We start from the raw sequence: 115,343 nt of genomic DNA on the forward strand, positions 1-115,343 counted from the left end.
TTATTTGTGAATTTTAGCTTTGGTGTCGATGGTATTGTGCAAGAAGGCAACAATGTGATAGCCGATTTCTTTGTCTATGGTGTGTTTGAAGCTATAGGGAAAATGTTTGTTTCCGCGTTGAAAATGTTAGTTGTACCATTGGTCGTTTTCTCCTTGATTTGTGGTGTTATAGGTATTGGGGATGTTCGGGTTCTAGGACGTGTTGGTAGTAAATCCGTGATTTTTTACCTATTAACTACAGCGATTGCTATTGCTACAGCCATATTATTAGCGTCATTATTAAATATAGGTGCAGGTTTTGAACAAGGCTCTGTTGCTATGAAAGAAGTGGCAGCGAAAAGCGCACCATCACTTGTTGATGTATTAATTAATATTGTTCCAACCAATCCTATACAAGCCATGGCAAATGGTTCCATGCTACCGATTATATTTTATACGGTGCTAGTAGGCATTGCGCTTCTGATGTTAGGTGATAAAGGTAAACCCCTGCAAGATGGCGCTATGCTCATGAATGACTTAATGATGAACTTGGTAAAAATCGTTATGTCATTTGCACCTTATGGTGTGTTCTTTTTAATTGCAAAAACCTTTGCTGGAAATGGTCCGGCCATGTTTATCCCGTTATTGGGATATGTGGCTGCTTTACTTGGTTCATTGGCTTTTCATTGTTTTATTACCTTGATGGTTCTTTTGAAACTCTTCACCGGTTTGAGCCCGCTGACTTTCTTGAAGAAGATAAGATCGGCTCAGACCTTTGCATTTTCAACGGCCAGTTCTAATGCCACAATTCCTGTGACATTGGATGCCGTAACAAATCGAGTTGGTGTGCACCCGTCTGTTGGTTCTTTTACTGTGCCATTTGGTGCAACCATTAACATGGATGGCACCGCGATTATGCAAGGTGTTGCGACTGTTTTTATTGCCAATGTATATGGTGTCGATTTGGGGCTAAGTGGTTACTTAACAGTTATCTTAATGTCTGTTTTAGCTTCCATCGGTACGGCGGGTGTCCCTGGTGTTGGTATGATTATGTTGACTATGGTGCTGACACAAGTTGGTTTGCCAGTGGAAGCTGTCGGCATGTTATTAGGTGTAGACCGTTTGATGGATATGTGTCGAACAGCCGTCAATATAACGGGTGATGCGGTAGTATCTGCTATCGTAGCGAAAGGTGAAGATAAGATTGATATGGCAATTTTTGATGATCCTGAAGCGGGTGTGATTCGTAATGATACAAAATAACCTAAAACCGTAATTTAAAGCGGTAGCATTACTCAAAAAAGGAAAGCCTACATTTATATGTGCTATAGGCTTTCCTTTTTTATGACTAATAAAACGTCTTCTATATTTCTAGTGTCTAAAATAAAGCATAAACGTCTTTTTTTTGTCTTTTTGTTCGTTTACTCTGAATTTTTAAAGACTGAAGTTGTGACTATGAAATTTCAAGGGCTAAACGCCATTGCACTGTTAGAAGGTTTTAAAGGAATACTGGCATTATCCGTTGCAATTGGTGTTAATGCTTTGGTTGGTGAAGACCTCCATCAGCTTGCCCTAGATTTTATGTCAGAGTGGGGAATTTCTCCCGTCGGCCATTATCCTAAAGTCATCTTAATGATGGTTGATAAAGTCTCTAATAACAGTTTAATCCTTGTAACATCAGTGGCGCTTATTTATGGCGTTTTTCGGTTTGTGCTGGCTTATGGTCTTTGGAATCAATTGCTTTGGATCGAATGGTTCGCCTTCGTTACCGCCTCGCTTTATATCCCTTTTGAATTGTATGCTATCTATCAAGATATTAATGTTTTCAGTTTATCAGCCTTACTCATCAACCTTGTTATTGCAGGGTATTTATTTCGAGTTTTAAAACGTGGTGGTAATAAATCATCAATTGATAACGAATGTTAAATGACGATTTTTGTGAGGAATAAGCCAGGTATGCATAGTTCAAAGGAGCAGATTAGTAATTGGAAGACAAAATGCTAGAAAGTAAAAGCGAATACTATAATCAAGAATTCGAAGGTCTCGTTATAGTACAAGGCACGCTGATGAATGCTGTTTTTGAAAACTGCATGTTTGAGTCTTGTGATTTTTCTGAATCCATATTTGATGGTTGTACTTTTAAAGACTGCCAGTTTATTAAATGCAAACTCACTGCTATTCGAGTAAAAAATACTAAGTTTTCTGATGTTAAGTTCTACGACTCTAAAGTCTTAGGTGTGGACTGGACGAAAGCTTACTGGCGAGGTTTAGATTTAGGTGCTGCATTGTATTTTGAACGGTGTTTGGTCAATGTGTCGTCTTTTTATGGATTGAAGCAATCTGGTATTGTATTTGATGAATGTCGTGCTCATGATGTGGACTTTAGAGAGGCAATACTTGCTCGGGGACGCTTCTCTGGAACGGATCTAACCAATAGTTTGTTTATGAATTGTGATTTATCTAATGCCGATTTTAATGGTGCTATTAATTTTGATATAGATGTCACTAAAAACAATTTGAAAGGCGCCACTTTTTGCCGTTATGAAGCGGTTAGCTTATTGTCATCATTAGGTATCAAATTAGTTTAATTCATTTATATAAACAATATAAAAAAGACGAGGCTGATTATGTTAAAAAAAGAAAAAACAGGTTTGGTGATCATAGACGTTCAGGGCAGATTAGCTGAGATTGTGTATGACAGTGAACGAGTGATAGCGAATTTGGTAAAACTTATACAGACCGCAAAACTATTAGACTTGCCTATATTATGGTTGGAACAAAATCCAGAAAAACTAGGCAAAACAGTCCCTGCTTTAAAAACAGTTTTAGATTCGGTTCAACCTATTTCAAAGTATGCGTTTAGCGCGTGTGGTGAACCGGAGTTTTCTGCTGCAGTAGAAAAAACGAAGGTCAATACATGGCTTATCGCTGGCATTGAAGCACATATTTGTGTGTATCAGACTGCATTAGATTTAATGAATTCTGGTTACATGGTTGAATTAATTAGTGACTGTATTTCATCACGCTCATTAGATAATAAAGAACTGGCATTAGCGAAACTAACAAGAAAGGGCGCTGAAATAACCTGTCTAGAAATGCTTTTGTTTGAATTAATTGGCGATTGCCAAGCCCCTGAGTTTAAAACTGCATTAGGTTTAATTAAATAGTAAAAAATCCAGATAGATTATCTTGACCAAGGCGCTTTGTGTTTTAATTCAGTTATCGTTTCACAGTGACACCACTTCTTTCAGGTAAGTAGCATGAACATAGATAAATCTAAAAAACGAATCGCAAAGAAAGTTAAAATGGGATTTAAAGGCTATCCACAAGTAATTTTTTCATACTTTGGAGAAACCGAAGATATGGCAACAGAGGTCGTTGTAACGTTTGTACTAGATGAAGGAGTAGAGCCACAAGAGCAACGCTTTGCTGGTAAAGACGATGTGCGTGAAGATGAGGTGATTCAATCTGCATTAGTGAAAATCATGGAGAGAACTGACGCAAAAACAGTTTTAGAAGTAGAAGGAACTGCACTGCTAGGCTGAGCTTAACTAAAGATCGTGTAGATAAAACATGGTTTGAGATTTGGAAGTAAAAAACAATGAATGAAGTCGATTTTTTCATTGTTTTGGAGCAATGTTTTTTCCTAGGTCTTTTTTAAATAACCAATAGGGTTGTTTTTAAACATTTGTTTGAATGCATATGTAAAAGCAGAAGGTGATTGGTAGCCAACCTCTAGGGCTATATCAGTTACTGACATTTCACCTTGTTCTAATAGGTTTACTGCTTCTAATAAACGTACTTTTTGACGCCATTCCTTAAACCCTGTGCCTACTTCCTTATTGAAAATTCGAGTAATCGTTCGACTCGAAACCGCCAACTTTGTTGACCACTCTTCAAGGCTCAGTGAGTTACTCGGTTCTTTCATTAATTCAGTAACCAGTTGGTTCAGTCTTTTATCGGAAGGAATTAATAAGGACAGAGCATTGTCTGATTGCAACGCTAACTGATCAATCAGTACTTGTATGAGTCGTTGTTCAGTCTCGTCAAAGCTTTGTTTTTGACTAATGTTACCAATAGAAAGAATAAGCTCTCGAGCTAATGGCGTAATATTTAATACCTTATTTTGATCTCCCATCTTACTGACAACATCGGGTCTAAAGTACAAACTATGGAATTTCGCGCCTATGGGGGCTTTTACATCATGGTCACAATTTGGCGCTAACCAGATGGCTTTTTGTGGTGGTACCAGCATGATTTGGTTTTGATACTCCACATGTAAAATCCCCTTTGAAGCATACATAAGTTGGTACCAACTATGATGATGCGGTGGGCCTTGGTGGCCCGCTGACATGTCTATTTTTCTAGTAATGACAAATTTATCACCTGCATTGGCTATTTGTTCATTGGTCGAATTGGGTTTTGTGTGTGGTTTCATATTTTATTATTAAATAAATGTCTTTTAGTCGATGATTTAAGTCAGGTTGTAGAAAGTAAGACTAAATGCTAACTGATAAACTGCACAATACCAAATGCCACTAATTAAGTTGTGCTTAAGCTATTTAAATAAGAGATGTTGCTATGTTGGATAATCAAAACCTTGATTTATCACAGTCGTCACTGAGCTCAGAAAAAGTTCGACAATCAGAGAAACCGCTAAAATCATGGCAAACACCTAAGCATTTGCTTATGCTGGTATCGATTGTGGTGCCAATGGCGTTCGCTAGCTGGCAAGCGTTGCTTAATAATTTTGTGATTGAGAAAGCTAATTTTACAGGTGCTGAAATTGGTTTGTTGCAAAGTGTTCGCGAAATTCCTGGTTTCTTAGCTTTTACCGCCATTTTCATTTTGTTGTTCATTCGAGAGCAAAGCTTCATGCTTTTATCTCTTATTCTGCTTGCCGTTGGTGTGGCGATTACGGGCTTTTACCCTTCGGTAACAGGGCTATTATGTACCACTTTATTAATGTCTGTTGGGTTCCATTATTTTGAAACCCTCAAGCAATCTCTGTCATTGCAATGGTTAACCAGAGAAGAGGCGCCAGAAGTATTAGGTAAGCTTATTTCGATTGGCGCACTGGCATCTCTGATAACCTATTCTGGTTTATGGCTATTGCTTGAGATTGTTCAACTTGATTATAAATGGGTGTACCTAATTGCTGGCAGTGCCGCTTTGTCTTTAGTGCTATTTATTTGTGTCGCATTTCCTCGTTTTGAGGCGAAAGTACCTCAGAGTAAAAAGTTATTATTACGTAAACGTTATTGGCTATATTACGCACTGACTTTTATGAGTGGGGCGAGACGTCAAATATTCGTAGTGTTTGCTGGTTTCTTGATGGTTGAGAAGTTCGGTTATTCAGCATCAGATATCACTTTACTGTTTTTGATTAACTATCTGTTCAATTGGTTTTTTGCCAAACGAATTGGTCGTTTAATTGGGCGTTTTGGTGAACGCAAAGCATTGATCTTTGAATACACAGGTTTGGTTTTTGTGTTTGTTGGTTATGCGTTTGTTGATTCTGCTATGTTGGCAGGCAGTTTATATGTCATTGATCATTTGTTCTTCGCATTGGCATTGGCGATTAAAACTTACCTACAGAAAATTGCAGATCCAGCGGACATGGCGTCCACGGCGGGAGTGTCTTTCACCATCAGTCATATTGCTGCGGTTGTCATTCCAGTTACCTTTGGACTTATTTGGCTAGTGTCGCCAGCCAGCGTCTTCTTAGCGGGCGCGTTGATGACGGTTGTATCTTTGATATTGGCGTTTAATATTCCGAATAAACCGGAAGAGGGCAACGAAGTTCGTCGTTTCCGTTGGTCTTAGAAAAATAAAACTTCAAAACACTAACGCTTAATTTTGCGTAGGCTTACTCATAACGACCTTTGATCGTTTAGAGTGGACTTTTGATTTCATATTATTCTGACAGAGTTTTAAGTGAATTCTGCTGATGTGTTATTTATAGAAGTAAGATTAGAAAAGTGAGCAGGTGACTGTGTGTTTGTTGTCTTCATTCTGGCAAACAGCCATATAAGCGCTAGAGTCTTGAATAAAAGCATAGTGAGTATTTGAGTCTCTACAAAGAGCAATAAACTCCGCATGCTTTTCGCTAAAGTTAATCTTATTGATTTCGTAGCGAGAATTTGAATCTATAGAATTAGAGCGTGCTTCTACTGCATCAAGTTTTGCTTGAATAATATGAGTTAGTTCATTGTACTTGCGTCGATTTTGGTGGCAGTACGCGCTATTTGGTGTGGTTTCAGCGCACTCGGTTAGTGTGGCGTCTATCTCTGCAAGCTTGTTTTGATAATATTCTAAGTCATCTTTTGATTGGTTAGCTTTGATTCTTTTAATTTCTTCATTGCTAGATAACTGTTCCAATCTGATTTTCGCTTTGTTTAAACGTGTTTCTTTTACAAGACAGTTTTCCCCGAAAGCAACTAAATTACTGCCGTATGCGAAACTAACCGTCATACAGCCTAATAAAAGAGCACTCGATTTAATTATTGAAATATTCATAAGATCACATTGTCTATTTGTTTGTTCTGATATGTTAGCACCTCTATATAAGAGGCAGTAGTAATAGGGCGTTATATTGTTTTATCTTCCATGATGTGAAATAAAACTATCCATCTCTTTGTTATATCTATACAATGACCCCTCAAGCTAGAAAGAAGTCTCTAATTAAAAACTCTGCTACACGTTGTTTTATTCATAAATCGTCGTTCTGAAGTTTCTAAGTGCCAGTCTATTTTTTTGCAATTTCAGCCTATTAAAGGCTATTTTATATTTAAAATTTAGGTAGATTATTTATGTCTAATACAGTTAAAGGTACAGTTAAGTGGTTCAACGAAACTAAAGGTTTCGGTTTCATCGAGCAAGAGTCTGGTCCAGACGTTTTCGCACATTTCAGCGCGATCGTAAGTGACGGCTTTAAAACTTTGGCTGAAGGTCAACAAGTTGAGTTCGTTGTAACTGCTGGCCAAAAAGGCCCACAAGCAGAGAATATTACAGTAGTTTAATTACTAGCTGACAATATTTTAAAAAAGGTAAGTTCTTTAGAACTTACCTTTTTTTTGTCTTTAAAAAATGAAAATATCACTTTAGACAAATTTAATCCTTCAGAAACTGTCTAAAGTAGTAAAAACTGAATGGTTATAAATACTACTTATTATCTGATTCTACGAATAACTCCTTGCGCATTTTTTCCCTACTAGCATAAATAAGCATTTATTTAGACATAAGGTTCTGTCAAGGAACTAAGTTTTCTCTATCACGTCCAAATAATATAACGCTAATAAGGACTAATATTATGAATCGTAGACATTTTTTCGTCACAACTGTTTGTGTAATAGCTGGAGCAAAGTACTTCTCTACATCATTAACCGCAGAAGAGTTGGCTTCAGATTTAACTTTTGAAGTAATTTATACAAAAAAACAATGGCAAGAAAAGTTAAACGACTTTGAATACAAGGTAATGCGAGAAGAAGGAACAGAGCGAGCAGGTAGCAGTTCGTTACTTCATGAAAAGCGTGCTGGGATTTATAACTGTAAAGGCTGTGATTTACCTCTTTATGATGCAAGTACCAAATACGACAGCAGAACAGGTTGGCCAAGCTTTTATCAAAGCCTTCCAAATTCAGTAGGGACCAAAGACGATAATAAATTTTTTATGCAACGAACAGAAGTGCATTGTCGTCGTTGTGGAAGCCACTTGGGCCATATTTTTGACGATGGTCCACAACCAACGGGTAAGCGTCATTGTTTAAACGGAATTTCTTTGGTTTTCCGTGCGGTTTAATAGATTTATATTCTATAAATGCGTTTTCACTCTGTTTAATAGAAAGACCCGTCTATTAGGGACGTGTCTTTCTTCCTTGCATTGTCGCCATCAGAGTCGCTAGCAAAATGCAGATTCCGCCAATCATTTGAATGACAGTCAAACTCTCTCCCAACCAAACAAACGCGAAGAGTGCACCGAAAGCGGGTTCAGATCCTGTCAGTAAAGCAACTCGTGATGATGTTGTGTGTTTTACACCATAGTTCTGCGCGAACAGAGCGAAGATGGTACAGAAAATTACCAGGTAAAAAGCCAGTAACCAAAAGTGCCATTCCATTGGAACAAGGTCTGACATTTTAATGTCGCTCATTAGGAAAATGACCAAGGCGCCGACTGACACAACATTCGCTTGAATGCTGGTGATATTTAAGGCGGAAAGGCGTTTTCCTTTCAACAAAACCTGAGTCGAGACAACCATACAAGCTCGCAACAACGCCGCCAGTAAAATACAGTAATCGCCAAGGTTAAGTTTGAGAGCAGGAATAAGAGACGACCCGCCAAGTTCTTTTTGAGTCAATAGCAACACCCCAACGACAGACAATAAAGCGAAACCTATTATGCTTTTTGGCGGCCATTGCTTTGTTGTAATGGCTTCGACAAAAGGCGTCATCAAAACACAAAGGCTAATCAAAAAAGCCGCTTTAGACGCAGTCGTATGAAAAATTCCGTAGGTTTCTGCGAGAAAAATACACAATAATATTACGCCAGTAGGCAAGGCGTATTTCCAATCTGTTGTGAGTCCTTTTCTAGCGTCTCTCCAGTAATTTGGTAATAACAACAATGACGTTAGACTGAAGCGAATTACGATAAAAGCTAAGACGCTGGTGTAGATGAGCGCTTCTTTAGTAATGCCGTAACTGGTTCCCCAGAAAATAGCAGTGAGCAATAAAGACAATTCAGCAATAGGTAAACGGCTGAAAAGGGGTGCATTCAATGTTTGAGTTTTCATCTTATTCTCGTCATAAATGAATTATGGATTGCTGTATGGAAGAGCTGAGTTGAGCGAGAAAGTATGTTAACTTGTGTTTGTTGTTATGATAATAACCACTAAAAACAAAAGACTTATGATTCATGGACACAAATAAAATTATAACTTTGTTGCCTGATATGGCGGCGTTCGTTGCCGTTGTTGAAACGGGTAGCTTCACTAAAGCCGCAGAGAAGTTAGGCATCACACCTTCTGGAGTGAGCCGACAAGTATCGCGGATGGAAAGTGTGTTATCAGCGGTATTGGTTGAGCGAACTACGCGTCGACAAACCATCACCTCTGTTGGTATGGCGGTTTATGAACAATGTCGTAATATGCTCGACAGCGCCAAAGAAGCCGTCGTTGCGTCTGAAAGCAACACAACCGAAGCCAAAGGGCGTTTAAGAATCGCAGCGCCAGATGCGTTTGCTAAGCAAGTATTAGAGCCTTTGTTACTTGAATTTATGGGCTTGTATCCAGCGATTTGTTTGCATGTTCAAGTGACAGATTTACGCGTCGATCCTGCTTATCAAAATGTAGATTTAGTATTCAATATCGCAGAGCAACCTTACGAGCATTTAGTGTGTAAAACACTGGGAAGCGTTCGCTCCATATTGTGCGCGAGCCCGCAGTATTTGGCAGAACATGGTATCCCACATTCGCCTGAAAACTTGGTGAAACATGCTTGCTTGCCACTCGGTTTTTTTGATGGAGACAATGTCTGGTCGTTTACTCAAGGTGAACAAAAAACCGTGATTACCGTTGATGGGCGTTATATCAATAATGACGCTGATATGCGTTTAAAAGGCGTGAAACAAGGTTTTGGTATTGCCCCTTTTCCAGATTTCGTTGTTCGAGATGCGCTTGAAAAAGGCGACGTGATTGAAGTGTTAAAAGATTGGCAGTTGAAAAGCGACTTTCAAGGCGGCGTTCACATGCAATTTCCTGCGATGCGATTTATGCCGAATAAACTGCGTGTGTTTATTGATTTTATGGAAGCGCATTGGATGAAGAGCATACTTATTTAAGCGCGCTCTTCATTTCTTAATGTGAGAACCTCATAACCCGTTTTGGTGACCAGAATGGTGTGCTCCCATTGCGCTGAAAGTTTTTTATCGGTGGTAACCACAGTCCATCCGTCTTTCTTCGTTTTTGTTTTGGGTTTACCTTGGTTGATCATAGGTTCAATAGTAAAAGTCATACCTTCTTTTAAAACCAGACCCGTACCAGCTTTACCATAATGAAGCACTTGAGGTTCTTCGTGCATCTCTCGACCAATCCCGTGTCCACAGTATTCCTTTACAACAGAATAGCCTTTGCTTTCAGCCAGAGTTTGAATCGCTGCACCAATATCACCTAACGTCGCACCTGGTTTTACCTTTTTAATTCCGTCCCACATGGCATCGTAGGTTGTTTTAACCAAACGCTTTGCAATGGGATTCGCTTCACTCATGACAAACATTTTACTGGAGTCAGCGATAAAGCCATTCTTTTCAAGTGTGATGTCTAGATTGACGATGTCTTTTGATTTGAGTCTTTGACTTTCTGCCGGAACGCCATGACAAACCACTTCATTGATTGAAGAGTTAAGCACAAACTCATAACCGTATTGACCCAAACTTGCCGGTCTAGCATTCAGTGTATGACGAATAAAGTCGTCGACTTTATCGTTTATTTCTAGAGTCGAAATGCCTTCTTTTACGAAGTCATCAAGCATATAGAAAACGTCGGCCAACAGCTTTCCAGACTCTCTCATTAACTCAATTTCTTCTGAATTCTTGATCTGTACTTGCATGCTACTTTACCAACTTAAGTGGCTCGTCATCGTTGGCGTTTGCCAGTTCATTGCCGATAATCTCTGCGAAAGTAAGTGTTGGATTCAGTTCTGCCAAACGGCCCATCTTCATCCAAAACTCTGCTTGAGCATTGATAGAGCGGGACATAACTTGGCAGCTTTTGCGAATGTCGTCGTGAAGGTCGTCGGAGATTTTGATGATACCCATAATATATGATCCGTATATGATTTATATATGGATCATATATTCTGTGCTACCGCGTTTCAAGCAGTTTTTACTGTGGGGTTTGAAACTGGACTTAGTAAAATAAGTCTTTTATCAGTTTAATGCCTTCTTCTTGCCCGCCTTTGTTGTACGCATCCAATAGCGCAGAACCCAAGATAGCGAGATCTGCTTTGCCTATAAGCTGTTCTATTTGCGCTCTTTCTCGTAAGCCAAAACCGACACCAATAGGCGCGCTTGAATGGACTTTGATCTCTGCCAAATAATCGTCTAACGATGTGGTTTTGCTCTTACCTTCATGCATCTTAGTCTCATGTACGGAGTGACCCGTCACACCAGAACGTGCCACACAATATAAGAAACCACTGGCTTGACTCGCCAACATAGCAAGACGATCTTTTGGTGTCACAGGTGTGACCAACCAAATAGGATCGACTTGATATTTTTCACAAGTCGCTTGATAGGTTGCGGCTTGCTCGATCGGTAAATCAGGTAAAATCAAACCAAGAATATTTTCCTCGGCGGCACGTTTAGCGAGTTTGTCTAAGCCATATCGATACATAGGGTTCAGGTAGCTCATTAGTACAATACGGCTTTCTGGAAAACCTTTTGCTAGTTCCCCCAATTGCGTCAAACAGGTTTCCACATCAAGGGTTTGTTCCAGTGCTTTGTGACAAGCCGCCACAATACTTGGACCATCGGCCACAGGATCAGAGAAGGGGAATTGCACTTCGATGAAGTCCACACCTTCTTTCATCAGGCGTTCCATCCAATCCAAACTTTCTTGAACCGTTGGGTAGCCGTAAACCACATGAGTCATGGACAATATTGGTTTCTTCTGGCGTTGTTGTTTAATAAAAGCGGCTAACTGGCTCATGCGTCGGTTTCCTTTTGTTCTTTAGTGGAAGGTACTTTTACAGGATAAGAAGCAAGATAATCAGTTAAGAACTGAGGGAAAGTTTCGTCTTGAACCGCTTTTGCCACATTGAAAATGTCTTTGTCACCACGACCTGAAAGGTTAATCACAATACGAGATTCTTTCGGTAAATTCGGCGCATCTTTAAAAGCGCCTGCCAACGCATGGGAAGATTCCAGTGCCGGAATAATGCCTTCTTTTTTCAGCAATAAGGTACAAGCATTAATCACCTCATCGTCCATCGCATAAGTCATTTTGATACGACCAATTTCCGCGAGATGCGCGATAATAGGTGACACACCAACGTAATCTAAACCGGCTGCAATGGAATGAGTTTCCTGTAGTTGCCCCGCTTGGTCTTGTAAAAACATGGTCGAAAAACCTTGTGCAATACCGGGTTGACCAAGGTTGTGAGACAAGCGAATAGAGTGCTCGCCTAATTCCAAACCTTTGCCGCCAGCTTCTACGCCCACCATCTCGACGTTTTTCTCATCAAGAAAGGGTAAGAACAAACCACACGCGTTTGAGCCACCGCCAACACAAGCATAAAGACGATCAGGGAATTGACCGAACTGTGCAACACTTTGTTCGCGTACTTCTTCACCAATCACCGATTGGAAAAAAGCGACCATTTCAGGGAAGGGCGCACAACCACAAGAGGTACCGATCAGATAATGGCTGTCTTCATGACTAGAAGACCAATCGCGTAACGCCTCGTCTAACGCATCACGTAACGTCTGTGCTCCCGTGGTTACAGGAACAACAGTGGCACCTAATTGTTTCATCCAAAATACATTTGGATATTGGCGCTCTATGTCTTTCGCGCCCATGTAAATTGTACATTCTAGACCTAAGCGAGCAGCGACAAGAGCGGTTGCAATACCGTGTTGTCCTGCGCCTGTTTCTGCAATAACACGTTTTTTACCCATGCGTTTGACCAACAAACCTTGGCCAATCACGTTATTCATTTTGTGCGCGCCACTGTGATTTAGATCTTCTCTTTTTAGATAAATTTGCGCACCACCAAAGTGATTGGTTAAATTTTCACAAAAGGTAAGTGGTGTTGGTCGGCCGGAAAACTGCTGCCATTGTTTGTTTAGCTCAGTGAGAAACGCTGGGTCGTTTTTGGCTTCTTCAAACGCATGCAAAATTTGTTGCTGACTCGAATAAAGAATCTCAGGAATGTAACTACCGCCGTACTGCCCGTAGAAACCGTTCTCACTTTTCATGGTGTTCTCCAATGATTAAATTAACTATACCGTTTAGTTAATTTAATCGGATTCTAATGAATCGTCAAGAAATTTATAGTTTGGTTTTTAACTTTAGAGGTTTAGCTGTAATTCATCCACGGTAGCTCGTTTATTGGTAAGTCTCATGAGTTACTTTTATTTTTAAGTAGATTCACTAATTTTTTGTATTTAGAAGGAGTGTTGCTACTGAACATGGTTATGAAGGAATTGTGTCTTTGAGGTCTGCAGTTTACTAAAAGCTGACCATTTGGTTGATATTAAACTGTGAAATTTTAGGATTTATCTGTCGAATAAAATTTCTAATTTTATTATGGCTATTTCAATGAGAATTATAAAATATGATCGAGATATTACTAAAGTCGTATTGAATTATAGGTCTAAAAAGTACTAATCTATATTTCAGTATTTGCATATTTTTTTAAAGAAATGAGTAATTAGGTTGGTAATAAAGAAAGCGTTATTGGTTTTATTTAATTTATGAAGGGTAAAGGTGTTATTTAAAATTAAGCCTATGATTTTTAACAATATATTTTTATTAATCCTTATGTGTGAAAAATATAATTTTTTTAAAATATAAAATACACATTGATTAAGCAGGTGAATATAGAAACGTTTATTTAGTCAAAATAAGCCTGCTGTAATGAAAAATTACATTTTATGAATTATTAGTGTTAGAAGTTACAATTTGGTACAAACAAGCAAGCATGTTCCTTTTGAAGGCTATGGTATTATTTAATACATTATTAATGTTGAAGAGGTGGATTATGTATTTTTTAAAATGGGTTGTGTATTTAGCGATAACCACTTTTTTGTCCACACCAATTTTGGCAAAAGATATAATAATTGGGGGGACCGGAAATGCTCTTGGCACCATGACATTATTAGCGCAAGAATACCAAAGGTCTAATCCAGAAACGGAAATAACCGTTTTGCCTAGTATTGGAAGCAGTGGCGCTATAAAAGCCGTCCCTTTAGGTAAAATTCATCTTGGATTAAGTTCTCGCCCGTTTAAAGAGACAGAATTCACAGGTGGAGCCACTGCAGTTGAATATGCACGTTCTCCAACCGTTATCGCAGTATCAAATAAATTAACAGAAAACGCGATTACTGTAGAGCAACTAATTCAAATCTATACTGGAGAACTAACACAATGGTCAACGGGCGAACTAATACGCCCTATTATTCGTCAAGCTAATGATGGTAATACAAAACAGCTGAACCAACTCTCTCCTAAATTAAAAAAAGCACTGGCAATGGGGAATGAAAATCCTGACTTTTTGTTTGCTGCAACGGATCAAGAATCTGTTAGTCATATCGAAAAAGTCCCAGGCAGTTTTGGTGTAACGACTTTGGCTTTAATTCTGTCAGAAAACAGAAATATCCATGCAATGTCTCTTGATGGCGTTGATCCAACCCACGCAAGTAATGCTAAGCGTTATCCAATGAATACATCTTTTTATTTTATTATTCCCAAAGCAATTCCTCCCCACGTAGCTGACTTTCTTGACTTTGTAAGTTCTTCAGAAGGTAAGGCTATTTTAGAGAAGTATGGTAACTATGCCCCTTAATAAAGATGTGTATCTAATGAAATTGTCAAAAGATAAACAACAAGCCAAAGTACTTACCAACTTATCTATCGTTATTTCTTTGGTGGTCGCGTTAAGTCTGCCTATTGTCTATGCTGTAGTTTCTTATCAAGGATTAGCAAGTTCCCTGTACTTTAAAGCAAGAATTAAGGCTCATGCTCAATCCGATATTATAACCACGCTTCCTAATACTTGGATGTATGCAGAAAATCGTATCTACGGAGTTCTTGAAAGAGAGCCTGTAATATTAGATAACGAATTTGTACAGCTTTTTGATGAGAATGGAGGCTTGATCATATCAACAGGTTCTAAAATTGAAAGCTGGCAAATAGAACGCAGCTACCCTCTAAAAGATATTAATAAGGTCGTTGGTAAAATTACGGTCAGCACATCGCTGTCAAATTTGTATCTAGATGTATTCATCGTTTCTATACTGGGTTTGATTCTAGGGTCTGTGGTTTTCTTGATTTTACGACTATTACCTATCAGTGCGCTAAAGCGAATATCGGATGAGCTTTATACAGAAAAAGAACGCGCCGAGGTAACGTTAAACTCAATCAAAGAAACCATTATCGTTTCTGATGCGGAAGGTCGTCTTCTTTACTTCAACACCTCTGCTGAAAAAATGTTTGGTAACTTACTTTTCAAATACAAAGATGAAAATTTCACTGAATTGCTACGGATTACAGACAACGAGTCTAGCGCTAAAATAGAGAGTACTCTCGTACGGACATTAGATTCTAAAAAAATTACAACCTGCAATGAACGCAGTGTTCTTAGTACACCTTCAAATTTACAAATAGAGGTCGAAGAACGCTGTACTCCAGTATTCGACAGTAAAGGCGCTTTAACTGGCGCTGTACTATGTTTACGTGATGTGACCGAAGCAAGAGAAAACCTTAAGCGTAAATCATGGGAAGCATCTCACGATATCTTAACAGGATTGGTTAACAGACAAGAGTTTGAAAGACGAACGACTAATGCTATTAAAAAAGCCAACAATACCGCTGTGAAATATGTTGTTTTCTATATGGATCTTGATCGATTTAAAGTCATTAATGATTCTTGCGGACACAATGCAGGTGATGAGCTACTTAAACAATTAACTCGAATTATAGGTTGCCATATTCGAGGTGGTGATACGTTCGCTCGACTAGGCGGAGATGAGTTCGGGTTGTTATTAGAAAATTGCAGTGAAGAAAAAGGTATTCAAATGGCAAATGCTTTATTGAATGCTGTCGACTCGTTTCAATTTTTCTGGGAACAAAAAATACATACCATTGGAATAAGTATTGGTATTACGGTAATCAATAGAGACAGCTTCTCTCTAATGGACGTATTAGGGCAAGCGGATTCGGCTTGTTATTGGGCAAAAGATCAAGGTCGTCAACGCTTCTGCTTCTTTAAAGAAAGTGATGTGCAACTAGCGGCCAGACGGAGTGAAACTGGTTGGGTAGAAAAAATCACAGGGGCTTTAAAGGACGATCGTTTTGTCCTTTATCACCAAACTTACCGTTCTTTAAAAGGTGAAGATGCTACGTCAGTACATTTAGAAATACTGCTACGTATGCTATCTGAAGATGATGAAATTATTCTTCCATATCACTTCTTTCCTGCGGCGGAGCGATATAATTTAGTCGCAGAAATAGACCGTTGGGTGATTAATAAAGTCCTGTCTGAATATCATACAGTGAAAGAGTTATATCCTAATAAGAAGCTGATGATCAGTATTAACCTTTCTGGTGGCTCGATTAATTCTCCTAATTTACTGGATTACATTAAAAATAAAATATTAGAGTTTAACGTTAACCCAGAAGAGTTGTGTTTTGAAATTACCGAAACAGTGGCAGTGAAAGACATTGTCTCTGCTATTGAGTTTATTAGTGGGTGTAAAAAGCTTGGAGTGAAATTTGCTCTTGATGATTTTGGTGCTGGAAGTAGCTCTTTTGGATATCTTAAACAACTCCCTGTAGATTACCTAAAAATAGACGGGGGCTTTGTTAAAAATATTGAACATGACCTAATAGACAGAGCCATGACGGAAACAATGAATAAAATTGGTCATATAATGCAAAAAACAACAGTAGCTGAATTTGCAGAGAATCAATCTATCATTGATATACTTGATGATATGGGCGTTGATTACGCTCAAGGCTACGGTGTTTGCCTTCCAAAACCTTTACTTCCTGATAATAAACCTTAGTGTTCGCTAGCGTTGGTTCTAGCCGTTAAATATTAAGGCCGCTATTTTTCAAAATAAGGCTCACTTTATAATGTAAAGTGGGCCTTTCTACTTCTTAATATTCAGTCTTATTATTCGTTTGGCTCCCACGCATGTAGATGACTTTTACGCATTTGAGACTTTTCTGTGGCAGATGCTCCCCAATGGTTGTTATATAATTTTCCCTCCCAATCTCCATAGGCTGGGTTTGGCAGCATGATAAATTGAGTGCCGAATAAGTCTTTATTTTTCTCTATCGCGGCGTAGCTTTCAGTGAAAGATTCTGTTTTAAAATCGTTTGAGAAGTCATTTAGGTTATCGCCCATGAAAAGTGCAATGTCATAGTTTTCTAGCACAGTTTGACGACGAGGTTCTTTATCGCTTGTTGAAGTTTTTAGCATTAGGTGAGCATCGTCAACATTTGGAAATCCTAGCTCGATTAAGTTTTGACGTGTGCCTTCTAAGCCTATTACTTTACGGTTAGTAATATAAAAAACTTCACCGCCGTTTTGTGCTACATAATTTAAGAAACCTTTTGCACCTGGCATAGCCGTGGCTTCACCAGCGTCCATCCATTTGTTCCAAGTAGCGTTTGAAAAACCAAAATCCTTATCAATTAGCCAAGCTTGATAGGCACTGTTATCAATAACGGTTTCATCTGCATCAACCACAATCGCAATTTTTTTATTACCTGTGTAGGAATCAGAGTAAGCATCAAATTGCATTTTTGCTAAGTTAAAAGCTTGATATGACAAGGCTCTAAACTCTGCTGAAGCCTGTGTCCATGCTGTGCTCAGTACGAGTTGCTCGTTCAAATCTTTGTAGGTATAAATGGTGTCATCAGCTAATGCTGGTAAGGAAATGCTGCCGGCTAAAAGAGTGAGAGAGATTGTTAAAGTACGAACCGTGGAACAAAGCATTATTAAACTCCTACTAAATTAAGGTTTCTATTTATGTTGTATTTAAGATGTTTACTTATCCATTAAGAAATAAGAACACTGAAATAGGTAACAAAGTGAGTAGATTACTAGCTTTAATGTTGCATGGAAAATACAAAGAAACAATGTATGGCTATAAACGAGTGACACGCGAGGAAATATTCATATTCATTAATTGAACGAGTGTATTTATCTTGTATAGATTGGAGGGGGTGAGCAAAATAAGTTGGTGGTTATATAATCGATGCTGTCTGTACTTTTTTACCAAATAAGAGTGTCTTAAGCTGCACCGAATTTTTTAAGTGAACCGCATAAAATGGAGCTATCAACACCTAAGTTATTTGGTTGTTTGTTTTCCAGGGTATACACAACATCCCAATTAGCTGAAGTGTTGCTTATTTATTCTTTTTGGATGATTTCTCCTTAATTCCCCCATATTTATTTTACCTAGCTTTACCCGCTGTTTCCTTGTCTGTCTCTTCTTCCCTCCTATAAAATTCTGCCCACGTTAACCTTAGGTACTAAAGGGATAGATATGAATTCGTTTGTTTATAAAAGTGCATTTGTTTTGTTTGTCGGCGCCAGTTTTTTTGCGAGTAAAAGCTTTGCCCATCATGGTGTAAATGGTCAGTTTGATGAATCAACCACGATCAAAGTAGAAGGTGTGGTGACGAAGAGTCGTTTGGTGAATCCTCATGCTTATATCTATTTCAATGTCTTGGATGCGCAAGGGCAAACGAGCGAATGGCGTTGTGAGTTGGGAACGGGTAGCACACTGAAACGTGCGGGATGGACGTCGGATACTTTTGCGAAAGGTACGCAAATTACCGTGGTGGGGTCGCCTGCTCGCAGTGAAGACAATGCGTGTTATGTTCATACGATTTCCTTTGATGATGGCGTCACTATCAAGCGTGATTCAATTTTTGATAAAGCGGGTCAGTTGGTTAAGCAACCACGAAAAACAACCTTGGCAGACGGTACGCCAAACATAGACGGTACTTGGGTTGCTGAACGCCCAGAGCATGAAAGAATGCCACCAAGAGAGGGAAATAGTGACGAAGAAGGCCGTAGCGGAAGACCGCCAATGCCACCAGAAGGCGCACCTGAATTAGCCGATGGCGAACAACGTCCGCCTCGTGGTGATCGTCCTCCAATGGGCGAAGGTCGTGTACAGTTTGATTTAACGGAAGCTGGCAAGGCGGCGGTTGCAGATTATGAATTCGCTCAATCTCCACGAATGCATTGTGAAGCAACGAATATTATTGACGATTGGACCTTTGATCAGCTGGTAAACAAGATAGAGCAGACCGAAGACGATATCGTGATCTCTTATGGCTTTATGGACATTGCTCGAACCGTTCATCTTGATTTGGATAAACACCCTGAAGATATTGAGTTGAGCCGAGCTGGTCATTCCATTGGTCACTGGGAAGGGAAGGTATTGGTTGTAGATACGGTTGGTTTTAAGCCGGGTTATATCCATGCGCCACCAATGAAACAAGGTGCGGCGATGAACAGTGATCAATTGCACATGGTTGAACGCTTTTATGTGAGTGACGATGGTTTAACACTTTACCGTGAATACAAAGGGGAAGACGCTTTGTATTTAGAAAATGGCTTCTCTGGTAAAGACGAAGTGAAACTGACAGAGGGTCATTATGAACCTTATGACTGTGCTGATTTAACCACCGAAGTTCGCTAAGTAAATGCATATTGTGGACTTTTTAAATTGGGCAGAAATGTCACCGATTGGCGAATGGGTATCCACCTCTCTTTGGGGATATCCGATTGCCTTAACCTTACACACAATCGGCATGGGAACCTTAGTTGGTTTAGCTTTGATGATTTGTTTGCGAGTGTTAGGGCTTGGTCAAGGAATGCTTCCGAGCCGTTTAACGGTCTATTGGAAGCTGGCGCTTATTGGCTTTGTGATTAACCTTGTTTCTGGGACAGCGCTGTTTTTTGGCAGCGCTACTGTTCTCTGGGAAAGTTGGCCTTTTCGAATCAAGATTGTCTTTATCGCTGCTGGCTTGATTGGCACGCATTGCTTAGTAAAAAGTCTGACGACGAGCCGACGCATTTCAATTGAAAAAGTGTCATCTTTGCTGGTTTCATCAGGATGCATGTCAAAAGAACTTATGTCGTTAGAAAAAATCACTGCCAAACAAAAAGCTTTGGCCTTTGTTGTGATGGTTTTCTGGATAACAGCTTTAGTGGCAGGGCGCTTAATCGCGTACATTTTCTAAGAGGTTAAGTATGCAAATCCAATCGATTGTTCAATGGATGAGCGAGTCTGCGCTGAATCATTATATCGTGACTCACAGTTATGTATGGCCAACTTTAGAAAGTTTGCACTTTATTGGCTTGTGTCTGTTGTTTGGCTCTTTATTGTTGATTGATCTACGAGCGTTAGGCGTTGCGAAAACGGTGCCGTTCGAAGCGGTTGAAAAGTTCCTTCTTGTCTCGATAACTGGCTTTGTGATTAACCTATCGACAGGCATCGCATTTATATTTGGTGACCCAGACCGCTATTTTGTGAATCCGTCTTTTCAATTGAAAATCCTGTGCATTGTGTTGGCGTTATTGAATGCCTTGTATTTTTCTTTGCGAATGAAAAAACACAGCGACTCAATTTCCTCTGAACAAGGAGAGGGTGGAATGGCTCTTTCTATTGATATGGTACTGCCTATCGATATGAAACTAGCCGCGGGTTTATCACTTGTTTTGTGGGTCGCTGTGATTGTCTTTGGCCGTCTCATTCCTTATGTTGAGTAGCTTTTAAAAAAACATAAGTGCTTTGGCTGTGTTTTTAGTTTCTATGTATTTCATTTAGGTTAATATGATCTTTTAAATTTAATGATCAGGCCTTCTTAAAAATACATATGACTAAACTTTTTGTATTCAAACCCTTTCTACTTGTTTGTGTCTTGTGCTTATCGTCTCATTCTTATGGGCAAGACTGGGTAATGCCTACACCATTTGGCGACCGCAATCAGCCGACTCAGATTGCGTATGATTTTGCCGAAGATGTGCAAAATTTAACGAATGGCGATATCAATATATTGGTGAAGTCTAATGGTCGAGCTCTGCCTCACCTTGCTATTCCTGCTGCCGTTATGTCGGGTAAGGTCGTAGCCGGTGAATTTTTATTAGGTTTATTAGATAAAAAAGACTCCGTTTTTCAGCACGATATAATTCCGCTTTTAGCGAATAATTATAAAGACGCACAGCTTTTGTGGCAGGCATCAAAAAATAATACTGAGAAACAGTTGAACAAACTAGGCTTACATTATTTATACGTGGTGCCTTGGACTCCTTATAGCTTCTTTTCAACTCAAGAAGTCACTCGTGTTAGTGACTTCAATGGTCTTTCTATTCGTACATTCAACAATACAGTAACTGCGTTGATTAAGAACCTTGATGCAAAGCCTGTGCAGCTTCCGTTTGCTGAAATACAATCCGCTTTTTCCGAAGGTAAATTAAATGGTCGTTTTACTTCTTTATCCGTCGGAGAAGACACCAAAATTTGGACGTATGCGCCTTACCTAAATGATTTACGCCTATGGATACCTAAACAGGTTGTTGTAATGAACAAAGCGTTTTTTGATAGCCTTGATGTAAAAACACAAAAAGCGATTGAAACCGCTGCCGCTAAAGCAGAGCGTAATGGCTGGACTCAAACACAAGAACGTGTTGAAACAGATTTGGCCGCTCTGAAAGATGGAGGGGTTTTTTATAAAGAGCCATCTGAAAAATTATTGAAAGAGCTTGAGAAAATGAAACAGCGCATGACACAAGAGTGGATTAATCAAAATCCGACACAAAACGGTGGTATTTACCGTGCATATCAAGACGCACAAAAACAAGCGTTGAAAGCGCAATAAGTGTTGAAAGCAAAAGAAGCGTTGAAAACAAAAAAGCTCTATGAACACCCGAAAAAGCAGAGGCGGTAATGGCAAGAGGAAGACCCAGTAAGAAGGCGCATATCATTGATGCGGCTTGTGGTTTGTTTACCAAGCAAGGTTATCAAAGTACCAGTATAGATCAGGTCGTATTGACAGCCGCAGTGTCAAAACCAACGGTTTACAGCAACTTTCCGACGAAACTTGTGCTGTGGGAAAATGTCGTTGAGTCTTTAATTGAGCGTGCAAAAGAGGACATGGACGCTGCGCTAACAAGCTTACAGTCTGGGCTGAAAACGACGGATGACGAAGCATTGGTAGCTGGTTGGATAATGCTTTGGCAAGCTTGGGTTGCGAAGCAAGAACGCCTTGCTGTGTATCGAGTTTTATTAGGCGAACAACATAAAATGGCAGAATCGACTGTGGCGTTGTTTGATCAATTTGAAGCGGTTTTAGAATCTGTATTAACCAAATGGTTAGAAGCGTTTAATGTGACTTTGATGGCATTTTTTGCATTAAAGGCCATCAGTAAAGAAGCGCTATTAATGCCAGCTTTACTTCATCAAGAATCAATGTCTTCAAAAAAATTAATTCAACAGTTAAATGCATTAATTAAAAATAATAAGATAAGGTAAGGCTGTGTAGAGCTTTTTTGTTTTTTTGTTTAGACACGTTATATTCGTATCCAAAATTACTATTTTCTCTTCTTAAAAAAGTTATAGATTGTTCTTTTAAATTTTTCATTTCATATTTTATAGATAGCTGATCTGTATTCATTTGAATCCCTGAATATACTGGAAATGTTAGTCTTGATCGTAGCTCAATACTAGGTAAAACATACATTTTCAATTTAGATATACTTGATGCTGCGCCAACTCCTGCACTTATTAGACCTTTTAATTTATTAAAACCATTCCGTTCAACTCCAAGTTTTAGTCTCCAGGAAGGTTTTTTAGTAACGAAATTTAATGGAGTGACTGCCTGGATGTTTAAAAATTCTAAGGCGTTCAGGCTTGTCGATCCTTTTTTTTGTGTTAATTCAACTGTCCCTGCTGATAGTTTTGAAGATATGAAGTTATATGATCTTTGTTGAAAGTGATCAAAATCAACTACAGATAGCTTTAGATTGATAGACTCCTCTTTTAGTGTCATCTTCACTGAAGAAATTGAGGTGCTATCAAGATCTTCGTCTGAGGTAAATTCTAATATCGGAACATTAGATAATAAAGAGTTATCTTTTCCGTATGCTGTAAGAAGCTCAGAATAAGCTTGATTTGGATTATGATAACTTTCGAAAGTTAATCTAGAGGCAAGTACCGCTACATTACTAACATTTTTATCATGAAAGAATTTTTTTCTGGTATCGATGAACATGTTTTTAACTGATTTTTTTTGATTGGAATTTAGAGCTTGATAACCTTTATTGAAAGTATTGAATAAAGAATTCATTTCAAATTGAGATGCTTTAGTTAAGTGCTTCTGTACTTTCCTTTCTAAAAGGACTGGAGTAATGATCGAGGGTGCGTTATTAAAACAGTCGCAAGCATAGTTTAAAGCATCATATAAGTAAGTAGAGCAATTTTTAGTGAAAAAGTTATAAGATAAATCTTTTTCTAACTGATGATTAAAATAATCAATTAATCTATTTCTCTTGAATATTGATTTTGGAAGCTTTATGAATTTTAAGTTTCTAGACTCCTGATCATTATAGAAATCAATTACTTGATGCAGGGGGATGACATTTAATTCTGCATGAATGAAAGAAAACCCACCTTTGCTAATTTGTTCAAAGGTGCTAAGGCCTTCAGTGGGCGCAAGAACTGAAATAACTGGTGAGAAGTAAAAATCTTTTTTATCTAAGAATAAAATTAGTGAGTGTCCAAAGTAAGACATAGGTGAATTTAAACTTTCACCTGCAATGATTAAATAAGGGTCTTTATTCTTTAGTAGGTGTTGTAGCTCATATTCTTTAACTGAAATACTTGACTTACATTTAGCTAATACTGTGTTTAGAGTTATATAAAATTGGTAATCCTCTATTTTATCAGCTAAATCTAATGAATCTAATTTGTTAGGGTTACAGTCAATAGAGTTAAATTGATTCTTTAAACTTTCATATCCCAGTCCTGTTTTATTTTTAAGTTGAGTGTGAAGAGGGGAAGCATTTTTTAAGATAAACTCTGAAAAACTCGGGTCGAAACTAACTGTCTTTGCAAATACATTGGATGAGAAAACCAAACATGCCGTGCTTAAGAAAATAAGGAAAACTTTTCTGTTGTGGTATGTTTGGCGCATTAAATTTATCTTACTCTGCTGACTTTTCTTCTTTCTTAGGCATTTCTACATATATCGCATTTGGTGCATACTCATATACTGCACCTGTAATGAAGTCTGTTGTTGATAAATCCCAAAAGAAACTGCCAAGAGTGATAGGATCGAAAGATTTTGTAATCTCACGAGTTACAGCTCTGTAACCTTCTTTTTTGAACATTACAGTTTGCACTTTATTCTTTTTGAATGAAGCGCTTACCGGTGTTTTTCCAATTAAAGCGCCATCAACATAGACATCTACATCTTCTACATCAGAGTTAAATGTCAACGTTTGATTAGTTCCTGAAATGATAGTTGCACAACCAGTTAGAATTAACATTGTGAATACGAATGTAGCAATAATGATTTTTTTCATTTTAATTCCATTAAAATAATAGTTAGTTTTTTTGCAAAATTATTATACATTTTATATCCATTTCGTGTATATATTTTGTGTTTTTTACTTCATTTTCCCTTTTTCTGCCCAGAACATAAGGCACAACGCCAATGTTCCCATCACCATAAAACCACTCGACACTGGCACTAAGGTGTTGTTGTACACCTGCCCAATTATCGTGCCGATGCTTAATGACATAATCGAAGATACAGAACCGATCACCGCAGACGCGATACCTGCAACGTGCCCCATTGGTTCCATTGCCAAGGCGTTGAAATTACCAAACAGCAAACCAAAGCTGAAGAAAATAGTCGCTGCATAAATCAAAAACATCCATAACTGAATGTCTACGAAAGCATGTAAGCACAAGAACAAGGTCGAGACGATTACCACGACACAAATGGATCTAAAAGCGATCAGTTTAGCACCGTGTTTTTCAACGATACGTGAGTTCATCAAAGAAGAAGCCCCTAACACCAAAGCCAATAAACCGAAGTACACAGAGAACATGCTGCCCGTTTCAAATTGCACCTGAAAGATCTGCTGTGACGAGTTTAAATAACCAATAAAGCTACCGAAGAATAACCCCATACAAACCGTGTAGCTGGCGGTGATTCGGTTGGTCAGTACTTCTTTAAAGCCGTCGTAAAAGCCTTTTCTTGAAAACGCGATACGGTTTGATTTTGGCAAGGTTTCTTTGAGCCTAAATATAACCCACAAAACCAATATAGCCGCATAGACAAGGTACATTTCAAAAATGCCACGCCAATCTGCGACAAACATAATCGCTTGACCAAGCGTCGGAGCGATAGCGGGAACTAGGACGAAAATCATCATCACCAATGACATGATGCGTGCCATTTGAGCCCCATGAAATAAATCGCGAACCAATGAAATGGCTGAAATATAAGGCCCAGCCACACCAAGGCCTTGAATGAAGCGACCGAACATCAGTACTTCTAAACTGTCGGCTTGATAACAAACCACCGTGCCGACAACGTATAAGGCAAAACCACCAAACAAAATTGGACGGCGTCCCAAAGCATCAGACAGTGGGCCACAAATAAGTTGCCCAAAAGCCAAACCAAGAAACAACATACTAATAAGTAACTGTGGTTGGTTTGCGGTTGTAGCGCCTAACTCTTTACCAATAACGCCTAACGCAGGCAGTAACGCATCTATTGAGATAGCAACAATAGACATTAACATAGCGACTAGAACGGTGAATTCCTTTGGCGAAACGCCGGAAGCCGACGTGTTGTTGTGAGCATTTTCCATATGATATCCAAACTAGAACGAGCATTGTGAAGGATGACGAGCAAAATCGAATCCTGATTATGTTGGGCATTATACTTAGGCTTTCTTTGTATGAGTTTGTTTCTATGTGCATGAAATAAGGAAGTGAAAAAATATAAGATCTTATTGTTTTTGTAGTAACTTTATAGAATAGGATCAATAAAATGATCTGATAATTTCATTTTGATTCAATGCAACTTAATTAAAGAGGACGAAAAGGAAGGGCCGTTATGCATAAGAGCGAACAAGAAAAAATTGAATTGGAACACCAAGCCGCCAAGCTCTTTATGCGCTGCTATGAACATAATACCGGCAAACACATTCGCCATATTTGGCATAACAACCCGATTCGCCCAGATGTTTCCTGCATGTTAGAAGGCGAGCCTTTAGACCTCGAAATCGCCCATTTGTATGGCTCGGAAGAAGAAGCCATGGAGATTCTAGGGCGTAACCTAACCGACAACATACGCAGCGTTTTGCGTACTTTAAAAAATGAACCCGCGAGCGAAAGACTGTTAAAAGCCCTAAACCGAATCCTAGAAAATAAATCTGGCAAACACTACAAAAGCAAACGAGTTTGGTTAGTCATTCGAAACACTCATCCTGCTTGGGTGCAAGCAGACATCAAAGCACTAGAACACCTTATCACTATGCCAGAGCCGCATTCCTTCGAGAAGGTTTGGATACTCGGCGATATGGAAGGCAAAAGCGGCATAGTCAGACTTTATCCTTGAGGCTTTACTCTGATGAAGCAAAGGGTCGAACCCCTTTTCCTCCAACATACTTCCAGAGACAACAAACATTCATGGAAAAGGGCTTTGACCCTGACTCTGTTGGAATATGGAGCAAGGCAAACATCACCGCTCGACGTAACTATTCTATATCGCCGTTTGACCTCGCTTTTGATGTTCACCTTACTCCCACCAACTACATTACTTGACACTATCGATTGAGCTCGCTTTGCCTTTAAAAACTATATAGACATATAGTTTATTTTTTCACTCGTTCTATTTTTGCGCATTTAGCCATTTTTAGTAACTTCATCTTGAACGTTTGCACTGGCAGAAATCCGAAAAGCGTTTTAGTATCAATGAATAAAGATTTTCATAGTAGAAATAACGCGCTGTGGATAGAAAGAATAACGCGCATGCGCACTATTAAACTGTTATGTGACTTAATCGGAGTTCAGAGGCTTGCTTGATATTCCTAAACGTATAGAAGTAATTCAATCTCTATTGCGAGAAAATACAAGAGAAAGTTTAACTTACGCGGCTCTTGAAGGAAGATTAACAATTGAGTATTTATGTTATGAACGCTTTAAGCTTTCGTATTCATACCTTTCTATTGAAGATCTTAAAAATTGGCAACCAAAACATGTTGTACAACAGATATCCGAAGAGATTAATGAAAGTGTTAACAAAGGTTTTACGTTATCTATATCAACTGAACCGCTAAGTGGAAAATCACCTACTAATAAAGAAGAATACGAATCAATTAATTACATTCCAATCGGTAGCCAATCTGCAATAAATTTGAATAAGTTACACAGGTTTTGGCACGGGCTTTCAAATGTAGCCCTTCACATACCTGTTCCGACTATTGACTCTGGTGATATTAATATTTACGGAGACAAGGAAAAAATAATAAAAAAAATAACAGCTTTTCTTTATTATTTGTCAGAATTAAAAGGTGAAAATTTACTAATGGGTGGTTCATTAGGAAAAGAGTTTTCTTTCAACTGTTGCGCTTGCGAAACTTTAATTAAAAAACCAGTTAAGCTGCTAACTTCCCATGTCGTTGCAAACTGTATTAACCCAAAGTGTAATGAAAGTTATCTTATTGAACCTGAAAAAAACAATGATCATGAAATCACACGACGCATTATTAAGTTTTCATGCCTAGATTGTAAAAAGGATCTAGACATACCTTCAAACGTATTTAAAGGTCTTAAATTTGAGCAACAATTAAATATATGTTGCGGGGAATGTCAATCATCTCTAACAGTGATTATGAGACCTTTAGTTAAAGGTGGTTCAGGTTAACAATTACATAACAAGAGTTTTCAAGACGGACAAATTACAGTTGGCTTTTTGTTCGTGCCTAACTTATTTTAGTCAACTGTAATTTGTCGCTTAAAACGGTGTTATGTGACTATAGGGAAAATTATGGAAGTGTTGAAAACCGCAACATGGGCAAGGGCATTTGAGGCAGCCTCTGAAATTGCTGTTAGGTTATTTGGTATATTTGTAGTTTTTCTTGGGTTTGATTTTTTGCTAGAGCTACTGAATGCATCAAGTAGTAGCCAAGATCTTTTAATTAGTATGTTGCTGTTGCCTGCACTTTATATTCTAAAAGACTCTTATATTGTATTTGAACCCTTTACTGTCAGGGCTGAGTTTTACGACGATAAAATTTCAGTTTATCGAGGTATCGCTCCAAGAGTAAAAGATACATTAGAGTTTAAAAACTCTGAGAACATAGAAATAATTACTAGTGTTTTAGGGCATTTTTGTAGCTACTCGACCGTAAGGTTGTATTCGCCAGGTGGGTACGTCGAAATTCCTTATGTCTTCGGGCCTGAAGACGTTGTGTCAAAAGTTGAAAAAGCGAGAATCGGTACATAACAAAGGCATCAACGCACGACTAATAAAGCTTGGCTTGGTTAGTACCTCACAATTTTAGCCAACTATTTCTGTCTGCTTAAGCGGGCGTTTAAAAAATAGTAAAAACAGCAGTATATTGCTGTTACTTACTATATGGATTACAAAGACAGACCGTGCAAATATCTAAAGCCGTTCAAGGTATGTTAAAACCGAAGATAGAAGGCGAGTGTATTAAGTCAGTAGGATACCCAAATCAGTACACCTTTTTGACGTTTGAACCACAAAGGAAAAATCATGATAGGCGAAACGAATCTAAATACATTACTCGAATCCATGTCACCAGCATTAATGCCAGATGAATATGTCTTTTGCACGGTTCAGGGTGAATATATTGATTTTCATAAGCTGTCGCCTTTGGCATCTTATCGAGAGGCAGAAGGGCTTACTTTAGTTGTCACGAAAGAAGCGGCTCTTGCTAATGATTTAGCATTCGAATCTGTGTTCAAAGGCATCACGTTGACGATTCATTCGAGTCTTGATGCGGTTGGTTTAACGGCGGCGGTGTCTACTAAGCTGGCTGAAAAAGGCATAAGCGCCAATGTTATCGCGGCGTATTATCACGATCATATCTTTGTTCAATCAGAGAAAGCAGAATTGGCCATGGAAGCATTAGGCGAGTTTGGTCGCTAATTCATAGAGGGCGTTTTTTGATAACCATTAGAAATTATGTTGAAGCGGACGCTGAAGCATTGTGGAATATTCACTTTCACACCATACGAAACATTAATAGCCGTGACTATACGAAAGCTCAGGTTGAAGCTTGGGCTCCCGAGCTTTTAGACTTATCTGTTTGGTATAAGCGAATGGAAGGGCTATCCCCGTTCGTTGCTGAAATAGAAGGCGTTGTCGTTGGTTATACTGACTTGCAACCAAGTGGTTTAATTGATCACTTCTTTTGTCATCATGAATATCAAGGTCAGGGCGTTGGCAAAGCGCTAATGAATCATGTATTCAGTGTTGGTCAACAGCGAGGAGTGAAGCGCTTCTATTCTGAGGTGAGTATTACGGCTCGGCCATTTTATGAGCACTTTGGCTTTAACGTCGATCAGCAACAAGAAATGGAAGTTCGTGGTCAGAAATTGACGAACTTTGTGATGGAAAAAATGGTTGAAAACTATGTCTCTTAAATCCAATGTCGAATTAATGGCTGATTACAACCAGTGGATGAATCAAAGCCTTTATAGTGCGGCGTCCAGCTTAAACACTGCGGAGCTTAATCAAGATCGTGGGGCGTTTTTTGGTTCGATCATGGCGACGCTTAATCATATTCTTGTTGGTGACACGATTTGGCTTAAACGCTTTGCTTGTCATCCGTCTCGTCTTACTTCACTGGAATATGTACGTGCACTGAATCCACCATCGTCATTAGATGTTATTTTACACACTGAATTTGCTTCGTTATTAACAGCAAGAAAGGCAATGGATGCACTCGTTATTGAGTTTGCTGATGAATTAACCGAAGAAGTTCTAACGTCGTCCTTCACTTATACAAATACCAAAGGCGATTTGTATACTAAGAACTTTGGGCACCTGATTCAGCATTTCTTTAATCACCAGACACATCATCGTGGTCAAGTATCGACTTTGCTTTATCAAGCGGGTGTGAATATCGGAATGACAGATTTATTGGTGCGTATTCCTGATGTATAAAACAAAGTAATAAACTTTGTTGAAATTAAAAACGGGAAGTAGATTGTGTCTACTTCCCGTTTTTGTTTTTCGGTATGGTTCTTTATTGTTCTCTATTCTATGGTTCTCGACGCTAGCGTTTATGTACACATTTCCCAGCAGAATAGGTAGCTTGGATTGCTCTGTCGTCACCTATTGTCATGAAGACAAACAAACTTTCTTCAATGTTTTTAGACAAGGCTAAACGTGAATCGAGCAGTGGCGTTGCTTTTTTGTCTAAAATGATAAAGTCAGCTTCTGTGCCGACAGCGAGGTTACCAATTTTATCGTCAAGACGAAGGGCTTTCGCGCCACCTAATGTAGAAAGATAAAGGGATTTTATTGGGTTCAAGTTCTCGTTTTGCAATTGGATGACTTTGTAGGCTTCGTTCATGGTCTGCAACATGGAGAAGCTAGTCCCGCCGCCCACGTCTGTGCCGAGTCCAACGTTCACATTGTTTTCTTCGGCTTTGCTCAGTTTGAATAAGCCGCTACCGATGAATAAGTTAGAGGTTGGGCAAAATGAGATAGCAGAACCTGTCTCATGAAGTCTGTGGTATTCGCTGTCACAAAGGTGAATGCCGTGAGCAAAAACAGAACGTTCGCTTAGTAATTTGTGTTGATCGTACACGTTTAAATAGTTGCTGCTGTTTGGGAAAAGGTCTTGAACCCAAGCGCATTCGTCTTTATTTTCAGACAAGTGTGTATGAAGATAAACGTCGTCGTATTCGCTCAATAGTTTGCCAGCAAGTTGCAGTTGTTCGTCTGAGCTTGTTGGTGCGAAACGTGGCGTGATTGCATAGTGCAAACGGCCTTTGTTGTGCCAAGTATCGATGAGTTCTTTGCTTTCTTGGTAACTGCTTTCTGGTGTGTCGGTTAGGTAATCTGGCGCGTTGCGATCCATCATGACTTTGCCGCAAATCATACGAAGATTATGAACTTCACTCGCTTCGAAAAAAGCGTCCACAGACACTTTATGAACGGTACCAAATACTAACGCGGTGGTTGTGCCATTGCGCAGCAATTCTTTTAAGAATCGATCTGCTACGTCACGAGCATGTGCTTTGTCGCTGAACTTACTTTCTTCAGGAAAAGTATAGGTATTAAGCCAAGTAAGCAGCTGTTCACCGTAAGAACCTATCATGTCGGTTTGCGGGTAATGAATATGAGTGTCGATAAACCCTGGTGTGATAATAGCGTCTGGATGATGCTCGATTGAAAGGTTGTATGGTAAGTTTGGTAGAAGCTGCTCAGCATGCCCTAGAGCGTGGATTTTATCGCCATCAACGACGAGTATACCATCTTCAAAGTATTCATAAGCGGCATCAATGCCAACGTCTTTTGGGTCTGCTATGCAATGGACAATGGCGGCACGCCAGGCTTTTAATTGGCTCATGATATCTCTCTTAACTGTTTTTAAATCGAAGTTTGACCGAATGGTTATACTTTAGCAGGTCTATCTTTTTCTTTCATCGGACACTTTATTTTTTAGTACTATTTTTTGTTTATGTCTGTTCTTTTATGACTAATAAAAGTATCAATACCAAAACGTGTCATCAACACCAATAGAGCGCCGAATGCATCGGCATAAAAGTCGAGCCATTCACCATAGCGGTTTACGTAAGGCTGAATAAGCTCAATCGTGCCACCCCAGAAGATGACAAATAACGCCATATAAACAAAACGTTTGAATGGGCCAAAAGCACACATAAGTGCCCAGCCTCCAAAACCAATAACATGATGAAGTTTATCGCCACCTGGAGCAGGAGGAAGACTTTCTGCTGGTAGAAGGGTCGCTAGGCTAATGATTAGCCCACCAATAATAAAACCGGCAGCTTGGGCTGCCGGAGAACTTAACAATTTATAGAAACGAAAGAGTAATGTTTGATTCATTATTATTCGTTTCTTAACGCAAGATACGTGCGCGAATGTTTCTGCCCTTGATTTTTTTGTTTTCGAATTCTTTCACAACGTTTTTTGCTACAGCGTTATCAATGGATACATAAGCGTGAAAGTCGAAGATATCGATTTTACCCACTTGAGATTTGTCTAATCCTAAACCTGCTGTTAGTGCACCAAGAATATCACCTGGACGAAGTTTGTTTTTACGGCCAGCATCAAATGAAATAGTGGTTTTAAGTGGTACTAAACGGTAATTTTCGTCCGCTTCTTCTAGCTCTATATAATTTGCTGTTGTAGAGAAACGTTGTTCAATGTCTCGTACTTTATAGTCATCTTTTGATGTCACTAAGTTAACAGCGATACCGGCTGCGCCAGCACGACCAGTTCGGCCAATTCTGTGTGTATGAACGTCTGTGTCACGTGTTGTATCGTAGTTAACAACAAGGTCGACTTCTTTCACGTCAATGCCTCGGGCAGCAACATCGGTAGCAACTAATACACAGCTACTTTGATTGCTAAAACGGACTAATACTTGGTCACGTTGTCTTTGTTCTAAGTCGCCATTAATGACTTGAGCCGCCACTTTATGGTCAACCAACCAATCTGCCACAATTTGAGACTCTGCTTTTGTATTACAGAACACGATAACTTGACGTGGTTCAAAATGTTGCAGTGTTGCTAATAAAGTTTCGCATTTGTCTTTATTTTCACTGCGAACAAAAAACTGTTCGATATTTGGTTTAAGGTCTTCTTGTGCTTCAACCTTGATGCTAATTGGATTGTTTTGAAATTCAGCACTAACCGCTTCAACAGTCGCGTCATAGGTCGCAGAAAATAATAATGTTTGACGATTACTTGGCGTTAGTTCAACCACTTCACGAATGCTATCAACAAATCCCATATCTAACATACGATCTGCTTCATCAAGCACTAAAGTGTTGAGAGCGTTAAGGCGTAATGTTCCTTTACGAAGGTGTTCCATTAAGCGACCAGGTGTTCCGACAACAATGTGAGCCCCGTGTTCTAAAGAGCCAACTTGAGGGCCAAATGACATTCCGCCACACAGACTTAATACTTTGATGTTGTCCTGGTATCGCGCAACTTTACGGATTTCTTTAGAAACCTGATCGGCTAATTCACGAGTAGGGCACATAACCAATGCCTGTACACCGAAAAAGCGAGGGTTAATTTTTAGTAATAGGCCAATAGCAAAAGCTAAGGTTTTTCCGCTGCCTGTTTGTGCTTTAGCTAGAATATCTTTGCCATCAATAATTGGTGGTAAACTTTGCTCTTGAACAGGTGTGAAAGTCGTGAATCCCATGTCTGATAGCAATGCTGTCAGTTTTGTTGGAAGAAGTTTGGTTAAATCGTGGTTAAATTGGGTCACAAAAGGCCTGTCTAGTAGAGTAAATAATAAGAGGAGGATAACAGAATTACACAGTAAATACTTTTCTTAACCATTTATTCCGTGTCGGTCAGGTGATTTTTAGGTAAAGTATATAGCTAGTTTTCAGAACGTCGTATTTTACAGACATTTTTTTTATTTTTAACATAATAACGGGCAAATAATGAACTCTTCACGGAGCCATGTGAAAAATAAAAAAATGCATTACATCATACTGGTTGTTGTCTTCCTTTGTGGAGTGGTAACAAGTAGTACGATTTATTTAGAAGAATACAAACATATTCGAACAGTACAAAAAGAAGCTGGTATTCATTTTACTGAAAAATTGCATGATGGCTTATCTCAATACGCCTTAGAGCTTTCATCTATTGCCTCCCTTATACAGTCTAGTAAGGAAGATATTACTCCAGACCATTTTACACGCTACCTTCAAAACCTATCGACTCAATTGAATGCAGGTTTTTATTTTGCACAGTACGTCCCAGCCGATAAAAAAATTGAATATGAGACCAGTCAAAAGCGATTACTAAAAGATGAAAGCTTTGCTATTAGTCCTGAGGGAGAGAGAGCGAGTTATCTTGCGCTTGCGCTTGGTTACCCTGATAAATTGTCTTATGGCTATGATCTCTTAGCACCTGAATATCGCTATGCCGATCTAATTCGTCGTGTACGGACATCATTAGATTATATTTTATCCGAACCAACCCATATCTCATTGCCTGGTTGGAAGTCGAGAACGAGTACAGATACCTTTATCTTAAGGGCGCCTATTTATTTACCCCTTGATGCTCGTTCTTATAAGTTAACTGACAAGTTTGGTTTTCATGGAATAGTTGGTTCTTATTTCAGAATTGATGATTTATTAATGCAAATCGGTCTTTTAAAAAATAGCGACCTATCTTATCGAATAGCCGATGTAAGTGAGGAAGGAGAATCGATTTGGTTTACTAGTTCGTCTTTCGAAGAGTCTGGGTGGGTAGATGGAAAATATGACACGCAAATAATACATTTTTCCGGGCGTGAATGGCGTATAGATACACGTTCTTCAGAAGGCGTTAATGATTTAGTTCATTGGAATACAGTGATTTGGCCTCTTGTTTTGTTTGCCTTTATGGCCTTATTTTTATTTTTTTATACGCAAAAGATATCAGCTGCCTATTATTTCGCCCTCAATTTGCTGAATAAACGGATTGAAACCGATGATCTGACCGGTTTGGCCAGTCGTTATCAGGTTCAAAAGCTTTTAACTGAGTTGATAGAAAAGACTAATGCAGAAGATGGGACTATTGCGACTTTAGTATTGGATTTGGATCACTTCAAAACCATTAATGACGCCTTTGGCCATGAAGTAGGTGATAAGTTATTGGTTAAGGTAGGTCAGCGCCTCAATTCTGTCTTACCAGAAGAAGCTGTTATTGGCTATTTAGGAGGTGATGCATTTGTTGTGTTACTGGCAAGCGGTCATGAACATGATATTCCACATCTTGATATTTTAGCGAAGGAAGTCATTCAGCAAATTAGTCAGAGCTACTTTGTTGATGGACGAGTACTGAATATTGGCTGTTCTATTGGTGTGGCTATGTATCCTGAATTTGGTAAGGATGCTGTGACGCTTATCAAGAACGCCGATATGGCAGTTTATAAAGCGAAAACATTAGGTCGCGCAACCTATCATTTTTATGATGGTGTGATGGGTAAACAGTTTGCGCGTAATGTACGAATAGAGACGCGGTTACGACAAGCGCTATCAGATGGCGAATTTGAACTGCACTTTCAACCTAAAGTAGACATTGTTACTGAGCGTTGTGTTGGTATGGAGGCTTTGCTGCGTTGGGAAGATGCGGAACTCGGCACTGTTTCCCCGGCAGAATTTATACCTATAGCAGAGCAAACAGGTATCATTTTAGCCTTGGGTGAATGGGTGTTTGAACAAGCTTTTCGACATATTGTGGAATGGCAAGAGCAGGGCATTTCTGTACCACCTATCGCAGTTAATTGTTCCGCTGCACAATTAAAACGAGTTGATTTTTTACCAAACCTTTTAGTTCTACTGGATAAATATAAGATTGATCCAGGTTTGTTAGAAATTGAGGTGACTGAATCTATTCTGATTGAAGATGCTGAAGGGTGTGCGGAGCTTTTACGTCAGATCAGCCGCTTAGGTATAAAATTGGCGATTGATGATTTTGGAACGGGTTATTCAAGCTTAAGTTACCTAAAAGATCTTCCTTTTGACTATATTAAGATTGATCAAGTATTCATTCGAGATATTACCGAAGACAGAAACCACGCAGCTTTAACCCATGCCATTATAGTTTTAAGCCACAACTTGCATTTAAAAGTAATCGCCGAAGGTATCACCAATGTCGACCAACTAATTATGTTGCAAGAATTTGGTTGTGATATTGGCCAAGGCTATCTTTTTAGCAAGGCCCTTGGTGCAAACTCAATGGGGACTGATCCAATGATTGTTGCTCTGAATGAGAAAGACTGCCCTGAATAATCGGGCATAAATTGTGCTTTATATAACGGCTAATGGATAAAAATTTCATAAAAAAGAGGACTCAATATGATTATTGACTCCTCTTTTTTTGGGGCGATTTTTTGTAATTAATTCTTTATTTTTACTTCTATAGATTTTAGGTGAAATAGGTTATGAGTGATTTCTCTAAAGAGGGCCGCTACTACGTACTTTGTCTTTTAGTGCTTCCCAAAACTGCGTTAAATTCGGATTCTGATTAAGTTTGGAACGGTATAAACGTATTTCTAACGGAATATTCCAGTTTTCTTCGCCTGCTAAAGCCACTTTCCCATAGTTAAGCGTGTCTTGCATGAGACGTTTTGGAATCCAGCCAATCCCGTAACCTTCTTTTACCATAGCTTTTATGCTGACTGAGTGATAATTCTCAGAAATGGTTTGTAGTTGAGGGACTTCTCTTTGTCTTTGTAAGTGATGATGTATCACAGGTTGTAAGAAAGAGTTTTCATAATAACCAATATAAGGAATCTGCTTTCGTTTCGCGCCTGGTAAAGTGAATTTAGGTTCACCAGAATCATCTGTTGCACTGCACGGAATTAAGGTCTCTTCTGCAATGACTATGTGCTCGTATTGTTCATCATCAATTGCGCGAATAAAGTTAATGGCAGGATGCCAATAGCACAGCATGATGTCGCATTTTTGATCAACCAATGAATTTACAAAGTCGATACCGAGCCAAGAACTAGACTTCATATTAATGTCTAAGTCCATCTCGATATCCTTACAAAATGGTTCAATCACTTCTTTATAGAAACTAAGGAAGAGCGTTTGAGTGGTAACAAAACGCACTTGAGACTCTTCTTCTTGTTTGATTTCTTGGCAGCGCTCTTTTGTGTCTTTTAGCTGTCGAGTAATCAACTCGGCACTTTGTAGGAATACTTCCCCTGCTGGAGTCAAAGACAAAGGCAAGGTATTACGATCTATCAAGGTGACGCGCATCTCTTCTTCGAGCAATTTAATACGTCGACTAAAAGTTGGTTGCGTAACATTTTGCTCGTCTGCCGCACGAGAAAAGTGACGTGTTTTTGCGAGCGCAATAAAGTCTTCAAGCCATCTTATTTCCATGAAACCTCCTGATGCACAGAAGAAGGGAATAGACGTATCATAATCGTCCCTCCTCAATTGCATGGCAGGCAACACTGCTTTCGTCACTTTGCGTTATCATTTCTGGTGATTGGTCATAGCAGCGTTGGTTAGCGTAAGGGCAACGAGCTTGAAATACACAGCCAATAGGTTTTTCTATTGGTGTGGGAACCTCACCGATCAATCGAATAGCTTGCGTTGTGTTGCTGTCTAGGCGAGGAATAGCTGACAGTAAGGCGCGCGTGTAAGGATGTTTAGGATGGTTGAATAATGCGCTCCTTGGCGCTAATTCACAAATTCGCCCTAAATACATTACTGCCACTCGGGTTGCGAAATGTTCAACGACAGCAAGGTCATGAGTAATGAAAAGATAGCTAAGATTCCGCTCCTCTTGCTTATCCATCATAAGATTAAGTACTTGAGCTTGTACTGAGACGTCTAATGCAGATAGAGGCTCATCAGCGACGATGAAGTCAGGGTCTACAGAAAGAGCACGAGCTAAGCTAATACGTTGACGTTGTCCGCCTGAAAACTCATGTGGGTAATGATCCGAACTAGACGCTGAAATACCTACTGATTCCAAAAGTACTTCAACCTTTTCATCAATCTGTGATTGAGATAGTTTTGGATTATGAAAAGAGATAGGTTCACTAAGCGTCTGATATACCGTCATCCTAGGGTTCAAAGACGCATAAGGGTTTTGAAATACCATTTGCATACGACGGCGAAAAGGCATGCGTTGTTGATTGTTTAGATGGTCAATACGTTGATCAAGATAACGTATTTCACCTGAGTCTGGTGATGTTAGCCCCATTATTGTGCGAGCAAGTGTTGATTTACCACAGCCTGTTTCACCAACAATACATAATGTCTCACCTTTATTAATGGTGAGGTTTATGCCGTTTAGTGCATGCACACTGTCTTTTCGTCTTGTTAATTTACCTTGGTGAAAGTGCCATTGTCCAAGCCAGCCTTCATGGGTGGTAAAGGTTTTTTCAAGACCATTGATTTGAATAAGAGGTATCGTCATTTACTTACCTCCTGGTCTTGGTTGGCAAATTCATTGATCATATCTTCAACAAGAAAACAGGCAACGCTAGAAACACCACTATGAATAAAACTTGGCTGTTCTTTTTTACATTTCTCTTTGGCGTAAGGGCAGCGTGGGTGAAAAGCACAGCCTGAAGGCCGTTCTATTAAAGATGGCATACTGCCTTGAATTTGATTTAGGCGCTGTCCAGGCAATGTCATTTGTGGCAGTGCGTTCAATAAACCTTGAGTGTAGGGGTGTTGAGGATCATTGATTATTTCCAGTGTTGGACCTTCTTCAACAATACGACCTGCGTACATTACTAGGGTACGTTCTGCGACTTTAGATACCACACCAAGGTCATGGCTAATCAATACCAGTGCTACGCCATTGTCTCTGCAAATAGCTAAAAGTAATTGTAATATTTCCGCTTGAATGGTCACATCCAATGCCGTTGTTGGCTCATCGGCAATAATGATATCTGGATTAAGTAATAAAACAGCTGCAATGATAACGCGTTGCCTCATACCACCAGACAGCTCGTGAGGATATTGATCAAATCGCCTTTCCGGCGACGCTATTTGCACATGATTAAGTTTTTCAATGGCAATGTTGCGTGCATCTTTATATGAGATTTTTGTGTGACTTCTAATGGTTTCGACTAATTGAGCGCCAATGGTTATAACAGGGTTAAGCGTCATCATTGGGTCTTGAAATATCATCGCGATACGCTTGCCACGAACTTCTTGTAGTTGGCGCAAGTTCATCTTTGTCAGCTCATCATTTTCCAACCTAATAGAGCCTGAATGGATGTAACCCGGTTTGCCAATTAGGTTGACAATCGAAAAGCCTAATACGGATTTTCCTGCGCCAGACTCTCCAACAATAGCGATGCGCTCTCCACGATTTAATGTAAAGCTCACATCAATAAGTGCTGCTAATTCTTGCGCTTTGGTGTGGAAGTTGACATGTAAGTTAGTGACGCTTAAAAGGTTCATATTAGTCTTTATACACCTTTGGATTAAGGTGATCGCGCAGCCAATCTCCCAATAGGTTCATTGCCAAAATTAATATGATTAAGGTGACACTTGGGATAACGCAAATCCACCATGAACCCGCAAACATATACGCCATTCCTTCCGCTATAAGAGAGCCAAGGGAGGGTTCTGTTGATGGCATACCTAGCCCTAAAAAAGATAAGGCTGCTTCAGCGACAATCGCGTTGGCAATCTGGACGGTAAAAATAACAAGAATAGGAGATAAGGTGTTTGGCAAAATATGACGAAACATAATGCGTTTAGAGCTAATGCCCATGACTCTTGCTGCATCAACATATTCTTGCTGTTTTTCCGCCAATACAGAGGCGCGAACAGTCCTTGCAAAAAGTGGCCACTCAGTTAAGCCAATAACCAAAATAAGAATAACCATGGCGAGTTGCTGATACATGGCGATACCAAATAGAGATTGGAAAATGGCAAGGAATACAATCGCCACCATCATATTTGAAAAAGACAATTGAATATCGGCACAACGCATTAAGAAATTATCAATCCGGCCGCCTAAATATCCAGCTATAAGTCCAATGCAAATGCCTAATGTGGCTTGTATTAAAACGGCACATATTCCAATAGTGAGCGATAGGCGCGTGCCATATAAAATAACAGATAATAAATCTCTGCCTTGTGCGTCTGTCCCTAATAAGAATCGATAATCGTGGCTAATCCAACTGGGTGCGATTTCAGAATTCATAAGATCCATAAACGCAGGATCGTCTATATCAAAAGGAGCAAGCAAAGGAGCTAAAAGCGAGATAGCACAATAAAAAAGGAAAATTAATAATGCTAAGACAGCTAGTTTATCTCCTATAAAACCTGACCAAATGTGGTTCCAGCGATCGCCTGAAATAGGGTGGGTAAGATCTTTCTTGTTGTATTTCATATCCCGTGGCTCGCTAAACGTACAGTAGGATTCACTAAACCGTACACTAGATCAACCAAGGTATTGGTCATCACAAACATACCACCAACCACTATTAGATAAGCAGAAATAAGAGGCGTATCAACTCGGCTAACAGCGTCCATGAATAAAAACCCCATGCCGGGCCATTGGAATATAGTTTCTGTCAATATGGTATAAGCCACTAGCGTACCAGCTTGAATACCCCCAACCGTAATAATAGGGAGCATGGTATTTTTGAGCGCGTGAATAAAGTAAATTCGAGGCGTAGATAGACCTTTTGACCAAGCAAAACGAATATATTCAGATTGTAGTACTTCCATCATCTCTGCTCGAATTAAACGTATAAATATTGGCATTAAAGCAATGGCTAGAGACAAGCTAGGAAGGAGTAAATGGCTTAAGCCATCTTTGGTAAAAAGGCCGCTTTCCCACAAGCCTAATATTTCAGTCGTTTCGCCACGGCCAAAGCTGGGGGCGACGTTCCATTCGATAGAAAAAAAATACACCATGAAAATGGCTACTATGAAAATAGGCACAGATAGACCAATGGAACTAACGATCATTATTAACCGTGAAATAGGATTTTTGGGTTTAATAGCAGCTAGTACACCACAAGGCGTCGCGACAAAAATAATAAGTAAAATAGCACAAAAAGCGAGTTCTAAAGTAGCTGGCACTTTTTGGAAAATGACTTCTAAAACGGGTTTTTTATAATAAAAGGAAGTGCCAAGATCGCCTTGAACTGCTTTTTTGGCAAATCGCCAATATTGGTTAATAAAGTTATCGTTTAGCCCTAAGCTTTCACGTAATTGGTTACGTTCATCTTGCGACGCCGTAACACTAACCATTTGTTGTATTGGGTCGCCTAAATTGCCTTGTATTGCAAAGCTGATCACACTGATGATGATCATAACAAAACAAGCCTGAATCAATCGACGAAGTAAGAAAATCAGCATTGGTTGATTTTATTTCCACTTGATTTTTGAGTAATGCTCTTTGAATAAAAGTTAGCAAAGAGTTCGTTGTATCTATTCGTCTTCAATGACTAAGTCCCCTAAATAGGGATAGTTCTGGTCGTTGACTATGTCTTGTATTCGTACTTTGTTTTTTGCAGCCCAAGTAAGTTGTTGCCAATATAAGGGCACAACTACAGAATCATTATAAACGGCTTGCTCAATTTGTTGGAGAAGGCGAATGCGTCTTTCTGGGTTCATTTCACGATTTGCCTGTTTAATATTCTCGTCAATGCTGTGGTTGCAATACTCACTGGCGTTGTAAGCCCCAAAACCAGTTTCAACATCTTGGCACGCAATAATAAATTCAAATAGATTATTCGAATCCATGGTGTCTGATAACCAACCAAGCATCATTATATCTGCAGTTTTATTATTGAACTCTTTAAAATATTGCGCTTTAGGGAGTGTCTTTAAATCGACTGTTATGTTGATTCTTGCCAACATCGCAGAGATTGCTTGAGCTATTTTTTCATCATTGAGATAACGATTATTTGGCGCCATCATACTAATGCGAAAGCCTTTTTCATAACCGGCTTCTTTCATTAACTCTAGGGCTTTGGCTAGGTCATATTCTGGTTTTAAATTCTTGACGTAACCAAGAAAACGATCGGAGCTTAATTGTCCTGCTGGAGTCGCATACCCTTTTTGTATTTTTTCGACTATTAAAGACTGATTAATGGCTAAGTTTATGGCTTTTCTTACTCTAATATCTTGAAATTCTTCTCGCCTGTTTTGATTCATATGAAGTAATAAAATGCGGGTGCTGGGAAGTGTTACTACCTGAATGCCTGATGCTCTTTTAGTACGCTCAATATCGATAGGTGAAATAGGGAATATGAAATCTACATCACCAGAAAGAAGGGCGGCAAGTCTAGTGGAGTCAGCACGTATTGGTGTCAATATAATCTGATCAACATTGCCAACAGATTTAGTGTCCCAATATGCAGGGCTTCTTTTAAGCTCCATCCGGCTGCCTAATTCTCTACTGACTAATGTGAAAGGTCCAGTTCCCGAGACATTACGAGACGCGAATGTTTCACCATATTTAATAATTTGATCTTGATCTTTATAAAAAGTTTTATCCATCGGAAAAACATACGTCATGATGTTAAGTAACAATGGGTTTGGCGTCGTAGCATGAACGTCAATCGTATAGTCGTCTATAATTGAAGTAGAGTCGATTGTGTCGAACATAGCACGAAAATCGGGCGAGATTTTTAGTCGGTTAATGGTGTAGGCGACATCATTGGCAGAAAATTTATTTCCAGAATGAAAGGTGACGTTTTGACGCAAGTAGAAGCGTATTGTACGCGAATCTAGACGCTGCCATTTTGTAGCAAGACGAGATTCAAATTGACCCTGTTTGTTCCATCTTAATAATGGATCAAACACAAGATGTGAAAATTGTAATGTCCCTTCAGATAGATGTTCATGAGGATCTAATGAAATAGGGTCAGCATTAAACGCCATTCTTAAGGTGCTTGCTGATGCCTTACTTAATAAAAGCAGAGCCAAGCAGCCGGCTATCATGACTTTTATATTCATTTACTAAGGCCTTTTTGATTCTTTGGATGGAATAAGTATCTATCATGAGAGTAATGGTATTGTTGATAATAAATCAATTGCTCGCTTACACATTTAATTCTGACCGTATAGATAGCCAGCTATTTTTACAAATAAATGAGTAAAAAGACAGTAAGATGGTTTTATTTAGGCACATAGTGTCGTGATTTGTGTTTTATTTAAAAGTCAAAATTTAATGATATAGGTATCTATGAATTATTTCGCTCATCTCCATATAGCCTCTATAACCAATACCTCTTGGGTTGGTAATTTACTTGGCGATTTTCCTGTTGATGTGAATAGTTTAGAGCCTGATTTATTCGCTGGGTGGCGTTTACATCAGCAAGTAGATGTTATGGTAGATCAACATGTAGCCAGTGTGGCTTTTCGTTCTATACCACGTAAAGGTCGTCGCCGATTTTCTGGCATCATTCAAGACATAGCTATGGATTATTGGTTGATACAATACTGGGAGAAATTTAGTTCTGTTCCTTTAACTGTTTTTTGTGAGCAGGCAGTGTCAGGTTTGGTAATGGATAAAAATCGCAGTCCTGAACGGTTAGCCAATATGATTAGTTCCCTAGAAGGAAGTAATTGGCTGTCAAGTTTAGGGACGTTAGATGGTGTTGATAGAGCGATTCATTCAATCATGAGGCGTTGGCGTCATGGTAAGCACTTACAGGATTTTGTAGATGATTTACCGAATGTAATTGAGCAGGCCGAGCAGCCATTTTTACTTTTATATCCAGATTTACTAGATTTTGTAGACCAAGAAATGAAAAAAGCCGAGGTCACACACAACCCCGGCTAAATGGACCTATGTTCGATCCGATCTAGAGAACAACCAAATAAGCATCAAGTTAGGTGCAGATTCCTTTCTTGAACTTAGATGGAGGAGTGAGTATAGGTATTTTATGCTTGGTCTCATTGATTTAAGTCAGAGTTGATCCAATCAATGGGATAAAAGCCTTGTTCATATTTGGTGGTATTGAAACCGATAGAGTATTTTCTCTATCTTACTTCTAACTTGTGGTAGAATCCGCCACCGAAAAAACTTGGTCGTATTCGATCATAACTTTGATCGTGTTGATCATAATAATAGGGGGAGTTAGGTGGGCGTTCAGTGGTATCCAGGGCACATGAACAAGGCGCGTCGAGAAATCGAAGAAGTCATGACGCAAGTGGATATAGTCATCGAAGTATTAGATGCCCGTATTCCTGATTCCAGTCAAAACCCAATGCTAAATACACTGCGAGGTGATGTTCCTGTACTTCGCCTTTTAAATAAAAAAGACTTAGCTGACAAGGCTCGCCTAGATTTATGGCTTGAGCATTGGCGTGGTAGTGATGGTATTTTGGCTCATCCATTTTCTACGCTAGATAAGTCCGATGTTTCAAAAATCAGCCAATGGGTTAGTCAAATGGTGCCTCATCGAGGTTCTGCTGAAAAACCGATTCGTGCCATGATTGCGGGTATTCCGAACGTCGGGAAATCCAGTTTGATGAATGCTTTGTTGGGGCGTCGTGTGGCAAAGGTCGGTGATGAACCTGCTGTGACTAAATCTCAACAAAAACTCAAAGTAACGAATGGTTTTCAAATACTCGATACACCAGGGATTTTGTGGCCAAAAATTGAAAATCCAGATGCTAGCTATCGTTTAGCGGTAACCGGTGCTGTACGTGCCACTGCTATCGATTATGAAGATGTTGCGTTGGTGGGTTTGAAGTTTTTCATGTCTGATTATTTAGAAGAATTGACGACACGTTATAAATTAAAAGACGTGACGGCCGATTCTGAACCTTATGATGTGTTAAAAATAATTGGATCTAAGCGCGGTGCGCTACGGTCTGGTGGTAAGGTTGAGATGCATAAAGCGGCAGAAGTATTTTTACATGATGTAAGAACCGGTGCTATTGGTGCTTATATCATGGAAACGCCTGCGATGATTGCCCATGAAGAACAGTTAGTGGAAGACGCGAAGGCGGCAAAAGAAGCGAAAAGGTTGGCAAAAATAGCCGCCGCGGTTCCTCAACGTCAGCAAGCCAGTAATCGTAATTACGTACGAAAAAACGAACACAATACTCAATCTGAAGAAACACCGAAAGATTAAAATACAGATGACAATCAGTGAGGTTCACGGTCATGGATTATGAAATTGCCTTTGATCAGGACGAAAATGCATACCGCATTTATGCCGGATATGAATTTGCAGCGATAGGTGAATGGATCTCTGAATATGTAAGAGATCTAGAGAGTATACAGCGTGTATTAATAGCGGCTCGTTTAGCTGAGACTGAAAAAGAAACAACGGAATTTAAACATGGCCCTTTCACTGTCATTTTAAGTGAAGAGGGTATTTCTGTTACTCGACAAGTGGATATGGATTCGGCAGAAGAAGAAATAAAAGCCATGTTTGATTCTCAGGAAAGTTTTTATCAAACATCGACGGATGGTATTCAATCAGAATGCGGTTTAGAAGATTTGATTAATATGATCGAAAACTGGCATGAAGTACTGCAGTCGTAATGACTACAGTAGTTGTTCCTTACGCTGGGTGGGTTTACACTAGTGTATGTTTTAATTTTTTGTTTTTTTTAGGGAGCCGATATGCTCATCGAATTGGAAAAAGCCCGTACTCGAAATAATGTTGTTCGCATTTTTCGTGAAGAGTTGGATGGACCAGAAAGTTGGACTGACGGCTTTGTTATTGCGGCTAACGAAGAGATGGTTTTGCTTCAATTAGTGGATGACAGTATTCGCCTTAATGGTTACCAGGTTTTATTCTTGGAAGATATTAGTGATTTTGCACATCCTGCTCCCTTTAATGATTTTCAGAAAAAAGTGCTATCTCTGCGTGGTGAAGAAGTTGCTGACCCAGAAGTCGATCTAGAAGATCTAGCTGTTTTGCTGATTGATATTAGTGAGGAGTTTGGATTGGTTACGCTTCACCGTGAAGAAATAGAACCAGATAGCTGTGAAATAGGCCGTGTTGTTCGTGCTGATGCAGTAACGTATGAGCTTGAAGAAATCGGCTCAGATGCCCGTTGGTTTGATAGCACGTTTGAGTATGATTTATATGACATTACTCGTATTGAATTTGGTGGTGCTTACGAAGATGCCTTGATGTTGGCTAACGAAGACATGGGAGATGATGCTTTTGAGTTATCTGATGAATATCCAGATGATCTTGATAGCATTATTGAAGACGATCCTGATTTAAAATAAGTTCTTCAAGCAATTCACCATATAAAAAAACGCCTTAATTGGCGTTTTTTTATATGCTTATTATGAAATACTTAACGAACAGAATAAATATATAAAGAGTCTCCTTTTATGTCTCGATGGATAGCCCTAGTTTTTGTCTTCTTACTGGTTTCTGGCTGTGCGGCCTACGCTACTCATCAATTTGATTCTGTCTTTGGCTCCGAGAACACAGCAAATCGTGTGAGTGGCACTGTTGAAAGTGAGTCCGAATTTTATAATGAAGAAGTGAAGCCTATTTTAGATAATCGCTGTGTGTCTTGTCATGCCTGTTACGATGCGCCCTGCCAGTTAAAATTGACAGCATCGGGAGGGATTGAGCGAGGTGGTTCAAAAGATCTGGTTTATGATGGTACCCGTTTACTGGCTGCTACACCTACGCGACTATTTATCGATGGAAAAACCACAGATGACTGGAGGGCCAAGGGCTTTCATCCGGTTTTAAATGAACGAGGACAATCACCTTCCGCAAATCTACAAGGCAGTATTTTATACAGGGCTATTGCCTTACGTAAACAACAAGGCGCTTTTACTCAGCCTGTTCTATCAGATGATTATGATTTTTCGCTGGCTCGAGATCAGCAATGCTCTAGTGTTGAGGAATATAGTCAGTTTGAAAAAAACTATCCTAATTGGGGTATGCCATATGGTCTGCCTGCATTAAATGAAAAAGAATACGATGTATTGACTCGTTGGTTAGCGAAAGGTGGAAAGATGCCAGCGTCGGCAGTCCTTCCTGCTGAGCTTCAAAAACAAGTGGTGCTATGGGAATCACGATTAAATGGTGATGACCTTAAAAAACAGCTAATTTTGCGTTATATCTATGAACATTTGTTCTTATACAGTTTATATCTTGATGATGGTGAAGCATTTCGTTTTCATTTAGTGCGATCTAAAACACCGCCGGGTGAACCGATAGATCGAATCGCCACGCGCCGTCCTTATGATGATCCTGGTGTAGATCGCATTTATTATCGACTTTGGCCTGACCCAGAAGTAAAGGTGCAGAAAAACCATATTCCTATGCAATTGGATGAGGCGCGTTACGCCCGTTGGCAATCCTATTTTTATGGTGAGGATTATCATGTAACAAAAGATCCGGGTTATGCGCCAGAGGTCGCGACAAATCCATTTAAAGCGTTTCGAGAAATTCCTGCGAATGCCCGTTATCGCTTCTTATTAGATCATTCTCAAAATACTATTATGGCGTTTATAAAAGGGCCTGTGTGTCGTGGGCAAGTGGCTGTCAACGTTATTAATGAGCAATTTTGGGTCTATTTCGTGACTCCTGAAGTGGCTTATAACAAAAGTTCTGCGGAACTTTTAGAGAAGCAAATTAAGAGATTAGATTTGCCTGCCATTGAATCTAGTAATGCTTTGCCATTAGCGTCTTTGGTTACTTTTTCTGAACAACAAAAAACTTATTTGTCTGCAAAGGCGAAGTTAATTGAAAGTGAACGTGGCAGGGCTGTTCCACTTGGACTCAATTTGATTTGGGACGGAGATGGTAATAATCCTAATGCTGCACTGACTATTTTTCGACATTTTGACAATGCTTCTGTTGTGAAAGGCATGGTAGGACAGCATCCTAAAACAGCTTGGGTGATTGACTATCCATTGCTAGAGCGTATTCATTATTTGCTGGTGGCGGGCTTTGATGTGTTTGGTAACGTAGGTCATCAGTTAGTCACTCGCTTATATATGGATTTTTTACGTATGGAAGGTGAGATGAATTTCTTACTGTTATTACCAAAGGAAGACAGAGAAAATATTAGAAAATTTTGGTACCGAGATGCTAGTCAACAGATTAAAGATTATATTTTTAACGACTTGATTAAAGTCAATCGTGAATCTCATGTTGTTTACAAAACAAACGACCATCAAGGTGAGTTGTATGAAAAATTGCGAACCAAATTAGCTAAGGTTTTGGATCATGGTTACGATTTAGAGCAAAGTAAGTTATCCAGTGAAAATGTCGCAGCCTTGTATCAACTCCAAAGAACACGTGGTGGTGGTTTGGTGTATTTACCAAATGTCATTACAGTATTAGTCACTGAGAAAGGCGTGCCATTGGAAGTTATTAGTGTGATACATAATAAAGCGCACTCCAATATATCGAGTTTACTCGATGAAGCAGCAGCACGATTACCAGAAGAAGATGATATTACCTTAGTTAAAGGTGTGTTAGGTGATTATCCAAATGCTTTTATGCGAGTCGAAGAAGACGAATTGTTGGATTGGACTAAGCAAATAGCCTCCCTAAAAACTAAGGAGGATTATACAGAACTGCTCAATCATTTTGGTATTCGTCGAACACATCCTGATTTTTGGTTTGTGAGCGATTCTATTGCGAACCTAAACAAACAAGATCGTCCGAGAGAAAGTGGTATTTTGGATTATAACCGCTTAGAAAATAGATAAAAGTGAAGGCATGTAGGTCGCTGACATTTACGCTTCTGCATTTCCTGCAATCTTCAGTACTTGCATCTTTGATGAATGAGCCCAAATATTAAAACATAGATTTTATTATTTAGTTTATTGTCAGGTAAATATTATGGTTCCTCTTTCTCTTCTTGATTTAGCACCCGTTGCCGAAGGTTATTCTGTTGCAGATTCTTTGGTGATGAGTCGTCGAATGGCGATAGCTGCCGAAGAAAATGATTATTTACGTTTCTGGTTGGCTGAGCATCATGGAATGGCGGGAGTGGCTAGTTCTGCGACTTCTGTTGTTCTATCTCACCTTGGTGCTGCAACCTCGACAATTCGTCTTGGTTCAGGTGGTGTTATGCTACCTAATCATTCTCCCTTGGTAATAGCTGAGCAGTTTGGTACTTTGGCTGAGCTCTACCCTGATCGTATTGATTTGGGGTTAGGGCGAGCACCAGGTACGGACATGCAAACAGCACGAGCACTACGACGAAATATGAATGCCTCCGTTGATAATTACCCAGAAGACGTTTTAGAGTTACAGCGTTTGCTTGATAGTGGTGATAATGGTGTGATTTCGGTTCCAGGGTTGGGTACTAAGGTTCCTCTTTGGATGCTTGGATCTAGTTTGTACAGTGCTCAAGTCGCGGCAGAATTTGGTTTGCCTTATTCGTTTGCCTCCCATTTTGCACCTGATCAACTTATCCAGGCGCTTACTTTATATCGTCGTAATTTCAAACCTTCAGAGCAAAGTGATAAGCCTCATACTATGGCTGGCGTTATGGCTGTTGTCGCAGATACCGATGAAGAGGCTAAATATTTATTTACTTCAGCTCAGCAACAGTTTCTCAATTTACGGCGTAATCGTAACGTTCCATTCCCTAAACCTGTAGATTCAATGGGTAGTATTTGGTCACCGAGTGAAAAAAATATGGTCGAGCATATGTTGCAATATGCCGTGGTTGGGTCTAAATCGTCGGTGGCCTTTCAACTGTCGCGCTTTGTCGATATTACCAAGGTTGATGAGCTGATTGTTTCTATGCCAATTCATAATCCTGAAGAACGATTGAAGTCGTTACGTTTGATGGCAGGGGTTCGGGATAGTATTGCTTAAACGATTTTATCAGAGTGAAAAAAGCCACAGGAAGTATTTTTCTTCATGTGGCTTTTAAATTTAATAAGGAGAAGAATCTCCTTCAATAGGTTGAGTCTTAAAACGTCGGTGAGCCCAGAAATACTGTTCCTTCTTAGGTTCTATAGCTTGTTCCATTAGCTTATTCATAATAGTGGCATTTTCAACATCGTTGCCTGTTGGGAAGTTTTCTACTTCTGTAAAAATTAGCTTATAACCATTTTTTGTACGACCGTAATCATAAAGAACAACAGGTGCATTTGTCATTTTAGCTATTCTACCAATGTGCGCTATAGTCGCGCATTCACGGCCATAAAAAGGCGCAAAAACAGAATCTGGGCGACCATAATCTTGGTCAACCGCATACCAAACTGCCTTATTTTGTTTAAGTGATTTTAGTACTTCACGCATGTTTCTACGCTCAATTGTTTTGCTGAAAAGTATTTTACGCTGACGCTCCATTACCCAGTTCATTACAGGATTACGCTGCAATTTATAGATTGGGTGGACATCTAAAATACGTGGTACTTGGCTTCCACAAATATCGAGAGACGAAAAATGACCACTGATTAAAACGCAACCTCGACCTTTTTCAAGTACTCGCTTAATAACATCCTCACCTTCAAATCTAATACGTGATGCGAATTTGTTCTTGTTTTGAAACCAAGAAGCGAACGTTTCTAAAAGCCCTTTTCCCATGCTCTCGAAATGTTCCTTAGTGAGTTGCTTTCTCTCCATTCCTGTCATTTCTGGAAAGCAAATTTTAAAGTTTACATCGCAAATTTTTCGGCGTCTTGGCGAGACAGAATATAAGGCTCGGCCTACTAAAGCGCCAAAGGTTTGTAGCATCGACCAAGGAAGGAAACTAATTAAGTAAGCTATTCCCATACCAATCCAAGATAACCAATGCTTTGGCCCAATGTAGGATGTAATGCTTGTATCCAATGTGCTTTTTTTAGCCATGATATCCCTCCAAGAAAGCCTGCCATTGTTTACTTGATACATGGAAGTTTGCGTGGTTCTTGGACTCTTTGTCTAGTGATCGTTTTAATCGATCAATATTGGATTGCACCCATTTTGAGTTGGGCTCTCTTTGTTCACACTTATCAAAGTCTATAACCCAGATCTTATTTTGGCTGTCTATCATGATGTTATGACAGTTAAGGTCTGAATGGTAAATGCCATTGTCATGGAAACGTTTGACAACTTTACCTATTTCTTGCCATGGGATTTGATCTCTTTTAATACTTTTGATTATATCAAATAGATCTTCTGCATCTTCGATAGTTTCTGTTAATAGTGTGGCTTGGTAGAAACCTTTATTGACTGAGTAGCTTCCTGCAATAGGTTTTGGGACAGGAAGACCCAGCGCATTCATATGTTCTAATAGGCTGAGCTCAAGCCATGGACGTGTTTTTTCTTGACCCGTGAATAAGAAAGAACTTTTATTAAATTTACCGACTAAACCGCCTCGACGGTAGCGACGAATAACAAACTGTCCAAATAAGCTATTGATAAACCAAACTTCACCACGGCCTGCCCCTGTTCCTAATAACGTTTTTCCAGTGCCTATTGGTGCTTTTTGTAATCGCCAAAACTCAGGATCAAACCATGAGCTTGTTAACGGTTTTGTTTGATCGCTTATTAATAGCGCTGCATTGGGCGATATGTTGATGATTTGTGGCATGTTACTCGCTTTATATGGTGTTCTGTCTAATGACTATAAATTAGGACACATTCTAGAGTGTCTATTCTATAATACTAGCTGAGTTTAAGCAGCACTAGAGGAATTCATGCAACGAGATAATATTCAACATTTAGCTGTAGTCAGATTGTCGGCATTAGGTGATGTATGTCACGCGATGGCCGTAATTCAATCTATTATGAAGCGTTACCCTGAAATGCAAGTTACGTGGATAACATCTCCACTAGAAGCTGATTTGGTTCGTTTGCTTAAAGGTGTTGATGTTGTTGTTTATGATAAAAAACGTGGCTTTTCAGGATTGTTGGCACTACGTACCTTATTAAAGAAGCAAACCTTTGATGTTTTGCTGCATTTACAATGGTCATTACGTGCAAGTGTTGTCTCTCGAATGATTAAAGCTAAAAGGCGTGTGGGCTTCGCTTTATCGCATTCTCGTGAGAAGCAGCACTGGTTTGTAAATGAATATGCTCCAGAGCCAAGAGGTCAGCATGTTTTGGATTCTTTTTTATCTATTGCGAGTGTATTAGGGGTCGAGGAGCCGACCTTACCTTGTGAGTTGTCATTACCTGAAACCGATTTTGATTTACCCGCACACTATGTGGTGATTAACCCATCTGCTTCTAAAACTGAGCGAAACTGGACAGTAGAGGGCTATCAAGCGGTTATTCAATGTTTATTAGATAAAAATGTCTGTCCTGTTATTACGGGTGGACCCTCATCTTCTGAAGCGGGTTTTGCGGAGCAGGTGATTGGTGATAAACAAAAAGAGATAATTAATTTAGTTGGTAAAACACCATTAGATTCAATGTTATCTGTTTTGAAAGGTGCGGCTTTGGTGATTAGTCCTGATACTGGTCCTGCGCACATGGCAACTTTGGTCGGTGTACCTGTATTGGGTTTGTACGCGCACTCCAATCCGCAAAGAACAGGGCCGTATCGAGATTTGGATAAGGTGGTGAGTGTTTATGATATGTTAGCTGAAAAAGAGTATCAAAAACCAGTAACTGAATTGCCTTGGTCAACACGTGTGCACGATTCAAACGCTATGCAGCACATCCATATTGACCAAGTATTAGCCATTTTACATAAATCTATTTAAGACCTTGTTCTGCTAGTTTTAGATCGAGAGTAGCCTTGAGTAGTTTATACAGTTGTATAGAAGCGTCTATTTCTTCTTTTCGGTTAGTTAGACTTTCAATGTTCAAACCAAGTGGTACGCCAAGTGGTAATGCTACTTCTATTATTTGTTCTAGGGCGTTACGGCAAATCTTAATAGATTCTTCTAACGGTGTTGCTGAATCTAAAATGCGATGTTTAGTTGCGTCTGGTACTGAAATTCCTAGCCATTCCATGAACTCAAGTGTTTTTGCGCTGCCACAAGGTGTAAAGGTTAAAATGATACGTTTTGGTGCTTCACCTTGGTCTTTGCATTCTCTTGCATAACGGCTGATTAAATCTGCAGTTGCTTGATGGTTGTAAACAGCTTGTGAAATAAAGAACTCACAACCTGCGTCTGATTTTTTCATTAAGCGCAAATGTTCGTCACCTTTTTTGGCATGGCGCTCAGCAATGGTTACGCCACCCAAGTTGAAATGATGAGGTGATGCTTTGAGTGTGTCGTATGCTTTTGGCAAAGGTAGTTTGATATCGCCATCAGAAGAAGGTGAGCCAACTAGGACCAAATCGCGAATGCCAAAATCTTCCCATGCTTGTGTTAGCCATCCAGAAAATTCTTCTGAACTACGAGAGGAAACCGATTTATAGGTGATAACTGGCTTTCCTGATTGTGTATGAAGACGTTTTGACCAAGCTCTTGGGTCATGCGTTTCCATGAAAGGAAAAGGGCGAGGTTTGTCAATACGGCTAGTTTCGTCTTGAATGTCATAGACAATTAAACCGTCTGCTTCAACACCAGATAGTCGCTCTAAAAGTTTACTGCTGATTTGCTCTAACTGCTCTTCTTCAACAGATGAACGTGGCGGTGTTGTGCCAATGAAGTAAACGCCTCGATTCGGATCTTGAAACTTTGTTGCCAACTCGGATTTCATAATGTCGCACTCTAGGTAGTCAAGGCAGATAATGTTGTTCTTCACCTTGGTAAATTTTCTTTATATGTCTATTCTAACAGTGAAATGAATTCAAGGCTTTGCTTACAAGTTGAATAATATTGTAGATGAAGTGAGGGTGGCTAATCTATTCTGTGTTGTAGCGACTGTTATCAAAGGAATTAGGTATAGAATTGCCATGTTAGTGCAGGTAAATCCTATCTTTTAATGCAAGATGAATAACGGATTTTGCTGTGTCTAGGTTATAATGCAAAAATTAAGCGTAATCGATGGTTTTACGCGGTCTTATTGTTTTAAAGGGGTGTTTTTTTGTTATTCGAAGAATTTGGTTTTGATAATCGCATTTTAAAGTCTATTGCTCATTTAGGGTTTGATGAGGCAACTGAGATTCAGGCTCGAGCTATTCCAGAGGCTGTGGCTGGTCGAGACTTATTGGCATCGTCAAAAACAGGTTCAGGTAAAACACTTGCTTATCTTTTGCCTGCTTTGCATCGAGTTTATAAGAAAAAAGCGTTATCTAAACGTGACCCTCGCGTCGTTGTACTTGTACCAACTCGTGAACTGGCGAAACAAGTTTATGGGCAGTTACGTCTTTTGTTAGCAGCTAGTCGTTTTACTTCTATTCTGATTCAGGGCGGCGAAAATTTTAATGATCAGCATAAGCAGTTGCAAAAAGACCCGCATTTTATTGTCGCAACACCAGGTCGTTTGGTTGATCATTTAAAACAGCGCCATGTTTTTTTAGAAGGCCTTGAACTGCTTATTTTGGACGAAGCAGATCGTATGTTGGACTTAGGTTTTGCAGAAGCCATGAGAGCAATAAATGTTGCTGCAAGCCATCGTCAAAGACAAACATTATTCTTTTCAGCGACGCTTGATAATACTGAAGTGAGTGAAATCGCAGGTGAATTACTGCGAGAGCCTTCACGAGTAGCCGTTGGTCAAGGGTTTGATGAGCATACGGATATTTCACAACACATTTTACTTTGTGATCATTTGGATCATAAAGAAGCTCTGTTGAAACATATCTTGGTTGGTCAAACGATTAAGCAGGCAATTATATTTACGGCAACGAAAAACGATACCGTACGCTTGGCTGAAATTATTGCTGGCTGGGGATTAACGACTCAAGCTCTTAACGGTAACTTATCTCAAAGTGCTCGTAATAAAACGATGGAAAGTTTTGCTAAAGGGCAGTTTGATGTCTTGGTAAGTACGGATGTCGCTTCCCGTGGCTTAGACATTGCCAGCGTCTCTCATGTGTTTAACTTTGATTTACCAAAGCAGGCAGAAGAGTTTATACACAGAACCGGTCGAACAGGTCGTGCAGGGTTTAAAGGTGATGCGTATTCTTTAGTCGGCCCAAAAGATTGGGTGAATTTCAAAGCGATTGAAACGTTCTTACAAAAAGTATTTACTACCGAAGTTATCGTAGGATTAGAGCCCAAGTTTAAAGGTTTAACACCACCTAAACCTGCTCGTAAAATAGCTAAAAAATCGGTTGAAAAAGAAGATAGTAAAACGCCTCGTAAGTCCTCTAGAAAATCAGTGGGTAAGGCGCGTTTTCATGATAACAAACAAGATGGTTTTGACGCTTTTAAATTGCCTCCAAAACGTTTTGAGAAACAAGCTAACACTGATGATGGTGAAGACTAGAGTGTTTATAGCTCTATAATACTTACTTATAGTATTAGAGGTTTGTTTCGATTGGTGAACAAGTACTGCTTTTTGATGTTATTAGGATAAAGGTGAGATATATTCACGATATTGGTTAATTCTACTAATTCATTGGAGATAAAGTTATTAACCGTTTACCCCCACTAAATTCATTAAAGTGCTTTGAATCAGCAGCACGAAATGGCAGCTTTAATAAAGCTGCCAAAGAGTTGTCTGTAACGCCTTCGGCTATTAGTCACCAAATTAAGGGCTTAGAAAGTTTTCTAGGTCTTGAGCTTTTCCGACGCACCAAGCGTAAAGTCATTTTGACGGAAGCCGGTGAGACTTACTTAAAGCCAATAAAAAGTATTTTTGAACAACTAGACAATGCCACCTCAGAACTTAAGAGTAAGCAAAAAACAGGCTCTCTTAGATTGGCGGTTGCACCTGCCTTTCTTACTCGTTGGTTAATGCCTAGGATGGAGCGTTTTCAAGAGCGTTATCCAGATATTCAAATAGAAATAAGCTCCTCTGGTGGGCTAGTCGATTTTTCTGCTAATGATATTGATATGGCGGTATATTTCGGTAATGGCGAGTGGGAGGGAGTAGAGGCACACTATTTACGTCCTGCTCGATTAGCTCCTGTATGTAACCCAAGGCTGATAAAAGCAGATCAACCTATTAATACACCGGAAGACATGCGCTTCTACCCTTTATTGCACGTTACGAAACGAAAAGATGAATGGCATGACTGGCTGCAGCAGCATGATTTGGACCCTACTCGTTTTCGTCGTGGTTTGATGTTCTCAAGTGGCTCTTTAACTGCAGGCGCTGCTGCACAAGGTTTGGGTATTGCACTGTCAGATTCTGAACTTGTCATGCCAGAAATTGAAGCGGGAACATTGAAGATATTGTTTGATCAGCATTTGATTACTAACAAGTCTTTTTACTTGGTGTATGAAAAACGTCGCTCGGTTACTTCAGCTATGATGGCTTTCAAAGAATGGATTATTGAAGAAATGGACGGCGGTAAAATAATTCAATGATATTATCTACCAGCTACTTTATATGTAATCTATTCAATCACTTTTTTGTTTAATGGTTTTTCAATCTAGATGAGAATTTTTTTATGAGCGCAGCGTTAACGGTAAACAGTTATTTTGATGATAAAGTAAAATCAGTTGCATTGGAGAATGCCGAAGGGGTTTCTACTGTCGGTGTAATGGCGATTGGTGAATACGAATTTGGTACAAGCCAAAAAGAGTATATGACGGTTGTTTCAGGGGCGTTAACTGTTATGTTGCCAGCTGAAAATGAATGGAAAATATTTGCTAAAGGTGAAACTTTTATCGTTGAGGCAAATCAACGCTTTCAAGTCAAAGTATCTGAAACAACTGCTTACTTGTGTCGTTACGAATAATCTATTGATAGCTAGCTATAGATAATAAGAACTCAAATAAAAAGGGCTGATTTATAATCAGCCCTTTTTATTTGTCTTGCTCTAAAATAGTTTTGCTAAGTAATAATTTAAAAAACTTAGCCGCCAACCACATTAATAAGTAAAGTTACTCTGTCTCCAGGTTGAACGTATTTTTTACTACTTACTTTAGGGTTCCAGCCTTTGATGTCATTTACAGATACTTTGAACTTGTTTGCAACTAAAGCCAATGACTCACCAGAGCGAATAGTGTAAACCACTTTTTTGACTACGCTTCGCGAACTGCCTTTAGATGCTTTAGGCTGCAGCCAGACCACAAGTTTTTTACCAGGCATTAGGCGGTCTGCTAGCCCCATACTATTCCAACGAGCCAGCGTTTTGCTATCGGTATCGTATTTATTGGCGATTAACCATAAGCTATCTCCAGACTTTACCGTATAGCTAATTTTAATGCGATTTCGGTTTGGCGCGCTAGATTGCTTGGCTAATAAACGTTGATGAGAGCTAAGTGTGTAGCTTTCGATGTTATTGGTTGCCACTGGAATCATCAGTTCTTGACCAACACGAATGAAGGACGAAGGTATTTTATTTACATTCTGTAAAACGCTTGCTGTGGTGTTATGTTTCTTAGCAACCAGCAGTAAACTATCACCTGATTTTACGGTATAGCGAACCCAAGTAACTCTATCTTTGTTTGGAATCTCAGCCAGTTTTTTTCTGAATTGCTTGGCCTTTGTAATTGGCATAAGTAAGCGGTGAGGCCCATCTGGAGAGGTTGCCCACTGATTAAAGCCTGGATTTAATAGATATACTTCGTCGATGCTTATTCCTGCCATATCAGCCGCTTGTGCTAGATCAAGCTGACCACCAATATCGACCACATCAAAATAAGGTTTGTTTGGAATAAAGTAGGTTGAGTAATTGTACTTTTCTGGATTTTTGATTATTTTCGCTAAAGCAATAAGCTTTGGCACATAAGCTCTAGTTTCTTTTGGTAGGTCGAGAGACCAAAAATCCGTTGGTTTACCTGCCTTCTTATTCTTCCTGATAGCTCTTAATACTCTACCTTCACCTGAATTGTAAGAGGCGAGAGCATGGTACCAGTTTCCATCAAACATTTTATGTAGGCGAGTTAGGTAAGCAATAGCAGCTTGAGTTGAGCCTATAATGTCTCTTCGACCGTCATACCACCAAGTTTGATCTAAACCATACATTTGTCCTGTTGATGGTATAAATTGCCAAGGGCCAGATGCTCGGCCATGGCTGTAACCAAAAGGATCAAAACCACTTTCTACAATAGGCAGTAACGCTATTTCAGTTGGTATTCCCGCTTTTTCTAATTCGCTAACAATATAGTGTAAGTAGCGCTCACCACGTTTTGAAACACGATCTAAATAAGAAGGGTGCGTACTGAACCATCGTAGTTGTGACGTTAAACGAGGGCGATCAATGTCTAAGTCAAGCTCAAAGCCATCTCGGATTCGATCCCAAATATCATCAGGAACGTTAGGTTCATTGATAGGAATTGGTTCAATTTCTTCAGAAGACGCAATAGTCGAGTCTATTGTTGGGATGTCATCAATCACCCCTAAGCGTTCGCTATCCGCTTCAACAATATCAGCTTCTTCTGCCGATTCTAATGCATTAGAGGTGCTGCTTTGTTCTGTTTTAGACGTCGTTTGGCAAGCGCTAAGGAAAAGGCTTGCCAAGCAAATCCATAAGATTTTATATGTCATGAAGGCCACAAAATTAAATAAAGTTTAGGCATTTTAAAGGTGTAACCGACGAGGTCAACTAAAACTATCTTTAGCGCGTCGTACTTGACTGAATACAGCGGTTGAATTTTGCGCTAAGAGCTCTTTAAGTTGTTGTGCCGCATGCGTTTTTACGGAGATGTTATGAGTGCGTAAAAAAGGGTTAGTTTTTTTCTCTAAGCTTAATATTGAAGGTAAAGTAGGTATATTGTTTTCACGTTGTTGTTTGCTGGCGATATTGCTCTCTATTAAATCTGTATTTTCTGGCTCTAAGGACAGCGCAAAACGATAGTTCGCTAAGGTGTATTCATGGGTACAATAAATAAGTGTGTCATCAGGCAGTACTGATATTTTCGTCATAGCCGTCAGCATAAGCTCAGGTGTGCCTTCCATTATGCGGCCACAACCTCCTTTAAAAAGAGTGTCACCACTGAACAAAATCGGTTTGTCGTGCTGAGAATCAGAGAAATAACATAAGTGGTCTAAAGTGTGTCCAGGGGTTTCTATTACTTTGAATTCACGTGAAAAAATATCAAGGTGATCGCCTTCACTCATTGGTTGAGTGACAAGTGACGTCAAATGTTTTGGGCCATAGACTGGACATTTGGAATGTTGCTTTAGGTCAGCTACGCCACCTGTATGGTCGTTGTGGTGATGGGTGATTAGAATGCCTACTAAGTTTTTTGTATTCTCATTGCAATAATTTAATACGACCTCCGCTGACCCTGGGTCTACAGCCCAGATGTCGGAACTATCTTTATCTTCGATTATCCAGATATAATTGTCTTCAAAGGCAGGAAGCGGAAATAGAATCATATATTGTCTACTTTAAATAAGGGTAGTTACATTTCGTATGACAAACCTATCAAAAATAATAAGTACATTGTCATGCCGTTTTAATAGAGAAGTCATTTTATGTCGAATGATCAATCAAGACAATTTTTTCAAACATGGTATCAAAGTAGTTTAGGCGATAGTGTGTTGCAATTAGAGTTGGCTGCAATAGGGGCTGAGTTGGATTCGGCTGTTGGATACTATTTAGTGACTCAGTCACCTCTCAAGGATGTGTCTCTGGGTAATCACCGTTTGCGTGAAAGTATATTGATCTCGCCAGCATTAGAGCTTGGAGCATCATGTCGTACTGTTGTCGCGCGAGCCAGTGAGTTGCCATTTGAATCAGATGGTGTTGACGTACATGTTTTTCATCATTCATTAGATATATCGACAACGCCTCATGATGATTTGCGGGAGGCTGCAAGAACCTTATTACCAAGCGGTAAGTTAATTATTGTTGGTTTTAACCCTTGGGGCTTGTGGGGCTTCTGTCGTTTGTTTTCAAAAAAGACTAAGGCGCCTTGGTGCGGTCGATTTATTGCTCATCAAAGATTGGAAGACTGGTTGAAAGTGGCCGGTTTAACATTAGAGTCGAAACGTTTTATTTATTACGAACCACCAATGCAAAATAGCCATTGGCGATTGCGATTTACATGGTTAGAAAAAATTCTAAGGCCGCTTAAATTGCCTTTTAGTGGTGTCTATATGATGACAGCTACAAAACAGGTGAGACGTTATACACCCTTAAAACCTCGCTGGACAAAAGCTCGAGTTCGAGTGCCACCGTTAACAAAGCCTACAACTAAAGAGATGAAAGAGTGAAAGATGTAATTATGTACACAGATGGTGCCTGTAAAGGAAACCCTGGAATTGGAGGGTGGGGTGCTTGGCTTACGTTTGGTGAGCATGAAAAGCGTTTGTGTGGTGGTGAACACGACACGACAAATAATAGGATGGAGCTAATGGGAGCCATCGAAGGGCTTAGTGCATTAAAAGAAAAATGCACAGTAACGCTTTATACCGATTCTTCATATGTGCAAAAAGGCATTACTGAGTGGTTGGCTGGATGGAAACGAAAAGGTTGGAAAACAGCTTCCAGGCAACCCGTTAAAAATAAAGATCTATGGCAAGCATTAGATGAGCAATGTCAAAAACACGATGTGACATGGAAATGGGTTAAAGGTCACGCAGGTATTGAAGGTAATGAAATTGCCGATGATTTGGCAAACGAAGGCATTGATAAATTGAGGGCTGCGTCATGAGGCAAGTCATTCTTGATACCGAAACCACTGGTATTGATCCGAAACAAGGGCACCGAATTATCGAAATTGGGTGTGTAGAAATGATAGGGCGTAAGCTGACGAAGCGACACTTTCATGTCTATATTAACCCTGATCGAGAGGTTGAGGCTGAAGCCTTTCAGGTGCATGGTATCAGTAATGAATTTCTTGCGGATAAGCCGCGGTTTCATGAAATAGCTCAAGATTTTTTTGATTTTATTAAAGGTGCTGAACTCGTCATCCATAATGCCCCTTTTGATATTGGTTTTATGGATCATGAGTTTTCTCGTTTAGGTGGTTATCCAAAAACTGCTGAAGTATGTGGTGTCTTTGATAGTTTGGTTTATGCTCGTAAAAAGCACCCAGGGCAGAAAAACAACCTTAACATTTTGTGTAAACGTTATGGTATTGATAACTCGCATCGAGAGTTACACGGCGCATTGCTAGATGCTGAAATTCTTGCCGACGTATATTTATTGATGACTGGCGGTCAAACTAATTTAGGTTTGGCAAATAGCTCTGACTCAGAATCTAATGAGGAGGGGGCGGTAGAAAGTATTCGTCGTCTTGCTTCTGATCGTCCTTCGTTAAAAATCATTAGAGCGACGGACGATGAATTAAAAGTGCACGAAGAGCGTCTAAATCTAATTGATAAAAAATCTGGTCAATCTTTATGGCGAGTGAAGCATTAGTTGAATTAAATATTAATTAGACTGAGCTATTCTTAAGTAATGGCTTTCATAATTGAACAATAAAAAAGCCCTTTTTTGAGGGCTTTTTTATTGGTTTATATCGAAGTATTAATACTTATAAGAAGTAAACAACACAAAGGCCACCAACAAGGCTTAATACGATAGTGTAAGGCAAAGCCATCCAAACCATCTTGCCATAAGACAGTCGTAATAGTGGCGCAATGGCAGACGTGAGTAAGAATAAGAAAGCAGCTTGGCCATTTGGTGTTGCCACACTTGGTAAGTTTGTTCCTGTATTGATTGCGACAGCTAATGTTTCAAAATGCTCTCGAGTAATTGAGCCTGCATCAAGAGCAGCTTTTACTTCGCCAATATAGATGGTTGCTACAAATACATTATCGCTGATGGCAGATAAAATACCATTAGCGACAAAAAACATAATAGGTTGTGAATGTGTTGGCATATTTAGAACAACATCAATAATCGGTTGAAAAAGGTGTTGTTCATGGATAACTGAGACTATGGTAAAGAAGACGACTAAAAGAGCAGTGAAAGGCAGGGCTTCCTCAAAAGCATGACCAATTTGGTGTTCTTCAGTAATACCGTTGAATGCGGTTAGTAAAACAATCACCATTAATCCAACTAAACCAACTTCCGCTACATGAAATGCCAAAGAAAGTATAAGTAAAACAGCAACAATGCCTTGGACGATTAATTGTGCTTTGTTTTTATGGGTATTTTTTTGTGATTCTTCTTCTTCGTATTTTTTTAGAATATTACGTACATTTTCAGGTAGGTGAGCACCATAATCAAACCACTTTGTTTTTTCCAGAACAATGACGGTGAGTAGACCACAAACTAGTACCGGCATTGAAATAGGGGCGACGCGAATAAAAAATTCAAGAAAATCCCAGCCAGCAACTTTAGCTATTAATAGATTCTGAGGTTCCCCTACCAGTGTTGCCACGCCACCTAAGGCAGTTCCGATTGCACCATGCATTAATAAACTACGGAGGAAGGAGCGAAACTCTGCTAAATCAAGTTGGTTTACAGGGAGTATGTTGTCGTCACTGTTAGGGTTGTGTTTATTATTTGATGATTGGTCTGATGCCACTTTATGATAAACCGAATAAAAACCAACACTGACACTGATTAATACCGCCGTCACCGTCAAAGCGTCTAGAAATGCAGATAATATGGCGGCCGTTAAGCTGAATACTAGAGAAATAGCGACTTTAGAACGTATTTTGACGAGTAATTTATTAAAGATAAACAGCAACATGCCTTGCATAAAGTAAATGCCAGCCACCATAAACATTAATAATAAAATCACATCGAAGTTTTTAATGACTTCATGATAAACGCCGTCAGATGTTGTTAAACCTAATAAAACGGCTTGAATTGCAATAAGACCACCTGGTTGAAGGGGATAGCATTTAAGCGCCATTGCAAGGGTGAAAATAAACTCAATAATCAGCAGCCAGCCAGTAATAAACGGCCCAAGCGTCACAACGGCAATAGGATTGATTATTAGGAAAGCGATCACGGCTTGTTTGTACCAAAGGGGAGAGGCCCCAAGGAAATTATTACCAAGCGCTTGTGATATGGAAGTTTTCATTTGCCGTTCCTTTTGAAAGTATTGTTCTTGTATTTAAATTCAGATAAATAAGTGGGCAGATGATAAGGGATAAATAAATGAGTATCTATAGCGATTAATGCGTAAAAGGTATTGTTATTTGCGCAAATAGCCCCACTATCTCAAGAACTTACGATTTATTAGAGGAAACACTATTGGAATTTTTAACTGACTACGCAGGATTTTTATTAAAATTAATCAGTGTGGCTTTGATTATTGTTTTTTTATTGGCGCTGATTGCGAGTGGAAAACGAAAGTCACAACCGGGCAGTTTATCAGTCACCAAGTTGAATGAAAGCTATGATGCTATGAAGGCGGAGCTAGATAGTCAGTTGATGGACAAGAAAGACCTCAAAAACAGAGAGAAAGAAAAAAAGAAAAAAGAAAAGCTAGAAAAGAAAACTCAGAAAAAAGCCCCTAAAGAGAGTGGCGTAAAAGTCGAAGCAAAAAAGCGTCTTTATGTTTTGGATTTTGATGGAGATATTAAAGCATCGGCAGTAGAGTCAATGCGTGAAGAAATTACGGCTGTATTAAGTGTGGCTAAATCGCAAGATGAAGTAGTAGTTCGCTTGGAGAGTGGTGGTGGTGTTGTGCATGGTTATGGTCTAGCTGCTTCTCAACTTCAGCGTATCCGTGAGGCAAATATCCCTCTTACTATTTGTGTTGATAAAGTAGCAGCTAGTGGCGGTTATATGATGGCCTGTGTGGCGGATAAAATTATTGCTGCACCTTTTGCTATTCTTGGGTCTATTGGTGTTGTTGCGCAAATTCCTAATGTGCATCGATTACTTGATAAAGGGCTAATTGATGTGGAGCTTCACACAGCTGGTCGTTATAAACGCACTCTCACTATGTTGGGTAAAAACACAGATGAAGGACGTGAAAAATTCAAACAAGATTTAGAAAGCACCCACGACTTATTTAAGCGTTTTGTTTCGGATCAGCGTCCACAGTTAGAAATTGATGAAATTGCAACGGGTGATACTTGGTATGGCTCTGAAGCGTTAGATAATAAATTGATTGATGTTGTAATGACGAGCGATGCTTATTTAGTCTCTCATTATGAAGATGCAGAAGTTATTCAGGTTACTTATAAGCAACCTAAAGGAATGGCTGAGCGCCTTGGCTTGTCACTGTTTTCAGCGTTAGAGTACAAAGCGGTATCTTGGATCGGGAAAATAACTCAATCTCGCGGTTATTAGTAACTGAAATGCTAAGCTAAAAAGCTCTAGCTAGTTACTTGATGGCAGGTACAGTTAAAAAACAAAAAGGTAATATGCAAAAAAAAGCATATTACCTTTTTTTATTTTTGATTTAATACGCGTTTACGGAATTCTATTGGCCTAAGCTAGACAGTTCGTTAGTGCTTCGAAGGCTATCATAGTTAAGACTTTTCCCTGTCTCTGGTGTTACTGATTGTGCTGCTATCTCTGCCATTGCATCTTCTAGTTCTATTGGCTCAAAATAAATCAAGGTCCCTATTTTTGGATGGTCCAAATAGTTAACCTTCTTGCTCGCCGTTTTGTTGGATAGGTCTAGTTTTAATACGAGTGCAGGTCCAAATGTTTTGATTTCTGTTTCATCTGACAAAATAGGAAAGGAAGGTTGGTTACTTTCGTTTTCAAGATTTTTTTCCATAAAAGGTTGAGATAGATTATCAAATAAATAATGTTGATAATGAATATTAGATTCCAAATAACGACCTAATTTTATCTTGATGTTACCTGTTAGTTCTGGATAACCGTTTTTCTTTTGCTCGCTTTGAAAGTTTTTGGTTATAACATCGCCAGCTTCTCTAAAAATGAGCGTCCACTTTTGATTGGCTACAATGGTGACATGATTTGATAGTCTTTTTTTGATGTTTTCAAAAGGCGTTTGTTCCGATTGTTTAGAATCGTTGTTGCTTTCGGCTGTATTTCTTAGATGTTGAATATCTTGTAAAGATAAGACGCTTTTGTAGTGAATGTGTTCGCTTGATTGACCGTCTGGCCACAAGAACGTAAGAATGTGGCCTTCGTACGCTCTGGCTGTGTCTGGGTTAATGTTTCCACTATCAGCAAAAAGATGAGTGCTGAATAGGCTTATTGATAAAGCGATAAGTGTCAGGGCTTTCAATGTAATAATTCCAAAGTTTTAGTGGTTTGTTGGAAACGTTCTTCAGCCGTGTTCATTGTAGCTAAGAACTTCAAAGTATCTGATCCTACCAATTTATAAGTGTCAGGTTTGGTTTGGATTAACCTGATTAGTTTCATTGGATCAACGGGTGTTTTACTATTAAAGAATATTTTCCCTTCTTTTGCATTCGCTTCAATTTTGTTAATGCCAAGGCTCTCCGCTTTGAGTTTTAACTCTGTTTGTCGGAATAGGTTTTTTGTAGCATCGGGTAATAATCCAAAGCGGTCAATCATTTCCACCTGTAGGTCTTTTAGCTCTTCATGTGTTTTTGCGCTGGCGATGCGCTTGTACAAAATTAGACGAGAATGTACATCGCCTAAATAGTCTTCAGGAATAAGAGCTGGAACTCTTAGGTTGACGTCTGTTTGCTCTGTTGAAAAAAGATCTACATCAGGTGACTCGCCATTTTTTAAAGAGGTTACGGCACGGTCTAGCATTTCCATAAATAATGAGAAGCCAACATGTTCTATATGACCACTTTGACCATCGCCTAATAACTCACCTGTGCCTCGTATCTCTAGATCATGTGTGGCTAGAGTGAAGCCAGCACCTAAGGTGTCCGCAAGAGTAATGGCTTCAAGACGTTTTTCTGCGTCGCCTGTTACTTTCCGATCGTTTGGTGTTAATAAATAAGCGTAAGCTTGATGGTGTGATCGACCGACCCGACCACGTAATTGGTGTAGTTGCGCTAAACCAAACTTATCAGCTCGCTCAATGATAATGGTATTGGCATTGGGTATATCTATACCAGTTTCTATAATCGTCGAGCAAACAAGTATGTTGGCTCTTTTGTGGTAGAAATCAGACATCACTTGCTCTAGCTCTCTTTCTCGCATTTGACCGTGGCCAACAATGACACGACCTTCGGGAATAAGGGCTTCTAATTCTTCTGCCGCTTTTTGAATAGTCTGTACTTCATTATGTAAATAATAGACCTGCCCACCTCGATGTAATTCTCGTAATATGGCTTCTTTTATCTGGTGTGTGTCTTTTTCTTTTACAAAGGTTTTCACTGATAGACGTTTTGCTGGCGGTGTTGCGATGATAGATAAATCACGTATACCAGACAGTGACATATTAAGTGTTCTAGGAATGGGGGTTGCTGTCAGGGTTAGTATGTCAACTTCGGCGCGCAGAGCTTTGAATTGCTCTTTTTGTTTTACGCCAAATCTATGTTCTTCATCAATAATGACTAGCCCTAAATTAGCGAACTTTATATCACTCTGAATTAATTTGTGAGTACCTATCACAATGTCAGCCGTGCCAGCTTCTAATCGATCAATAGCTGAGTTTGATTGTTTACCTGAGCGGAAACGAGACAATAATTCTACTTCGACGGGCCAATCGGCAAAGCGGTCGCAGAAATTTTCATAATGTTGTTGAGCAAGTAGTGTTGTTGGAACAAGAACGGCCACTTGCTTGCCATCCTGAACAGCGAGAAAGGCGGCTCTCATGGCGACTTCTGTTTTGCCAAATCCTACATCGCCACAAACTAGTCTATCCATAGGTTTTTTTGACGACATGTCTTGCATGACAGCATCGATAGCCATTTGCTGGTCTGGCGTTTCTTCAAAAGGGAAGCCTGCGGAAAAGATTTCATATTGATCATCAGGTTTAGCGAAGGCATGTCCAACGCGAGCTTCACGCTTCGCATAAATTTCTAATAGCTCGGCTGCGGTATCTCGTGCTTTTTCAGCGGCTTTTTGTTTGGCTACGCTCCATTTGTCTGTACCGAGTCTATGGAGTGGTGCTGTATCTTCATCCGCTCCTGTATAGCGAGATATGAGTTGTAACGAAGAAACAGGAACGTAAAGCTTTGCTTCATTTGCATAGCCTAGTGTAAGTAACTCAGTTTCTTGTCCATCTATTTGTAGGTTGGTTAGGCCTAAATAGCGACCTACACCGTAATCTATGTGGACAACAGGGGCGTTCATGCGCAACTCAGTAAGGTTGCGTATAATTGCATCTTCACTAATGTTGCTGTGCTTATTACGTCTGCGGTGTTGTGAGACACGTTCACCTAGGATTTCGCTTTCGGCTATGAGTACCAATTCGTCGTTGATAACAAAACCACGACTTATATTGCCTTCTGTAATGGCGAGTGATTTAGACGACTTAGTAAACGCTTTCCAATCTTGAACTTGTTTTGGAATGATTTTATGTTTTTTTAGTAATTCTAGTAAAGCTTCTCGACGTCCTGCAGATTCCGCAACAATTAATACACGAGCGCTAGTTTTACTTAAAAAATCTTGCAGCTTATTAAGAGGCGATGCGGCTTTGGAGTCTATTTTGACCAGGTCTAAAGCCTTGTAAGACGGGTGTTCGCCTTCTGCAGAAAATATGATGTTAGTAAACAGGTTTAACTGGGCAAACAACTCGTCTTCTTTTAGGCAAATTTCATCTGGTTTTAAAATAGGTTGTTCAATATTGTAATTTAGTGATTCGTGGCGGCTGCGGAAATCCAATTGGATGCTACCAAATTGCTCATTAAATGTGTCTGAACGAATAACTAGAGTGTCTTTTGGTAGGTAGTCAAATACGCTGGCTGTCTGTACAAAGAATAATGGAAGGTAATATTCAATTCCTGCTGGTATGAGGCCGCTTGAAATGTCTTGGTAAATAGGGCTCGTGAGCGGCGCCGTGTCGAAGCGCTCCCTAAAAGCTTGACGAAACTGTTGTATACCTTGGGGTGTGGTTGGGAATTCTCTTGCAGGAAGCATCTTTATTTCAGTGACTTTATTTATGCTTCGTTGCGTTTCTGGATCAAACCAGCGAATAGAATCAATGTCATTGTCGAACCAATCAATTCTAATTGGATTTTCAGCTCCCATTGGGTAAACGTCCATCAAGGCGCCGCGTATCGCGTACTCGCCATGACCATGGACGTTTTCTACGTTTAAATAACCCGCATTAGTTAGTTTTTTTGAAAGTTGTTCTAAAGGGAGTTCTTGGCCTTCTTTTAAATGAAATCGCTGTGCGTCTATGTGTTGCTTTGGGCAGAGCCTTGTCAAACATGAAGCGACAGTGGTTAGTATGATTGGATTCTTTGTTTCTGACAGTTTTGCTAATGTCTCTAAACGCTGAGATATGATGTCTTGATGTGGTGAAAATGCGTCATAAGGCAGTGTTTCCCAATCACTAAATCGAAGGATTTCTTTTTTGTCATGATTTAGAAACTGTATTTCGTCTTCAAGCTCATTTAATTCGGCAACAGTATTCGCCATGAGTAGGATGGGGTGTTTGTATTGTGCCGCTATAGCTAATAATTGCAGTGCTTTTCGACTGCCATCTAAACCATGTATGAGGTTTTTAAAGCCGGCTTTTAAAGTAATGGATACAGTGTCAGGCATGTTAGTTTTGTTGTTCTCTAAGTGGCGAATAATATTTAAAAAAGCGGTTATTTTTGTATGAGCTATTATTTCTTTACAGGTAAGTCGAAAATTGACCGCATTTTTTCGATACTCTGTACGTTTTTACAAATCATTGAATCCAATATGGGTTCGTAAACGTAAGTTTTTATGTGCGTATTGGTTTCTAACTCAGTTGTAAGAGTGATTTTGTTCATAGTGTTTAGTTTGTTAAGTGATATTGTGCTGTTTTCAGTCTTGTATGGCAACTTAACCGCAAAAACATGATTGTTAGTGTCGTGTTTCATTATTAAATTATTTATTAGTGTTCTTTTTTTAAGCGAAAAGGCAGCAGATAAGGATAAAGTTCTGTTTTAAGTAAAAGTTGGCGAGCAAAGACAGTCGTGTATGCTGGTCAAGGCGAGTAATGATCTTTATAATACTTCGGTTTTTTGGTGAAGTGAGTTTGTGTTTTACAACTACCTTACGTTAGTTGTTTGCTTATGCATGTTTTCCCGGAGGGGGGTGTAAGCGCTGCACATTAAGCTTTTGTGTTCAATCTACTGTTGGGCAGAACGTATGTATAAAATTACAAAAGGCCTAGATCTACCGATTTCCGGTGCTCCTGATCAAGCGATTGAGAGTGCGGCAGCTGCAAAAGTAGTTGCTGTTATCGGTCCTGACTACCATGGTATGAAACCTACCATGCTGGTTAAGGAAGGCGATAAGGTCAAGAAAGGGCAGGTTATCTTTACAGATAAAAAGACGGAAGGTGTTAAATATACCGCTCCGGCTTCAGGTACAGTATCAGCAATAAATCGTGGTCAAAGACGTGTTTTTCAATCGATTGTTATTAACGTCGAAGGCGATGAGTCTGAAGTTTTTGCTGCTTATTCTGGTTCCGAATTGAAATCTTTAGAACGTAGTAAAGTTGTTGAGAATTTAACTGAGTCTGGATTGTGGACTGCGTTCCGTACGCGACCATTCTCAAAGGTACCTGAAGTTGCTTCAGTACCGAATTCTATTTTTGTTACGGCGATGGATACGAGTCCACTAGCTGCTTCTCCAGAAGTGATTCTTGCAGATCAAGCTGAAGCCTTTGCTGATGGTCTTACTGTTTTGACTCGTCTGACAGAAGGTAAGGTCTTTGTTTGTAAAGCGCCTGGCGCGAAAATCCCCACCACGTCTGATGTGACTGTTGAGGAATTTTCAGGTGTTCATCCCGCCGGTCTTGCTGGAACGCATATTCATTTTCTAGATCCTGTAAGCGACAAAAAAACGGTATGGTCTGTTAACTACCAAGATGTTGTTGCTATCGGCAAATTGTTTGTTACCGGTGAGCTCAATACAGACCGTGTTATTGCTTTGGCTGGGCCTCAAGTCAAAAAACCACGTTTGATTCGTACTCAAATTGGCGCAAGCTTAGAAGGTTTAGTGGCTAATGAATTGTCTGAAGGTGAGAATCGTGTGATTTCTGGTTCGGTTCTTTCTGGTCGTAATTCATTTGGTCCCTTTGCCTACTTGGGTCGTTATCATAATCAAGTATCTGTTTTGCTTGAGGGGCGTGAGCGCCAGATGATGCACTACCTTCGTGCTGGTGTAGAAAAACACTCAATTATGAATGTGTTTTTAGCAAAGCTTACGGGTAAAAAATCATTTGATATGACAACGACAACAAACGGCAGTGACCGTACTATGTTGCCGCTTGGTAATTTTGAGCGTTTGATTCCTATGGATATTTTACCGACTCAATTACTACGTTCATTAGTGGTGAATGACACCGAACAGGCTCAAAAGCTTGGCGCACTAGAATTAGATGATGAAGATTTGGCTTTGTGTACTTACAGTTGTTCAGGTAAGTTCGAATATGGTCCGATCCTTCGTGATTGCCTAACTCTAATAGAGAAAGAGGGTTAATTCATGGGGCTTAGAAAAGTACTCGATAAAATAGAACCGTCGTTCCATACAGGTGGCAAATATGAAAAATGGTATTCGCTTTTTGAAGCTGTAGATACGATTTTTTACCGTCCAAGTTCTGTAACGAAGAATGGTTCACATGTTCGTGATGCTGTTGATATGAAGCGCATCATGATTTTAGTTTGGATGTGTACATTCCCTGCTATGTTCTTTGGTATGTACAACATAGGTTACCAAGCAAATACAGCAATGGATTCTATGGGTGTTGTTGCTTCAGATTCTTGGCGTCATGTAATTATTGGTAGCTTAACCAATTACGATGCGACAAGTATTTGGGATAATATGATTTACGGCGCAATGTACTTCTTGCCTGTTTATCTTACTGCGTTTGCTGTGGGTGGTTTTTGGGAAGTGTTATTTGCTTCTGTGCGTAAGCATGAAATTAACGAAGGTTTCTTTGTTACTTCTATTCTTTTCGCATTGTCGCTGCCAGCTACCGTGCCGTTATGGCAAGTTGCGTTAGGTATTAGTTTTGGTGTTGTTCTTGCTAAAGAAGTCTTTGGTGGAACCGGTAAAAACTTTCTTAACCCTGCGTTGGCCGGGCGTGCGTTCTTGTTTTTTGCTTATCCAGCCTCAATGTCTGGTGATGCGGTTTGGACGGCAATAGATGGTTTCTCTGGTGCAACAGCATTAAGCCAATTAGCTGCTGATGGCGTGGCTGGATTGACGCTTGTATGGCAAGACGCTTTCTTTGGCTTCATTCAAGGTTCAATGGGTGAAACATCTACGTTAGCTATTCTGATAGGTGGTTCTGCATTATTGATTATGCGAATTGCAGCTTGGCGAATTGTGGCGGGTGTTTTCTTGGGTATGGTTGCAACGTCTTCTTTATTCAACTTTATTGGTTCTGAAACGAATCCTATGTTCTCTACACCTTGGTATTGGCACCTTGTTTTAGGTGGTTTTGCTTTTGGTATGATGTACATGGCGACAGACCCTGTTTCTGCTTCAATGACCAGCCGTGGTAAATGGTTTTATGGTGCGTTGATCGGCGTGATGGTGGTTCTGATTCGTGTGGTTAATCCAGCGTATCCAGAAGGTATGATGTTAGCAATTTTGTTTGCGAACTTATTTGCGCCTTTCATTGATCACTTTATTGTTCAAGCGAACATTAAGCGGAGGATTGCACGCAATGGCTAGTAATAACGATAGTATTCAAAAAACCATTATTGTTGCTTTGTCTCTATGTCTAGTGTGTTCTATTTTTGTTGCGGCTGCAGCAGTAGGGTTAAAACCTATACAGAACGCCAATAAAGATTTAGACCGTAAACGCAATATTTTATCCGCTGCAAATATGCTTGATTCTAATACGTCTATTGACACTGTATTTGAATCAATCGAAACACGTATTGTGAATCTAGAAACAGGTGCGTTTGCAACACAGGCTGAGTTAGATGAAGCTGGTATTAAACCAGCGACTTATGATCAGCAGGCAGCTGCAAAAGATCCTCAGTTATCCGTTGCTCTTGCTGGTTCAGAAGACCCTGCAAGTATTAAGCGCCGTGCTAAATTTGCGTCTGTCTATTTAGTGAAATCTGATATTGGTATTGATCGCGTTATTCTTCCTGTTCATGGGTATGGGTTGTGGTCAACTATGTATGGATTTATCGCACTAGAAGATGACTTCAATACTGTTATTGGTTTCGGTTTCTACGATCAGGGTGAAACACCTGGGCTTGGTGGTGAGGTTGATAATCCTAACTGGAAAGCTTTGTGGAAAGGCAAGAAAGTCTATAACAACCAAGGTCAAGCTATTATTCAGCTAGCCAAAGGTGGAGTAGACAATTCTGATCCGCAAGCTGTTTATAAAGTTGATGGGTTATCAGGGGCTACGCTTACAAGTCGTGGTGTTACTAATCTTGTTCAATATTGGTTAGGCAGTGAAGGTTTCGGACCTTTCTTGGTTAAGCTGCGTAGAGGGGAGGTTCAATAATGTCTAATGTGAAACAAGTCCTTTTTGGACCTATTCTTGCAAACAACCCGATTGCTTTGCAAATTCTGGGTATTTGTTCTGCGTTAGCCGTAACAAGTAGCTTAAGTGTTAGTTTGGTAATGGCGATAGCACTTACCTTGGTAACTGCTTTTTCTAGTTTCTTCATTGCTATTATCCGTAATCATATTCCAAACAGCATTCGTATCATTGTTCAGATGATCATTATTGCCTCTTTGGTTATTGTTGTAGATCAAATACTTAAAGCGTTTGCATTTGAAATTAGTAAACAGCTTTCTGTATTTGTTGGCTTGATTATTACTAACTGTATCGTTATGGGTCGTGCTGAAGCCTTCGCTATGAAAAACGGTCCAGTAATGAGTTTTCTCGATGGGATTGGTAACGGTTTAGGTTATAGCGTGATGTTGATTATCGTGGCTATCTTCCGTGAATTGTTGGGCGCTGGTAAATTGTTTGGTATTGAAATCTTCACTACTATTCAAAATGGCGGTTGGTATCAACCTAATGGGTTGATGTTGTTACCACCTAGTGCTTTCTTTGTTATCGGTTTAGTCATTTGGGCTTTGCGTGCTTATAAGAAAGATCAGGTTGAAGATGCTGACTTTAAAATTGCTGCAAATTCACGTGCACAGGAGGCTCTCTAAATGGAACATTATATAAGCCTATTTATTAAGGCTGTCTTCGTTGAGAATATGGCTTTGGCCTTTTTCCTTGGTATGTGTACTTTCTTGGCTTTGTCTAAGAAGGTAGAGACAGCGATTGGATTAGGTATTGCGGTTGTTGTTGTATTGGCAATTACTGTGCCTCTGAATAACTTGTTGTATCAAAATCTATTGGTGGATGGCGCATTAGATTGGGCAGGTTTGCCTGGTGTCGATCTTAGTTTCTTAGGTTTGTTAAGCTACATTGGTGTTATCGCCGCGGTAGTTCAAATTTTAGAGATGACATTGGATAAATACATGCCTGCGTTATACAACGCGTTAGGCGTATTTTTACCGCTTATCACTGTAAACTGCGCAATCATGGGTGCGTCTTTGTTCATGGTTGAACGTGATTACAACTTCAGTGAAAGCCTAGTGTACGGCGTAGGTGCTGGTGTTGGTTGGGCGCTTGCTATTGCTGCGCTTGCTGGTATTCGGGAGAAGCTTAAATATTCAGATGTTCCTGCAGGATTGCGTGGTTTAGGTATCACGTTTATTACTGTTGGTTTGATGAGTTTGGGTTTCATGTCATTTTCTGGTGTGCAGCTTTAATTCGCTGCACAGTGGGACAACCAAGAATAAGGTTTAACTAACATGGTCAACTTAGAGATTATTCTGGGTGTGGTGATGTTCACGGCTATCGTCCTTGCATTAGTAGCAATTATCCTTGCTGCTCGTGCTCGTTTGGTAAGTACTGGTGACGTCACAATTCGCATCAATGGTGAGAAAGAAATTACGGCCCCTGCGGGCGGTAAGTTATTGCAAACACTTGCTAGTAGTGGCGTTTTTCTATCGTCTGCTTGTGGTGGTGGTGGTACTTGTGCGCAGTGTAAGTGTAAAGTGATGAGTGGTGGTGGTTCTATGCTATCCACTGAGCAATCGCATTTTACTCGCCGTGACGAAAAAGAAGGTTATCGTTTGTCTTGTCAGGTTTCTGTGAAACAAGATATGGACGTAGAGGTGCCAGAAGAAGTATTTGGTGTTAAAGCGTGGGAATGTACTGTTGAATCTAACCCTAACCTAGCAACCTTTATTAAAGAGTTGACGTTGAAATTGCCAGAAGGTGAAAACGTTGATTTCCGTGCCGGTGGTTATGTTCAGTTAGAAGCGCCAGCTCATACTGTTCACTATAAAGACTTTGATATTGAAGAAGAATATCGTGGTGATTGGGATAAGTTTAACCTTTGGAAATTCACTTCAAAAGTTGACGAAACCGTTATTCGTGCTTACTCAATGGCAAACTACCCTGAAGAAAAGGGTTTGGTTAAGTTTAATATTCGTATTGCTTCTCCACCTCCAGGTAAAGATGATTTACCTCCAGGTCAAATGTCTTCTTATGTGTTTAGTTTGAAACCGGGCGACAAAATCAAAGTATATGGTCCTTTTGGTGAGTTCTTCGCTAAAGATACTGATGCTGAAATGGTATTTGTTGGTGGTGGTGCCGGCATGGCGCCAATGCGATCTCACATTTTCGATCAGCTAAAACGCTTGAATTCAAAACGTAAAATTACGTTCTGGTATGGTGCTCGTAGTATGCGTGAAGCTTTCTATATGGAAGAATACGATAAGCTACAAGAAGAAAATGAGAACTTTGAATGGCATTTAGCTTTGTCTGATCCTCAACCAGAAGATAATTGGGAAGGAAAAACAGGCTTTATTCATAATGTACTTTATGAAAGCTATCTTAAGGATCATCCAGCGCCTGAAGATTGTGAGTTCTACATGTGTGGACCTCCAATGATGAATGCTTCTGTGATCAAAATGTTAGAAGACATGGGTGTAGAAAAAGAAAACATCTTACTTGATGATTTCGGCGGCTAGCACCTAAATAAAGACCCACCTTATGGTGGGTCTTTATTTTTTTAGTCTTTGTCTTCTTGGATATAGAAAAAAAGATTTTTATGCGCAAAAAAATACTGATTTCCGCTTTTTTATTTATTGTTGTGGCGGTGGTGTACCGTTTTTCCTCTTTTTCTCCTGAGTTGGTTAGTTTCTCTGGCCCTACAATGGGTACAACATACACTGTAAAATTTTACACAACGTCTGATGTAGAAAGTCCTTGGGGTTTAAAGAGTGATGTTGATGCTGTGTTGGTTAAAGTTAATAAGCTTATGTCAACATATGACTCGAGCTCAGAATTGTCCGAATTTAATAAACTAGCGGCCGGACAGTCGACAGATATTAGTGATGACATGGCTTATGTTATTGATAAAGCCTTGTTGATTAGTCAAATAAGTGGCGGCGAATACGATGTGACTGTTGGGCCTTTGGTTAATCTATGGGGCTTTGGGCCAGGTAAGCATAAAGATGTAGTGCCTAGCCAAGCTTCTATTGATGAAGCAAAAAAACGAATTGGGTATCAAAGTTTAACTCTTGATGGTCGTAACCTGACAAAAGATAAAGATATTTATGTTGATTTGTCTTCTATCGCAAAGGGTTATGGTGTTGATGAGGTTGCAAGAATATTACGTGCAAGTGGTATTGAAAGTTACTTGGTTGAAGTGGGTGGTGAAATATTATCTAAGGGAATGAAGCCTGATGGGTCTTCTTGGAAGATTGCTATTGAAAGCCCGGCTGGTGGTCATGAGATGGTGGAGCGCGTTGTCTCATTGGTAGATGTGGCAATAGCAACGTCAGGTGATTATAGAAATTATTTCGAAAAAAATGGGATTCGTTATTCCCATACTATAAGCCCCAGTACTGGAAGGCCTATTACGCACCGTTTGGTTTCTGTCACTGTTATTGATAAAACAGCGACTATGGCTGATGGTTTGGCTACGGCAATAACGGTTCTTGGTCCTGAAAAAGGTTTAGCTTTTGCTCAGGAAAATGGTATTGCTGCGTATTTATTAGTGAAAACAGATTTTGGTTTTGAAGAGCGTCCATCAGATGCTTTTCAGTCTTACTTGAAATAAATGAAATGTTACATATTCTGCTTTTAGGAGAAACGTTATGTTGACTATTGTTTTGGCATTTGCCCTTATGCTTTTGTTGGTTGCTGCAATGTCTGTTGGTGTATTGATGGGTAGAAAACCTATTTCTGGCTCTTGCGGTGGTATGAGCTCTTTGGGGATGGAAGTGGCTTGCGATATATGTGGTGGCGATAAAGGCAAGTGTGATGAAGAGACAGAAAAGAACGCTGTTGCAAAAGTCACTAATGAAACATTTTACGACGCATCCAAATAATTAAACCGAAGAGGGTATTATGACAACAAGACATTATGATGTTGTAGTTTTAGGTACAGGCCCTGCGGGTGAAGGCGCAGCCATGAGTGCTGCAAAGGCCGGTAAAAAAGTGGCTGTTATCGAGGCTAGTTCTCAAGTTGGTGGTAGCTGTACACATCTGGGTACCATTCCTTCAAAAGCATTGCGTCATGCGGTGAAAGAAATTATCGTGTTTAATACTAATCCAATGTTTCGTGACATTGGTGAGCCTCGTTGGTTTTCTTTCCCTAAAGTATTGGATCGTGCAAACAAGGTTATTGATCAACAGGTGGTGGGTCGTACTGAGTATTACGCACGTAATCGAATAGATATTTACTTTGGTAGAGGTAAATTCAAAGATGCGAATACGATAGAGGTAAATACTTACGAGCAAGGGCCTGAGCTTCTTATTGCTGATAAAGTGGTCATAGCGACAGGGTCTCGTCCATATCGCCCTGCTGATATTGATTTTTCTCATCCCCGTATTTATTGTTCTGATACTATTTTGAGTTTAAATCACACACCTAGATCTTTGATTATTTATGGTGCAGGTGTCATTGGCTGTGAATACGCTTCAATTTTTTGTGGTCTTGGTGTTCGTGTTGAACTGATTAACCCCGCTAAAAAGCTTTTGAGTTTCTTAGATGATGAGATTACCGATGCATTGAGTTACCACCTACGTGATAGTGGTGTGCTAATTCGTCATAACGAAACTTATGATTCTGTAGAAACGACGGATCGTGGTGTGGTTATGCATATGGCATCCGGTAAAAAGTTACGGGCAGATGCTTTATTGTTCTGTAATGGACGTTCAGGTAATACGGATAATCTTGGATTGGAATCTATTGGTCTAGAGGCTAATGGTCGCGGCCAGCTCGCAGTGAATAATACTTACCAAACTCAAGTTGATAATGTATACGCTGCTGGTGATGTTATCGGATGGCCTAGTTTGGCAAGTGCTGCATATGACCAAGGTCGTGCTGTTGCCGCTAACATGTATGGATCAGAAGGTGCGGAATTTATCAGTGAGGTGCCAACAGGTATCTATACCATTCCTGAAATTAGTTCTGTTGGTAAAACAGAGGCTGAGCTAACTACGGAGAAGGTTCCTTATGAAGTTGGGCGTGCTTTCTTTAAAAATACCGCTCGAGCTCAAATTACAGGCGAAGCGGTCGGTATGTTGAAAATCCTTTTCCATAGAGAGACTTTGGAGTTGTTAGGAATTCACTGCTTTGGTGATCAGGCTTCTGAGATTGTTCATATTGGACAAGCTATTATGAAGCAACCAGGTGAGCAGAATACATTGAAGTATTTTTTAAATACAACATTCAACTATCCAACTATGGCAGAGGCATATCGTGTTGCTGCTTTAAATGGTTTTAACCGAGTTTTCTAAAAAAAGCCGGCGAAATTATTATTTTGGATACAAAAAAGCGCCTTTATAAGGCGCTTTTTTTGTATGGTTATTTATGAACTAGCTGTTTTTAATGGCATAAATACCTTTAAGGTTTCTGAAAAAACCTTTGTAATCCATTCCATAGCCGAATAAAAATCGATCTGCTACATCTGTTCCTATGTAGTCTGGAGTCATGTCTGTTTTACGATCGTGTAATTTATTAATGACGGTTGCAGTATAAACACTGGTGGTTTCTTGTTCTTCCAACCATTTGTTAATAGCTTGGAGTGTATGGCCCTGGTCGAAGATATCATCCACAACAAGTATGTGTCTGTCTTTAAGGCTAGTCTGAGGGTAGCATAGCCAATTTAGTGAGACGCTGCCTTCTGTTTCCATGCCATATCGTGTTGCGTGGATATAGTCGAGCTCTAATGGGAAATTCAAGCGTTGTATTAATGCTGCAGTAGGAACTAGGCCGCCATTCATAACGCATAGAACAAGAGGTAGCTTATCGGCAAGATCTGCAGTTATTTGTGTCGCCATCTTATCAAGGGCTGCATTCAATTCTGCTTCGTCGACTAAGCAATCTGCTTCATCTAATATTGTATTTAAGTCGGTTATTGTGTTCGTCATAATGGGCCTTGTTATGAAAAATTTTCGAGATTCTACATTAATCCTGACTAGATGCTAAGTTTTTTATATTGTGTAAAGTGGCGCAAAGACAGACTGAAGCAAGAACAATGAGCCAAGAACTTTGTAGCCAAACAAGAAAAATAGGTATCGCTGCAAATGCGCCATATATAACTTGGTAGTTAGTAAAGAACTGGGCGAATGAGCCAAATATTGTATTTAGAATGTACAAGCCTATGCTTCCTACTATGGCAGATATAGATGCTAATTTTATTGAGACGTCAGCATTAGGTGTCAAAAAATTTAAAGTTAGAAGCATTAAAAAATAAAGGGCGATACTACCGAGCTCAAGTAAGTTGTTTAGCCAGGCATTGGTATCGGTATCTTGTATCTGCATAGATATGAGTGTTCCATAGAGACTAAGCGATGTGGCAAAAAGAATAGGGCCTAATGTTAATATAGCCCAATAGGTTAATAGTCGTTCTCTAATTTTTCGTGCTTTTTTAATTTGCCATATAGATTGGACACTACTTTCGAAACTGTTGAGTAAAAGTAATGCTGTTATAAAAAGGACGACAAGTCCGGCAATGGGTAGTTTTTTAGTTTGCGATGCAAAAGTAATTAAATGGGGCAATACTACATCGCTTGATCCTGGTGCTAAGTGTAGCTCAAGAAGTTGGAATAATTGTGCCTGCATAGCTTCTAGAGCTGGAGTGAAGCTCAAAATACCAAGAATGATGGTAATAATAGGCACGGCAGCGAGTAAGCTTGATAAAGTGAGTTGAGCGGCCTTTTGTGGAAGGTGGCTGTGTTTGAAGCGGTTAGCGGTTAGGTATCCGTAGCGTTTTATCAGAGGAAGCAAAAAAATTAGACGATTGAACATGTGTGTATCGCTTTATTGAATGAGCTTTCAGAATATCATAGCTTTAAAATAGAGTATAAAGACTTCTTTTAAAAACGTAATGCACAAATAAAGTGCAACGTGCATTTAAATGGAGCGTTAATCTTGTTTTTATCAGGGTAGGCTAGTATTATTTATCTCGTTCCTTTTGTGATGTTTGTGCTTAGAAGAGATGGTTTCTTTTAGCTATTCTCGGTTCCTTAGTTGCAAATAGTCATTTTAGCCCAGTTTACTGGGCTTTTTTATGTCTATCTGTTGACGATTCTTATTCCGTCCCTATAATAGCCCACCACAAGAAATGTAATAAGCCTAGCTTCGTTAGCTCAGTTGGATAGAGCAACCGCCTTCTAAGCGGTAGGTCACTGGTTCGAATCCAGTACGGAGCACCATTTCAGCTTATTACTTTATTTAATTTTTTATTCAGGTTTTGTTGGCTGTAATTTAATTTCTGTCTTGTTGATGACGAGATGCCAACAAATTAAAGCAAGTTCCCGAGAGGAAGTTTTATGCAAGTTTCTGTAGCGACAACGTCCCCAATCGAGCGCGTTCTAACAATTACTGTTCCTGCTGCTCGTGTTGACGAAAAAGTAAATGCTGAAGTAGCTGCGACAGCTAAGAAAGCTCAAATCGATGGTTTCCGTAAAGGTAAAGTGCCTATTAGCGTAATTAAAAAACGTTACGGCCAAGGTATCCGTATGGATGCAGTGGAGCAAATTATGCGTGACTCTTACGTTGAAGCGATTCAGAAAGAATCTATTCAGCCAGCAGGTATGCCTTCTATTGAGCCTAAAAATATTACTGAAGGCGCAGATCTTGAGTTTGTTGTTAAAGTAGAAGTTTACCCAGAAATTACTTTAGGCGATAACACAACAATTAAAGTTGATCGTGTTGTATCTGATGTTACAGATGCAGATGTTGATACTATGTTGGAAACGTTGCGTAAACAAAATGCTGAATGGTCTGCTGTTGAGCGTGCATCTGATGATGGCGATCAAGTTACAATCGATTTTGTTGGTTACTTAGGTGACGAAGCATTTGAAGGTGGAGCGGCTGAAGGTCATAAATTAGTTCTTGGTTCTAATACTATGATACCAGGTTTCGAAACTGGTATTGTTGGTGCTAAAGCAGGTGAAGAACGTACTATTTCTGTGACTTTCCCTGATGACTACCAAGCTGAAAATTTGAAAGGAAAAGAGGCTAGCTTTAAGATCACGGTATCTGAAGTGGCCGAACAAATTCTTCCTGAGCTTGATGATGCGTTTGTTGCTAAGTTCGGCTTAGAAGATGCGACCATCGATGCTTTACGTGCTGAAGTGCGTAAAAACATGGAGCGTGAGCTTAACCAAGCGGTTAAAGCTAAGCTTAAAAACGCTCTGTTCGACGGTTTGGTTTCTATCAACGAAGTGGAAGTTCCTTCTGGTTTGATTGACCAAGAAGTTGATGCGCTTCGTAAACAAGCTGCAAGCCAATTTGGCGGCCAAGATTTTGATGCTTCTCAATTACCTGCAGAGTTATTCCAAGACGAAGCAAAAAAACGCGCTAAGCTTGGTTTGTTGATCTCTGAAATAATTAAGCAAGAAGAATTGAAAGTTGATGACGATAAAGTTCGTGTGTTCTTAGAAGATATGGCTCAAGCTTATCAAGAACCACAACAGGTTATCGAATATTACCTAAAGAACAAAGAACAACTAGCGCAAGTGCAATCCGCTGTACTTGAAGAGCAGGTTGTTGATAAACTACTAGAATCAGCCCAGGTTACTGAAGTGACTTTGGGATATGAAGACGCTATCAAGCCAAATGCCCAAGCTGAAGAGGCTGGGGAAGAAGCATAAGACTCGTCTTATCTTTTTAAATAAGGTCGACATAGCTTTTGCTGTGTCGGCTTTTTTGTTTTAAGGAATGCTATATGAATTTGACGAACCCAACTACTGGCCCTGTTGCAATTACGAGTAATGGTCTTGTTCCAATGGTTATTGAGCAGACTGCTCGTGGAGAAAGATCATTCGATATTTACTCTCGTTTACTTAAAGAACGAGTGATTTTTTTAGTGGGTCAAGTTGAAGATCACATGGCTAATTTGGTTGTGGCTCAATTATTGTTTTTAGAGTCAGAAAATCCAGATAAAGATATTCACTTGTACATTAATTCTCCTGGTGGTTCTGTTACAGCAGGTATGTCTATTTACGATACAATGCAATTTATTAAGCCTGATGTTAGTACTATGTGTATTGGTCAAGCGGCTAGTATGGGTGCTTTATTGTTAACAGCTGGTGCAGCTGGTAAGCGTTATTGTTTGCCTAACTCGCGAGTTATGATTCATCAGCCGTTAGGTGGCTATCAAGGTCAGGCATCTGATATTGAGATCCATACGCGTGAAATCTTAAGTATTAAACATAAATTAAATGAAATTATTTCTTCTCATACTGGTAAAGCAATTGAGCAAGTCGCTATTGATACGGATCGTGATAATTTCATGAATCCTGAGACAGCGAAAGAATATGGTTTGATTGACGAAATTTTGCAAAAACGAGAAGTTTAAGAAAGGGTGGAATAAATGTCGGATGATAATGTAAGCCGTGGCGACCACTCGGATCGGTTACTGTACTGTTCTTTTTGCGGAAAGAGTCAGGATGAAGTTAAAAAACTTATTGCAGGGCCTTCGGTCTATATCTGTAATGAGTGTGTGGATTTATGCAATAACATCATTATTCAAGAGTTGTCTCAGCTTGATGCGGATAGTGATGCTGAACATGAGTTGCCTACGCCGGCGAAGCTGAGTGCTTCTTTAGATGATTATGTTATTGGTCAAGATAGAGCTAAAAAAGTTTTAGCGGTAGCTGTATATAATCATTACAAGAGATTGCGCCATCAAGGTAAAACCGATACCACTATTGAGCTTGGTAAAAGTAATATCTTGTTAATCGGACCGACTGGTAGTGGTAAAACATTGCTTGCTCAAACGCTAGCGCGTGTTTTGGATGTGCCTTTTACTATTGCTGATGCTACAACACTGACAGAGGCTGGTTATGTGGGTGAGGATGTGGAAAATATCATCCAAAAGTTACTACAAAACTGTGATTATGATGTAGAAAAAGCTCAGCGCGGTATTGTTTATATTGATGAGATTGACAAGATTGCAAGAAAATCAGATAACCCATCTATTACTCGCGATGTGTCTGGTGAAGGTGTTCAGCAAGCCTTGCTTAAATTGATTGAAGGTACCGTTGCGTCTGTTCCACCACAAGGTGGTCGCAAACATCCTCAGCAAGAATTCTTGCAAGTTGATACATCGAATATCTTGTTTATTTGTGGTGGTGCGTTTGCTGGTTTAGAGCGCGTTATTAGCGATAGAACAGAAAAAAGTAGTATCGGTTTTTCTGCTATGGTGAAAAGTAAAGATGAGGGTAGGTCCTTTTCAGAAGCAGTTCATCAAGTAGAAACTGAAGATTTGGTCAAATTTGGACTTATTCCTGAGTTTGTTGGTCGTCTGCCTGTTGTTGCAACGCTTTCAGAGCTTGATGAAGAAGCGCTAATGACTATCTTGAGTGAACCTAAAAATGCATTGGTTAAACAGTATCAGCATTTATTTGAGCTTGAGGGTGTTGAGTTAGAGTTTACTCCTGAATCTTTGCGTGAGGCGGCTAAATTAGCGTTAGAGCGTAAAACAGGTGCTCGTGGGTTACGTAGTATTTTAGAGTCTGCTTTGTTGGATTCTATGTATGAGCTTCCTACTCGCACAGATGTTTCTAAAATCGTGATGGATGGTTCTTCTATCCGCGGAGATTCTTCTCCACTTATGGTTTTGGAAAAAGAAGAGTTGACGAAAAACGTTTAATAGACAGATTTTCGTATAATTTGTCACATAAAGCCGAAATTAAGTTTAATTACTTGGTTTCGGCTTTTTTTATTGTGTTTCCCTGTCTAAACTTCATATAAATGAAAATCAAATGTGTATTACTCTTGTAATTTAGGGCTTCGCCCCTATCTCTTTCCTAATCAATGATGAAATATAAAGTGCGCTTTCTCTTATGCGCCCAGATTGGAAATAAATATGTCAGACTCTTTACTCATGCCAATGCTGCCCCTTCGTGATGTGGTGGTTTATCCTCATATGGTTTTGCCCTTGTTTGTTGGGCGTGTCAAATCTATCGCAGCGTTAGAATCGGCGATGGAAAATGACAAGTATGTTTTTCTTGTTGCTCAGCAAGATGCTTCTAAAGATGATCCAACATTAGAAGACTTATATTCGATTGGTACCACAGCGAAAGTTATGCAGTTACTGCGTCTACCAGATGGCACCGTAAAGGTATTGGTTGAAGGTGGTAAGCGTGCGCGTCTTGAAAAAATGGAAGAGGCTGATGGCTTTGTGTTGGGTGGTGTTGTTGAGCTAGATTCACTCGAAGAAGATCAAGCCGAATATGGTGTTATTCGTAATGCATTACTTAAACAGTTAGATGAATACGTAGCAGGTAGTAAACGCATTCCAGCTGAGGTTGTTGCTTCTCTAAAATCTATCGATGACCTTTCTAAGTTGATAGATAACATTACAGGCCATATGAGCTTAAAGCTTGAAGATAAGCAAAAAGTTTTAGAAATTGACTCTTTGGTTGGTCGTGGTGAATATTTGATCGGTTTGATGGATGGTGAGTTAGATATTGCTCATCTTGAAAAAAGTATTCGAAGCCGTGTTAAGAAACAAATGGAAAAAAGCCAACGCGAATATTATTTGAATGAGCAAATGAAGGCCATTCAAAAAGAACTTGGTGATATGGAAGACGGCGGTAATGAGTTGGATTTACTGCAGGAAAAGATTGCTGAAGCAGGCATGACGGATGAAGCAAAAGAAAAAGCCGATGCTGAGTTGAAAAAACTACGCATGATGTCCCCTATGTCAGCCGAAGCTACTGTTGTGCGTGGCTATATAGATTGGTTGATTTGTCTGCCATGGAAAAAGCGTAGCAAAGTCCGTAATGATTTGGCTTATGCTGAAAAAGTGCTGAATCAAGATCATTACGGTCTTCAAGATGTTAAAGAGCGTATTTTAGAGTTTTTGGCTGTTCAGCAGCGAGTGAAGAAAGTAAAAGGGCCTGTTTTGTGTTTGGTTGGACCGCCAGGCGTGGGTAAAACATCATTGGGTCAATCAATCGCGAAAGCGGTGAATCGTCAATACGTTAGGATGTCACTTGGTGGGGTTCGAGATGAAGCTGAAATACGTGGGCATCGTCGAACTTATATTGGTTCTATGCCGGGTAAATTGCTGCAGAAATTAGCGAAAGTAAAAGTTAAAAACCCACTGTTTTTGTTAGATGAAATTGACAAAATGGGTATGGATCAGCGTGGTGATCCTGCTTCTGCTTTATTAGAGGTGCTCGATCCAGAGCAAAATCACACCTTTAATGATCATTACCTTGAAGTGGATTATGATTTATCTGATGTGATGTTTATTTGTACTTCTAACAGTATGAATATCCCAGGTCCATTACTTGATCGTATGGAAGTAATTCGTATCCCAGGTTACACAGAGGATGAAAAATTAAACATAGCAAAACGTTATTTATTACCTAAGCAAATTAAATTGGCAGGTCTTAAAGAAAGTGAAATTCAAGTAACAGATGAAGCCTTAATGGATGTGATTCGTTACTACACAAAAGAGGCTGGTGTTCGTGGATTAGAGCGAGAGCTAAGTAAAATTTGTCGTCGTGTTGTTAAAAAACAAACCCTAGCTAAGGGTAAAAATATAAAAGCAGTCGAAATTTCGAGTGAAAATTTAGAAGAATTTTCCGGTGTTCATAAATTTAGTTACGGAAAAGCAGAAGAAAAAAATCAAATTGGACAGGTTACTGGTTTGGCTTGGACGTCTGTTGGTGGTGAATTATTGACCATTGAGGCGGCTGGTGTGGTTGGTAAAGGGCGTCATGTTAAAACGGGTTCGCTTGGCGATGTGATGCAGGAATCCATTCAGGCGGCTCTAACAGTTGTTAGAAGTCGAGCAACTGGTCTTGGAATTGATGAAGATTTTCATGAAAAAACAGACCTTCATTTACATGTTCCTGAAGGGGCAACTCCGAAGGATGGGCCAAGCGCTGGTGTGGCTATGTGTGTTGCCATCGTCTCTGTTTTGGCTAAAGTGCCCGTTAAGGCTTCTGTGGCGATGACTGGGGAGATTACTCTTCGTGGAGAGGTGCTACCTATAGGTGGACTGAAAGAGAAGCTTCTGGCTGCTCACAGGGGAGGAATAAAAACAGTAATAATTCCTCAAGAAAATGCTCGTGATTTGAAAGAGATTCCTGATAACATTAAAGCGGATATCAAAGTGGTTCCTGTTAAATGGATTGATGAAGTACTTGATATCGCATTAGAGTATATTCCTTCGCCAAAAAAGGTAGAAAGTTTACCGTCGAATGAAAAAACTGTTGATGAACAAGAAACTGTAAGTCATCATTAAAGTCATATCCTGTGTTGACAGGGAGTAGGTTGGGCTTGTATAACTTCTCGCTCGGCCTTGTGAGTAGGCATTTATATTTTATATTGAGCCGAAAATAATTCTAAGGAACAACGACAATATACTGAAGGGGTACAACGTGAACAAATCTGAATTAATTGATGCTATTGCGGCGTCTGCTGATCTATCTAAAGCTTCTGCAAGTAATGCTCTTGACGCTACTTTGAAATCAATCGAAGCAGCTTTGGCAAAAGGTGACCAGGTTACACTAGTTGGTTTTGGTACTTTTGCAGTTAAAGAACGTGCGGCACGTACAGGCCGTAACCCTCAAACGGGTGAAGAAATCCAAATTAAAGCAGCGAAAGTACCTGGCTTCAAAGCCGGTAAAGGTCTTAAAGATAGTGTAAATATCTAAGACGCTGTAAACTAATGTTTTTGGAGCAGTAGTTCAGTTGGTTAGAATACCTGCCTGTCACGCAGGGGGTCGCGGGTTCGAGTCCCGTCTGTTCCGCCATTAGACACAAAAGGTGTATTCCGAGCGGAATGCACCTTTTTTATTTGCCATTTAATTAACTTATTCGGAGGCAGTAATGCTCCAAGATATCAGAGACAAGTCACAAGGCATTGTGGTAAAGATCATCGTTGGTTTTATCGTTGTGACTTTTGCTCTATTTGGCGTAGATGCCTTGGTTACTAGCTTTAATTCTTCAGAAACTGTTGCTGAAGTTGATGGTGTTGAAATAACACGAACTCAGATGCTACAAGGTGCTGAGACACAACGTCGTCAATTAATTTCAGCGATGGGTAGTCAAATCACCCCTGAATTATTGGAAGATAATCTATTGCAGCGTCGTGCTTTGGACGAATTGGTTCAACGTGCCGTATTAGCAAACCAAGCAACAGAGTTAGGTTTAGGTGTTTCTGATGCTCAAGTTGATGCTTATTTATTACAATCTGAGCAATTTCAAACGAATGGCCAGTTCGATCAAAATAAATATCTTAATTTCATTCGCTCTTTAGGTTTTACACCATTAGCTTTTAAAGAGCGTATAAAACAAGATGTTTTGATTCAGCAGCCGCGTAATGCAATAGCAGGTTCTGAATTTGTTCTGCCATATCAGGTAAATGGTATATCAACCTTGCAGTCGCAAGAGCGATCTTATGACTATGTTTCCTTCTCTCTAGCGGATGAATCGGAAAATACGAGTGTTTCTGATGATGAGCTGCTCGCATATTATGAAGCGAACAAGGAAAGCTTTAAAACACCTGAGCAAGTTAAAGTAAATTACGTTGTTATTTCTAGCACGGATTTTTATAGCAAAGTGAAAATTACTGATGCAGAGCTGCAGGATGCTTATCAGGCTTCTATTTCTGGATTTTCGTCTGAAGAAAGACTGGCGTCACATATTTTAATTGAGACATCTGATAGAAGTGATGAAGACGCTCAAAAACGACTTTCTGAGATTCAAGAGAAACTGAATTCAGGGGTTAGCTTTGTTGATTTGGCGGCTGAGTATTCAGATGATATTGGTTCAAAGAATGATGGTGGTAATCTTGGCTATGTTGAAAAAGGATTAATCGGCGATGAGTTCGATGCTGCTCTTTTCTCTATGGAAAAAGGCGATGTGAAATCTGTTAAAGGTCAATTTGGTTATCATTTAATTGAACTGAATGACATTGTTTCAGCTGATGTACCAAGTTTTGCTTCTAAAGAGGCAGAGCTAACACAAGAACTTGTAGCGACAAAAGCTAAAGATGCTTTGCTAACAGCTCATGAAGATATTACTGATTTGGCCTACGCTAGTGACAAGTTAGACGTTATCGCAAAAGAATATGATGTTGATGTTCTTCAAAGTGCTTATTTTGGCCGAGATGGTGGCTCTGATGAAATCACAAGTAGTGCTGTGGTGGTTGCCGCTGCATTTGATGTGTCTGTATTGGAAGACAATCAAAATAGTAATTTGATTGAGCTAAATGATGATCAAGTGGTTGTGTTGCATTTGAATGATCATAAACCAGAAGCGTTCCAGGCATATGAAGAAACAAAAGAACAAGTGACTTCTATTGTTGTGCAAAATAAAGCGTTGGCATCTCTTCAAGAGAAAGCAGAAGCTGCGAAAGCTTCAGAAACCACTGTATGGTCTTCTGTGGTGAATGCTAAGCGTGGACAAGATGAATTAACATCATTGGCGTTTACTTTGCCACACCCAGCTGAAGAGCCGGTTATGGCGGTTAAAGGGCTTTCTTCAGGTGACCTTGCATTAATTAGGTTAAATAAGGTCGAGGCTGGCCAAGAGTTGGTGTCAGATGATCAAAAACTTGCTTATGAGCAATACTTGAATCAGATTCAAGCTAACTTGAGTTCCCAAGGACAGCAGAGCTATTTACAAGGTAAAGCGACTATAGAGCGTTAAGCTTCTATTTATTATTAACTTTTTGTAAATAATAAAAAAGCCACTCACTTAATAAAAGTGAGTGGCTTTTTTTGTAGCAAAAACAATGGTTTGTTTTATAGAGATGTAAACCAATCAATAGCTGGTACAAAAAACGCTTGCCCTGTTGTTGCTGTGGTGTATTTCATTAGATGGTCTGTATTACCATCCTGATCGCCTTTTACCATGCTCTCTAGCATTAGATTAAACGTAACAGGGCTCTTGCTGTAACTGGCAAACATTAAACCTCTCTCTTTTAGTGACGCGAATGGCATGCTATGGCGAAGAATTTCCATAGAGCGTCCATCTTTGTCTTTTAGAGAGGTTCGTTTTGTGTGAGCGTGAACCGACTTATCTGCAGAAGCATATTCTTGATTATCTTTCTTGGTACGTCCATAAGTATCTTCTTGAACTTTAATATCTTGCTTTTCCCACTTATCTAAATTGTGTACAAAGCGCATCAAATTGAAATAAGAGCCGTTCTTAAAATCTGGATCTTCATCACCAACCAGTGCAACACTTTTTCGTTGCTCACCTTCTGGATTTTCTGTGCCATCAACAAAACCTGTGAGGTCTCTGTTGTCTTTGTATTTAAAACAACTTACTTCATCTACCAAAGATACGCTTGATCCAAAAGCAGAATAAAGCCTGTTACCAAGCTGATAAGTTGCGTCATGACGTGACGAGCGAATATGTAATACAAGATCAACATCGGTTGGAGTGATCTCTACTTCTTTACCTTTAATGTGTGGAAAAGCAGCAAGTTGGCTTGGTTGTTTAGAATCGAGCGTGTTCCATATTTGGTGACTTATTCCTATCGAAGTGTGTAGTTCAGCATCTGGAAACTCTTGTTTAATTTCATCGATAATCGTCGGAGTTGAAGCGAGTACCGCTTTTATTTTGTCAATTTCTGAACGATTAACGTTTAGTGTGATGAAAAGAGCGTCACTTGATGCTTCGGCGATAATTCCAGATTGAAATGATGTCGTCATAAGAGTCCTTGTGAGCGTTGTTTAATATTAAAAATTTGGATAAAGCGTTTTTAGTTGACTGGCCTGTGATGGTTTAGCTTGGCCACTTGTGTATTCTTCTAGTGCAACCGCAAGGGGGTCGCCTTGCCATTCATGTATTGGGTTATTCGAGTAAAGCATTAACTCAGCTTCCATTAAAAGTTGAGTTACATGAACTGAGGTTAATCGTTTTATATCATCGACACTGTGAATTTCATTGTCCCCCCAGCGATGTCTAGCCCATTCCAAAAGGCTTGGTCTAAGTTGGGGGAGGTTGTTTTGTTGGCAGCATGTGATTAACACTCTATACGCACTATGCTCATCTGTTGTGCTTAATGGTGCAAACTCTTGCAGTGTTGGTACATGATTGCTGGCCTCTAAGATATTAGCTTTCCTCTTTTTAAGCCATAGAACTAACCATACTACCAGCATACAAAGTGCCAAAATAAGTAATGCAGCGATTAGGTAGTCTTTAAGTGATAGTGTGTTATCTGTTTGAACTAATTCAATTTTTACAATACCAGGTTCATTGGATTGAGTTGTTTCTTTAATCGGTTTTTTTGCAAGTGAAATGGGCGCTACTGAGCGAGGTTGTGCCGCAAGAGGTTCATTGATCGTATTTTTAGGGGGCTTTGTTGTTTCTTTGCTGTCTGGTAAAGGCGCAATACTAACGCTCTTGGTTGATGCGGTCGCTGTGTTAATAGCTCTTTTTCCTGTATCCCAGTATGTAAGGTTGATATCTGGTAATGAAAGCGAGCCTTCCTCTGTTGGAACCACTTCAACAATAATGGTTTGTGTGCCGATCGCTCCATTTACTGTTTTTTGAGTGTTGAACTTTGGAGGCTTTGGATAAAGTTTATAGCTTCGTGTGCTGTTTAAATCCAGTGTTGGGATCTGTTCTGGTAGAGCGCCAGCCGCTTCAATATTAATTGTCCAAATTAGAGTATCACCAATTCTTGGTGAGTCGCTAGTTTGTTCTAATGATGTAGATACACGGACATTTTGACTTGGTAGCCAGGAGTCACTTGAATAACTTGCAGGGATAGGTAGTACTTGAAGTTTAAGTGGCTCACTTTGGACTTTTATCAACCTTCTTCCAGACGATGTACTTATCATGGCTTGTAGTGTTTGTGGTGGTATAGAAAGCGTTCCACTACTTTGAGGGAAGGCTAAGTATTCTTGAGTACGTACCTGATATTCTGAACCATTAATAGTTTCGTAATTCATTTGGTCATCAATAAGTCTTTCGATGACTAGGTCCGGATGAGAAGGTACAGAGCGGTTGGCATTTTGCAAAGCGACTGAGGTGTAGAGTTTGACGCTTAAAATAACTTCTTGTTGTAGGTAGGGCTCTATCTCAGACACTTCTGTCTTTATGATGACAGGAGGGTTGCCGTTACTGTCCATTAATTGAGGTGAGTTTTTGACGACTACATTAATAATGTGTGATTCATGGTCCCCTATTTTAATAGGAGGGATTTCAAAGGTTCCTACCGCTTTAGGCCTTAATGAAACTACCCAAAAATTCAAGGTAGTGCTTGTGCCTAAGTTGAAACCGAATTGGCCGTTCTGGCTTTTGCCAAGCACATCAAAATCACGTTGTAGAGGGGTTAAATCTGGGCCGTTGCCTGTGTCGCTGAAATCGGCTCGCAGAGTAAGTTGTATAATGTCATTTTCAGTAACAGTACTTTTGTTTAACGATGCGATAACACTGGCTGCGTAAAGGGTGTTTGATAATGTGGCGAGCAACAGCCCAGTCATCAGTGCTAAAAGCAACCGATAGGCTTTATTTTTTTGTATAAATAAAAGAAAATGTTGCTTTACTACCATGGGTTTAGCCCATCCTCTTGCCTAAATCGATTTTCATTACGTTTTTCTTGATGCTGATACCAAAGCTTTCTTTGAAGAAGTAATCCTGGGTCGTCTTGGATTTGTCTTAACCATTGGTTCAGTGCTTGCGTTTTTTCTTTATTCAACTTTTCCTTTGCTGAATCTTTTTCGTGTTGCTGTTCTGTATTTTCGCTTGGTTCATTATCCTCAGGTGTTTTCTTTTTGTCTTGTTTTTTGCTCTCTTTATTATCTTTTTTTGACTCTAGGGGCTCTTTTTGATCATTTTTTTCATTAGAGTCTGATTTATTCTGTTTTTTCTCTTTTTTACGTTCCTGTTGTTCTAAATACGTCAGATTCTCTCTTGCAGCATCAAGTGCCGGATCTTGCTCTAAGGCTTTTTGATAGGCTTGGATAGCTTTTTTTGTTTCGCCAGATAGCGCTAACGCATTACCTAAATTGTAGTTTTCAGTCGCGTTTCTATCGAGTTCATCAAGCGCTTCAATGGTTGATGTGTAGTTTTCTAGTGCGTAAGAGGAGGCTGCCTTCCAGTCGGGCTGTGTGAAAAGCTGCTCGGCTTTCTTCCAGTTACCTTGATCAACAGCCTGTTGGGCTTTTTGGTCTTGAGTTAAGAACCAGCCCAATGGGGACGCTTCTAGTTTTTCAGAAGGGAGGCTCAATAAGGTGAGGAAAAACATCAACACCATGCCTCTTCTAAATTGAAACGCAAGCCAGAATAAAAATGGTAAGGCAAACCAATGGCCTTGATCTGTCCAGTTGATGCTTTTGTTTTGGGCTTTCTCTGTTTGTTGGTTGCTCAATGATAAATTGGTTATTTTTGCTAATTCAGAGGTTGTTAGTCGGCCATGATAAAAGTTGCCATCTAGGGATTCAGTTAGTTTTTTTAAATTATTAACAGGCGTAATAGGTACTATATTCTTTCCGTTCTGTTTCAATGTTCTTCCATCAGGAAGTTCAATAGTCGACGGTTTCTCTGTACCAATAGCGATAAGATCTAACTTAATATTTAAGCCATTTAATAACTTAGGAATTTGTTGCTGATCCTTTGTGCTTAAGCCATCTGTAAAAATGATTAAGTGAAAGGGAGTTGAGTCACCTTTATTAAGAGATAGGGCTGTTTCTACTCCGTTGCTTAGATTACTTCCATATACCGGCATAATAATAGGTTCTAACGCCAGTAAAAAGTGAGTAATAGTCTCTCTATCTTGACTAAAAGGACTAATAACAAACCCTTCGCCTGCAAAGGCCACTAATGCTATTTCACCTTCTTTAGTTTGTTCTAAAATATCTCGTACAGTCTGTTTCAACTGAGTCTGACGATTAGGCTTTATGTCGGTAGCGTACATAGACAGAGATTGATCGACGATTAAAATTGTTTTTTGAGTACTTGCAAACATAACCGCAGGATTTTTTGTCCAGCTAACACCAGCTAGACCAATCCAGCAGAATAAAACTGCTATTAGCCCTAGCCACTTATTTACATTGCTAACGTTATTTTTGTATTCCAAATGTTTGAGTAAATTAGGGTCTATTACTTCGTTTAATGAATTTTTTACTGAGGAACTAGATTGCACTACAAAAGCTAGTAGTAGTGAAATAGGAATGGCAAAAAGCCAAAAAGGACGTTCAAAATGAATCAAATCAAAAAGTATCATGAACGACTCCTTTTACGCCAAATTAGCCGTTTAGAAACGATAATTGATAGGCTAAAAAAAACAATTGAGCCAAATGCTAGCCAATGAAATAAGCTTGTTAGAGGACGTTGCCAAATATCTTCGGCTGGAGTGGGTTCTAATTCGTCAAGGGTTTGGTAAATGTTTTGCAAGTCCTCTGTGCTTTTGGCGCGGAAGTATTGTCCGCCAGTTTCTGCAGCAATGTTTCTTAGCAATGTTTCATCTAAATCACGAGAGGGGTTGACCTGCCTTTTTCCAAAAAAGCTTTGGACCAGCATAGTATCTGCTCCAATACCAATTGTGTGTATACGAACGTCTTGTGATGCCGCAAAAGTAGCCGCTTGTTCGGGTTTTACACGACCTGCGGTGTTTGCTCCATCCGTCATTAATATAAGTACTTTTTTATCCGAAGGCTTGTCCTCTAATCGTTTAATACCTAACCCAATCGCATCGCCTATGGCTGTTTGCTCTCCAGCAAAGCCGATTTGAGTCTCTTGAACGAGCTGATTAATAGTATTTGTATCAAAGCTTAATGGTGCTTGAAGGTAGGCCTTGGAGCCAAACACAATAATGCCAATACGATCACCACTGCGTGCTTTTATAAAGTCTGACAGAACAGATTTTGCAGATTCGAGTCGATTCGCTGTTTGGCCGTTTAAGCTCATGTCAGTGACTTTCATACTGCCCGATAAGTCGAGTGCAATTAATAAGTCACGACCTGATGGTGTTATTTTTGTTGGTTCGCCCAACCAAGTTGGCTGGGTTAAAGCGGCAACTAATAAAATCCAAGCAATAGTTAAATTCAAAAGACGCCAAGAAAAAAGATTAGAAACCGATTTTATATCTTGGTGATGAATTAACTGAGCTGTATTCCCCCACCAAATACCATCACCTTTAGGTTTTGTTTTTGGAAGAAAATACATTATCAACGGCACGGGTAAAAAAAGTAAAAACCAAGGCCAAGAAAGCTCAAGCATGGTGCTTCCTTACCCAATGGAGGGTTGTCTTTAGTATGGCGCTACGTTGCTCAGGTGTTAACTTAATTTGATGTCGATAAGGTCCATTAATAAAATCATTTCCAAGTGACGAGAATCGATATTTTACAGGCATATCGCCGTCTATTTTTTCTAACAACGTGACACTTGGTAAAGCAGCGATGAGATATTTACCTTCACTTATAAGGCAGCGACGAATTATTTCATGACAGAGCGAAATGCAGTCTTTGTCCGGTAACTCATCGGTGATATTGGAAATAACCGCAAGCGCTTCTCGACGATAGGCTCGTTTTTTGTAAGCTTTGTATTTGTAGAAAACTAAAGTGCCGATTAATAAAATTATCGCGACTAATATAAGCCAAGTCCACCAAACCGGTGGCCACATAGGAATTGATTGAGGTAGTAAGTAGGCTTTGTTTGGCAGGTCTATACTTGTTTGTATTGGGTCGGCAGCCATTATCGAAGGGCTCCTTGGGAAAGTAAAAAACGTGCGAGTTTTTCTGGAGACTCGGTTATGTCAAATGTTTGGTGGCGAATACCAAGCGTTGTTAATTTTTCGTGCAGTTTTTTGTTTTGAGTTAAAAAATCGAGTCGTGCTTCGTTTAGGCCTTGTTTACTTATATTGACTTGTTTAATGCCCTGGCTATCCGCCATTTGATATTGACCTGCAGGCAAGTTGTAAACATTACTGTCGATGATTTGTATCCAGTGGACACTGTTGTGTTTAGCTAGTTGCATTAGTTCTGCTTCGTCACCGTCATTCCAACTTTGTTTGTCGGTCAAAATAATGACATCTTTGCTGTGTGACTTACGAGTCACAGGTGTGTTAGACCAAATGCTAGAGTCGCTTGTATCATTCATTCTGTGTTTCAGGTTTGAAGCGTCTTTTAATTGACTGAGTAATATGGGAAGTGTACCTACCTTATTACTAGCGTGATTTTCTGAGCCATAACATAAACGATAAGATAGCGTGTCGCCTTGTTGCTTTGAGCGCCATGCAATAAGACCTGCTAATTGTATAAAGCGGGTAGAAATGAAAGAGTGGCGAGTACCAAAATAAGCGCTGCTGGACAGATCAAGTAACAATAATCTTTGATGGTCGTTTTCTTGAGCATAAAGTCTAGTGTGAGCTTGGCCTGTGCGAGCGGTTACCCGCCAATCAATATGACGCAAATCATCGCTAGCTTGATAAGCGCGAAGCTCTAGCATTTCCATGCCGTGACCTTTTTTATGGGATCGACGCTCGCCCGATGTAGTCGCAAATCGTATCGCCTTAGGGGCCCGACCTAATTGCTTAGCATAATGGCCTAATAGCGCAAAATGCTTGTCATCAAGTTCCGGTGACTCAGGTGATAGTAATTGACTTATGTTCCTACTCATCGAATTAAAGCGCCGGAACGTGGCTGATTAAGCGCTTTAATAAATCGTCAACAGAAAGGCCTGCCGCTTGGGCTTCAAAGGTAGTAATAATACGATGACGTAAAACAGGTAAGGCTACTTCTCGCACATCGTCTGGTGTGACAAAGTCTCTACCGTTTAATAAGGCATTGGCGCGAGCGCAGCGGTCGAGAGCTAGTGTGCCACGAGGGCTGGCACCAAACTCAATTAAGTTAGTGCCTTTTCCTGCTTCACCAAGGTAGTGCTCAGGCTGCCTTGTTGCCATGACTAACTGCACTATGTATTGCTCTACACTTTCTGACATATACAGACTAAGTGCTTTTTGCTGTAACGCTAAAATATCGCTTGGTTTACACAGAGGCTGAGAGTTACTTATGGATGTTTTATGCAGATCTTGTTGACGAACTAATCTTAATACTTCGAGCTCACTTGCTGCACTTGGATAGCCCAGTTTTATTTTCATCATAAAACGATCAAGCTGAGCTTCGGGTAAAGGATATGTTCCTTCTTGTTCGATTGGGTTCTGTGTTGCAATGACAAAAAACAGATCAGATAAGGTATAGCTATGGTTGCCAACTGTTACTTGTCTTTCCCCCATGGCTTCTAATAACGCGGATTGAACTTTAGCAGGGGCTCGGTTGATTTCATCAGCAAGCACTATGTCGTTCATGATAGGACCGGGGATAAAACTAAACTTACCTGTTTCTTGTTGGTATATGTCTGAACCTGTGACATCGCCTGGTAGTAGGTCTGGTGTAAATTGAATGCGTTGGAAACGGCTGTCGATAGCATTAGCTAAGGCTTTTGCAGCGGTTGTTTTTGCAATACCTGGTGGGCCTTCTAGAAGTACATGTCCATTAGCGATTAAAGCAACAAGTAATTCATGTGTTAAATCAGGTTGACCAATGATAGCGCGATTCAAGTGTTCTTTTAATTGTTCAATTACAGTTACCATCTAACCTAGATTCCTTATACTTCTGTCAAAAAAAGTGTCAACGCAATATAATAGCCTTCATTTTATCGGATTCAAATCTTTACGCACAGAGTGATGTCTGTAAGAGTAACGTAAGCATAGGAATAAAAAATGGCAAAAGTTGTATTAAGTGTGGCCTTGCCCGCATTTAAATATGAAGCTCTGTATGCTGGTTCCGCGAAAAATTTGGTAGCAAACAGCTTGGATGGACGTAAGGTACAACTACCTTTGCTTGCTTTTCAACGATTTCTAACACATCAAGGAATTAATGGTGTGTTTGAAGTGGAATTTGATGACATGAATAAATTGATTGGTGTAACCAGAATTGGATAGCTCTGCTAAAATTAAATAGCATAGCTTGATAAACGTCAGTCTGACTAAACTGCCTAGGAATCTTTATTATGTACGATTTTGCTCGCTCATTACTTTTTAAATTGGATCCAGAAGTGGCTCATGAAGTGTCATTAGACCTTCTTGCCGCCAGCAGCCGATTGGGCTTGAGTAAATTACTAGGTGGATTACCATCAACAAAACCTGTTGATGTGATGGGGTTGCGTTTTCCTAATGCGGTAGGTCTAGCGGCTGGCCTGGATAAAAACGCAGATGCTTTCGAAGCCTTAGGTGCGTTAGGCTTTGGTTTTGTTGAAGTCGGTACGGTAACGCCAAAAGGCCAAGCGGGTAACCCAAAACCACGACTTTTTCGATTACCAGAACATGAAGCTATTATTAATCGCATGGGCTTTAATAATAAAGGTGTAGACCACTTGGTGTCTCGTATTAAGTCTCATCGCTATTCAGGTGTTTTAGGCGTCAATATAGGTAAAAATTTAACCACTTCAGTGGAAAATGCGGCGGCGGATTATTTAGCATGTTTAACCGCTGTTATTCCTTATGCAGATTACATTACGGCAAACATTAGCTCTCCAAATACACCAGGCTTACGTAGTTTACAGTTTGGTGAAAGCCTTGCCGAGTTAATTGCCCCGTTAGTAATGGCTCGTGACCGCTATCAAGCGGAGCATGATAAGCGTATTCCCTTAGCAGTGAAAATCGCTCCAGACATGACTGATGATGAAATTAAATTAGTCTCGGACACTCTGGTTGAACAAGGTGTTGATGGTATCATTGCGACAAATACAACCTTGTCCCGTGATGCTGTAGTTGGCCATGAGTTTGAAGAAGAGGCGGGTGGCCTTAGTGGTGCGCCAGTGCGTGACGCTTCAACACATGTTGTCAAAGTATTAGCTGAACATTTGAAAGGTACCTTACCTATTATTGGTGTTGGTGGTATTTCTAGCGGAGCGGATGCGGTTGAAAAACTTCAAGCTGGAGCGAGTTTGGTACAAATTTATTCTGGTCTTATTTACCAAGGCCCAGAGTTAATTAAAGAAGCGATAGCGAGCACAGATGCTTATTTTCGCGAGCGTGATTTAGGGATTTAACAAGATCAAATTAAAACAGTAGGTTCAAGTTTGAACCTACTGTGTAGGAGGCGAGACCTGATCTCGCCTTCTTTTTTTGTCAAACATTCATAGTAATTTAAAAAAGTAATTTAAAAATGAGCACGATATTACAGACAGCTGATTCAGAAGGTCAGACTTACGCACTAGAGATCACTTGTCCTCTTGGATTGGAAAATGTATTAGAAAAAGAATTGCATAGTGAAGGCTTAACTCAAACTCGCTTCGGTGAAGGGCAAGTTAAGCTAACAACCAACTTAGAGGGTATGTACAAAGCATGTCTTTGGTCTCGTGTTGCGACACGAGTCATGCTACCTATTGCTAATTTCAAAATTGATTCAGCTGATGATTTATACGATGCCATCAGAGCGATTGAATGGTCTGATCACATGAGTGCAACAAACACGATTGCGATTGATTGTCATGGTACAAACCATCATATACGAAATACTCAATTTGGCGCAGTACGTACTAAAGACGCGATTGCAGATTACTTTGTTGATTTGTCGGGCGAACGTCCAAACGTAGAGAAGGTTCAGCCAGATGTGCGGGTTGCCCTACGTATAAAGCGCGAAGTGGTTACCGTTAGTATCGATTTATCTGGTGAAAGTATGCATCGCCGCGGTTACCGCCAACATGGGGGCATGGCGCCTCTGAAAGAAAACCTTGCTGCTGGTTTACTATTACGCGCAGGTTGGGGGCGAGATTGTGGTCTGACACAATTAATCGATCCTATGTGTGGATCAGGTACTTTTCTTGTTGAAGCCGCAATGATGTCATTAGATATCGCACCAGGCTTAGGCCGCAATTACTGGGGCTTTAAAGGTTGGAAGCAACACGATCACCGCGTGTGGCAGCAGCTCATGGATTTTGCGAAAAACCGTAAAAAAGACCCAGAGACATTGGGTATTAGTTTTCAAGGAACTGATAGAGAGCAAAAAGCCATCGCAGCAGCAAGAGAATGTGTTAAACGTGCAGGCTTAACAAACGTGATTGATGTCAGTATGACACCATTTCAAGAGCACGAATTTACGATCAAAGAAGATATGCCTGGTTTGGTTATTTGTAACCCGCCTTACGGTGAGCGTATGGGCGATGAAATGGCGTTGATTGCGTTGTATCGTCAATTGGGTGAATGGGTTGTTACTCATGCACGTGGTTGGCAGTTTATGATGTTAACCAGTAATGATCATTTAGCTCGTCAAATTCCAGTGAGACCTGAAAAAAGCACGCGAGTAATTAATGGCGGCATTGAATGTCGTGCATACCTTTTTCCATTGTTAAATGGCAGTATCAAAGAAGACGTTGTAGCACAATCTGTTATGTCTCCCGGTGCACAAATGTTTGCAAACCGCTTGCAAAAAAACGTCAAGAAAATGAAAAAATGGGTCGATAAAAATAAACTTCAGTGTTACCGAGTTTATGATGCTGACATGCCAGAATATGCTGTAGCCATCGATGTTTATGGTCGTTGGGCACATGTTCAAGAATACCAAGCGCCAAAGTCAGTTGATCCAGATAAAGCGAAACAGCGTTTGTTTGAAGCGGTATCAGCTATTCCAACGTCATTGAATATTCCTGAATCTAATGTGGTAGTAAAACATCGTGTTAGACAATCTGGTAAAGAGCAATATGAAAAGTTGGATCAATCGAAACATGAAATGATCGTAGAAGAATACGGTTGTGAGTTCATTGTTAATCTGAAAGATTACTTGGACACAGGTTTGTTTCTTGATCACAGGCCAGTACGTAAGTTGATTCAAGATAAAGCCAATGGAGCCCGCTTCTTAAACCTTTTTTGTTATACCGCTACTGCATCGGTACATGCTGGACAGGGTGGTGCTCGTACAACATTGAGTGTTGATATGTCGAACACCTACACAGAGTGGGCTCGTCGTAATATTGAATTGAATGAATTTTCAGAACGTGATCATGTTGTAGAGCGTGCAGATTGTCTTGAATGGTTAAAGCAAAGTCGTGACAAGTTTGATTTGATTTTCATGGATCCACCAACATTCTCCAACTCGAAAAAAATGGAAGATGTGTTAGATATTCAGCGAGATCATGGTTCGTTGATTCGTTTGGCAATGGCAAGGCTGGAACATGATGGTGAAATGGTTTTCTCTAATAACTATCGACGTTTCATACTTGATGAAGATCTGTCAGAAGAGTTTGAGATCATCAATATTACGAAAGATACGTTCGATATTGATTTCGATCGTAATAATAAAATCCACCAGTGCTACACAATCAAACATAAGCTTGTAGATTAAAGAACCAGCAAAGTCTGATTTTTACAGATGCTTTATAAGATCAATTAAAAAGGAAAGACATATTGTCTTTCCTTTCCTTTCCTTTCCTTTCCTTTCCTTTCCTTTTTTACTTTATTTTATTTTTTGTAATCTTAAGTATGCAAAACCTTTCTTCTTATAAAAAGAGTCTATAGTTAATAAAATCACCTAACAAAGAAACGGTAAGTGGGGGGGAGATTATGAAACTTAAATTAACACCAACTCAAAATTTATGCGTTGGCTATTTAGAGTCGGGTTTTGAATTGATCCAATTGGAGGAGAAGTTTTACTTCATCAAGGGTGAGCGTCGGCAAAAAGTGTTACCTAAAACCTTAAATGCCTTAGTCAGTAGAGGCGCATTAGCCCGTTCAGAGAAAGGATCTTACATGTTGAGTGATGAGTTTATGGCACATCGTAAACGGATGCGAGAAGCAGGCAGTTCATCCATCATTCAGCATTAGAGTGAGCTGATTTTATCAGCTCTTAATATTATTATTGTATTCCTCTTCCTTGCCTCAATGCTTTTTACATTTAAGTATTGGGGCTTTTTTATGCCTGCTTTTTCTTGAAAACATCTTGCGTTAATGCAAAGATTTAGGTGTTTGAGTAAATAAATAGCTCACGGCTTGTGCCAGTTTTTGGCTTATATGATTGCTACGCAACAATGTCCAAAGGGGTTGTTTTGTCTCTGGATGTTGACTTAGCTCTGCTGTGATTTGTTTAAACGCAATATAGGCATCCTCTCTATGAGCGAGCTTCTCCATGATGATACGTAGTAACTGCGGGTTTTGACTGAGCCAATGAGGGCATTTTGCGGCTAAAGCGGCAATGGCATGAAGGTCATCGTCTTTGCATTCGGTTAAGCTACCCAGTAATCCAAATAATGGCAGTAACAATTCATTGTCTAAATCAGATTGTGATAAAGCACGTAAATGGCTGGCTTGTATTAATGGTTCTTGTTCTATTTGTAGCTGGTTAATAATCGTTGTTTGCAGTGTATCAGAAAGCATTTCATGTTCTAACGCGTGACATAACGCACTGACGATTGGGTGAACAGCATGTTGAATAGCATTCTGTATAAGCGTTTCGTGTTTTGCTTCGTTTGCTCTAACGGCTAATTCTGCGATTCCCTGCAACCCTAGTGTTTGCCAGCTGTCATTTTGCTCTGTTAGATCGGATGATAGGTAGTTAACCACAGCGTGGAAGTACTGAGATGGTTCTTGCTGTAAGTCTTTGCCCAGTATCGCGTGTAAGCTTGCCATGCGTTCTTGATCGGGCTTGAAGACATAAGGGTTGTCTTCCAATGCATCTGCTAAGCCTGCTTCTTCCCCTTTATGAAGAATTTTATCAACAATGCTTTTGATGAAGTGATCGCGTGTCCCTAAATTTAAACACCCTGTTTCATCTAATGGCATTTTCAAAAACCAAATGACACCTTGCTCTGCTGTTTCTGCTTTCGATGTCTTATTGGCCTTTAATAAACAAGCTAACCAAGCGTGTTGACGGAATGGAAAAGGGTAGCCTTGTTGCTTCCTGTCAAATTGTATTGCCTGTTGTGGTGTGATTTTGGTGATGTTGCGACCTAGATCGTAATAACTTACATCACAGCCGACCATATCAAATAAGTCAGAAAGAGATTCAATTTTGTTCATGATAAAATATTGGCTCAAGTTGCTAATCAACGTGCTATTGTGCCGCGATCAGTTTTTAAAAGGTGCACTATTTTACTCTTTTTCTATATAAAAATCTGGTATAAAACGCCGAAAAGACTTTGATAAAATAAAGAAAAATCTGACTTAAGCCTAAGGAGGTATTAGGTTGAAAACAACTTTTTCTGCTCATCATACATTGGCTGATTTGTTGATGGATCTGCAAATTGCAATGGGAGAATGTGGTGTTTGGGAATGTGAAAAACCAACACCTAAAGCGCTACAAAGTACTCAACCTTTTTGTGTAGACACTATGTCATTTGAACAATGGTTGAAGTTTGTAATGATAGAAAGGTTTAAAGCTTTGCTAGAAACTGGTGGTGCATTACCTGTGCGCTGTCATATATCACCGATGGCAGAAGAAGCTTTTAAAGGTAAACCTGAAGAATCTGTTCATCATTTATTGCGCTGTCTGGATCGTATAGACCAACATTTAAGCGGCACTTCGTGAGCTCAAATAAATTTCAACACCCATTTGTAAAAGATCTTGCTTGGCTTGTAGAAGGTCATTATATAGAGCGAGATTTTAACCTCCAGCCATATTGGCTTGTTGATGTGCCATTACGTTTATCAGAGTTGGATAATAGCCCTGAACCCCTAATTCAAGCCGTTAATGACTGTAAATCACATTTTCTTGGTAGCTATTTCGAAACATTATTTTCTTTTGCTATAGAGCATTTCTCTTCCTTAAATATCATACTAGAGCATTTTCAAATAGAAGCTGAAGGAAAGACGTTAGGGGAAGTCGATATACTAATTGAAACGCCAGATGGGCAACTGCATCAGTTAGAATTGGCTGTTAAGTTTTATTTAGAACGACCAGATTTGGCACCACATAACTGGATTGGACCCAATAAAAACGACAGTTTGTTAAAAAAAACCACGAAAGCTAGAGAGCACCAACTAACCATATTACACACAGAAGAAGGTCGTTCTGCGATACAGAATGTGGCTAAAGGTAGAACTCCGAATTCAAGTTTATTGATTTTTGGCCGTTTATATTATGGCTTAAAGAATAATGCTGATATTGAAGAGTGGTTGAAAAAAGATGATGGAGGATGGATACGCGCATCTCACTTTATCTTATTAAAAGCATATTTTTCACATTTTCAAGTGTTGGAAAAGCCACACTGGATGTCTTTTCCCAATATAAATAATAATTATGCTTTCTTTTGTACGGAAAACCCCTACAATCTTTTCGTCAAATTCCTACATGATGAGCGGCCTAAGCACGTTACCCTATGGGATAACGTAAAAGGAATAAACAAAATAGTATTCGTTGTTCCTGATCTATGGTGAGAGGTTAAATAGAGTCTAATATTGAAACATTGCAGTAGTATTAAAAAACAAATGGCCGACCTGTCAATATTACTTAATTGTAAAATGCCTTTAGCAGCGTGGATTATAGATATAGACCACTCAAGCATTCCATTTTGTAATGCCGCCGCAGAAAGCCTATTAACTGATTCTTTAGGTGATATAAAATCTGGTGAGCGTGCTATTGGTAAAGTGCTTCAAGAGCGTTTAGCTTTACACCTAAGCGAGCTAAACGAAGGTGATAAGCTACCCTTTAAATGGGCGTTTACCTCAAAAGATAATACTCAGTTTCATGTCATTGGTTCTGTTGTGGTATTAGATGGAAACCGTAAAGGTTTATCTATTGAGGCGCACCCTGTTGTATCTCCCATCGTATCTAATGCCACGTGCAATATTAATCTCTTATCGCAATTTAAAAGCCTGTCTTTTGCCGTTTTTGACCAAGGCGGAAATCATGTTAATTCGAGCGAATACTTTTCAGAGCATTTTGGTGCTATTGGAAACTTACGTGATTTATTTGCCGTGTCTGGTGCTGCAACCAGTTTTATTAGCCGTCTTGCTAAACAAGAAAGTCTGTTTCAAGAAATCAGTCTATCGACAAAAAAAGGTGTTCGTTGGCATCGAATAGAAGCTTCTCATAATACCTCGACAGGTAATGTGTATTTATTGACTCATGATATTCAAGAAGCGAGAGATCATGATGTTGCGCTTTATCGACTTAATAACTATGACACCTTAACGAGCTTGCCAAATCGAAACTTACTTTATCAGCAATTAGAAAGTGCTTTGTTGAATGCTCGAAAGCGTAATCGTGAATTTGGTCTTTTGTATTTAGATTTAGATAACTTCAAAGTAGTCAATGATAACTTTGGCCATCGGGTCGGTGATGAGCTTATTCAACGAGTAGCCGAACGTATAAAGAAAAAAATTCCTTCAGGTGCTTGCTTGTACCGGCTAGGCGGTGACGAGTTTGTTATCGTACTGGAAAACACAAAAGACATAACAGAATTAGAAGGTATTGCTGAGAGTATTCTTAACAATGTAAACAATACTTACCCTGTTGCTGAAATGGAAATGATGATCACCGCGAGTGTGGGAATTGCTAGTTATCCTCAGCACGCAAATGACATAGATAATTTATTGAAAAATGCTGACGCTGCCATGTATCGAGCTAAGTCTACAGGTCATAACATGTATTGCGTTTATGAAAAACACATGGCAGAGAGTATTAATACGCATTTAACTCTAGGTGGTGGATTGCGCAAAGCGATTGAAGAAGAACAGTTTGTCCTTCATTACCAACCAAAAATTCGACTTCCAGATGAAACCGTTGTCGGAGCTGAAGCTTTGATTCGTTGGGAACACCCAGAATTAGGCATGATTAGTCCAGATCGATTTATTCCTCTAGCGGAAGAGAGCGGCTTAATTTTACCTTTAGGTGAATGGGTGATTCGCAGAGCCTGTGATCAGTTACAAGAATGGCGAGAGGCAGGTCATCCTCCTGTTAAGTTATCTGTGAATTTATCTAGCCGACAATTCATGCAAGTTAACTTAGTTGATATGGTTGAACAAGTTCTAGAAGAAACGGGAGTTGATCCAAAATATTTTGAACTTGAGTTAACCGAAAGTATGTTGATGGCCGATGCTAAGCAATCAATTGAAAAACTGCATAGCTTTCGAGCCCTAGGTGTCACGCTATCTATAGATGACTTTGGTACAGGATATTCCTCTCTCGCATATTTAAAAAAGCTGCCTATTCAAACTTTAAAAATAGACCGTTCTTTTATTAATGACCTTGGTTTAGATAATGATAATGATGCCATTGTAAAAGCCACTATTCAAATGGCGGCTAGCTTGAACCTGAATGTGATTGCTGAAGGGGTGGAAAATCGCTCCCAAGTGGACGCTTTAAATCACTATGACTGTCAGGAAGTTCAAGGTTACTTATTTTCTAAGCCCTTAAGTAATGTCGATTTTTTGTTATACATGCAAAGTCATGGTCTGAGTAATGTAGATGCTTTAGTCATGTAGGTGCTTTAGTCATACTGGTGATTAGTGTCACATTTGATGAAATCTAATATTTTCTTCATAGTACGTTTGATTTTTTATATTCTGCTTGTCGCCAATAGGGTATTCTCCCAACGCAAGCGCCAATTAATAAACAATGGATACCGTGTGACAACGCTCGAAAACCTTTCTTGTCCTATTGATTCTGCACCACTTAGCCGTTATGAACGGAGCTTGAAGTGCGAGCATGGACACACTTATGACCTCGCAAAAACAGGTTATGTTAATCTTCTACCTGTTCAAAACAAACGCTCCAAGGATCCTGGTGATAGCAAGGATATGGTTGCTGCGCGCCAGTCATTTCTTAATCAAGATTGTTACTTTCCAGTTGTTGAAGCCATTTTGTCTTCCTGGCCAAAGAAAGCTTTAGTCGACGGTATTCGAGTTTTGGATGCGGGTTGTGGCGAAGGCTATTATCTTGGGAAAATAGGCAAAATCTTACATGATCAAAAAATCAACATTGAGCGCGTTGGTTTAGATATTTCAAAATGGGCTGTCGCTGCAGCCAGTAAACGTGACAAAAGTGTCAGTTGGTTAGTGGGTAGTAATGCCAGCTTACCAGTACCTGATGAACGCTTCGATGTCATTTTGTGTTTGTTTGGTTTTCCTATATTTTGCGAGTTTTCTAGAGCGCTGAGCAAGAGCGGTTTACTGTTGCTGGTGGAATCTGGACCAGATCATCTTATTGAGTTGCGTAAAATACTCTATCCATCAATTCATGATTATAAACCGACCCACAGCGATGGCGTGGCTAACTTTGAATTGTTATCAGAGAGTAGCGAAAATTATTCTTTTGCTTTGAATTCTCAAGTGGACATTCAGAACTTGTTGAGTATGACACCGCATATTCACAAGGCTTCTTACGATGGCCGTGAAGCCGTTAAACAACTTGAGTCTATCAGTCTGACCGCGGACATTAAGCTCCGTTGGTACCAAAAAATTGAGGAAGTGAATCATGCCTAATAGTTTAGACGAACTTTTTACCAAAAATAGAGAGTGGGCGGCTAAAGTTACAGAAGAGGATCCTGAGTTCTTTTCGACATTATCAGAACAGCAAACACCAGAATATCTTTGGATTGGTTGTGCCGACAGTCGCGTTCCAGCAAATCAGATTATTGACCTGCTACCGGGTGAAGTGTTTGTACACCGAAACATTGCCAATGTTGTGGTTCATACGGATTTAAATTGTTTGTCCGTTATTCAATTTGCTGTTGATGTACTAAAGGTGAAACACATTATGGTTGTTGGACATTACGGTTGTGGCGGTATTAAAGCGGCAATGGGCTCCGAAGAACACGGCATGATTGATAATTGGTTAGGCCATATAAAAGATGTGTATCGTTTGCATAAACAAGAAGTTGATGCGATTGAAGATGAACATACTCGATTTGATCGTATGTGTGAATTGAATGTGGTTGAGCAAGTGTCAAATGTTTGCCAGAGTAGCATAGTAAAAAATGCATGGCGTATGGGGCAAGAGTTACATGTGCATGGCTGGTGTTATAGTTTGGCGAATGGTCACATTAAAGATTTGAAAGTCACCGTATCAAATGCAGAACAATCTTTGAATAGATTGAATACTTGTATTATTTGATCCGCATAAGGGCATTTGATCAGTGAAACAGACATAAAAAAACGAACTTAATGTTCGTTTTTTTATGTCTGTTTTCTAGTGTTTTATACTTATATAAAAACCAGCTTACAAATTGTTATTTTCTGCAATGGTTCTTGCACAGCCAGCTATGGTTGAGCGTATCCAAATATGGCCTGGGTCATGCTGCAACAAAGGGCTCCATAGCATTTTCAATTCGACTGGTGGTATATCAAATGGAGGAGGTAACACAACCACGCTGTTATTGTCTTTCATTAAGCGAGTTGCTAAAGAAGGTAAAGTAGAAATTAACCCTAACTGCTCAGTCGCCCGCATAGCAACATTGTAGTTTCTGGTAAACAAGCGAATGTTTCTCTTGAAACCTAAGTCAGCTAAAGTGCTATCAACCCATCCTAATTTTTGAACTTCTTCTGGCTGAATACCAACGCCAACTCCAAAGCCTGTTTTACTTACCCAAACATGAGGTGAAGCAAGGTAAGCTTCTAATGTGAAGTTCTTTGCCATTTCTGAATCTGCAGGTACTAAACAAGAAAAATGATCAACCCAAACAGATTTTTGATGGAAAGATTGTGGCAATGCATCAAATCGGTTAATTACTAAATCGACTTTGCCTTTTTCTACATCGTGAAAACTCACGTCACTAGGATTCATTACATCAAGAATAACGTTAGGTGCTTCTTCTTGAAGCTTCTTCATAAGAGGTGGAATGAGAGTCGCCTCGGCATAGTCACTAGCCATAATACGAAAGACGCGAGAACTAGACTCGGCTTCGAAACTTTGGCCTAGATGCAGAACTTCATCAACAGATTGTAAAATGCTTTGTACACGTGGTTGGAGCTGAATAGCAAGAGCCGTAGGCATCATGCCGTCACTGGTTCTAACCAGTAAAGGGTCATGAAATAAATCTCGTAAACGTCGTAATCCGTTACTCATTGCTGGTTGAGTGATGCCAAGCTGATTGGCGGCATGGGTAACATTTTGCTCTCTTAATAAGGAGTCTAGGTAACGAAGTAAATTAAGATCTATTTTATCTAATTGCATAGAAGAAGGGGCTCGTATCCACTAACGTAGGGGCTGCATCATACTGCATTTTTCCAATGAATAGAATGATTGCCCCATATTCTGTAGTGAATTGTTATCAACGAGACAATTGATCTATGACTTCATAGCAGGCACCCATAGTGTGATAGTCGGTTTTTCCCGCTGGACTTTTTTCATCATCGAAGGCTTTGTTATCTTGAGTGAGAATACGGAACCAAGCTCCATATTGATGATCAATCATATGCGACCAGCTGTATTGCCACAGAGATTGATACTTATCCCAATACTGTTCTTCTTTAGTGGCTAGAGCCAATAGAGCTGCAGCGGCAAAAGACTCTGCTTGAACCCAAAAATATTTATCACCATCACATACTTCACCTTGAGGGTCATAGCCATAGCAAAGGCCACCATTTACATTGTCCCAAGATTTCTCCCAAGCTTTATCAAACAACTGTTTTGCTGTCGGGATCAACCAATCAATTGGAGAGCGTTTATGTATTAATAGTAACAACTTAGCCCACTCTGTTTGATGACCTGGTTGAAAGCCCCAAGGGCGGAATAAATGTTTAGGGTCGTCTTTATTGTAATCCCAATCTACTTGCCAACTTTCTGTGTAATGTTCCCAGATTTCACCATCTGCTAGGGCTGCTTGACGTTGACAAATGTTATTCGCTAGTAAAATTGCGCGTTCTAAATAGTGTTGCTCTTGTGTTGCATCGTAAGCAGTAATCAAGGCTTCACAAGTGTGCATATTGGCGTTCTGTCCACGATAGCTCGACACTTCTTTCCAATCGCCAGAGGCTTCATCTTTGTAGAGTTCAAACTCTGCATCCCAAAAATGCTTTTCCATAAGATCAAAGGTTTCTTGAATCCAAGGTTTTGCCTCTTCTACGCCTGCTTTGTAAGCCGTAGCATAGGCGAGCATAACAAAGGCTAAACCATAGCAATGATTGGTTTCGTCGAGATTTTTGTCCTTGTTCAGCAGCCAAACGTAACCACCGTTATCACGACGATGGCGATTGCGTAAATAGTCTAAGCCATGTCGTGTGGCGTCTAAATATACTGACTTTTCTTCAGTTTGAGAGGCTTCTGTCTGACAAGCTTTCGCATAATTGAAAACGAAGCGTGTGCTACTAACAAGATGGCGAGTATCCATGTCGTATATATCGCCGTTGTCTTTAAAAAATTGAAAAAAACCACCCTCAGGGTCTATGCAGCTTGGGTGGTAAAAATTCATTGTTGTTTGAATGTGTTTTTTTAAAAACGCAGGCGATTTAAAATCTGGACAAGATTCGTTTATAGAAAGCGTTTTGGAAGAGAAAGACATGACTGGGTCCTTTTTAGTTGGCTCTCTGATATGAAAGAGTCGTTATTATATTTGTTAGAAGGATGTACTTTTTAATGAATTATCTATCATCTTAATCAGTTATATTATTAAATCAATTAGATTTATTAAATGTCAGTGGTTAATTTACAGACTTCAAACGAAGGTAAAAGCGTTATATGAAATCATCAGGCAGTACCTCCGAACAAAGTCGAATTTATAATGAACGTATTATTCTGCATCTGGTTAGACAGTATCCGGAGATTTCTAGGGTAAGTATTGCTGAACAAACAGGCTTAAGTGCTCAAACAATATCTGTCATTACTTCCTCTTTACTTGAGCAGCAGCTTCTTCATATTACGGGTAAAGTTCAGGGTCGCCGTGGACAACCTTCTATCAAATTAAGCATAAATGAAAAGGGTGCCTATGGTTTAGGTATCAATGTTGATCGTGATCATATTAGTGCCGCGTTATTAGATTTTAGCGGGGCGTGTGTTCTGCTATTAGAGCGTGATGTATCTTTTCCTTCTGAAGTGTTAGCTAAAAAAATCGCCCAAGATCTTATCGATGAAGTAAAAGCCACACTAGCAGATGATTGGAATAAGGTTCAGGGTATAGGCTTAGCAAGGCCTGATTATATGGATGGTTGGTTAGACTCTCTCGTCACAGACTCTAATCAAAGGGACAATTTAGATGATTTAGAAAGCGCCTTAAAATATTGGCAGTCTGATGCATTTGAATATTGGTTAGCAGAGGTAACAGGCTTGGTATGCTTTTGTGAAATTGATGCGGTCGCCGCAGCAACCAGCGAATTATTACTGGCGACAGAATCTTCTCAGAAGGATTTTTTCTACTTGTTCGTCAGTACCGCCTGTGGTGGGAGTTTTGTTGCTAATGGGGAGTGTTATTTTGGTGCGACAGGGAAGGCGGGTAGTTTCGGGTTGATTCCTTCTGCAACGGGCAAGCATGGAAAGTGGATACTCGAGGCTTTATCGCTATCTTCATTACATCGTTTTTTTGCAGCCAATCTAATGGCATTACCTTTAACTGAAAGTGCTTGGTTAGACACTAGATACGCTACAATTATTGATCAATGGGCCAATGAAGTGTCATTGGAAGTAAAACCCGCCTTAGCGTCTGTCGTGGCCTTGTATGATCCAGAAGCTATTCTAATAGGAGGGCGATTACCGCAACCTGTATTGACCTCTTTAATTACTCATATTGAGACGTCTCAAAAAACACATGGCTTATTGCCTTTTCCTCCTGTTCGTATTGCTCAAACAAGCTATGTTGCCGGTGTACTAGGGGCTGCGGTGTTACCGCTTTACGAAACATTTGCACCACAAAAAAATATATTGTTCTTGAACGCGAAAGAAAAATAATCTGAACGGTTAGTCGCTCACATTTAATGATAGAAAACACAGACCAGAGAAAAACATGAGATTAGAAATACAGTGTGAAGACAGAATCGGTATGGTGCGTGAAATTCTCGATCTATTTATTCCTCATCGAATTGATTTGCGCCTTATTGAAATGAACACCAAGCAGCGCTGTATTTACTGTGGCTTTTCCGATATTCCTTTTTCACAACTGCAAATTCTTTTGGCTGAAATTCGACGACTAGAAAGCGTAGAAGATGTCAAAACAGCCATGTTTACGCCATTTGAGAGAGAGCATAATGCACTTTATACTCTACTAGAATCTCTGCCTGACGGGGTTATTTCGGTCGATCTAAAAGGTCGAATTACCATGATAACGGAGCAGGCCGCAGAAGATTTAAATGTCTCCGTAGTAGATCTTTTGTATCGCCCTCTATCTCAGGTTATCAAAGGTATCAGCTTCTCTAAAGAAACATGGGCTAACCCACAAGAAAGCATGAGCAAGCGTATTCGTATTCGCAATAAAACCCTATTGCTTGAAATGAAGCCTATTTTTGTTTGCGATGAAGAAGGTTTTGAAAATGCCGCTGGCACCGTTATTTATTTAAAATCTGAATTACGTTTAGATAAACAAACCGCACGATTAAAACAAGCATCAGACGCGGAAAATAATTTAGAAACCTATTTTCAAGCTGCTGTTATCAAAAGTACTGCGATGAAACGCATGTTAGCGGAAGCTAAAGCCTTTACAGAAGTCGCCATGCCTTTATTTGTACAAGGTGAAGTGGGCTCAGGTAAGCAAAACTTAATCGAGGCCTTGTTTCAATACTGGTATAAACAACAGGCTGATCAAGATGCTCAGCTCACCATTCGTCATGCAAAAGACATAACATCAAAGGACATTGCTCAATTGGATGCATTGTCAGGTTGGTTTGCGGTTGATGATGTTGAACAATTAAATAGTGACGTCCAAATAGATTTAGCACATTGGTTAACTCGCCAATCAAGTGTGGTCACCAGTTTTGACTCTAGCGTGAGAATCATCAGTGTGTCTTCCTTACATGAAGACCAGCTATTGAATAGTGATACGTTAAACAAAGAATTGTACCTTGCTTTATCAACACTTCAGCTGTCTATGCCATCACTTCGAGAGCGTAAGGAAGATATTGAAGGCTTAGTGCTACAAATCGTTTTAGCCTTGTCTGAGCGACATCGTTTGCCTACTCCTAGCCTATCCAAAGGCGTCATTACTAAGTTTTCGCTGTACTCTTGGCCGGGAAATCTAAAAGAATTACAAAATCGTTGTTTGCAAACTTTATTGGTAATGAAGGGGAAGCCGTGGCAAGTGGAAGATATTTCATTGCCAGAGTCAGGTTTTGGGTTAAGTCTTTCATTAGTAAATGATTCTTTAGACCAGACCGTAAAACAATGGGAGGCTGAGTTACTTACGCGTTTGTATCCTCAGCATCCAAGTACTAGGCGTTTGGCAAAAGCGGTCGGGATGAGCCACAGTACAATAGCCAATAAACTAAAAGAATATAAGATAGGTGTTTAGTTTTTTGTCTAATCTAAAGAGCTTAATCAAAAAAGTAAGAAGCCTGAAAGTAAAAAAGCCAGATTGGAAATAATTCCAATCTGGCTTTTTTAGTATTGTTTGATCGTTCTTTAAAGGGGAATAAAAAGACGACCAATAGATAATTAGTAAGGACGTTTTTGACGAGATGAAGGTCGACGTATTTCTTCGCGCTCAATCTTAATGGGTTGAAGCTTTACTTTTGGTTGGTCAATATGTTTTTGGATATTGGTTACCAAGAAAGCAATAACCGCACAAGCAGCTATAAAAATCAAAAATTCAAACATGGCATTTCTCCAAACTAATTATTCTTATTAACAATCACAATTTATTATGATCTTTCGGTAAAGATAGTTATGTTGTCTTTTAGTTAATGGAGGGATTTTTTTGTAAATCAACCCTACATTTATAATTTATTGTCTACAAGTTATACCTTGTTCTTAGGTATCTTGCTACACCATCTTCATCATGGTGACCAATTACACCTGTTGCTGCACCTTTTATATGATCTAACGCATTTTCTGTCGCAAAAGACTCATCGGCAACGTCGAACATAGATAAATCATTATCACCGTCACCAAAGACGATCAAGGTTTTGGCACCAATTTCTTCTTTTAGTTCCGTTAGAGCAGAGCCTTTAGATACATTACTGTGGTGCACGTCAATCCAATGGGCATCAGAACTATAAACGCCACCACCTGAATACGCGGTTAAATGAAGGTGTTGCTGGCTTGCTTGAATTATATTATCGATAAATTCAGGCTGGCCCATCGCGCTTATATTTGTGATTCTTGCAGTATGAGACAACTCGGCCATCGGATGCAGGCTCATGTGTTTATTGTTGTTTAGCTGGTTGGCCACATTGTGGCTAAGCGTATTGTTTAATGGCGAGTGATAAACTCTATGAGAGCCATCGTCTTCAAGACAAAAAACAAAAGGCGTAATCTGATTATCTTCAAAGGAAGACAACACATCTGTGATATGACTTTGAGACAATAGATTTCTATGGCGGTAAGTATTCTGATCAGGGTTCCACCATTCAACGCCATTTTTAAATATTTGCCAATGGGGAAAGTCATGATCTTCAATACAAAACATAGCCGCGTGGTGAGTGCGACCAGTGGCAACCGTATAAAAAATGCCAGCGGCTTTCAGACGTTCAAGTGTTTCTAGTGTGTAAGCAGATAGGCGTTGCTGCCGGTTAAGTAAGGTTCCATCCAAATCAAATGCGACTAACTCCATAACCACCTCATATTTTTAGTGTTTGGCACTATCTCATTTTGTACCGACTGAAACAAGCGAAGGCATTTTGCCCCACTTTAAATTTTTGGCTCTAAGGCAATAGAGTTAAAAGTAATGCCAGACCAACCATTCTTAATGAATTGGCGAATATTTTGGTGATCGTTGCCTTCGGAATGCTCAAGAACATCAACCCGATAGAAATCACCAAACAGGTTTAACGTTTCAGACTCGTTTAATTGATGAATAGCGGCAAAAGAAAAAATTTTACATGAGCCATTATTTTCGTTTGCATTATTATTTTGCTCGCCATTGGTGAAAGAAGCAGGTGTAAACGTATAGTCATTTTCAATAACCGCAATGACGTCTTTGAATTGAACTTGCTCAGGTGTATTTTTAACTTTTTCAATTAGCGTATTAGTGTTTAACATCGACATTCCGTTTTGTTAGTTGAGTGTGGTCGTAAAGCGAATCAATCTTCGATAATGGGTTTTGCATAATGTGTTGTCACTTTGAAAATAACAAACGAGATAATCCCGAAAGTAGCAATAGTACCTAGCATCGGAGTGTAGGTGCCATTATGAAGCAAGCTGACTATCGTGCCACCGATGGCGCCAAAAGCAAAGCGAGACATACCCGCTAAAGCAGTAACGCTGCCGTTGTGATTACCTGCGTGCTTAAGAGCGCCTGCAATAAAGCCACTTCCTAAAATACCCAATGGTCCAGTAAATAACATGCTAGCAATAATAATATAAGCCAATGGTGGGTGTTCTAGAAAGTTCAGCACTATCATCATGAAGGATGCGGTTAGAACAATATAAATTGCGTACTTAGACATTATTTCAGTACCTAGTCTTTCTACGTATCGGCCATTTATCGTGGAGGCCAACATCATGGTAATAACATTCATACCAACCAGAAAACCAAAATGAGCAGGATCTACGCCATAAACTTCAATATAGACGAAAGAAGCGCCAGTAATGAAACTCATCAAACCGCCAAAATGGAAGGCAGAGGCCGCCAGATAACCCATCACAGTACGGTTTTTAATTAATTTAACGTAATTACTAATAGCCGTTGCAAAAGAAAAGGGGGTACGTTTTTCTTTTGGCAAAGTTTCGGGGATGGTAATTAAAAATAACGACATGGCAATAAGCGACAAAATGCATAAGAAAACAAAAATATAATGCCAGCTTAAAATTGTTAAAATAGCACCACCGAGGATAGGCGCAGCCAAAGGAGCAAGCGCCATAACCAGCATTACCATAGACATGGCTTTAGCAAATTGATTAATCGACATGCCATCTTTAACAAGTGCAGGAACACACACAGCAACCGCAGCTCCGCCTAGTGCTTGAATGGCTCTACCAACAAGTAGCATTTCATAGTTCTGTGAAAATGCGCAGACCAAGCTACCAATGGCATAAACACTAAGGCCGCCAACAATGACTTTGCGTCGACCTATGGCGTCTGAAATAGGCCCAAAAAGAATTTGTAGAAAGGCGAATACCAATAAATACATACTGACTGTCATCTGTACTAAATCAATATCGGTATCTAAGTCTTTTGAAATGGTTGGAATACTAGGAAGGTAGGCATCAATTGCCATTGGCGTTAAACCAGCAAGTAAGCCAAGTACTAAAATGATCGGTAAAGTAAGTTTCATATAATCGCTTAATTGGATGAATGAAGGATTTTTCGAACAAAAATAGGACAAGGTGCTAGGGAAGGTACGAGCAAATCTTCTTGTCTCATTCTTTAAGGGTTAAATTATAATGTTTTTTCACATTGAAGGGCGGATTTAATTATGCAAACACTAAGTAAAGCTCAAATAGAGTTTGCTTGAATACAGTATATTTTCTGGTTTTCGTCCAGTTTACGTGTTTCAATTTCACCTCATTTTTAAAGCCGCTTTTCGAATCTGCTATAGACCTAATCTTTTCAAGGTTTTATCACGACCTTTCAAATTATTTGATTGTTTTAGTGGTGTTTATTTTTAAAATTAATAAGGAATATTATGTTACGTTTTTTTGAAAGGTGGGTATCTGCTTTTCCGGAGATAGAAGTTGAGCAAGCACCTAAAACACTGTTTGCATTTTGCCGCTATTATTCGAAAGGCGTAGAAATTCCGCTTATTCTAATGTCAATTCTAACGGCGATTATTGCCATCTTAGAAGTGACTCTTTTCAGCTTTATGGGGCAACTAGTTGATTGGTTAGTTAACAAGAACCCAGACACCTTTTTTGCAGAAGAAGGCTGGCACTTATTCTATATGTCGTTGATGATTCTGATCGCTATGCCATTAGCGACTTTTGTGCATTCTGCGATTATTCACCAAACGCTATTGGGTAACTACCCGATGCGTATTCGTTGGTTATCTCATCATTATATCTTACGTCAAAGTATGTCGTTTTTTCAGGACGAATTTGCAGGGCGTATTTCCACTAAGGTGATGCAAACTTCCCTAGCTGTTCGTGAAACCGTTATGAAGCTGCTTGATGTGCTTATGTACATTGCGGTGTACTTTGTTTCTATGGTGGTGTTGATTGCCAATGCCGATTATCGACTCATGTTACCTATGCTAGGTTGGTTGGTTTTATATGTAGGCTTGCAGTTGTATTTTATTCCAAAACTGAAGAAGATTTCTGCAGAGCAAGCGGATACACGTTCCACCATGACAGGCCGTGTTGTAGACAGTTACAGCAATATTTCTACGGTAAAATTATTTTCACATCATCAACGTGAAGCGGAATACGCAAAAGATGGCATGGATGGTTTCTTACAGACTGTTTATAGACAAATGCGTCTAGTAACCATGTTAAGTGTTGGCGTGCATATGTGTAACTACTTGCTGACATTCTCTATCGCGGCTTTATCTATTTGGTTATGGACAGACAGCATTATCAGTGTAGGTGCTATCGCTATCGCGGTGAGTTTAGCGCTTAGGA

Annotated in this window: 109 protein-coding genes and 2 tRNA genes (2 of these 111 only partly in view); 67 read left to right on the forward strand and 44 right to left on the reverse strand. The window is 39.7% G+C overall.

Annotated elements, in window-relative coordinates:
* From IF202_RS10690 to IF202_RS10710, 5 genes are all read left to right on the forward strand, one after another.
* Positions 1-1,242 carry the 3' portion of a dicarboxylate/amino acid:cation symporter gene (locus tag IF202_RS10690; protein ID WP_191594889.1) on the forward strand. The gene continues 72 nt to the left of window position 1, outside the view, so only the last 1,242 of its 1,314 coding nucleotides appear in the window; its start codon lies beyond the left edge, outside the window; it ends in the stop codon at positions 1,240-1,242.
* A gap of 192 nt (positions 1,243-1,434) precedes the next feature.
* Complete coding sequence (locus IF202_RS10695) at positions 1,435-1,905, forward strand: DUF2127 domain-containing protein (protein WP_191595165.1); 471 nt, start codon at positions 1,435-1,437, stop codon at positions 1,903-1,905.
* A gap of 71 nt (positions 1,906-1,976) precedes the next feature.
* Positions 1,977-2,567, forward strand: a complete 591-nt coding sequence (locus IF202_RS10700; protein ID WP_191594890.1) for a pentapeptide repeat-containing protein — start codon at positions 1,977-1,979, stop codon at positions 2,565-2,567.
* 39 nt (positions 2,568-2,606) lie between these two features.
* Positions 2,607-3,146, forward strand: coding sequence for a hydrolase (locus IF202_RS10705; protein ID WP_191594891.1), 540 nt, complete (start codon positions 2,607-2,609; stop codon positions 3,144-3,146).
* Between the two features lie 93 nt (positions 3,147-3,239).
* Positions 3,240-3,524, forward strand: a complete 285-nt coding sequence (locus tag IF202_RS10710; protein ID WP_191594892.1) for a hypothetical protein — start codon at positions 3,240-3,242, stop codon at positions 3,522-3,524.
* A 101-nt stretch (positions 3,525-3,625) separates the two neighbouring features.
* Here the strand turns inward: IF202_RS10710 and IF202_RS10715 are convergent, their stop codons facing one another.
* Entirely contained in the window at positions 3,626-4,417 is a 792-nt protein-coding gene (locus IF202_RS10715) for an AraC family transcriptional regulator (RefSeq protein WP_191594893.1), read from the reverse strand.
* Positions 4,418-4,560: 143 nt separating this feature from the next.
* Here IF202_RS10715 and IF202_RS10720 point away from each other — a divergent pair, with 143 nt between their 5' ends.
* Entirely contained in the window at positions 4,561-5,805 is a 1,245-nt protein-coding gene (locus IF202_RS10720) for an MFS transporter (protein WP_191594894.1), read from the forward strand.
* A 147-nt stretch (positions 5,806-5,952) separates the two neighbouring features.
* Here the strand turns inward: IF202_RS10720 and IF202_RS10725 are convergent, their stop codons facing one another.
* Positions 5,953-6,498 carry a hypothetical protein gene (locus IF202_RS10725; protein ID WP_191594895.1) on the reverse strand — a complete coding sequence of 182 codons (546 nt, stop codon included), beginning with the start codon at positions 6,496-6,498 and terminating at the stop codon, positions 5,953-5,955.
* 293 nt (positions 6,499-6,791) lie between these two features.
* Here IF202_RS10725 and IF202_RS10730 point away from each other — a divergent pair, with 293 nt between their 5' ends.
* Both IF202_RS10730 and msrB read left to right on the forward strand, forming a co-directional pair.
* On the forward strand, positions 6,792-7,001 hold the full coding sequence (locus tag IF202_RS10730; RefSeq protein WP_113915034.1) for a cold-shock protein: 210 nt from the start codon (positions 6,792-6,794) through the stop codon (positions 6,999-7,001).
* A gap of 290 nt (positions 7,002-7,291) precedes the next feature.
* Positions 7,292-7,780, forward strand: coding sequence for a peptide-methionine (R)-S-oxide reductase MsrB (msrB, locus tag IF202_RS10735; RefSeq protein ID WP_191594896.1), 489 nt, complete (start codon positions 7,292-7,294; stop codon positions 7,778-7,780).
* A gap of 55 nt (positions 7,781-7,835) precedes the next feature.
* On the opposite strand, the gene IF202_RS10740 is transcribed toward msrB, so the two are convergent.
* Positions 7,836-8,768 carry a DMT family transporter gene (locus IF202_RS10740; protein WP_191594897.1) on the reverse strand — a complete coding sequence of 311 codons (933 nt, stop codon included), beginning with the start codon at positions 8,766-8,768 and terminating at the stop codon, positions 7,836-7,838.
* 122 nt (positions 8,769-8,890) lie between these two features.
* On the opposite strand from IF202_RS10740, the gene IF202_RS10745 reads away from it, so the two are divergent.
* Positions 8,891-9,814: a LysR family transcriptional regulator gene (locus tag IF202_RS10745; RefSeq protein WP_191594898.1), complete on the forward strand. Its 924-nt coding sequence runs from the start codon at positions 8,891-8,893 to the stop codon at positions 9,812-9,814.
* Here IF202_RS10745 and map read toward each other — a convergent pair.
* The 4 genes from map to trpB all read right to left on the reverse strand — a co-directional run bounded on the left by map (position 9,811) and on the right by trpB (position 12,949).
* A complete protein-coding gene (gene map / locus IF202_RS10750) occupies positions 9,811-10,581 on the reverse strand; it encodes a type I methionyl aminopeptidase (protein ID WP_191594899.1) in 771 nt (256 codons plus the stop codon). The two genes, IF202_RS10745 and map, sit on opposite strands and share 4 nt — an antisense overlap.
* A 1-nt stretch (position 10,582) precedes the next feature.
* Complete coding sequence (locus tag IF202_RS10755) at positions 10,583-10,789, reverse strand: ParD-like family protein (RefSeq protein WP_191594900.1); 207 nt, start codon at positions 10,787-10,789, stop codon at positions 10,583-10,585.
* A gap of 91 nt (positions 10,790-10,880) precedes the next feature.
* Positions 10,881-11,681, reverse strand: a complete 801-nt coding sequence (trpA, locus tag IF202_RS10760) for a tryptophan synthase subunit alpha (protein WP_191594901.1) — start codon at positions 11,679-11,681, stop codon at positions 10,881-10,883.
* Positions 11,678-12,949 carry a tryptophan synthase subunit beta gene (gene trpB, locus IF202_RS10765; protein WP_191594902.1) on the reverse strand — a complete coding sequence of 424 codons (1,272 nt, stop codon included), beginning with the start codon at positions 12,947-12,949 and terminating at the stop codon, positions 11,678-11,680. Before trpB ends, trpA begins: the two co-directional genes overlap by 4 nt.
* Before the next feature lie 689 nt (positions 12,950-13,638).
* Here trpB and IF202_RS10770 point away from each other — a divergent pair.
* Both IF202_RS10770 and IF202_RS10775 read left to right on the forward strand, forming a co-directional pair.
* The gene (locus tag IF202_RS10770) at positions 13,639-14,538 is read left to right on the forward strand and encodes a PstS family phosphate ABC transporter substrate-binding protein (protein ID WP_206705463.1); all 900 of its coding nucleotides are present in this window, start codon (positions 13,639-13,641) and stop codon (positions 14,536-14,538) included.
* A 16-nt stretch (positions 14,539-14,554) separates the two neighbouring features.
* Positions 14,555-16,759, forward strand: a complete 2,205-nt coding sequence (locus tag IF202_RS10775) for an EAL domain-containing protein (protein ID WP_191594903.1) — start codon at positions 14,555-14,557, stop codon at positions 16,757-16,759.
* A 110-nt stretch (positions 16,760-16,869) separates the two neighbouring features.
* Here IF202_RS10775 and IF202_RS10780 read toward each other — a convergent pair whose 3' ends face one another.
* The gene (locus tag IF202_RS10780) at positions 16,870-17,697 is read right to left on the reverse strand and encodes a 5'-nucleotidase, lipoprotein e(P4) family (RefSeq protein ID WP_191594904.1); all 828 of its coding nucleotides are present in this window, start codon (positions 17,695-17,697) and stop codon (positions 16,870-16,872) included.
* A 553-nt stretch (positions 17,698-18,250) separates the two neighbouring features.
* On the opposite strand from IF202_RS10780, the gene IF202_RS10785 reads away from it, so the two are divergent.
* From IF202_RS10785 to IF202_RS10805, 5 genes are all read left to right on the forward strand, one after another.
* Positions 18,251-19,417: a DUF6152 family protein gene (locus IF202_RS10785; protein WP_191594905.1), complete on the forward strand. Its 1,167-nt coding sequence runs from the start codon at positions 18,251-18,253 to the stop codon at positions 19,415-19,417.
* 13 nt (positions 19,418-19,430) lie between these two features.
* Positions 19,431-19,961 (forward strand): hypothetical protein, encoded by a 531-nt coding sequence (locus IF202_RS10790; RefSeq protein WP_191594906.1) that lies wholly within the window; start codon positions 19,431-19,433, stop codon positions 19,959-19,961.
* Between the two features lie 10 nt (positions 19,962-19,971).
* A complete protein-coding gene (locus tag IF202_RS10795) occupies positions 19,972-20,490 on the forward strand; it encodes a hypothetical protein (RefSeq protein ID WP_191594907.1) in 519 nt (172 codons plus the stop codon).
* Positions 20,491-20,681: 191 nt separating this feature from the next.
* A complete protein-coding gene (dctP, locus tag IF202_RS10800) occupies positions 20,682-21,599 on the forward strand; it encodes a TRAP transporter substrate-binding protein DctP (protein WP_191594908.1) in 918 nt (305 codons plus the stop codon).
* 68 nt (positions 21,600-21,667) lie between these two features.
* Complete coding sequence (locus IF202_RS10805; RefSeq protein ID WP_191594909.1) at positions 21,668-22,252, forward strand: TetR/AcrR family transcriptional regulator; 585 nt, start codon at positions 21,668-21,670, stop codon at positions 22,250-22,252.
* Here the strand turns inward: IF202_RS10805 and IF202_RS10810 are convergent.
* From IF202_RS10810 to IF202_RS10820, 3 genes are all read right to left on the reverse strand, one after another.
* Positions 22,230-23,912, reverse strand: a complete 1,683-nt coding sequence (locus IF202_RS10810) for a lipoprotein N-acyltransferase Lnb domain-containing protein (RefSeq protein ID WP_191594910.1) — start codon at positions 23,910-23,912, stop codon at positions 22,230-22,232. The genes IF202_RS10805 and IF202_RS10810 overlap by 23 nt on opposite strands.
* Before the next feature lie 10 nt (positions 23,913-23,922).
* Positions 23,923-24,303 (reverse strand): PEGA domain-containing protein, encoded by a 381-nt coding sequence (locus IF202_RS10815; RefSeq protein ID WP_191594911.1) that lies wholly within the window; start codon positions 24,301-24,303, stop codon positions 23,923-23,925.
* Positions 24,304-24,387: 84 nt separating this feature from the next.
* Entirely contained in the window at positions 24,388-25,602 is a 1,215-nt protein-coding gene (locus IF202_RS10820; RefSeq protein ID WP_191594912.1) for a multidrug effflux MFS transporter, read from the reverse strand.
* Positions 25,603-25,850: 248 nt separating this feature from the next.
* On the opposite strand from IF202_RS10820, the gene IF202_RS10825 reads away from it, so the two are divergent.
* From IF202_RS10825 to IF202_RS10850, 7 genes are all read left to right on the forward strand, one after another.
* The gene (locus tag IF202_RS10825) at positions 25,851-26,354 is read left to right on the forward strand and encodes a hypothetical protein (RefSeq protein ID WP_191594913.1); all 504 of its coding nucleotides are present in this window, start codon (positions 25,851-25,853) and stop codon (positions 26,352-26,354) included.
* Positions 26,355-26,425: 71 nt separating this feature from the next.
* Positions 26,426-26,560 (forward strand): hypothetical protein, encoded by a 135-nt coding sequence (locus tag IF202_RS17630; RefSeq protein ID WP_268926181.1) that lies wholly within the window; start codon positions 26,426-26,428, stop codon positions 26,558-26,560.
* A gap of 253 nt (positions 26,561-26,813) precedes the next feature.
* Positions 26,814-27,662 carry a hypothetical protein gene (locus tag IF202_RS10830; protein WP_191594914.1) on the forward strand — a complete coding sequence of 283 codons (849 nt, stop codon included), beginning with the start codon at positions 26,814-26,816 and terminating at the stop codon, positions 27,660-27,662.
* A gap of 123 nt (positions 27,663-27,785) precedes the next feature.
* Entirely contained in the window at positions 27,786-28,244 is a 459-nt protein-coding gene (locus IF202_RS10835) for a hypothetical protein (RefSeq protein ID WP_191594915.1), read from the forward strand.
* A gap of 273 nt (positions 28,245-28,517) precedes the next feature.
* On the forward strand, positions 28,518-28,913 hold the full coding sequence (locus IF202_RS10840; RefSeq protein ID WP_191594916.1) for an ACT domain-containing protein: 396 nt from the start codon (positions 28,518-28,520) through the stop codon (positions 28,911-28,913).
* Positions 28,914-28,930: 17 nt separating this feature from the next.
* Entirely contained in the window at positions 28,931-29,410 is a 480-nt protein-coding gene (locus IF202_RS10845) for a GNAT family N-acetyltransferase (RefSeq protein ID WP_191594917.1), read from the forward strand.
* Positions 29,400-29,933 carry a DinB family protein gene (locus tag IF202_RS10850; protein WP_191594918.1) on the forward strand — a complete coding sequence of 178 codons (534 nt, stop codon included), beginning with the start codon at positions 29,400-29,402 and terminating at the stop codon, positions 29,931-29,933. Before IF202_RS10845 ends, IF202_RS10850 begins: the two co-directional genes overlap by 11 nt.
* 112 nt (positions 29,934-30,045) lie before the next feature.
* Here the strand turns inward: IF202_RS10850 and guaD are convergent, their stop codons facing one another.
* The 3 genes from guaD to dbpA form a co-directional block, all read right to left on the reverse strand.
* Positions 30,046-31,347, reverse strand: coding sequence for a guanine deaminase (gene guaD / locus IF202_RS10855; RefSeq protein WP_191594919.1), 1,302 nt, complete (start codon positions 31,345-31,347; stop codon positions 30,046-30,048).
* A gap of 98 nt (positions 31,348-31,445) precedes the next feature.
* Positions 31,446-31,844: a VanZ family protein gene (locus IF202_RS10860; protein WP_235963463.1), complete on the reverse strand. Its 399-nt coding sequence runs from the start codon at positions 31,842-31,844 to the stop codon at positions 31,446-31,448.
* Between the two features lie 13 nt (positions 31,845-31,857).
* Positions 31,858-33,240, reverse strand: coding sequence for an ATP-dependent RNA helicase DbpA (gene dbpA, locus IF202_RS10865; protein WP_191594920.1), 1,383 nt, complete (start codon positions 33,238-33,240; stop codon positions 31,858-31,860).
* Positions 33,241-33,421: 181 nt separating this feature from the next.
* Between dbpA and IF202_RS10870 the strand changes: the two genes are divergently transcribed.
* Positions 33,422-35,761, forward strand: coding sequence for a bifunctional diguanylate cyclase/phosphodiesterase (locus tag IF202_RS10870; RefSeq protein ID WP_191594921.1), 2,340 nt, complete (start codon positions 33,422-33,424; stop codon positions 35,759-35,761).
* Positions 35,762-35,926: 165 nt separating this feature from the next.
* Here the strand turns inward: IF202_RS10870 and IF202_RS10875 are convergent, their stop codons facing one another.
* The 6 genes from IF202_RS10875 to IF202_RS10900 all read right to left on the reverse strand — a co-directional run bounded on the left by IF202_RS10875 (position 35,927) and on the right by IF202_RS10900 (position 42,430).
* Positions 35,927-36,862, reverse strand: a complete 936-nt coding sequence (locus IF202_RS10875; protein WP_191594922.1) for a LysR family transcriptional regulator — start codon at positions 36,860-36,862, stop codon at positions 35,927-35,929.
* A gap of 37 nt (positions 36,863-36,899) precedes the next feature.
* Positions 36,900-37,910 (reverse strand): ABC transporter ATP-binding protein, encoded by a 1,011-nt coding sequence (locus IF202_RS10880; RefSeq protein WP_191594923.1) that lies wholly within the window; start codon positions 37,908-37,910, stop codon positions 36,900-36,902.
* Positions 37,907-38,908 carry an ABC transporter ATP-binding protein gene (locus tag IF202_RS10885; RefSeq protein WP_191594924.1) on the reverse strand — a complete coding sequence of 334 codons (1,002 nt, stop codon included), beginning with the start codon at positions 38,906-38,908 and terminating at the stop codon, positions 37,907-37,909. The genes IF202_RS10880 and IF202_RS10885 overlap by 4 nt, the downstream gene beginning before the upstream one ends.
* A gap of 1 nt (position 38,909) precedes the next feature.
* Complete coding sequence (locus tag IF202_RS10890) at positions 38,910-39,848, reverse strand: ABC transporter permease (protein ID WP_191594925.1); 939 nt, start codon at positions 39,846-39,848, stop codon at positions 38,910-38,912.
* Positions 39,845-40,825, reverse strand: coding sequence for an ABC transporter permease (locus tag IF202_RS10895; protein WP_191594926.1), 981 nt, complete (start codon positions 40,823-40,825; stop codon positions 39,845-39,847). The genes IF202_RS10890 and IF202_RS10895 overlap by 4 nt, the downstream gene beginning before the upstream one ends.
* A gap of 72 nt (positions 40,826-40,897) precedes the next feature.
* Entirely contained in the window at positions 40,898-42,430 is a 1,533-nt protein-coding gene (locus tag IF202_RS10900; RefSeq protein ID WP_191594927.1) for an ABC transporter substrate-binding protein, read from the reverse strand.
* A 229-nt stretch (positions 42,431-42,659) separates the two neighbouring features.
* On the opposite strand from IF202_RS10900, the gene IF202_RS10905 reads away from it, so the two are divergent.
* The 6 genes from IF202_RS10905 (at position 42,660) to IF202_RS10930 (ending at position 49,251) form a co-directional block, all read left to right on the forward strand.
* Positions 42,660-43,259, forward strand: coding sequence for an acyl carrier protein phosphodiesterase (locus tag IF202_RS10905; RefSeq protein ID WP_191594928.1), 600 nt, complete (start codon positions 42,660-42,662; stop codon positions 43,257-43,259).
* A 301-nt stretch (positions 43,260-43,560) separates the two neighbouring features.
* Positions 43,561-44,559, forward strand: coding sequence for a ribosome biogenesis GTPase YlqF (gene ylqF / locus IF202_RS10910; protein WP_191594929.1), 999 nt, complete (start codon positions 43,561-43,563; stop codon positions 44,557-44,559).
* Positions 44,560-44,591: 32 nt separating this feature from the next.
* Positions 44,592-44,975, forward strand: coding sequence for a YacL family protein (locus IF202_RS10915; RefSeq protein ID WP_191594930.1), 384 nt, complete (start codon positions 44,592-44,594; stop codon positions 44,973-44,975).
* Between the two features lie 81 nt (positions 44,976-45,056).
* A complete protein-coding gene (locus IF202_RS10920) occupies positions 45,057-45,674 on the forward strand; it encodes a hypothetical protein (protein ID WP_191594931.1) in 618 nt (205 codons plus the stop codon).
* Between the two features lie 108 nt (positions 45,675-45,782).
* A complete protein-coding gene (locus tag IF202_RS10925) occupies positions 45,783-48,131 on the forward strand; it encodes a fatty acid cis/trans isomerase (RefSeq protein ID WP_191594932.1) in 2,349 nt (782 codons plus the stop codon).
* A 133-nt stretch (positions 48,132-48,264) separates the two neighbouring features.
* Positions 48,265-49,251 (forward strand): LLM class flavin-dependent oxidoreductase, encoded by a 987-nt coding sequence (locus tag IF202_RS10930; protein WP_191594933.1) that lies wholly within the window; start codon positions 48,265-48,267, stop codon positions 49,249-49,251.
* A 60-nt stretch (positions 49,252-49,311) separates the two neighbouring features.
* Here IF202_RS10930 and IF202_RS10935 read toward each other — a convergent pair whose 3' ends face one another.
* A complete protein-coding gene (locus IF202_RS10935; protein WP_191594934.1) occupies positions 49,312-50,232 on the reverse strand; it encodes a lysophospholipid acyltransferase family protein in 921 nt (306 codons plus the stop codon).
* Positions 50,225-50,956, reverse strand: coding sequence for a 3-deoxy-D-manno-octulosonic acid kinase (locus tag IF202_RS10940; protein ID WP_191594935.1), 732 nt, complete (start codon positions 50,954-50,956; stop codon positions 50,225-50,227). The genes IF202_RS10935 and IF202_RS10940 overlap by 8 nt, the downstream gene beginning before the upstream one ends.
* Positions 50,957-51,062: 106 nt before the next feature.
* On the opposite strand from IF202_RS10940, the gene IF202_RS10945 reads away from it, so the two are divergent.
* On the forward strand, positions 51,063-52,073 hold the full coding sequence (locus tag IF202_RS10945) for a glycosyltransferase family 9 protein (RefSeq protein ID WP_191594936.1): 1,011 nt from the start codon (positions 51,063-51,065) through the stop codon (positions 52,071-52,073).
* Here the strand turns inward: IF202_RS10945 and IF202_RS10950 are convergent.
* Positions 52,066-53,022, reverse strand: a complete 957-nt coding sequence (locus IF202_RS10950) for a methylenetetrahydrofolate reductase (RefSeq protein WP_191594937.1) — start codon at positions 53,020-53,022, stop codon at positions 52,066-52,068. The genes IF202_RS10945 and IF202_RS10950 overlap by 8 nt on opposite strands.
* Positions 53,023-53,349: 327 nt before the next feature.
* On the opposite strand from IF202_RS10950, the gene IF202_RS10955 reads away from it, so the two are divergent.
* The 3 genes from IF202_RS10955 to ppnP all read left to right on the forward strand — a co-directional run bounded on the left by IF202_RS10955 (position 53,350) and on the right by ppnP (position 56,116).
* Complete coding sequence (locus tag IF202_RS10955) at positions 53,350-54,696, forward strand: DEAD/DEAH box helicase (RefSeq protein ID WP_191594938.1); 1,347 nt, start codon at positions 53,350-53,352, stop codon at positions 54,694-54,696.
* Positions 54,697-54,842: 146 nt separating this feature from the next.
* On the forward strand, positions 54,843-55,742 hold the full coding sequence (gcvA, locus tag IF202_RS10960; RefSeq protein ID WP_191595168.1) for a transcriptional regulator GcvA: 900 nt from the start codon (positions 54,843-54,845) through the stop codon (positions 55,740-55,742).
* 83 nt (positions 55,743-55,825) lie between these two features.
* Entirely contained in the window at positions 55,826-56,116 is a 291-nt protein-coding gene (gene ppnP, locus IF202_RS10965; RefSeq protein WP_191594939.1) for a pyrimidine/purine nucleoside phosphorylase, read from the forward strand.
* 116 nt (positions 56,117-56,232) lie between these two features.
* On the opposite strand, the gene IF202_RS10970 is transcribed toward ppnP, so the two are convergent.
* Complete coding sequence (locus tag IF202_RS10970) at positions 56,233-57,870, reverse strand: lytic transglycosylase (protein ID WP_191594940.1); 1,638 nt, start codon at positions 57,868-57,870, stop codon at positions 56,233-56,235.
* A gap of 54 nt (positions 57,871-57,924) precedes the next feature.
* Positions 57,925-58,704: a hydroxyacylglutathione hydrolase gene (gene gloB / locus IF202_RS10975; RefSeq protein WP_191594941.1), complete on the reverse strand. Its 780-nt coding sequence runs from the start codon at positions 58,702-58,704 to the stop codon at positions 57,925-57,927.
* Between the two features lie 99 nt (positions 58,705-58,803).
* On the opposite strand from gloB, the gene IF202_RS10980 reads away from it, so the two are divergent.
* The 3 genes from IF202_RS10980 to dnaQ are packed head-to-tail and all read left to right on the forward strand — an operon-like array spanning position 58,804 to position 60,694.
* Positions 58,804-59,544: a class I SAM-dependent methyltransferase gene (locus tag IF202_RS10980; RefSeq protein WP_191594942.1), complete on the forward strand. Its 741-nt coding sequence runs from the start codon at positions 58,804-58,806 to the stop codon at positions 59,542-59,544.
* Positions 59,541-59,984 carry a ribonuclease HI gene (gene rnhA / locus IF202_RS10985; protein WP_328797219.1) on the forward strand — a complete coding sequence of 148 codons (444 nt, stop codon included), beginning with the start codon at positions 59,541-59,543 and terminating at the stop codon, positions 59,982-59,984. Before IF202_RS10980 ends, rnhA begins: the two co-directional genes overlap by 4 nt.
* Positions 59,981-60,694 carry a DNA polymerase III subunit epsilon gene (gene dnaQ, locus IF202_RS10990; protein WP_191594943.1) on the forward strand — a complete coding sequence of 238 codons (714 nt, stop codon included), beginning with the start codon at positions 59,981-59,983 and terminating at the stop codon, positions 60,692-60,694. Before rnhA ends, dnaQ begins: the two co-directional genes overlap by 4 nt.
* Before the next feature lie 115 nt (positions 60,695-60,809).
* Here the strand turns inward: dnaQ and nhaB are convergent, their stop codons facing one another.
* Positions 60,810-62,312: a sodium/proton antiporter NhaB gene (nhaB, locus tag IF202_RS10995; protein ID WP_191594944.1), complete on the reverse strand. Its 1,503-nt coding sequence runs from the start codon at positions 62,310-62,312 to the stop codon at positions 60,810-60,812.
* Positions 62,313-62,485: 173 nt separating this feature from the next.
* On the opposite strand from nhaB, the gene sohB reads away from it, so the two are divergent.
* A complete protein-coding gene (sohB, locus tag IF202_RS11000) occupies positions 62,486-63,532 on the forward strand; it encodes a protease SohB (RefSeq protein ID WP_191594945.1) in 1,047 nt (348 codons plus the stop codon).
* A gap of 133 nt (positions 63,533-63,665) precedes the next feature.
* Here the strand turns inward: sohB and IF202_RS11005 are convergent, their stop codons facing one another.
* Both IF202_RS11005 and mfd read right to left on the reverse strand, forming a co-directional pair.
* Positions 63,666-64,445, reverse strand: coding sequence for a CsiV family protein (locus IF202_RS11005; RefSeq protein ID WP_191594946.1), 780 nt, complete (start codon positions 64,443-64,445; stop codon positions 63,666-63,668).
* Complete coding sequence (gene mfd / locus IF202_RS11010; protein ID WP_191594947.1) at positions 64,442-67,855, reverse strand: transcription-repair coupling factor; 3,414 nt, start codon at positions 67,853-67,855, stop codon at positions 64,442-64,444. The genes IF202_RS11005 and mfd overlap by 4 nt, the downstream gene beginning before the upstream one ends.
* 576 nt (positions 67,856-68,431) lie before the next feature.
* On the opposite strand from mfd, the gene IF202_RS11015 reads away from it, so the two are divergent.
* The 9 genes from IF202_RS11015 (at position 68,432) to sthA (ending at position 77,081) form a co-directional block, all read left to right on the forward strand.
* The gene (locus IF202_RS11015) at positions 68,432-69,769 is read left to right on the forward strand and encodes a Na(+)-translocating NADH-quinone reductase subunit A (RefSeq protein WP_191594948.1); all 1,338 of its coding nucleotides are present in this window, start codon (positions 68,432-68,434) and stop codon (positions 69,767-69,769) included.
* 3 nt (positions 69,770-69,772) lie between these two features.
* Positions 69,773-70,969: an NADH:ubiquinone reductase (Na(+)-transporting) subunit B gene (locus tag IF202_RS11020; RefSeq protein WP_191594949.1), complete on the forward strand. Its 1,197-nt coding sequence runs from the start codon at positions 69,773-69,775 to the stop codon at positions 70,967-70,969.
* The gene (locus tag IF202_RS11025; protein WP_191594950.1) at positions 70,962-71,762 is read left to right on the forward strand and encodes a Na(+)-translocating NADH-quinone reductase subunit C; all 801 of its coding nucleotides are present in this window, start codon (positions 70,962-70,964) and stop codon (positions 71,760-71,762) included. The genes IF202_RS11020 and IF202_RS11025 overlap by 8 nt, the downstream gene beginning before the upstream one ends.
* On the forward strand, positions 71,762-72,424 hold the full coding sequence (locus IF202_RS11030; RefSeq protein WP_191594951.1) for an NADH:ubiquinone reductase (Na(+)-transporting) subunit D: 663 nt from the start codon (positions 71,762-71,764) through the stop codon (positions 72,422-72,424). Before IF202_RS11025 ends, IF202_RS11030 begins: the two co-directional genes overlap by 1 nt.
* Positions 72,425-73,033: an NADH:ubiquinone reductase (Na(+)-transporting) subunit E gene (gene nqrE, locus IF202_RS11035; protein WP_191594952.1), complete on the forward strand. Its 609-nt coding sequence runs from the start codon at positions 72,425-72,427 to the stop codon at positions 73,031-73,033. It abuts the gene before it with no gap.
* 42 nt (positions 73,034-73,075) lie between these two features.
* On the forward strand, positions 73,076-74,302 hold the full coding sequence (nqrF, locus tag IF202_RS11040; protein ID WP_191594953.1) for an NADH:ubiquinone reductase (Na(+)-transporting) subunit F: 1,227 nt from the start codon (positions 73,076-73,078) through the stop codon (positions 74,300-74,302).
* 80 nt (positions 74,303-74,382) lie between these two features.
* Entirely contained in the window at positions 74,383-75,396 is a 1,014-nt protein-coding gene (locus tag IF202_RS11045) for an FAD:protein FMN transferase (RefSeq protein ID WP_191594954.1), read from the forward strand.
* Between the two features lie 37 nt (positions 75,397-75,433).
* On the forward strand, positions 75,434-75,667 hold the full coding sequence (gene nqrM, locus IF202_RS11050; protein WP_191594955.1) for a (Na+)-NQR maturation NqrM: 234 nt from the start codon (positions 75,434-75,436) through the stop codon (positions 75,665-75,667).
* A 19-nt stretch (positions 75,668-75,686) separates the two neighbouring features.
* Positions 75,687-77,081 (forward strand): Si-specific NAD(P)(+) transhydrogenase, encoded by a 1,395-nt coding sequence (gene sthA / locus IF202_RS11055; protein WP_191594956.1) that lies wholly within the window; start codon positions 75,687-75,689, stop codon positions 77,079-77,081.
* A 78-nt stretch (positions 77,082-77,159) separates the two neighbouring features.
* On the opposite strand, the gene IF202_RS11060 is transcribed toward sthA, so the two are convergent.
* Positions 77,160-77,714 carry a hypoxanthine-guanine phosphoribosyltransferase gene (locus IF202_RS11060; protein ID WP_191594957.1) on the reverse strand — a complete coding sequence of 185 codons (555 nt, stop codon included), beginning with the start codon at positions 77,712-77,714 and terminating at the stop codon, positions 77,160-77,162.
* A gap of 37 nt (positions 77,715-77,751) precedes the next feature.
* Positions 77,752-78,594, reverse strand: coding sequence for a YihY family inner membrane protein (locus IF202_RS11065; protein ID WP_191594958.1), 843 nt, complete (start codon positions 78,592-78,594; stop codon positions 77,752-77,754).
* A gap of 330 nt (positions 78,595-78,924) precedes the next feature.
* On the opposite strand from IF202_RS11065, the gene IF202_RS11070 reads away from it, so the two are divergent.
* The 8 genes from IF202_RS11070 (at position 78,925) to IF202_RS11105 (ending at position 87,468) form a co-directional block, all read left to right on the forward strand.
* A tRNA-Arg gene (locus IF202_RS11070) sits at positions 78,925-79,001 on the forward strand.
* 117 nt (positions 79,002-79,118) lie between these two features.
* Positions 79,119-80,444 carry a trigger factor gene (gene tig / locus IF202_RS11075; RefSeq protein WP_191594959.1) on the forward strand — a complete coding sequence of 442 codons (1,326 nt, stop codon included), beginning with the start codon at positions 79,119-79,121 and terminating at the stop codon, positions 80,442-80,444.
* 74 nt (positions 80,445-80,518) lie between these two features.
* Positions 80,519-81,151: an ATP-dependent Clp endopeptidase proteolytic subunit ClpP gene (gene clpP / locus IF202_RS11080; RefSeq protein ID WP_191594960.1), complete on the forward strand. Its 633-nt coding sequence runs from the start codon at positions 80,519-80,521 to the stop codon at positions 81,149-81,151.
* A 15-nt stretch (positions 81,152-81,166) separates the two neighbouring features.
* The gene (gene clpX, locus IF202_RS11085; protein ID WP_191594961.1) at positions 81,167-82,447 is read left to right on the forward strand and encodes an ATP-dependent protease ATP-binding subunit ClpX; all 1,281 of its coding nucleotides are present in this window, start codon (positions 81,167-81,169) and stop codon (positions 82,445-82,447) included.
* A gap of 216 nt (positions 82,448-82,663) precedes the next feature.
* On the forward strand, positions 82,664-85,057 hold the full coding sequence (lon, locus tag IF202_RS11090; protein WP_191594962.1) for an endopeptidase La: 2,394 nt from the start codon (positions 82,664-82,666) through the stop codon (positions 85,055-85,057).
* A gap of 136 nt (positions 85,058-85,193) precedes the next feature.
* Complete coding sequence (locus IF202_RS11095) at positions 85,194-85,469, forward strand: HU family DNA-binding protein (protein ID WP_191594963.1); 276 nt, start codon at positions 85,194-85,196, stop codon at positions 85,467-85,469.
* Positions 85,470-85,491: 22 nt separating this feature from the next.
* Positions 85,492-85,568 (forward strand) — tRNA-Asp (locus IF202_RS11100).
* Positions 85,569-85,644: 76 nt separating this feature from the next.
* Positions 85,645-87,468 carry a SurA N-terminal domain-containing protein gene (locus IF202_RS11105; protein WP_191594964.1) on the forward strand — a complete coding sequence of 608 codons (1,824 nt, stop codon included), beginning with the start codon at positions 85,645-85,647 and terminating at the stop codon, positions 87,466-87,468.
* Positions 87,469-87,563: 95 nt separating this feature from the next.
* Here IF202_RS11105 and IF202_RS11110 read toward each other — a convergent pair whose 3' ends face one another.
* Genes IF202_RS11110 through IF202_RS11140 form a run of 7 tightly spaced genes read right to left on the reverse strand, consistent with a single transcriptional unit; the run spans position 87,564 to position 95,365 of the window.
* Positions 87,564-88,478 (reverse strand): Dyp-type peroxidase, encoded by a 915-nt coding sequence (locus tag IF202_RS11110; RefSeq protein WP_191594965.1) that lies wholly within the window; start codon positions 88,476-88,478, stop codon positions 87,564-87,566.
* A gap of 27 nt (positions 88,479-88,505) precedes the next feature.
* Positions 88,506-90,326, reverse strand: coding sequence for a BatD family protein (locus IF202_RS11115; protein ID WP_191594966.1), 1,821 nt, complete (start codon positions 90,324-90,326; stop codon positions 88,506-88,508).
* Positions 90,320-91,999, reverse strand: a complete 1,680-nt coding sequence (locus IF202_RS11120; RefSeq protein WP_191594967.1) for a VWA domain-containing protein — start codon at positions 91,997-91,999, stop codon at positions 90,320-90,322. Before IF202_RS11120 ends, IF202_RS11115 begins: the two co-directional genes overlap by 7 nt.
* Positions 91,996-92,994, reverse strand: coding sequence for a VWA domain-containing protein (locus IF202_RS11125; RefSeq protein WP_191594968.1), 999 nt, complete (start codon positions 92,992-92,994; stop codon positions 91,996-91,998). The genes IF202_RS11120 and IF202_RS11125 overlap by 4 nt, the downstream gene beginning before the upstream one ends.
* The gene (locus tag IF202_RS11130; RefSeq protein ID WP_191594969.1) at positions 92,987-93,469 is read right to left on the reverse strand and encodes a DUF4381 domain-containing protein; all 483 of its coding nucleotides are present in this window, start codon (positions 93,467-93,469) and stop codon (positions 92,987-92,989) included. The genes IF202_RS11125 and IF202_RS11130 overlap by 8 nt, the downstream gene beginning before the upstream one ends.
* Complete coding sequence (locus tag IF202_RS11135; protein ID WP_206705464.1) at positions 93,469-94,392, reverse strand: DUF58 domain-containing protein; 924 nt, start codon at positions 94,390-94,392, stop codon at positions 93,469-93,471. Before IF202_RS11135 ends, IF202_RS11130 begins: the two co-directional genes overlap by 1 nt.
* A gap of 4 nt (positions 94,393-94,396) precedes the next feature.
* Positions 94,397-95,365, reverse strand: coding sequence for an AAA family ATPase (locus tag IF202_RS11140; protein ID WP_191594970.1), 969 nt, complete (start codon positions 95,363-95,365; stop codon positions 94,397-94,399).
* A gap of 129 nt (positions 95,366-95,494) precedes the next feature.
* Between IF202_RS11140 and IF202_RS11145 the strand changes: the two genes are divergently transcribed.
* From IF202_RS11145 to IF202_RS11160, 4 genes are all read left to right on the forward strand, one after another.
* Entirely contained in the window at positions 95,495-95,716 is a 222-nt protein-coding gene (locus IF202_RS11145; RefSeq protein ID WP_191594971.1) for a DUF2835 family protein, read from the forward strand.
* 68 nt (positions 95,717-95,784) lie between these two features.
* Positions 95,785-96,825, forward strand: coding sequence for a quinone-dependent dihydroorotate dehydrogenase (locus IF202_RS11150; protein ID WP_191594972.1), 1,041 nt, complete (start codon positions 95,785-95,787; stop codon positions 96,823-96,825).
* Between the two features lie 116 nt (positions 96,826-96,941).
* A complete protein-coding gene (gene rlmKL / locus IF202_RS11155) occupies positions 96,942-99,116 on the forward strand; it encodes a bifunctional 23S rRNA (guanine(2069)-N(7))-methyltransferase RlmK/23S rRNA (guanine(2445)-N(2))-methyltransferase RlmL (RefSeq protein ID WP_191594973.1) in 2,175 nt (724 codons plus the stop codon).
* 218 nt (positions 99,117-99,334) lie between these two features.
* Positions 99,335-99,595: a formyltetrahydrofolate deformylase gene (locus IF202_RS11160; RefSeq protein ID WP_191594974.1), complete on the forward strand. Its 261-nt coding sequence runs from the start codon at positions 99,335-99,337 to the stop codon at positions 99,593-99,595.
* 120 nt (positions 99,596-99,715) lie between these two features.
* Here IF202_RS11160 and IF202_RS11165 read toward each other — a convergent pair whose 3' ends face one another.
* Entirely contained in the window at positions 99,716-100,786 is a 1,071-nt protein-coding gene (locus IF202_RS11165; protein ID WP_191594975.1) for a DUF3549 family protein, read from the reverse strand.
* Positions 100,787-100,952: 166 nt separating this feature from the next.
* Here IF202_RS11165 and IF202_RS11170 point away from each other — a divergent pair, with 166 nt between their 5' ends.
* From IF202_RS11170 to can, 5 genes are all read left to right on the forward strand, one after another.
* Positions 100,953-101,294, forward strand: coding sequence for a YqcC family protein (locus IF202_RS11170; protein ID WP_191594976.1), 342 nt, complete (start codon positions 100,953-100,955; stop codon positions 101,292-101,294).
* Positions 101,291-102,142, forward strand: a complete 852-nt coding sequence (locus IF202_RS11175) for a DUF1853 family protein (protein WP_191594977.1) — start codon at positions 101,291-101,293, stop codon at positions 102,140-102,142. The genes IF202_RS11170 and IF202_RS11175 overlap by 4 nt, the downstream gene beginning before the upstream one ends.
* A gap of 51 nt (positions 102,143-102,193) precedes the next feature.
* Positions 102,194-104,191, forward strand: coding sequence for a putative bifunctional diguanylate cyclase/phosphodiesterase (locus IF202_RS11180; RefSeq protein ID WP_191594978.1), 1,998 nt, complete (start codon positions 102,194-102,196; stop codon positions 104,189-104,191).
* A gap of 144 nt (positions 104,192-104,335) precedes the next feature.
* Positions 104,336-105,190, forward strand: a complete 855-nt coding sequence (locus IF202_RS11185; protein ID WP_191594979.1) for a putative RNA methyltransferase — start codon at positions 104,336-104,338, stop codon at positions 105,188-105,190.
* Positions 105,183-105,821, forward strand: coding sequence for a carbonate dehydratase (gene can, locus IF202_RS11190; protein ID WP_191594980.1), 639 nt, complete (start codon positions 105,183-105,185; stop codon positions 105,819-105,821). The genes IF202_RS11185 and can overlap by 8 nt, the downstream gene beginning before the upstream one ends.
* A 105-nt stretch (positions 105,822-105,926) precedes the next feature.
* Here the strand turns inward: can and IF202_RS11195 are convergent, their stop codons facing one another.
* Together IF202_RS11195 and IF202_RS11200 are read right to left on the reverse strand one after the other, a co-directional pair.
* Positions 105,927-106,880 carry a LysR family transcriptional regulator gene (locus tag IF202_RS11195; protein WP_191594981.1) on the reverse strand — a complete coding sequence of 318 codons (954 nt, stop codon included), beginning with the start codon at positions 106,878-106,880 and terminating at the stop codon, positions 105,927-105,929.
* Positions 106,881-106,977: 97 nt separating this feature from the next.
* Positions 106,978-108,207 (reverse strand): AGE family epimerase/isomerase, encoded by a 1,230-nt coding sequence (locus tag IF202_RS11200; RefSeq protein WP_191594982.1) that lies wholly within the window; start codon positions 108,205-108,207, stop codon positions 106,978-106,980.
* 176 nt (positions 108,208-108,383) lie between these two features.
* Between IF202_RS11200 and IF202_RS11205 the strand changes: the two genes are divergently transcribed.
* Positions 108,384-109,586 carry an ROK family protein gene (locus IF202_RS11205; RefSeq protein WP_191594983.1) on the forward strand — a complete coding sequence of 401 codons (1,203 nt, stop codon included), beginning with the start codon at positions 108,384-108,386 and terminating at the stop codon, positions 109,584-109,586.
* Positions 109,587-109,641: 55 nt separating this feature from the next.
* A complete protein-coding gene (locus tag IF202_RS11210; RefSeq protein ID WP_191594984.1) occupies positions 109,642-111,138 on the forward strand; it encodes a TyrR/PhhR family helix-turn-helix DNA-binding protein in 1,497 nt (498 codons plus the stop codon).
* 143 nt (positions 111,139-111,281) lie between these two features.
* Here IF202_RS11210 and IF202_RS11215 read toward each other — a convergent pair whose 3' ends face one another.
* From IF202_RS11215 to IF202_RS11230, 4 genes are all read right to left on the reverse strand, one after another.
* Positions 111,282-111,443 (reverse strand): hypothetical protein, encoded by a 162-nt coding sequence (locus IF202_RS11215; protein WP_191594985.1) that lies wholly within the window; start codon positions 111,441-111,443, stop codon positions 111,282-111,284.
* Between the two features lie 133 nt (positions 111,444-111,576).
* Positions 111,577-112,398, reverse strand: coding sequence for an HAD family hydrolase (locus tag IF202_RS11220; protein ID WP_191594986.1), 822 nt, complete (start codon positions 112,396-112,398; stop codon positions 111,577-111,579).
* A gap of 77 nt (positions 112,399-112,475) precedes the next feature.
* Complete coding sequence (locus tag IF202_RS11225; protein ID WP_191594987.1) at positions 112,476-112,826, reverse strand: HopJ type III effector protein; 351 nt, start codon at positions 112,824-112,826, stop codon at positions 112,476-112,478.
* Positions 112,827-112,867: 41 nt separating this feature from the next.
* Complete coding sequence (locus tag IF202_RS11230; protein WP_191594988.1) at positions 112,868-114,061, reverse strand: Bcr/CflA family multidrug efflux MFS transporter; 1,194 nt, start codon at positions 114,059-114,061, stop codon at positions 112,868-112,870.
* Between the two features lie 351 nt (positions 114,062-114,412).
* Here IF202_RS11230 and IF202_RS11235 point away from each other — a divergent pair, with 351 nt between their 5' ends.
* Positions 114,413-115,343 carry the 5' portion of an ABC transporter ATP-binding protein gene (locus IF202_RS11235; protein WP_191594989.1) on the forward strand. It continues 926 nt past the right edge of the window, so only the first 931 of its 1,857 coding nucleotides appear in the window; it begins with the start codon at positions 114,413-114,415; its stop codon lies beyond the right edge, outside the window.

Origin of the sequence: Marinomonas colpomeniae, assembly GCF_014803385.1 — a bacterium.
Taxonomy (GTDB): Bacteria; Pseudomonadota; Gammaproteobacteria; order Pseudomonadales; family Marinomonadaceae; genus Marinomonas; species Marinomonas colpomeniae.

Excerpts from the sequence above, each read along its gene's own strand:
- IF202_RS10695 (WP_191595165.1), top strand. The coding sequence starts at position 1,435 with ATGAAATTTCAAGGGCTAAACGCCATTGCACTGTTAGAAGGTTTTAAA.
- IF202_RS10700 (WP_191594890.1), top strand. The coding sequence starts at position 1,977 with ATGCTAGAAAGTAAAAGCGAATACTATAATCAAGAATTCGAAGGTCTC.
- IF202_RS10705 (WP_191594891.1), top strand. The coding sequence starts at position 2,607 with ATGTTAAAAAAAGAAAAAACAGGTTTGGTGATCATAGACGTTCAGGGC.
- IF202_RS10710 (WP_191594892.1), top strand. The coding sequence starts at position 3,240 with ATGAACATAGATAAATCTAAAAAACGAATCGCAAAGAAAGTTAAAATG.
- IF202_RS10715 (WP_191594893.1), bottom strand. The coding sequence starts at position 4,417 with ATGAAACCACACACAAAACCCAATTCGACCAATGAACAAATAGCCAAT.
- IF202_RS10720 (WP_191594894.1), top strand. The coding sequence starts at position 4,561 with ATGTTGGATAATCAAAACCTTGATTTATCACAGTCGTCACTGAGCTCA.
- IF202_RS10725 (WP_191594895.1), bottom strand. The coding sequence starts at position 6,498 with ATGAATATTTCAATAATTAAATCGAGTGCTCTTTTATTAGGCTGTATG.
- IF202_RS10730 (WP_113915034.1), top strand. The coding sequence starts at position 6,792 with ATGTCTAATACAGTTAAAGGTACAGTTAAGTGGTTCAACGAAACTAAA.
- msrB (WP_191594896.1), top strand. The coding sequence starts at position 7,292 with ATGAATCGTAGACATTTTTTCGTCACAACTGTTTGTGTAATAGCTGGA.
- IF202_RS10740 (WP_191594897.1), bottom strand. The coding sequence starts at position 8,768 with ATGAAAACTCAAACATTGAATGCACCCCTTTTCAGCCGTTTACCTATT.
- IF202_RS10745 (WP_191594898.1), top strand. The coding sequence starts at position 8,891 with ATGGACACAAATAAAATTATAACTTTGTTGCCTGATATGGCGGCGTTC.
- map (WP_191594899.1), bottom strand. The coding sequence starts at position 10,581 with ATGCAAGTACAGATCAAGAATTCAGAAGAAATTGAGTTAATGAGAGAG.
- IF202_RS10755 (WP_191594900.1), bottom strand. The coding sequence starts at position 10,789 with ATGGGTATCATCAAAATCTCCGACGACCTTCACGACGACATTCGCAAA.
- trpA (WP_191594901.1), bottom strand. The coding sequence starts at position 11,681 with ATGAGCCAGTTAGCCGCTTTTATTAAACAACAACGCCAGAAGAAACCA.
- trpB (WP_191594902.1), bottom strand. The coding sequence starts at position 12,949 with ATGAAAAGTGAGAACGGTTTCTACGGGCAGTACGGCGGTAGTTACATT.
- IF202_RS10775 (WP_191594903.1), top strand. The coding sequence starts at position 14,555 with ATGAAATTGTCAAAAGATAAACAACAAGCCAAAGTACTTACCAACTTA.
- IF202_RS10780 (WP_191594904.1), bottom strand. The coding sequence starts at position 17,697 with ATGCTTTGTTCCACGGTTCGTACTTTAACAATCTCTCTCACTCTTTTA.
- IF202_RS10785 (WP_191594905.1), top strand. The coding sequence starts at position 18,251 with ATGAATTCGTTTGTTTATAAAAGTGCATTTGTTTTGTTTGTCGGCGCC.
- IF202_RS10795 (WP_191594907.1), top strand. The coding sequence starts at position 19,972 with ATGCAAATCCAATCGATTGTTCAATGGATGAGCGAGTCTGCGCTGAAT.
- dctP (WP_191594908.1), top strand. The coding sequence starts at position 20,682 with ATGCCTACACCATTTGGCGACCGCAATCAGCCGACTCAGATTGCGTAT.
- IF202_RS10805 (WP_191594909.1), top strand. The coding sequence starts at position 21,668 with ATGGCAAGAGGAAGACCCAGTAAGAAGGCGCATATCATTGATGCGGCT.
- IF202_RS10810 (WP_191594910.1), bottom strand. The coding sequence starts at position 23,912 with ATGCGCCAAACATACCACAACAGAAAAGTTTTCCTTATTTTCTTAAGC.
- IF202_RS10815 (WP_191594911.1), bottom strand. The coding sequence starts at position 24,303 with ATGAAAAAAATCATTATTGCTACATTCGTATTCACAATGTTAATTCTA.
- IF202_RS10820 (WP_191594912.1), bottom strand. The coding sequence starts at position 25,602 with ATGGAAAATGCTCACAACAACACGTCGGCTTCCGGCGTTTCGCCAAAG.
- IF202_RS10825 (WP_191594913.1), top strand. The coding sequence starts at position 25,851 with ATGCATAAGAGCGAACAAGAAAAAATTGAATTGGAACACCAAGCCGCC.
- IF202_RS17630 (WP_268926181.1), top strand. The coding sequence starts at position 26,426 with ATGGAAAAGGGCTTTGACCCTGACTCTGTTGGAATATGGAGCAAGGCA.
- IF202_RS10835 (WP_191594915.1), top strand. The coding sequence starts at position 27,786 with ATGGAAGTGTTGAAAACCGCAACATGGGCAAGGGCATTTGAGGCAGCC.
- IF202_RS10840 (WP_191594916.1), top strand. The coding sequence starts at position 28,518 with ATGATAGGCGAAACGAATCTAAATACATTACTCGAATCCATGTCACCA.
- IF202_RS10850 (WP_191594918.1), top strand. The coding sequence starts at position 29,400 with ATGTCTCTTAAATCCAATGTCGAATTAATGGCTGATTACAACCAGTGG.
- guaD (WP_191594919.1), bottom strand. The coding sequence starts at position 31,347 with ATGAGCCAATTAAAAGCCTGGCGTGCCGCCATTGTCCATTGCATAGCA.
- IF202_RS10860 (WP_235963463.1), bottom strand. The coding sequence starts at position 31,844 with ATGAATCAAACATTACTCTTTCGTTTCTATAAATTGTTAAGTTCTCCG.
- IF202_RS10870 (WP_191594921.1), top strand. The coding sequence starts at position 33,422 with ATGAACTCTTCACGGAGCCATGTGAAAAATAAAAAAATGCATTACATC.
- IF202_RS10875 (WP_191594922.1), bottom strand. The coding sequence starts at position 36,862 with ATGGAAATAAGATGGCTTGAAGACTTTATTGCGCTCGCAAAAACACGT.
- IF202_RS10880 (WP_191594923.1), bottom strand. The coding sequence starts at position 37,910 with ATGACGATACCTCTTATTCAAATCAATGGTCTTGAAAAAACCTTTACC.
- IF202_RS10885 (WP_191594924.1), bottom strand. The coding sequence starts at position 38,908 with ATGAACCTTTTAAGCGTCACTAACTTACATGTCAACTTCCACACCAAA.
- IF202_RS10890 (WP_191594925.1), bottom strand. The coding sequence starts at position 39,848 with ATGAAATACAACAAGAAAGATCTTACCCACCCTATTTCAGGCGATCGC.
- IF202_RS10895 (WP_191594926.1), bottom strand. The coding sequence starts at position 40,825 with ATGCTGATTTTCTTACTTCGTCGATTGATTCAGGCTTGTTTTGTTATG.
- IF202_RS10900 (WP_191594927.1), bottom strand. The coding sequence starts at position 42,430 with ATGAATATAAAAGTCATGATAGCCGGCTGCTTGGCTCTGCTTTTATTA.
- IF202_RS10905 (WP_191594928.1), top strand. The coding sequence starts at position 42,660 with ATGAATTATTTCGCTCATCTCCATATAGCCTCTATAACCAATACCTCT.
- IF202_RS10915 (WP_191594930.1), top strand. The coding sequence starts at position 44,592 with ATGGATTATGAAATTGCCTTTGATCAGGACGAAAATGCATACCGCATT.
- IF202_RS10920 (WP_191594931.1), top strand. The coding sequence starts at position 45,057 with ATGCTCATCGAATTGGAAAAAGCCCGTACTCGAAATAATGTTGTTCGC.
- IF202_RS10925 (WP_191594932.1), top strand. The coding sequence starts at position 45,783 with ATGTCTCGATGGATAGCCCTAGTTTTTGTCTTCTTACTGGTTTCTGGC.
- IF202_RS10930 (WP_191594933.1), top strand. The coding sequence starts at position 48,265 with ATGGTTCCTCTTTCTCTTCTTGATTTAGCACCCGTTGCCGAAGGTTAT.
- IF202_RS10935 (WP_191594934.1), bottom strand. The coding sequence starts at position 50,232 with ATGGCTAAAAAAAGCACATTGGATACAAGCATTACATCCTACATTGGG.
- IF202_RS10940 (WP_191594935.1), bottom strand. The coding sequence starts at position 50,956 with ATGCCACAAATCATCAACATATCGCCCAATGCAGCGCTATTAATAAGC.
- IF202_RS10945 (WP_191594936.1), top strand. The coding sequence starts at position 51,063 with ATGCAACGAGATAATATTCAACATTTAGCTGTAGTCAGATTGTCGGCA.
- IF202_RS10950 (WP_191594937.1), bottom strand. The coding sequence starts at position 53,022 with ATGAAATCCGAGTTGGCAACAAAGTTTCAAGATCCGAATCGAGGCGTT.
- ppnP (WP_191594939.1), top strand. The coding sequence starts at position 55,826 with ATGAGCGCAGCGTTAACGGTAAACAGTTATTTTGATGATAAAGTAAAA.
- IF202_RS10970 (WP_191594940.1), bottom strand. The coding sequence starts at position 57,870 with ATGACATATAAAATCTTATGGATTTGCTTGGCAAGCCTTTTCCTTAGC.
- gloB (WP_191594941.1), bottom strand. The coding sequence starts at position 58,704 with ATGATTCTATTTCCGCTTCCTGCCTTTGAAGACAATTATATCTGGATA.
- IF202_RS10980 (WP_191594942.1), top strand. The coding sequence starts at position 58,804 with ATGTCGAATGATCAATCAAGACAATTTTTTCAAACATGGTATCAAAGT.
- dnaQ (WP_191594943.1), top strand. The coding sequence starts at position 59,981 with ATGAGGCAAGTCATTCTTGATACCGAAACCACTGGTATTGATCCGAAA.
- nhaB (WP_191594944.1), bottom strand. The coding sequence starts at position 62,312 with ATGAAAACTTCCATATCACAAGCGCTTGGTAATAATTTCCTTGGGGCC.
- mfd (WP_191594947.1), bottom strand. The coding sequence starts at position 67,855 with ATGCCTGACACTGTATCCATTACTTTAAAAGCCGGCTTTAAAAACCTC.
- IF202_RS11015 (WP_191594948.1), top strand. The coding sequence starts at position 68,432 with ATGTATAAAATTACAAAAGGCCTAGATCTACCGATTTCCGGTGCTCCT.
- IF202_RS11020 (WP_191594949.1), top strand. The coding sequence starts at position 69,773 with ATGGGGCTTAGAAAAGTACTCGATAAAATAGAACCGTCGTTCCATACA.
- IF202_RS11025 (WP_191594950.1), top strand. The coding sequence starts at position 70,962 with ATGGCTAGTAATAACGATAGTATTCAAAAAACCATTATTGTTGCTTTG.
- IF202_RS11030 (WP_191594951.1), top strand. The coding sequence starts at position 71,762 with ATGTCTAATGTGAAACAAGTCCTTTTTGGACCTATTCTTGCAAACAAC.
- nqrE (WP_191594952.1), top strand. The coding sequence starts at position 72,425 with ATGGAACATTATATAAGCCTATTTATTAAGGCTGTCTTCGTTGAGAAT.
- nqrF (WP_191594953.1), top strand. The coding sequence starts at position 73,076 with ATGGTCAACTTAGAGATTATTCTGGGTGTGGTGATGTTCACGGCTATC.
- IF202_RS11045 (WP_191594954.1), top strand. The coding sequence starts at position 74,383 with ATGCGCAAAAAAATACTGATTTCCGCTTTTTTATTTATTGTTGTGGCG.
- nqrM (WP_191594955.1), top strand. The coding sequence starts at position 75,434 with ATGTTGACTATTGTTTTGGCATTTGCCCTTATGCTTTTGTTGGTTGCT.
- sthA (WP_191594956.1), top strand. The coding sequence starts at position 75,687 with ATGACAACAAGACATTATGATGTTGTAGTTTTAGGTACAGGCCCTGCG.
- IF202_RS11060 (WP_191594957.1), bottom strand. The coding sequence starts at position 77,714 with ATGACGAACACAATAACCGACTTAAATACAATATTAGATGAAGCAGAT.
- IF202_RS11065 (WP_191594958.1), bottom strand. The coding sequence starts at position 78,594 with ATGTTCAATCGTCTAATTTTTTTGCTTCCTCTGATAAAACGCTACGGA.
- tig (WP_191594959.1), top strand. The coding sequence starts at position 79,119 with ATGCAAGTTTCTGTAGCGACAACGTCCCCAATCGAGCGCGTTCTAACA.
- clpP (WP_191594960.1), top strand. The coding sequence starts at position 80,519 with ATGAATTTGACGAACCCAACTACTGGCCCTGTTGCAATTACGAGTAAT.
- clpX (WP_191594961.1), top strand. The coding sequence starts at position 81,167 with ATGTCGGATGATAATGTAAGCCGTGGCGACCACTCGGATCGGTTACTG.
- lon (WP_191594962.1), top strand. The coding sequence starts at position 82,664 with ATGTCAGACTCTTTACTCATGCCAATGCTGCCCCTTCGTGATGTGGTG.
- IF202_RS11105 (WP_191594964.1), top strand. The coding sequence starts at position 85,645 with ATGCTCCAAGATATCAGAGACAAGTCACAAGGCATTGTGGTAAAGATC.
- IF202_RS11110 (WP_191594965.1), bottom strand. The coding sequence starts at position 88,478 with ATGACGACATCATTTCAATCTGGAATTATCGCCGAAGCATCAAGTGAC.
- IF202_RS11115 (WP_191594966.1), bottom strand. The coding sequence starts at position 90,326 with ATGGTAGTAAAGCAACATTTTCTTTTATTTATACAAAAAAATAAAGCC.
- IF202_RS11120 (WP_191594967.1), bottom strand. The coding sequence starts at position 91,999 with ATGATACTTTTTGATTTGATTCATTTTGAACGTCCTTTTTGGCTTTTT.
- IF202_RS11125 (WP_191594968.1), bottom strand. The coding sequence starts at position 92,994 with ATGCTTGAGCTTTCTTGGCCTTGGTTTTTACTTTTTTTACCCGTGCCG.
- IF202_RS11130 (WP_191594969.1), bottom strand. The coding sequence starts at position 93,469 with ATGGCTGCCGACCCAATACAAACAAGTATAGACCTGCCAAACAAAGCC.
- IF202_RS11135 (WP_206705464.1), bottom strand. The coding sequence starts at position 94,392 with ATGAGTAGGAACATAAGTCAATTACTATCACCTGAGTCACCGGAACTT.
- IF202_RS11140 (WP_191594970.1), bottom strand. The coding sequence starts at position 95,365 with ATGGTAACTGTAATTGAACAATTAAAAGAACACTTGAATCGCGCTATC.
- IF202_RS11145 (WP_191594971.1), top strand. The coding sequence starts at position 95,495 with ATGGCAAAAGTTGTATTAAGTGTGGCCTTGCCCGCATTTAAATATGAA.
- IF202_RS11150 (WP_191594972.1), top strand. The coding sequence starts at position 95,785 with ATGTACGATTTTGCTCGCTCATTACTTTTTAAATTGGATCCAGAAGTG.
- rlmKL (WP_191594973.1), top strand. The coding sequence starts at position 96,942 with ATGAGCACGATATTACAGACAGCTGATTCAGAAGGTCAGACTTACGCA.
- IF202_RS11160 (WP_191594974.1), top strand. The coding sequence starts at position 99,335 with ATGAAACTTAAATTAACACCAACTCAAAATTTATGCGTTGGCTATTTA.
- IF202_RS11165 (WP_191594975.1), bottom strand. The coding sequence starts at position 100,786 with ATGAACAAAATTGAATCTCTTTCTGACTTATTTGATATGGTCGGCTGT.
- IF202_RS11180 (WP_191594978.1), top strand. The coding sequence starts at position 102,194 with ATGGCCGACCTGTCAATATTACTTAATTGTAAAATGCCTTTAGCAGCG.
- can (WP_191594980.1), top strand. The coding sequence starts at position 105,183 with ATGCCTAATAGTTTAGACGAACTTTTTACCAAAAATAGAGAGTGGGCG.
- IF202_RS11195 (WP_191594981.1), bottom strand. The coding sequence starts at position 106,880 with ATGCAATTAGATAAAATAGATCTTAATTTACTTCGTTACCTAGACTCC.
- IF202_RS11200 (WP_191594982.1), bottom strand. The coding sequence starts at position 108,207 with ATGTCTTTCTCTTCCAAAACGCTTTCTATAAACGAATCTTGTCCAGAT.
- IF202_RS11205 (WP_191594983.1), top strand. The coding sequence starts at position 108,384 with ATGAAATCATCAGGCAGTACCTCCGAACAAAGTCGAATTTATAATGAA.
- IF202_RS11210 (WP_191594984.1), top strand. The coding sequence starts at position 109,642 with ATGAGATTAGAAATACAGTGTGAAGACAGAATCGGTATGGTGCGTGAA.
- IF202_RS11215 (WP_191594985.1), bottom strand. The coding sequence starts at position 111,443 with ATGTTTGAATTTTTGATTTTTATAGCTGCTTGTGCGGTTATTGCTTTC.
- IF202_RS11220 (WP_191594986.1), bottom strand. The coding sequence starts at position 112,398 with ATGGAGTTAGTCGCATTTGATTTGGATGGAACCTTACTTAACCGGCAG.
- IF202_RS11225 (WP_191594987.1), bottom strand. The coding sequence starts at position 112,826 with ATGTTAAACACTAATACGCTAATTGAAAAAGTTAAAAATACACCTGAG.
- IF202_RS11230 (WP_191594988.1), bottom strand. The coding sequence starts at position 114,061 with ATGAAACTTACTTTACCGATCATTTTAGTACTTGGCTTACTTGCTGGT.